The organism is Lysinibacillus sp. EB106-09-02-XG168, from assembly GCF_058791475.1.
Map to the genome: position 1 here is coordinate 1 of NZ_JBYTDN010000002.1, position 115,343 is coordinate 115,343.

Genomic DNA, 115,343 nt, shown 5'->3' on the forward strand with positions numbered 1-115,343 from the left:
AGGTACAATAGCTATTCCAATTATTAGATCCATTTTAATCGTAAGCGTCAAATATTCCCCACCTACTAGTTTAAGTCCCTATTACTATCTTCTTTATTTGTTTGAAACACTCCCCAATACCGATTCAAAAATAAAGAAGAAATTGATAAAGTCTTGCCGCGGCCAACGGATATGCCATCTAGTTGTAGTGTGAGGAAGAAAAGTGAGGTAAACAAAAAATAACTCCAAAATCAACTTTTATCTTATATTTTGGAGTTACTTTACATTTACTTATATACCGAATTGGTACAAATCATATATGTAAATCAAAAGGCTTCCAATCGTAATGTTAGAATCCTTTACTTATAACAAAAGTTGATTGCTTTTTGAAGTCGAGAGATCCCTTCAGTAATATCATTTATATCTACTTTTCCATATGACAGACGAATATAACCATCTTTTGCACCGAAAATACTGCCAGGCATAAAGGCAACTTGTTGTTTTAAACCTTGAATAGTGAGTTGTTTTTCTTGTATAGGTTGTTTTAATTTTCCCCATATGTAAATACCACCTGTCGGCATGGGGAATGAGAGTTCCTCCTGTAGGGAGCATTGTAATGCGTCTACCAATACATTTCTTTTTTGTAATAACTTAGATCGCAGCTGTTGTAAATGTGTTTCAAATGGAACTGTTTCAAAAAATTGTTGCATAATCCATTGAGGAAAGATACTTAAGCCTAATTCCATTTGGTGCCTTGCATCTGATAATCGTTCAATAACGGACTGAGGAGCAACGAGCCAGCCGATTCGCAATCCTGGTGCTATCAGTTTTGACAGAGAATGAACATAAATGACTGTTCCGTTTGTATCGATTGATTTTAAAGTTGAACATGTTTGTTCTTTATTTTCTAATGTTAATAAACTAGAAGGGTCATCTTCGACAATCGGGATTCGTAAATCGGCACATAAAGATAGAAGTGTTTCTCTTCTTTTTGGATGAAGGAGTGTCCCTGTTGGATTTTGATAATTGGGATTTAAGAAAATCATTTTAATACGGTGCTTTCGATAAAGTTCATGTACATCATCTGGATGAATGCCATGTTCATCAACAGGTAATGGGAAAATACGAATGCCAGCCGATTGAAAAAGAGGTAAGGAATAACAATGCGACGGACTTTCAAATGCTACTGCATCGCCTGGATTTAATAAACATTGCACAATAAGGTGCAGTGCTTGTTGGGCACCGGAAGTAATCATAATCGATTGTTCGGTTGCATCAATTTGTAAATGCTCCTTCATATACTTAGCTACAATTTTTCGTAAAGGAAGATATCCTTGTGGGTGATCATAGCTTAACGATTGCGTTAGTGGTTGTTGATGTAAAATTGCTTGTAATTGCTGATGCGGAAATAAATCACATCCAAGTTCACCATTTGCAAAATCAATGATATTTTCATTTTGCTGAACTTCCTCACGAATATAGCGAAGGAGTGGTAAGTTAGGTAAAAATGTCCCACCTTCCACAAAACCGCTCCAATTCGGTGCGAATTTTGGCGATACACCCCACATCTGTGTACTGACCCTTGTTCCTTTTCCAGTTGTACTCTCAACAATTCCCATTGCACGTAGTTCATTATAGGCTGTTGTAATTGTACTTCGATTTACTTGAAGTTGTTCTGCTAGCTTGCGTTCTGAAGGGAGAAAACTTCCTGGTGGAAGCTCTCCGTACATAATACGCCTTTCAATATAATCAACAACTTGTAGATAAATCGGAATTTTACTATCTAAATCTAACTTCCATTTCAATTGTAACGTCTCCTTGTTCCTTCATTAATACCATAATACCAAATTGGCTGTGTGAAAAAACAGTGAATTGGCTGGTGTTACAGGGGGCCAATTTCACTATACTAAATGAGTGAAGGAGAGATTTGGATGAAACAAAGGCAAATAGAATGGCTCCTAATGTCAGTTGCTTTAATATGGGGAGCAAACTATTCGATAGGAAAATATGGAGTGGCATATATGTCATCCATTCAATTTAATAGTATGCGATTTTTAATTGCATCACCAATTTTGCTACTTATTACCTTTATTATGGAACGTTCATTACGTATAGGGAGGAAAGACTGGTTGAGACTTTTGGTAGTTGGTATTGTTGGGACAACATTATATCAAACGCTATTTATGCTTTCAGTCAAATATACTTCTGCGACGAACGCTTCATTACTAATTGCGATGTCACCAATCTTTACAGGGATTTTAGCTGTATTGCATAAACAAGAACGTTTTTCTCTGAAAATACAAATTGGATCTATGCTTTCTTTTGGAGGAGCAGCACTTGTACTATTAACTGGGCATACGAACCAATCTGCATATGAATATGCATGGTTTGGAAATATAATTGGATTGGTTGCGTCAATCGCATGGGGCTGGTATCCAATCCTTGCTCAGCCGCTAATTACGAAATATTCTGCGATGCGAGTAACCGCTTGGTCAACGTTATTAGGAATTGTCCCGATTGTTTTATACTGCTTAATAAATGTAGACTACTTAACATTGCCGTCTGATATGCTAAGTTGGGGATCGTTAGGATATTCTATTGTATTTGCAACGATTTTTGGACTAGCAATGTGGTATGTTGGAATTAGTAAAATTGGTTCAACAAAAGTAATGGTTTATATGTATCTTGTTCCATTATTTGCGGTTATATTTGCAGCTGTAACGATAGGTGAACAGGTGAATATCATGCAATTGTTTGGTGGACTTGTTATTTTCGCTGGGTTATATGTTGTGAAAAAAGGAGCAGTGATAAACCCAGCCCTCAATTTAAAAAAAGATAAGTTAGTATGAAAAATGACCTCGTCCTAAGAGTGGTCATTTTTGTTTACAAAAAAGTTTGCTTGCTTCATGGCTCGCGTTTGAAAAGGTGTCTAACTCAAATTCTTCTTTACAATAGCCGCTAGCTCATCAATTGATTTACGTAAATTTGTTGCCCCTTGTGCAAGATATACTTTTTCAATTACGATTTCTGATATCATGCCTCCACATATAGTATGTAAGGAGATTACCTAATTGGTTATTTACAAATTATAGGTGGGGAATATTTGACTCTTACTTTTAATTCCCCCGTCTATATCTTTATTTATCTATGTACTTTTACTTAGTACTACATACGTTTTCACAAGGTTTAATGTTACATGCTTGTTCAAGATTCTGCACCGTTAGTTCAATAGAGAAAAAAAGAACTTCTTATGCAACACCTTGTTTAACTCTTGCACTCCGTTAGCTTTATAAGATGTTATCATTTTCTATGTAATACAAATTGTGATTTACTGTATTTAAAGTTGTTTTTTTTGTAAAAAGGAATTAAATGTTCTTCACAAAACAAGCTAATAACATCAATATGAGATAGTTCGTCTAACAATTTTGATACAAGATTCTTTCCAATGCCTGACTTTTGATATGCTTGATGTATAACAACGTCTTCTATATAAGCCCTAAAATTTCCGTCCGTTATAGCCCTTGCAAACCCAATAAGATTACCCTCTTTCCATACACCAATTGAAATTTCCCTTTTTAACATTTCTTTAATATCTTGTTCTTTTCTTTCCTCCCACCAACCTGCATCTTTATAAAGTTTCATAAGTTCGATTGCTTTAATTGGTTTTTCATTAAATTTAAAATATTCAAGTTCCAAGTCGTTATCCCCGATTCGTTTTTATTTTAATTTTATATAAATAGTACAGGGTTGTCTTCTTAAACTAACCTGCACAGTATGAGTTTCTTTCCCCCATGCTTTCCTCCTCTCTAAATGGCTGAATCAATGATTTAACTCATTGAGCTATTTTTAAAATATCATTTATTTAAATTTGAAAAGTGACAGCGTTTAGGGCATTTATAGTCCAAAAATCGAGTAGTAGGGAGTGATTAACTCCCGTCCTCTCACACCACCGTACGTACGGATCCGTATACGGCGGTTCCATGAAGTATGACGGACAGCGATTTTGTATCTCCCTGTCCGTTTTGCTTTTCTGTCTCTCCTTGCCACTTGTATTCTCAGCCCTCTTAGTGTCTCCTATGGGATTCACCATTTCTTCCACTAAGTAAGTCCTTCTTTGGGTTGTCTGCTTCATCGAACAAGTGAAATTCGAGTTTATTCCACACTCCTTCATGGTTCGGTCCTTCCCCTTCATTCTAGATGTGAATGGTACTATGACCTCTGCTGACTTCTGATGGTTCAGCTACCTATCGCTAAGTAGGTTACAAAGTGTACTTTGCGGTTCCATCAGACCTCCCCGGGTCAGCGTATGCACTTTCACACCATCTATCCGCCTCATTTACTCGATATGACCTTCGACAGAAAGGACTTTGTGTTGTTATGCACACTCATCCAATCATACCTAGCCTTCTATGAGATTCGTGTTCCTCGGACTGGTGTTTTGCCTCCAGCTTCCTTCAGATTCCGCGTCGCCACGGACACCCTTGCTCTTGGCTAACCTCTACTTCTGTCTTCGGGGTTCGGGACTTGCACCCTATAGTTCATACACATGCCGGGCGCACATAAAAAAACGCAACACTTATATGTGCTGCGTTTCATCATTAAACGATAGTTCATTTTTTATAGAAAACATTGATATATCCTTGGAAAAGCTATGTAATTTATATTAGAAATGGTATAATAAAAGAGTAACAAAATAGAGGTTTCATGGGCGGTTAGCATACATTTCTTCACCTATTATCTTCAGTTTTTAAAGGGGAAGGAGATGCTGCTAATGACAGTTTTTGAAGGATTATCATTAATGATCAGTTTCGCTGGACTGATTGTTTCGATTATCGTCTTGTCATATACTTTTTCACAAAAAAAGTAAACCGCCCCTGCCTCCAAGCATTCGGGTCAGTTTACTTTCACTGAGTGCTAATCGCCTTTGAAGCGATTTGTTTTGTTACTGACCGAGTAGTGTTCCAGCACTATTCGGTCTTTTTAATCTGTTCCTTATCTGATTAAATTATAACATATTGACATTAAAATTCAAGATGTTTGAACTGTTCTAAGAGCAGTTATGAATCTATGTAATCTCTTTGCAGCACCCCAATAAAAGGTATTCTGTCTTCAGGAATAACGTCCTTGATATCCAAGAAACAAGTACTCCATTTGCTCTTTATAACAAATCACTAACAAAGTTGATTAATAAAAAATCTAATCTCCTTTTCCTTTAAAAATGCGCTGAGTTGCTATATGTGCCCCCTGATCGTAGATACTGTTAAAAAAGTGATTATAAAAGTTATTGATAAAATTTTTGTCCTGGTCCATAATCCATAGTCTCAAGCATTTCTTTTACCTCCATTCATGTGATGTACTTGCCCTACGTGGTCTTCGAGCGTGGCTAGGTAATCGGTACCCTGCCGGATTTGCTGACGAACCACTTAGCCGATAAACCCACACCTGAAAAAATTGCACTCCATACGACCGTGCTTGTGGAAACAGGCAAGGCACTGGCTGTACCCATCGCCCAGTTTTCAGCGGAGATCCTACGCACACAGGGCCTATCGTTCCCTGATTCGCCGATGAACTGGGTATGCGACTCGAGCTATCAGTCGGCCTACGTACATTCCCTCTGGTCCACAATGACGACCCACTTGAATGCTTTGCAGGCGACCTCAGCGCTTTTTCCGCTGCTTATGATATTGCTATGGTCGGCTGGCCTGACGTTAGCGGACAAATCTTCGTGGAAGAAGCCGCTCCGTTATTAGCATTGCCAGGACTCGCCTGAACCGATTGGGCACAAGGTCGGATTTTCGGCAACGGTGTTCCTGGCGGACCGGTGGTGATCCGCATAAACGCCCAGAGAAGTATTGTCATTGCTGACACAGTAGTGCAGGATCGACTGCGTCCTTTTATTGGCACAGGCGTCGTTCTGTATGGAAAACGCACGATGGCAAGTGATGACACCTTATCACTTCATGACATCAATTCAGAGCTCCAGTTTCTAACTTGACTTACTATAGAAACCACTTTTGACTAAATTAGACGACGATTATAAACATCGGAAATCCTCGCCAGCATCGCTAAATCAATCCCGCCGCCAACTACTATATAATCTTTGTCGGGTGACCAAAATTCATTACTAATATCTCCATTAGAGAATAATTTAAACTTCATTTACTTTTGTTTTATTTTTTAATTTTGCTTCACAACCAACACAAACATCACATCATAATCAACAATATTCGCTTTTGATTCTTCAAAAATGTCCCCACATATTGAACATGTAATATCTTCTCGGTCTAATTCATCGTAATTCGTGTCATCCTTTATAATTCGATATAAAGGTTCAAGTAAATCCAATAAGCGACGCTTCTTCCACAATCGCGCCCTTTAATTGAATAACTAAGATCTAACCTCACTCATAATATCACTTACTTCTTCTTCAACTAACGCACCTCTTCGTTTAAGTACATTTAATTACATACTTATAAAACTACTTTAATTTTTAGTGCTGTTTGTATCCTTTAAGAACCTCACTGTTAGTATTTCTCGATCTTTATTTTAATTTTTATTTTTTCTTCGTTAGTTGTTACTGTTTCTGTTTCAGAAACATTCTTAATAGAATCTTCAACTATTTGTTGAATCAACGTATCATCAATTTTTGCATCCTTAGGGAAACCTACTGATACTGTTAATTCATCAGTACCACCATCTAACATTATTGCTAGTGAATCACTTTCAAGTTCCGTTTGTTCTGTAATACATACTATTATTTTATTTTTTAATTCAGATAATAACCCGTTTTTCTGAGAAACTACTACTTCCTGCTCGCTTTCTAATACCTTGGATGTATTACATCCAACTAATAAGATTGAACAAAATACAATTCCTGAAATTATAGCCTTTTTCATCATTTATAAATTCCCCTTTCAAAAAATTGCACATTACACAACAGTTTAATATTGGTCTGTTGTTGCTCCTAATGTAGCACCGCGAATCATAGATTCGTCACTAAACTTTTTTAAATCACTTGGTTTTCCTGTAACTATCACACCAATAATTTTTAGGTTTTGAGGTTCTAGTTTTATTTCGCCCTGATTAGTTATGTTAGTAATAATTCGCTCTGCATCTTCTTGATAATCACCACCATCTTCCTTTACCTTCTCTAAGATTGATATAAAGTTAGAGGCAGAATAGGTTTTTGCAATCCGGTTATATGAAAAGCCATATGCTTGAAAACCATGGATAGTAGCGTCTCGGAAATTCTCATCTTTGTTAAAATTATTATCATTTTCTATTTGATCTTTACTAAACGTATCTACCCAATACCATGCTAAATGTTCTTTAAATACCTCATTTACTTCCTCAATGGAGTATCCATCATCAAACGAAAAAGCCATTTCTACAACTGTGTTATCATCAATCACATTAAGTAACTTTCTATCATCAAATATTTGCTTATAGTTTACTTGTGGATGAAAAAATTCAACGACTCTTTCTCCTTCATAATACATAGGAATTCGCTCATCATCTGAGTAGCCTAAACCAGAAGGACCATTATTTGAAATAAGTCGAGACGAACCGAAAATAGTAAAAACTTTTTCCTGTTCCCCCCATGGAATTGGTACTCCTCCAACGATTTTTACTAACTTCTTTTTTGCTGTTGCAGAAGTTAGAGAATAATTAAATACGCCACCTCGCTCTTCGATGTTGGCACCCATAACTCCGTTCCAAGCCGAATCTAAGTCGGTCTCCTTTTCCATTTTTATTTTCATTACTGTATCGCCAATAAAATATAGTCCAAATAATACTATGACACTAATAACTAATGAAATGAGCACCATTTTTATTATTGAACGTTTCTTTGCTTTTTTTACTAAATCCTCAAATTCAAAATCTTTAGGAAAAAACTCATTTTCCTTGTTCATTTTCATACCTCCTATATTGTTCTATAAATTCTTTTCTTGCCCTATGGAGCACAGTCTTAATAGATCCTTCTTTCATGCTGTATAGTTCTGCTATCTCTTTTATTTTTAGTCCTGTACTATATTTTAGAAGAAGCAACTGCCTGTATTTTGGTTTTAATTTCGCTAAGATTTCATGTATATCTCTTTCGAGTTCACTTTGCATGAGGACTTTTTCAGGTGTTTCTTCCTCAAATATTTCCTGTACATTGAATTTCAATAATATATCTCTTTGTCTAGATTTCTTACGGGACAAATCATAATATTGATTTACCGCTACTCTAAATAGCCAACTTTGGATATTATCAATCTGGACTGAGTCTATGTATTGTAAAAACTTATACGCAGTATCTTGGATAGTATCTTCCGCATCCTCCTTTGAAGCACCCATTTTTATTAGGTAAGAGTAAACAAATTTTAGTATCTCATTTAATTTTTTCCCCATCATGGAATCATTCATTTCAAACCTCCCACCTTTAAAACGTTTCAATACTAAAAAGGTTAACAAAAAATTACAAGTTTAGGTCGCTTATCCTCTTTAACGTATATTTCTTTAGTTGAGAAATAAAAAAAGAACTTGGCAAGAAAGTTGCTCTTCTCGCCAAATTCATTAGAGAATAGATTGATTACATTTAATCAATCTACAATAGCCAATGTATATTTATGGTTAGTTTCATCTTTTTTACCCTAGATTTTTGTGATAGGGTTCACTCCAATCGATTCTAAACTCCCTTTATATGAATTACCAATATATCTTGAACTCTTCCTCCACAATCTGGCCCTATTACTGAAAAAGGCACAATTCCAATTCAAGAATTGCGCCCTTTTCTTGAATAATTACAATAACTTTGTACACAATCTTTTCACATTACGTATGGTGACCTAAGAATGCAGCTATTCTACTTTGTGGATAATAGGTTCGCTGGCCCTCCCTTATAAAAAAATCTTTTTATGACTGATTTAACACTTACCTTTATGTAAGTACCTGTAATAAAAGTGCGTACTTACATATTTTTAGCTTGGACTTTACAATAAAAATGAAATCAGCTTAAGGAGGAAAAAACATTGAAAACTCTTGTTATCATAACACACCCAAGCTTAGAAACATCTGTTGTTAATAAGCGATGGGTAGAAGAATTAAAAAAATATCCAGAAAAATATACTGTGCATGAATTGTATAAGGTATATCCGGATGAGAACATAAATGTGGAAAAAGAACAAAAATTGATTGAAACTCACGGGAACCTTGTTTTCCAATTCCCTGTATATTGGTTCAACTGTCCTCCTCTCTTAAAAAAGTGGATGGATGATGTTTTCCTTTATGGATGGGCTTATGGTTCAAAAGGAGATAAATTAAAGAATCGTAAAATTGCTTTAGGGGTATCTGCCGGGATCAAAAATGTGGATTATAGTGAAGCTGGAAGATACCATTATACAGTTGAACAAGTGTTACGTCCGTTTGAGACGACAGCCATCTATTGTGAAGCAGATTATCGTTCGTTCTTTGCGTTTTATGGAGCAGAATTTGAGCCATCTGTAAGCGAAATAGAAAAAAGCACTCAAGATTATTTAAATTTCATTGAAAATATGTAATGGGTAACTTTTATAAAAGTTAAAATAAGAAGTACCTCCTAAACAAGAAGGTACTTCCTTTTTACACTATGCCTATTTTGTTACATTCTAGAGCTTAAAAACTATTTTTCTCTCCCCAATCGCACATCATATCTAACAATGGAATAAGTGAACAACCACGTTCAGATAATGAATATTCGACTTTTGGAGGTATTTGGGGAAATTCTTTGCGTATAATAAGACCATCTTCCTCAAGTTCTTTTAACATAACACTTAATGTTTTAAAGGGAATAGTCTCAATACATCTCTTCAGCTCATTGAACCTCATAACCTTATTTTCAGACAACCAATACAAAATAATCATTTTATACTTACCACCTATTAAGGATAACGTATATCCAAAACCAGTGTTTTTTAGTTCTACGCCAGTCGGAACACAGGTTTCTCTCACAATCCTACTCTCCTTTTAATAAGAATATCCTATCAATATGAATACTTTATAGTAATTTACTATGCAATCTTATCACAAGAATATAAGGTAAGATCACTATAAAATTTTGTTATATCTTTAATTCGAATAAAAATTTTAACAAAACACCCCTGTTAAAAAACTTAGTCTTTATTCAACAATCTGGCCCGATTGTTGAACACCAAGTTAAACAACACACTCTTCAACTAAAATGCACCATTAGTTGAACAAGAAAAAGATGGGATCGCTGTGGAATCCCATCTTGAAGTAAAGCACCTTTAAGGTCAGGCAGCTTTTTTAAATTCTATTGCCCTCGATAATTAATTATAGGGTACAGTTTAAAAATTAAGTTCGGCTTTTTTAAACATTGAACTATTAAACATATCTACATAATTTAAAGTGATATTATTAATCTCGTTCTTCAAGCCAATTATAAAACTGGGGTGCTTTTCTATTCTCTTCAACAAATAGTATATTTATTTGAGCCAGCATATTCTTTAAATTAGTAATAAGAAAATCAGCCCTGGATGCAGAGACTTCTTCGGATTCTATTTCTTGTTCAATTTCCTTGGCCGATGTTAATAAGCTCAATCCTTTATCCCGTTTCTCGGTATCATTCATACCTATTATTTTAAATGTATCTTCCATAATCGCATTAAGGTACTTGTGAATTTCATTCAGTTGATTTGCACTCGCTGCACTAATCACCTCGCCCTTAGACCAATAGATTTCAAAGTGAGTAATACTACGTCCACTCTTAATTTCTTTATAATCGACTTCTAATTCCGTATAGTTATTGATTTCATTAATAGCCACATCTAATACTCTTTTTTTGAATAGACCCGTATTTTTTACATATGACTTATTTTCCTCAACACTAAATAGGTTTAATAGTTCTTCTCGTTTCAAGCATTTGGTCCAATAACCGTAATGTGCTTTTAAATACTCATAGAGTTTCCAAGAGTAGCTACTTTTAAATTTTGCGGTAATTTTCAGATCCAATAATACATACTTTTCTTTCAATTCAATAATGTGAGGGATCATATACTGTGACCATTCAAAATTGAACAACCCAGATTTATATGTAATTCGAACAAAAACATTCCAATAATCAAATTCGTCATTTGTTAGATCTTCAGTAGCAGCGATTTTTAAATCTATTAGTTTTTTTGCATCTTCAGAAGCTGATTTTGATGGGTACTTTGATATATCGAAATATTTTTCGAACTCGTGTTTATGGAAAGACGTATTTGTTTTCTTTTGTGATGAATAGATAGCAAAAGAAAGTAACTGCATTTGTTGAAGGGTTAATCCGTTATTCAATTTGGACATGGATAACTCATTGCTTTTAGCAATAGAATTTTCGTTAGAAACAATATTTGACTTTGGATTTTTTCTCAAGTAATCACCTCATGTTCTATTGAAACAAATTATACCTTTATATTGTAACGTATATCAACCCTTGTAACAATAAAGTCATTCTTTTGTTGAAATCAGTTGTTTTTTATCTAAGAGTGTAGAATAACATTAAAATTTATAACCTAAACACAAAAAAAAGAATAAATAACCATATTGTAACGAAGTGAATCACGTGTTTCAATTGAAGGGTACTTTTTGTTTCGATAGGGTATAATTTGTTTCAACAAGAGGGTACTTTTTGTTTCAATAGGGTATAATTTGTTTCAATAGGAGGGTATTTTTTGTTTCAATAAGAGGATACAATTTGTTTCAACAGGAGGGTACTTTTTGTTTCAATAAAAAGATACAATTTGTTTCAATAGGGTATTTTTTGTTTCAATAAGAGGGTATAATTTGTTTCAATAGGGTATTTTTTGTTTTAATCTAGGGGTATATTTTGTTTTTATAGAAGGTATTTATTGTTTTGATAAAAGGTATAATTTGTTTCAATAGCGGGTACTTTTTGTTTCAATTAAAGCGTCTCAACCCATGATATATATAGCTTTCTATTAAAGACAATATAATTAATATCTTTAATTTAATTAATCTATTAAAATAATATAATTAATATCTTTTAATAATTTCATATTGAAGTATAGTTAATGAATTAATTTTATTCCTTGTAAAGTATACACATTATTACTGTAAAATATACATCATCAGTAGAAGGTATGTTACTTTGCATACAACAGATAAGAAATTTTACGATTTACCTTATATATTAGATTTATTATATATTCCTTCCTTCAAAAAAAGAGAAGGAAGGAAGAAAGAAATGTTACACCTGCATTTACAGCCAAACATACATGATATAGTTTTAATCCACTCTTATTTTTGATTTTTCCATGCCCTGTACCATTAGGAATTTCTAAGTTCATCAATACCGATTACTATTTGCCCTAAATTACTTAATGTTCGTTTAACAGTTTCATATAAAAGTTTGAATAAAAAAATATTTATAATCAATCTTTTTCAAACGTGCAGTAAAAAAATACAACCACTCCTTAGGGAATGGTTGCATTTTTTTATTGTTGCACTTGCTTTTCAAAGTTTTCAATACCATGTGCTTTTTTTACTGCAGTTGAAGCTCCATATAACCAATAAGTACCTACAGCGGAAGTAATACCTGTTGGTGTATAACCTAGACTAGAATAAGTCGGTAGCTTTAAGTCGTCGATACTTCCCTCAACTCCAATATAATCTACTTGTTGAGGGTACATATCCGCGAATGCATTCAACCATTCGTTATTAAAAAATAAGTTTTTAACATCTGTACTATATGTACCGTTTTTATTAGCGTTCCATTGAGTTTCACCCATCTGAGTTCGAATTAAAGGTAAAGCATTGAATGTATATACACCACTAATTGTTGCTTTACGAATTGGACCACCATAAGTCATTGATGTATCAATCGCTGTTCTTGCAGCACGATTATCGAGATATGTTTTCGCAGATAACCATCCACCTAGAGAATGTCCAGTTAGGTACCATTTATAATTTTGATATTTTGGGAATTTAGTATAGATATAATTTAAATATAAATGAGCTTGGATAAGTTGACCTGGTTTATCATTTTCTAAAATGTTTTTTGCAGTCCAATAATCCTCACTTGTTTGCGAACCCGCAAATGCAATAAATAACTTCTGACTTCCTTCAGCTACAACGGCCATTGCCTTAAAACCAGTATTATCTAATCTACTTTTAGGACTTTTCATTGGGTGATTATATTCAGCTTGTACGTCAATAGCATCGATTACCTGAAATTTATTAGCACCATGTACAACATTGATATTATGTTGAATTTGCTGATCTGTAAGATCACCAACATCATATACTTGTGCAGAAAGATCATAGTACAATCTGTTATAGTTGTCAGCATATCCTGCTTCCGCCTTACTATTAACTGCTAAACTAGCACCTAAAATACATGCAGAAAGTGCAAGTACAGAGCCAAATCGTCTTAATTTTTTCATAAAATTCCTCCATAATGTTATTTATAGAAACAATAGAAATAAAAATATTAAACTATTGTATCTTTATACTATTATAGTATAAAAAATACTAAATGGAGTTATCAAACCTCTATGCGTAAGTTACGAAGAAAGCGAAAGAATTTCGCCATCTACTTTGAAATGTAGTTAAGCGACTACGTTCGCTTGATACTCAATGAAACTACATGACATAAGGCAAAATAGAAAACCCTTGATATACAAGGATTTTGATTGTGAAATAAAACATATAATTTCTGAAAAATAAATCATCAAACCTCCCCTCTTATCCTGGATTATTCATCAACAAAAAAAATCCCACGGAAGTGTGACTTGTCGGGTTTTCCATATGGGATGATTAACGCTATGGAAAACGATAATCATGAGTAAATACAAAATACTTACTGGGCAAAAGATATTGCTCAATTACTTGATATTTCAACGTCCTACCTTAGAAGAAGGTCAATTGATTAAGAAAATGCAACGAACTTGCTGAAGCATTTAATAGAGGTGTCTTTACAACTGACTTTTTAGCCAATTATCACGACTGACTTTTACATAATTATTATTAAAATAACGGCGCGTGAAACGACTTGAGCCGGACTATTTGTTTTTAATTAGATCGTAATTCTAAATCCTTCTGGATGATGGCTTTTGATTATACATTCCCTTACTAATTAAGTTGACATAGCAACTGAAAGAGGTAGTGGTGACAAAGAATAAACCCTTGTCATCACTGCCTTATTTGAGATCACTAATTGCGACCTCGGTCTGGTCTAATTATGAAAATAAGACGAAGATAGCCTAATGGTAATTATTTACATTACATAACTTATAATAGTGTGTAATCGCCAAGTAGAAATGAACACTTTCTTACCAAACATGCTGAATAAGACTGAACACTATTTTTTCAGTAAAGTGTTCAAAGTTATCTGACGGTTATATATGGTTTATAAAAAAGAAAAAAGGAAGTGACTTTTATGAGGCAATATGAAGGGCAAGTTCCGCCTCTTCCTTATGGACCTTATACCTGTAAGCAGGGTTATGTCTGGAGGGAAGCAGTTTCTGGTGACTTTGTATGCGTAATTCCACAAGATCGCCAGGAGGCTGCTAATGAAAATGCACTGGCTTCGATTCGTCGGGAACCTGGAGGAGGAGTCTACGGGCCAGATACATGTAAGCAAGGCTTCGTTTGGCGCGAGACGCGACCTTCAGATCATGTCTGTGTCCCACCTAATCGTCGTGATCAAGCCAGAGTCGACAATAGTTTAGCAGCTTTCAGAATGGAGTATCCGCCAGCTGCCCCTAGCAATGGTATAACAGCCTGGGACGAATTGATTGGGACACCTGCGTCTTTTGAACGGAGAATTCTTGTCTCCGGGACTTTCACTCCTAATAAGGAAGTGGCATTCTATCTGTACGGTGACAGATACGGGTGGTCAAACAGTTTGTACCTCATCCGAAAGATAACAGCTGATGCCTATGGAAAGGTGCCTCCGATAATCGCCACGTCCCATTGTAGTTTTTATCAAAGTCCAACTCAAATGCCTGTTATTGTTGTTGATGAAGGAACTGGTATCGTGAGTAATGCAGGCATGGTTGCCAATCATCTTTGTATTTATAATTAAAAATTGATTGAGTAGATTTCTCGTGTAAAAAAGGCTCTAAAGTGGCCTAGCGAAGAAATTTATCATCCAATAAGAAAAATGTTGAAAAATTAAGCCAACAATTAGAGGAAAATAAGAAAAGTTTTTGGCAGAAGTTATTCTCAAAATAAATCTTATTTATACATTTCTATACACTATTGGTTGACAAAAAAAGACACCTTTTTAGGTGTCTTTTTTATGATAATGAATGCTCAAAATCAATATTTATTTAAACAATTTTGCATCTGCCCAGTTGGCATGATCATTGTCAATATTATCATTAGCGTTAAACGAAACTAACTCAAGTGTATTTTTCCCTGTAATATTTACTTCCACATGTTCAGCTGGTTCATGAGATTTTTTAACCGGACTTATATATAAAATTTTACCATCAGCGATTATCACAAAATTCACAGAACCATGACCTGACGCTACTTGATCATCTATTCCAACATCTACTGTAAATTTAGTATACTGTCCGTTCAAATTATACTTAATTGAACTATTTGAATGCGAGCCAATCCCTTTATCATATTTCACACCATTAATAGATAACTGTGTTTTATAAAACGATAGGTCCTTATTATAAGAAGAATTATTAGGTGTCATTTGCTCTATATCTCCTATAACTGAAGTAGGAGTTAACTCATCACTTAAATACACAGATACGGGTGCAGCTAAAGTAGTTGTATTTCCACTTACAAAAACTGTACAAACAGAAATGATTAAAACCAGAGCTAAACTTAATACATTAAATCGAAAACCTTTTGGATTAATAACTTGCTTTGCGTTCATATCATATCCCCTTTCGATTTTGAAATACATATCATATCTTCACATAATTAACCAAAATGTTCAAGTATTTTTTATTTTTGTAAATATAGTATAAAAATGGAATCTAAACGTATTACTGATGAAGATGAATCTAGACCTCATACCCACTACGGCACCATTTTGCAGCGACATTTGGCCCTCATGTTGGGCATCTGTAATTGTTTATGCAGGATTTTATACATCGTTGAGTTGACAGCATTTTTCAGCTGTTTTATTGGCTGCAGCCTGTATAAAATCTTGCATATTAAAAAAGCACGTCTGCTTGCCCTCCTGTGGTTAGTGACCTACTTATCCTTAAAAATATTTATTTTTTTGTATCAGCCAATTGCTATTGGGGTGTACTGTCCCACAAACAGTACTTGCCAAGCCAAAAAAACAAGAGCAAGTACTCGCTACTCTTGTTTTTTGAATAACTATTTAAATACAGGATAAGCAGTTGTGACGAGTTCTACAACTAGAATAAAACTTTATCGGAAAGAAGAATTAGGTGAAACCGTGCAAGCCAAAAAATTTGGAAAGAAAGGTACAATTGTTGGTATAATATACTGGATTCTCTTTTTCACCTAAACTAGTTTATCTTTTTCGGATTGTCCTCGAATTTTTTGAAATGGCTGGTCATAGCCAAGTGCTTCAATTTCCCCGATAATAAATAGATTTTCAGCAGGTTGCTGTTGAACGAGAGCTATGCAAATCTTATGATCATCGACTGTTAATAATCGAATCATGGTATCACTCCTAACGTACATCAGCAGAATAATAACATACTAAAAGATATCACTTTTAAGAAAGAGTACTATTTAAAGATAATGTCTGATGTAGATGCCAGTGCATTCATAAATGCTTTTTTGTAGCCATATGAATAATGACAAATAGAGCCATTTTTCATTGTAATTTTTCGATAGGTTGAGTCAATCTTATGAATATGCTGCAAATTAACAATATACCCGCGATGACAGCGGAAAAAGCGATTATCTAATTGCTGTTCAATATCTGTTAAATTGCTAAAAAATTCATAGACACCACTTTTCTCCTTCAGCTCAATTTTATGTGCAATTGGTGATGTGGAGAAGCAATAAATATCATCAAATGGGATGAATTTAATATGTTCCCCTATTTTCACTTGAAAAGTCCTTTCAATTTGTTGGGTATGTCTATTTTGATGTTTTTGATAAGCAACGTGCAAGGTGTCGATTAAATTTTCAGCTAAATCTGGTTCGTTTTTAACAATAAAGTCCAGTGCAGCTACTTTGTACGTAAAGGTTAGCCTTAACTTTTCCGGATATGTGGTAATAAAAACAATCGTTGCAAAAAAATCTTTACTGCGTATAGTATTTGCCAGTTCTAAGCCATTTATCTCATGTCGAAGCTCAATATCCAATAAATAACAATCGGCTCGATGTTCCTGTATATATGTAAGTACCTCAGATGGATTAGAGGCGATCAATGCAATCTCAACATCCTCATATTGAAATAAAGAAGAATGAACAATAGTCGATTGCAAAAATTTCCGTTGTTGTGCATCATCCTCACAAATAACAATTTTCATAGTAGACACCCCTTAGAAAATTTGTAACTCCTGAATAAAGCGTTGTTTTTCAATACGCGTGTTTAATGTAACATTAGGATAGGTCTGTAAAATTCCCTTCACATTGGCTAAACCAATCCCTCGGTCTTCTCCTTTAGAAGAGGATTGATAATCAAAGATAGTTGAAATATTGAAGGTTGCATCCTGTAATGGATTGTCGATAACGATAACAATATGGTCATTTGAGGAGAGAATAGCAATATGTACAACTGAATCGGCTTTCGCAACACTCGCCTCAAGAGCATTATCAATCAAAATACCTAGCACCCTCGTTAAATCAATAAGACTCATATTAACAGAGGATATCGTATGTGGAATTTCAATCGTGACCCTCTGCTGTAAACGATTCGCTAGTAACAGCTTAGAGGATAATAAGCCTTTTAGCTCGACGATTTGCAAATTTTCCAATGTACCAATCATTTTACTTTGGAATAAGGTCTGTTGCTCCACCTGCATAATATGCGAATAAAAATATTGCTTTAATCCCTGTACATCCTCTTCTTCTATATAGTTTTGCAACGACATTAAAATATTTATATAATCATGGCGGAACTTTTGCATATCTGTATTCGCTTGCTCCAATACCTGCATATATTCAAAAAATTGCTGCTGTGTCACTTCCTTTTGCCGAATCGTTTGCATTTTGTTGAGATTTGAAACAAGTAAGCTAACAGTAAACACTATCAATAACATATAACTGCCTCTGAAACAATTAGCTTAATACCATATTCAATTTTTAGCTTCTCAGTTTGTGTATGAGATTCAAGTGTAAATAAATTAAATAGTTGATCCTCTATGTATTTCATAAACGCCCACCTTTCTTTCCTATTCTACACAAATTATACAATAATGGAATTTATTTTCCTGAAATATTGATTTTTTTTCCTATTTGTCATTATAATAGTGTGAGTTAGCGTTTAGGACATTTAGATTACTTTGTAAGAAAAAACACTCTTTACAACATATTTCTCGTGTATTCTTTTTACGTAATATGATGCAATTAGCAACATATTTCTAAAAGAAACGCGAAGGGAAAGATGTAAAATGAAAAAATTATTATTAGGCTGTGTAGTAGCATCCTCTTTGGCTATTCCCAATTTAGCTTTTGCTGCTAATTCAAATGAAAGTATTGAAACGAGTACAGACAATGAAGCGACTATTCCTGCATACATGGCTCCAGGGACAGTAATTAAATTTAATGAACAGGAAGAATCTGTTATTCTGAGAGAAGGAGAAGGAAATAAAAAAACAAGTTTAACGCAACAATATAGACTTCAAGCAGACGAAACAGATTTGCCAGTTATAAAACCAGGTATGACAGTGGTCTATGATGCTTTAGGTGCACCAATAGTAGTTGTTCCAGAAACTAGTGAATCTATTAATGTTGAAATGAAAGAAATTAATCCGCAACAAGGAATACAACCTTTAGCCGTAAAAACAGAAACGGGTGAGGTTTCTTGGTTTGATATTTGGGCAGAAAGTGGGACAGCATCTGGTTCAAAAGCGAATGATGGTGCGGCTCATAAAACTATAGCTATGAAGACATATGTTAATGTAAAAAGTAACAAAAATTCAAAAAAGACAACAGTTTTAATTTTAGATAGAGGACCGTATGCAAAGGGAAGAATTTTAGATATGTCTAAACAATCATTTAGTAAGCTACATACTACAAGTACGGGAGTATTTAACGGTACGATTAGTTGGGATAGTAAATAATTCCTTCTCATTTTATTTGATATGGAAAGTCAGTTTACACAATCTTTTTTGGCGTAAACTGACTTTTTCAGTGATTCTGATTGAAATTAGCTCTTCTTAATTAGGGAAATAGGCTGTATAAATTTAAGAAATAACTCAGTTTCTTATCAAAATAATATGTAGTATTTTGATGGTTATTGGTATGTGGTAATGCAATTTCTAAAAAAACTTCGCAAAGGATGAAGTGCATAATGTATAGATATGTTTGTAAATACAGGAAAAAAGCAATGGGTACTTCTGTTATCATTTTTTTATCGTTAGTATTAGTTTTGTTTGGATGTCAAAAGAAAGAAGATACCAGCCAACCTGTTAGTGATCCACCTGTTAGTGAACCGCATATTGATGATAATGAAGAACTCATTGTTTCTGTATTTGATAAGGAAGGCAAAAGTAGTGTAGTGGAGATAAATGCTGAAAAAAATGTAGAAAACGAATTAGTTAATAATGAAGAGGTTTGGTTACATGCATCACTTTCAGACAATAAACAATATCTTGCCTATACAAGTGCAAAAGGTGAAGGACCTTGGGAGATTTATTTATTAGACAGAAACGATAAAAAAACTTATCAAGTTACAAATGATACTTTAGGACAACTTATTCCTAGATTTGGTGATAACAACACCATCTACAGTGAAATACTAGGGGCAACATTCCCTGTATCCAAGATTTCGAAAATAGATGTGAAAAAAAAGAATTCTATTGTATTTGATACAAAACAACCTGACCGTGCTGTAGAAATGTATGATACTTCTAAAGACAAAATTATTGGTGCATTTGTCTCTGAGGAAGAGAATACAGCAAGAAGGAAGGCTGCAAATGATGCTGGTGTACCTTTAGGGCAAATTGTCTATTCAATATATGAAATGAATTTAGATGGCTCTGACATGAATTTGGTAACGAATATAAAAGCCGTCAATATTGATTCGATGGCATTTGGACCTAATGGGAATACTGTAATTCTTGGAGGGGCAAATATAAATAAAGATGAAGGAAGCGGCATTTATCAGTTATCTCTTACAGACAAAAAATTAACTACTATATTAACAGATCAAATGATTAATAAAAGTAAGGATCCCCTATTATCAGAGATTGGTCAAAGAAGGCTAGCGGTATTGTCAAAAAATGAGCGATTTATTTATTTTTCGGGTATACCTAAAAATGCAGCAGATGTTAGTTTTGACGGTATAATTTCTAAAATACAGTGTATATATAAGTATGACTTGGATAATAAAGAAATAACGAAAGTATATGAGTATAAAAAACCAGCTTTTATTACGGATATGACGGTTACATATTAAAGTATGCAGTTGTTCAGTCAAAATAAAATCCATGCTTTTGATAAATAAAAGCTACTAGATGCATTATAGATGCATGGACATACCTCGGTTAAAACAATAGCGTTGAGAGTAGGAAATTGCTTGTCTAACCATGAGATAAAGAAAAACACCTTTCATTGAATAACGGGTATTGAAACCTGAAAAAATCAATGAGAAGGTGTTTTTCTTTGGGAGCTTGTCCCCTAAGAATTTTGAAGAAAGCGAAAGAAGAAGCTATACAGAAGTTTTGCACTACATTGAAATATAGTTGAATTATTACACTTTGACTACGTTTGGTGCTTAGGTGAGCCTTCAACTGGTGCTTGTTTCGAACACCTTACTTCTCTTCTGGACTTTATAGTAACTAGATCCTTTTTTCTAATTTTTGTTTTCAATTCTTCGCTAATGTATCCACCGCTCACGTGTCATCGCGAGTGTATAATGCCAATTTTAATACAATAAAAAAGCCCTACCATTTTGGTAGAGCAAGAGTACTTAATTTACTTTAGAAATACTAAAGATAACTCCTTGAGTTTGGTCATATTTTAAGTTATATCTAATTGTGTTGATTTCTACTTCAGTTTCATTTTTATCGTATTTAAAGTCTTTATCAAAAAACCTTAATTCTTTTAATACGTCACCTATTTCAATATTACTTAATTCGGTATTCGTCATACCAATTAATAATGCTAAGCTAGTTGTTATATCGATACCTTCTCCTTGTCCAATCATAATTAATTCATGGATTCGGTCATTTTCATCTAAATTTTCAATTAGTGTAATATCTTTATCTATCTTAAAAGTTTGTACATTACCATCTTTTGTGATCGATGTAATCTCATTTGACGCATTTAACTCTTTCTTCGCGATATTAAAGGCTGAAACAAGTTCACTATGGTCATTAAATAAAGGTAATTTTACAGTAGTACTAATTATAATAGGTAGTACAAAATATACCAATGCCACAATAGAAATGGTGATTCTTTTCTTTTTTGAATACCTTCCTTGTCTCCATAGTAAAATCAAACCTAAAGGAGGAAAGATTATTAACAAAATCCACATAAACCAAGTTGTCTCAAAATACCTTGTTTTTTTAACTAAATTAGCTTGCATTTTTGTTTACCCCTTTAAATAAGTCCTTTATATTAATATTGAAAATAAAATCAAGTTCCTTTGGTTTTAGCAGATTAGTCAGTGTCTGTATTGTTGTTTTGTTATATGGAGTTTCGTTTTCTTCTACGATAAGGTGCTCAAAAAGTGAGTTTTTCCCTATATCTTCTTTATCGATACCGAGCATCTTTTGTATTAGCTCCTCATCCTGTATGAATTCGATTCTAGTAGTATATTGTGATTTTATTGATGGATCAGTAATAATATTGTTTAACAATTTATAGTGGGCTTTAGCCATTATGTAATCTTTCTTGTCAAACGAGATGTCAGCTTCTTTTTGTAGTTCTTTGACAGTGTCATTATATAAAGTTGATACTGTCGTAGATGTATTTTCTTTTTTTAACTCGTTTAATATCGAAATAACTTCATCATAGTTCTTATTCTCTTTAGCGTCTGTTGCTTTAGAAAGATTGTTTTGGAACTCTTCTTCTTTAACGATCTTTTCGAAAAAACTCTTTGCTTTTTCCTTTATTTGAGAATTAGCGCGGGTATAGTCTTCAAAAATGTAAGTTAAATTATTTTTAGCATCGTTATATTCTTTGGCTGCAAATTCTAATTCAGCTTTCTTAAATAAGGATTCCAATGATTTATTAACAAGATCATTTGCCTTATTAATATTTCTGTTTAAAGGATATATTTTCTCAGCTTCAGCTAATGCCTCTTCATATTTTCCATTGGTAAAGTATGCGTTTGCTGATGTGAAATGTTTATCTGCTTGTACTTGATTTTCATCAATTACTGGCTTAGGTTTTGGTGTAGGTGAGCTATTTCCACCCGATGATCCACCACTAGAACTGCCTCCATTATGAAAATGATACTCTCCGTATTCTAATCCCCATTTTTCACAGTTTGTTCTACATGTATGTCCTCCGTTAGAATCCGTTCTTCCTGGATGAGCATTTGCAAAACTAGGTAGTAATAAAATGCTACAAAATCCAGTCAATAAAACTATCCTTTTTTTCATATTTCTCTCTCCTTGTAAATTACATATTCCTATTACTTATAGCACAGAGAGTTTGTCAAATGCTACCGTTTTTTGTATTTACATGGAATTATCTTTAAATTATTATAAAAATAATAGTTAATTTGTTTCGAAAGTGAGGGAAATAGTATGGGATTACGTTTTCGTAAAAGTTTAAAGATAGCACCTGGAGTAAGACTTAATGTTGGAAGTAAGAGTACAAGTATAAGTATTGGTGGAAAAGGTCTACGTTATAATGTTAACAGCAGAGGCAGATCTACAACAACTGTGGGTATACCAGGGACTGGTTTATCATATACATCCTCAAAAAACTATAAAACAAAAGCTTATCAAACTAGAAATAGTCTACAATCACAACAAAGAGCTATTAAACAAGCGCAAGAAAGAGAACAGGCTCAATATGAAGTAGCTGTATTTGAAAATCAATGTGAGTTAGTAAAATCTATTCATAAAGAATGTGACGATTATGTAGATTGGCATAGTATTTTAAATAGTCAACCACCTTATCAATTAGGCGGTATTGGGCGACGTGAATTAGAAGCAAAAAAGAAATATGAAAATCATAAACTAAAATTCACTGATTGGTTATTTAAAAGAGAAGAAAAAGTTTATAATCAATTAGCTAAAGAGATTGAGGCAGCTAAAGAAGAGGATCGAAAAGAATACGCTGAATGGGAAAATACAGTTTCAATTTCAGAAGAAGTACTCAATGGTAATATCGACACTTATCTTAGTGTAATTGAAGAAATGAATCCATTGGAAGATTTAAGTGAATTCGGAAGTGGGTTTGAATTTTCAACTAATGACCCTTCCTATATAGAGGTTGAATTTGATGCTCATTTTAAAAATGTCATTCCAACTGAAGAAAAACGACTAACTCAAACAGGTAAATTATCCTCAAAACAGATGACTAAAACACGATATTTTGATTTACAACAAGATTATGTTTGTAGCTGTACAATACGGATTGCTAGAGATTTATTTGCACTTTTACCATTAAAGACTGTTATTATTCATGCCTATGAAGAAAAGTTGAACACTGCTACAGGATATAATGAACGTGTACTAATATTGTCTGTTAAAATTGAACGTGACATTTTAAACTCTTTAGATTTAAATAATATAGATTGTTCCGATTCAATGGCGAATTTCTACCACAACATGCAATTTAAGAAAATTAAAGGTTTTGAATCAGTTAATAAATGTAGCTTTTGAATAACGAATAATTAAAAATTACCCTTCGAAATTAATTTAACAGCAAATTAAAACGCCATTTTGACCATTTATTTCAAAATAGAGCTTCTTTTAAAATAGGGTACGGTGTTTTATCTAAAAGTTTCTTTTTTAGGAGTCTTATATGGATTAGGCATCCAGTCCATCATTCGTAAGAAACGTTGCTTCTTTAAGGGTGCTCAATCGAGAACGTTCGATAATATCGTCAATTGCCAATTTCAGCAGCGTCAAATCAACGAAGTACTCGTTACAGATGTCATTTATTTAACAACGAAAAATAGTTTTACAGGCTGTCGAAGAATATATTTATTTTTACAACTATAAACGGTTTCTCAAAAACGACTCAGCCATCTAGCACCGAGTGAATATCGACAACAGATGGCTGCATAGTCTTTTTAGGTGCAGGGGTAAGAACATTGCGCTCTATCTTTAGTTGAACTTCAACTTAAATTTGTTTTTTCACCAATTGCATAGGGACATGTTCCTTACAATAAGCAAACTTAATGCCATTTGTACTCAATAAAAGTTCCTCGTTTTGTGTTAATTGCTTTTGGCATTTAACGCAGGTTCTGCCACTGGAAGGCATTACACTATGGATACTAGGATCAAAATTTTCAATTATAGGATTTTCAGTTAAAAACGATTGATCTGATACCTCAATCCCGGGGTTCCTAGCCCAATCTCTATATGGAGCTAAATCCTTCCACCCCATCTTGAACTTATCACATGCATCTCTAAATGCTTCAGATTCAGCAGTCATTAGAGCATTTTTAATGGAAGTAGGATCCACTTTTGTAAGTTTAGCTATCCCTAATCCTTGCCTGATAGCATCTACAAGTGTTATTTCTCCCTTCACTATTACAAAATACTTGTCAAAGTCTAATATTGGATCCCCAATAATTCTCCAATGCCATTGTGATTCAGCTACATCCTCTAAACGTGACATATATACTTGAACGGGAATATGCCCTCTTTTACCATCGCTACTTATTTTAACAGTACCAGGTGGAAAGGGCTTCCGTAGTTCTTCTACAATTTCACTATATGTTTTCATAACCTTACCCCCTCCTTTTTATAGTCATCAAAAAACTTTTTAATTCATTTTCAGATATGGGAAAAGTACGTAAGATAATATCTCTAGCCCATATCGAATTTAAATGCGGTATTTTTTTTAGTAATGCTTGATAACTTGCTCGTTTGAGGATTGAGACGATTTGATTTGGACTCTTAGAGGGATCGCAATCACAAATTAAATTCACATAACACTCCCCCATTTCCAAAGATTTTATTTCTAAAAATCCTTTCTCCTGAGTATTCAATAATGCTGATTTTACTAATTCAGCTGATTCTTTATCGTTAAAGACTGTTCGTTTGTAACGGGTTACAAATACCATGTAATAAGTCAATTTTATTGGTTCAATTATTCTTTCCATAAACCCATTGTAGCAGATAATATACTTTACTGCTGCAATGTAATATAAAAAAACAAAGTCATTTCCATGATTTTGGAAACGACCTTGTCGACTCATGTTGTAAGTATTTTGATAATACTTGGCCCCACTTTCATTAAACACCATAGGAAGGGAACCCCTAAAAAAATTCCATATCCAATACGTTTTCTCCCAGGAATACGGGTTGCGTGATGTAAAACGACTACCCCTATAATAAACACAGCAACTAATAGAGGTTGCGTCACTCGGACAATTCCCTCATATAGTTTAGCACCTGCAACCTCAAGTGTAGGCACAAATAACATTAGTCCCAATTCTGTATCTGGCTCAGCTGGTTGACTGAAAACATAATATAGTAATAGCACTGGGCCATGTATAACACCTAACAATCCAATTGGCATTAGCACGGTTAATACGTATGCTAGTCTTTTCTTATGCGGATTTTTAAATGCATAAATAAACATAAAAATTCCAAAAAGAAAACCCACCCCACATACGAAAACAAATACTAATTGAATATAGTAGACTGCAATCAACATTGGTTCAGTTGCATCAATACGATCTAACATATTTCACCTACTTATCTTCAATCATTTCGATAATATCCCAAACAGATGAGGAAACAAACGGTAAGTCTATTTCTTCTTTCTCTTGATCATTTGAGTGAGAATGTTCTTGCTCGATTTTCTTAATAATCATATTTATTCGTATAGGTTTTTCCAGATCTTTATAATAAATATCTAGTACTACTCTTAGAGCTTTTGATTCCAGGACCCAAAAACTCCGAACTACATTAACCTTATCTAACTGTCCATTTCTTGAAATCCTGTTCATTGCATCATCAATTTTATTAATACGTTCTTCTAATAGAAAGCTAGAAAAGTCAGCATCTATTTGTTCAGGAATTATAGTCGATAGAAATAAATCTGTATTTCCAGTATTAGCAGTATAGAAGAATGTATTAATAACTGTTTCTAATTTACTGTCGTCAAAAGCAAATCCAGAATTCTCTACTTCCCCTACACCATCTAAAGATTTAGACTTAGTTTTAAAATTAGCAGCAAAAGAGTCCAACTCTTTCCAAACATTTTCATTACCTATTTCTCCTTTTGTTATATTCGGAGAAAAGTAGGCTTTGTATAAACAAAAACCTAATAACAAAATAGTTAAAACCGCTACAACTTTAAACCACGTCTTTTTTATAATTTTATCTTTTATAGCTAACCATAAAGCATCTCTTATTTCTCGCATACTATGCACCTTCTATTTTAATGGCGGAGTTGGGATTACTGTCATTGGATTAACTGGATTTGTGGCTTGTCGAACAAAGACAGGGTCATGTACCTCGAAATGTAAATGAGGCCCCGTCGAATACCCGGTGTTGCCCATTATAGCTATTTTTTGGCCCTTTTTAACGGTTTGCCCTTTTTTAACACTATATGTGTCTAAATGCGCATATAAAGTTTCAAATTGTTTTCCTTTAATATTATGTTTAACCCTTACTATATTTCCATAAGTACTTAATGGTCCAACGTATGAAACAACTCCATCAGCGACAGTTACAACTGGTACGTTTGTCCTTCCAGCTGAACCAATATCTACACCGTAATGGAATTCCCCACCACGACCACCATAAGGGGATCTAATTGGTCCTGTTGTAGGGTAAGTTATATCTCCAGCCGCTACAGTAATTGGTGAGGAAGCGGCACCCGACTCAAATTGTTTACCATTGATCCAAACTTCTTTAGCATATTTTTGGGCACCGGCACCTTGCCATGCTACATTACCCCCATTATATTTTGCTAAAGCGTTTTTGATAGACGTTTCATTCCCTTTTTGATAACCAATGTTTTTTAAATAACAAGCAGCTGCAAATGCTGCATCTGTCATATCCCAAGGACTAGCAACTCCATCGCCATTCCCATCCATACCACGTCCACCATATTTTTTAATATTTGCAGGAACAGTAATCCATTTAAGATCTCCAGAAATATGACCTGAACTAGTCATAGGGAAGTCTCTAGCAGCATTCCAACCAACCCAAGTAGCCGGCATAAATTGGAAATGCCCAACTGCCCCAACTAACTCTCCTTTTGAGTTCATAGAACCTTTTGTCGGATCAGTAGCAATTGGGTTACTACTAAAGCTAGTTTCTTGGCCGTGAACGGCGGCTAAAATATACCAGTCGATGCCACAATGATCAGCTGCAGCCTTATATATCGAATCAAAATCAGTTGGGAACCAACCACCGCTGACTGCACTATAGTCGCCTAAGGCTCCACCCAATACGAACTCACCTATACATGGATCAATTGATTTGTTTTTAAAGTAACATTTTTTTAGACCTTCATAATCAATATCTGGTTTAGGGAATCGAGGATCGATTTCCTGCCCTAAGTCAATGGAATATTCGAGGTCTTGTACTTGAACTAATTTTGTTTGTGAACCTTCTTTACCTGTTGATACTAAAATTCTTACTAATTCTTCAGGTAGAAGCTCTACAACTGGTGGGGTACCGTCATCGATAATATATAGATTAGATTCAGTTGTTGTGTGAGTTACGCAATCTCCATCTGAAGAAGAACTTTCTACAACATCTTTTACTATCTTGTAAGGTATTTTTACTTTCAAGTAACCTAATTGAACTTCATCTATAATTTCATGAGATACTTTTTCTCTTGTTGTAGTTGGTCCAGAAGACGTAGTTTCTGTATTTCCCTCTTCATCCGTAGTCGTACATATCGTAGTTGTCGTAATTTCTATATATTCTTCATCAACTGGGGATGTTCCAGGAACAAATATAGGTTTAAAATTCGGTGACTCTTCAAAGTAATAAGCCATCTCTTTTTCTATAATTTCCATATACTTGCCCAAAAGCTTATCATCATCGGTATAATCACTATACTCATCATGCCATGCTTTGTAGTTTTTATTTTGGATATTTCTAAAATAATGATGGATAGTAGGTACTGCTATACTTTGCTTTAATAGGTCACCGACTTGATACAACCAAGATTCTGATACGGCAGGGTAAGGTGGTGGCTGACTCTCTCTTAACCTATCTCTTATTTCAGCTGGTCCTGCTTCTAACTTTAATTCAAAAACTTCCTTGATTGCATTATCAAATACAACTTCTACTTCATTCCTAGTTGATGCTTCTTGGAAAAGGTCAAAACTTACTACACTATCTAAAACTAATAGTAATAGAATTATTAAAACTACTACTACTAGAACATAAGGACCAAGCACCCCCAAAAGCCATTTAATACAACTTCCTATAACTTTTGAAAGAATAGATTTTAGAATCTTTGCGAACTTCCCAAGTTTTTTGGCGTTTCTATAAAGACTCCTACCCTTTTTCCCAGCCTTTAAGGTGTTATCTATAGCACCTTTTCCAATATCAGTACTTTTATTATTATTATCAGAATTACTCACTTTGCCTCACCACCCGTTTCATTTGCCTTATTATTAGGAGTAAACGGAGAATCATTTTCTAAAGGATGGATTGGTGATGGCAATTGACCTACATTACAATGCTGTTCAGGTTGCCAATGGCTAGTATTAAATCCATTATCTACGAAGGAGTTTCCGCTGCTATCAGCTAACATTGCATCACTTACTTGTGTGTACAATTGATTATTTGGTAAGAAGCCATCTGCAGCAATTCTATCTGCTCCATCCGTTGGTGAAAAATCAATTGTTCGCATCATACCATCTTTTAATCTAGTATCCGCTTCACCAATTGGAGAGATTAGCTTCATGCTACCGTTATCATCTAAATAGAAGCCGCTGCCTTCGTTAGTCTGTTGAAATTGGATTTTTGCTTCAGGATATTTCGCAGAAATATCACTTAGGGTAACAGAACCTAAGCCTCCTAATTCAGTAGAATTTAACACCCTGTCTGTACTAACACCACTTAATTTATATCCTATTTTTCTACCAATCTGACCTTGTCCAAACATTGTCCCTACGGATTCCCCCATTGAACCAAAATATTGGCGCTTGTCAGATATGTTGTTTAAACTAAGAGACTTATCATTTACCTTGCCTCTTGTATCCATTATTCCTTTAACACCAGCCGCAATGTTTCGAGGAGCTTGAAGTGTACTGCCCATCATCTTTGAGCCCACCGAGGCGCCTAAAGCAGCTCCGCCTCCACCAATAACCATGCCGGCTGTTCCTCCTAAAACTGCACCTGAAAATTGCGCACCTGCTTTAAATTTGTTCCAACTACCAGAGTTAGTTCCTTCTGCAAGTGCTGAAATAGCGGTTTTCCCTCCGAGATCTTTAGGGTTTTTAGTTTTCCCTTTAAACATTTGTTTAGCTCTTATTAATCGAGCAGCGGAATTCACCATGTTTTGAGAACCGCGTACAGTAATGGATGCTGTGGACATACCCATAATGCTTAATAACATTGAACTCATTGGTAAAAACAAGAACAGTAAAATGATTTTAAAGAAGACCCCTGCTGAACCTGTATTTACAAACATTATTACCACAGCAAAATAAATTGAATGTACACTTTGCATGAATATGGCACCGATAAAGTCAATTAACCACATTCTAAAATACTTTCGAGTTCTCTCATATAATAAGCCGATTATTGCTAATCCACCGGCCATTAAAAGGACAGTAATAACAAATAATCTAAACATATACACAAGGTTTAAAAACAAAAGCATAACCCATTCCGCAAACATAACAATAATGTCTGTGAATTCAAATTCATCCTGAGAAGCAACGATACTTAGACTACCTAATTTCATCCCCTGGCTCTCCAGAAGATCTGAGACAGAAGTAACAATGGCGTTATTCATCATAAAGATGTAATCTACGCCCATCCAATAACACACAAGCATTACTGCTGTAACAAAATACATAAAGATTTCTTCACCTATATTAAATCTCTGAGCAAATGTATGGGAGTACATCATTTTTAATCCACTAATTAATATAGAAAGACAAAAAAGTAATACAGATACACCTGTCACTATGTTAAAGATAGGATCAATTGCATTTTCCTTGATTGAAGTAGGAAACAATCCATATGATAATTCAGGTGATTCCTCTTCACTTTCAAACCAAATACAATAAGGATTACCAAAAACTAATTGTTTAAGAGTGTTTATGCCAATTGCATTGAATGCTAATTCAACTATATCTAGGCCATACTCTTCAACTAACGTTGCCCGCTCATCTCGAAAATCGTCCACTTTATCCTTTGTTTCTTTATCTTTTAATGCACTTTCACAAGCTTTCTTTGGTTCCTTTTCATCCGAATCGGAATTTGCATAAGTTATTGAAACATTAAGGAATAAAGAAGGGACCAAAATGAGAAAGACAAGTAGCAATCGCACACAAGTTTTCACATGATGTCCCTCCTTAACTAGACGATTTTCTTAACTCGTTCAGTACGAGATTGTTTTTGTGCTTTTTCTTTCCAAACACCTGATATTTTGCTCATACCATTATGAACTTTATCAGCTGCTCTATCAGAAGTTGTACGAGTATCTGCACCTGAAACATTATGGTAAACATACGCGTCAGGATTGACTTTTTTAGCATTGAAACCTGCATCTTGATGGCGAATAGCTTTTGAAGATGCAACTTGTTCAACTGTTTTTGGATTCATTGCCAAATTTGATTCTCCTGTATTAACAATGTAAGCCTCTGATTTTCTCATTACAGATGGAGTGGAACCTTGTAATCCAACAGTCTCCATTTTTTGTTTACCCGATCCACTACCCTGAACAGATTGAGGTGGTAAAGTATTAAGAGCTTCACTACCTGATATTCCAGAAGATGTTTGTGTATCATTTGACATTGAATTACCTGAAATAACACTTGTACTCATTGGTGACTGAGATATACCACTAGCTGTTGCAATACTTTCCATACCAGATGCATTTGTCATACTTAGTGTTTCCCCACCTGAATGGCTAACTGATGGTTGATTTATAGAAATGGAGTCATTTCCTAATGCGCCATTAGAAGCAACTGCCTCTGTTGAAATTGAACTATTCATCGGTGTACCTAATGGAGTTGCAATATGGCCACCTTTCATAGCATCTTCGAATGAAGGAACAGAAGAAGTCGAAGAACCGGATGTAGCATAAGAGGAAGCAGAAGAGTCTATCATACCTGAGACAGTTGCCTCTGATAATTGTGATATCGCCTTATATGTTCCATTCGATTGATATTCATAATTTAATGCTGGATCTGCTAATTTATAATCCATAACACGAGCTTGACCAGCTTTTAAAGATGAATCAGCGGCTCCTGTAAGACCAACCTGTCTCCAACCCTCACTTGTACTTACATAGAAGGCACTACCTTGATTAGTTTGCATCCACTTCATATCAGCATTGGGGTATTTTTGCGATAATGCACTAAACGTCATAGGTTGTAAGTTCCCAGCGGAATCTCTCATATTAAATGAAGCGGACATTTCTGAAGCTAGACGTTGGCGCGACACGCCACTCAATGCAAAACCTGCACTCCGTCCTAAAGCAGCTCCTCTCTGCCCAGCAAGCATTACCCCTAAAGATTCACCGAAATTCCCCATAGTTTGACGACGTGCATTTAAGGTATCAAAGCTTGCATTTCTACTCATCAAAGCTTTAAATCCTGTGCCATTTTCATTGCTAAACTTTCTAGCCTGTGTAAAATTAGAGTGAAGATTACTAATACCAACACTCATATTTCGACCTGCTTGAACAAGGCCACCTCCAACAAGGCCACCAACTTTAGCACCCATAACGGCTCCCTTTGGCCCCGCAACTATACCGGCACCTCCTCCAACAATTGCACCGAGCTTAGTACTTGTTTTCTTTGCCATATTAAACAATGAAGAGTTCGCTCCAGATGCACTAGATGATATTGAAGTACTAGCACTATCATTAGCAATGCTAGAAGCTAAATTTGTAAGTGAATCGCCAGTTGAGCTATTAGATGAACTATTGTTAAATGCCCCACCATTACTTGATACGGAACCCCCATACATAATGCTTTTAGCTTGTGAAGCTAGCGTCATTGTCGATGTAATGCCGCCGAGTCCAATCATTGTTAATGAAGAGCCAAGCTTAGATGAGCTATCACCAATATTTAGCCATTTTGATATCATTCCCGATACCGGAATAAACATAATCATTAAACCTATTTTGAAAAATACACTAGCACCTAACGAGGTAAACATGATCATTGCATAGAAGACAATTGCATGTATCGACTGCAAGAATACATTTCCTATTAATTCTCGGAACCAGTTTCCAAAGAATGCCCTTGTTTTAGCGAACATTAAGCTATAAATCGCTATAAACCCCATAACAAGTAATAGTAAAATGACCACCTTACGAGCTAAGTACACCACATTTAAAATTCCTGCTAGGACCCATTCTCCAAGAGCTACGATTAAGAATGATCCCATTAATCCAGGGATGAAATCACTTATCGAACTCATTACTGAAAAATTATCTAGATTATCTGTATTAGCTTTAACTAGTTCCTGAATATCCAATACCACTGCAGCATTTAATTGGAATAGCCAATTGGTCCAATCATTGTAGAAAAATGATAAGAATAATGCGACGAGCCACATTTTGACGTCATTCCAAAACTCATCCATAGCTTGTCCCCGTACACTATTACCCATTGTCTTTAATCCTGTGAGTAACATTGCTAGGGTTAAAACTAAAAAAAATACAGATTCAAATAACTTTAATAAAGGCTCAATAATTTTTTGGCGTTCATCATCCGTAAATATACCATCCGCGGACATCTTTACATCTTCCTTACCAGCCCAAATACAGTATGGATTCCCAAAAACCAAAGTGGACATACCATTAATTGGTCCTACATGGAAAAAGTTTTGAACTTGGCTTGTTAAAAACTTTTCAGCCATATTGGCATCATCTTCTTTATAGTCATCTATTGCTTTATCCACATCTTCGGAGATCAAAGGTTTTCCGCAAGAAAACAGAGCAGTATCTTTTTCTTTCGAATCTGTATTGGCATATGCAGTAACCGGACTTAGCAGTAATGACATGATTAAAAGTAAAAGAAGCAATTGTGCTTTTTTCATTTAACCACCTCTTACTAAGGAATCCACAGATATGTTTTGGTTTGTATTGATGTATTTCCACTCACTTGGGGTAGGCGTACTCATAAAGGAAACAATTTCCTTACCCGCTTTTAAAATGACTTCACCAGTATCTGCGGTTCGAATCATACGACCAACTTCCTCCGAGAAGCGGAATGTTCTTAAAATAGGCTCAACATCTTGATCAGGCTGTTTCATGAATGCGCACGAATGAAGCTGTGCTACAACGTCTTGTGCTTCTTTTGTTCTGTCGAACATTTCATATCGTTGTGATACTAGAGTTAAAGAAACATTCCATTTACGACCACGTGCAGAAAGAGTTTTAAAGAACTTAATCATAGATGGGTATTCTAACATCATCCAAGCCTCATCTTGAATAACACGCTTCTTCGGTTTAGGATCGTTTACAATAAATCGATTCCAAATCCAAGTCATCAATACGTGTTGCGCTAATGGTCGTTCAATACCAGATTTACTTAGATTAGAAATGTTGAAGTTTACAATTTGTGCTTTGTCTAGCATTTCTTCTGGTAATATCTCGCCACTCTTATCATAGATTTGTGTTTGACAATCAAACATTCCATAAGCGCGGCCCTTTACAAATAATGCAATTACACTCTCTAATTCTTTCAGGCCTTTTTCGCCCTCTTTAATTAATTTCTTTACTTCTCGGTCCACGTCTGAAATTTGTGGCATTCGCTTATATTTCTTGATATATTCAACTTTGCCATCATCTTGAACACTATCGATATATTCGTAAAGTGATTCTGGGTCGTCTGTAATCTTACATTCATCGCGATAAAGTCTTAATAAAATACGGTCTAACGCATTTAATTCGTAAGGAGTTAAATGTGGTCTATCGTGTGATGCAGACTCTTTCATAACTTTAAAGAATTCAATTACTTCTTTTACCTTTTCATTAACATTCACACGTTCAATCACATATTCATCAGCTTGATAACGATTGACAATCTCTTTTTCTACATAAATATCAAGTGGATTAATCTTACTACCGATTTCAACGGAATCACTCCGAAGATCGATTACGATCCCACCAAGTGCATATGTTAAACCTACATATTCAGGTTCGACATCCATAATAACTACTTTCTCAATACCGTCCATAAAGCCACGGCCTATTAATTGTTTAACGAATACCCCTTTACCAGCACCAGATTCTCCAAATATACCTAGGTTATAGTTCGTGAGCTTTTTATCAAAGTTATTAAAATAAATGTACTCACGTTTATAAACTCCTATCGGAATACCCCCATCATGGTTCAGTTTTGATGACATATGAGGGAAAATTGCTGTTAAAGAATTTCGGTCAAGGTTACGGTAGGATTTTTTTAAATAATTTGACCCTAAAGGTAAGGTCGATAACCAACTTTCTCTCTGACGGTCAAATGAATTAACTAGCTCAATTGATTCCGCTGCGAGACTACGCTCAATTGCTACAGACTTATCATTTAGTTCCGCCAAACTATCAGCGTATACAGTAGCTGAAATACTTACATAAAATAAACCGTTGGAATTGTTACGGATTTCATCACGTAACGCTTTTGCATCCCAATAATTTTGGCGGACTGCTTCAATTTTGTTCATGTCATTTTGTTTTTCAGCTGAGTACATTACTGCTTCGTATTCATCAGCCTTGTCTTTTAACTTACGCACAGCATCAGTACGGTCATATGGTTCAATATGAACCGAAACGTCCATATCGTCTCCGGTAAATAATCCTTCTAACCAATTTATCCGAACATTTGATGGATAACCACTTGGCTTTACATAAAACGATCTACCAAACTTCTTTATACCTAAAGCAGTTTGTTGTTCAAAATAATCAGCGTGAAATTTAATACCTTCGTTTGAAATGTTATCAACGAGAGAAGGTTCTACAACGTTTTGCTCACCGGTCACTACTTTGGGAGGTTCCGTCTTTTTAAACTCACGCTTATTGGTATCTGCTTTGTCTTTTCTTTTAGTTAGCTTCCCCAACAAGATCTAACGCCTCCTCTACATTATTAACAAAGTTTTCAAAGTCAGGAATTGTTGAAAAGTCCATAGTTACAAAATCACTTAATTTCTCTTTCTCCTGAACATCTTCAATCGGGTGTAATACGATGCGGTCGCGATTTAAAGCACGTTTTAATACTTCTGCTGCTTCAACTGAATTAAGAACAGTCGCATCTACTTTAGCTCGTCGTAATGCACGTCTTACTATTTCAGCACGTAAGCCAATGTTATCAATGATATTCTTTTCTCTTTGCGCTTTGTTTAATTTTGCTAATTTCGAAGGCTCATAAATGTATTTCACAATGTAATAAATACGAAGTGTAATGCGAAAGTTCTTTTCAGTTACAGTCTGAATATGATCTAAAACATCACGGTTGTAGTTTGCAGCATGATCATTTACACGACGTAAATTTTCTTCAAATCTTAATCTATCCTTTGAAAAATCTTGTCGTACCGCTTGAGCTTGCAACTGCACAGGGAAATTTATTACGTTAAAGAGTTGTTGGTAGCCTTCTAAAATCGCAATACGCTCTCTGTCTTGAAGCAAATGGAAGTTTACAAAATCTGAACTTAATACAACCTCATGTTCATTTCGTTCACGCTCTATTACACAATGCTCAATTTTTTTAAGTTCCATTAGATCAAGAATTGATTCATATTCTCTGTCTTCTTTCGTTGCTTTAACCGTTTTGTCATCAGTTTTAGAAGCATTAGAACTTGCTCCATAATCACCATTTTTTTGTTCCTCAAGGTACTGTTTCCTTTTCCAACCAAATATAGGTTCATTACGATCCATTCTTTTCTTCGCAATTATTAGGACTATAAAAACAATAACGAGTACTACTATGCAAGAAAATACAAGTAAATCTAATATATCCAAACGGGTCACATCCTAATTTGTATATGTCTTTTGTGATCGCCAAAATTTATAACGACGTACAACAAATTCAGACAGATAACAATCATATTTCTCTAAATTAATAAAAGCTAAGGAAACTGTAATTCCGTTCAATGATAAAACAACGAATACCTTCCAAATGAATTCGAACCATCCACTTATGAAAGGCCAATTAAAAAGAACCAACTGCAATATTGTAATTACAGCAACTGGACCAACAATCAGTAATTGTCGAATTGAAAAATAAGCTAGTACAGTTTTTGTCTCCTGTGTTAAATCAATAGGAATTTTAATCATTTATTTACTCCTTTTAAAAATGAGTGACACAAAATGTCACTCATTAAAATGAAACGATTAATCGGTAATTACTTGGAAAATAAATTCGAAAGTACATCTGATAACATGAATGCACTGAAGAACAATGCAGCCCCTGCTATACATGAGAACAATGCAGTCCACCATTTACCAATGTTTCGCGGAGAAATGGAACCAAAAATAATGACTACAGCGATAATTAAAACCGCTAAAGTGAAACAAAGTCCTCCAATACCTCCTACTAATGAAATAATATCCTGAAGTATGGTTGTAAGTTCAGTATTACCTTTAGTATAATACCCGGAAGAATTTGAATCTGCAGGAGTATTAGCTTTTGCTAGTAAATTTACAGAATATAAATTTGATAAAAGGTTCATTTAGGTATTCACCTCCTTTTTAAAACGAAAAAAAGAAGTACCGTGAAAGTAAGGAGTTAGAAAACCTATTATGGTTTTCTAACTCCTTTAAACTTTCACGGTACTTCCGTGTCAATCTCTCGTCTTATAAATTTAATTAGATTATCACAAATTTATACTTAAAAGTCAATCTTTTCATTCGTATTCTGGAATCATTTCACCATTTCTAAAAGGCTTTTCAGCGATGAATTCCATCTTGAATTCTTCCTGCCAAAGATCATTCTCCATCTTGCTGAATTTAAAAGCAAAACGTAAGTGACCGTGCTCCATGTATGGTGAATAAAATATAGCAGTTGATAATAAGTAGGTAAAACGACGGTATATCTGTTTTGGTACTAAAAACTCATTTTCTGTTTGCAGTTTAAAATCGTCATCCATCTCATCAAAATTAACTTTCATGGAATCGAAATTAAATTTTTGATATAGTAGCTTAGATACATTGCCTTTTCTAATAAAAACGTCAATAAAGCCCTCTTCTTGAGAACAAATAGCATCCATTATATCTGTGCTCTTTAACATGGCATTTTTTAGTTGTTCAGCTATTTTATCATTTGATGTTGGTAATAGTGTTTTCTCCATTTTCCTGCCTCCGCGTAACAAAATACTTTTTAGAATTTAAAAATTGTCAAAAGGAGTGATCTCCCGTTAGATCTCCTTTGTTAAGATAGGTATCACAAACGATTCTAAAGACCCGCACACTTTGAAATTAAATGTCTAAACATCGTATAATATTGTAAACTTTTGATATCAGTTGTTATATTAAATTTATAAATTAATCCTTTTTTTTAAAAATTTAACAACTATTAATTATATATTATCAAAAATAGTACGACAATAGACACTGTTTAACAATAAGTACAATTTACTATGTAACGTTAAAATTTTATCATAAAATACCAATTCTGGTGAGGATATCCCCCCTTCCTTAAATGATTCAAACTTTAAGTTTATTTGTTTGAATCATTTAAGGAAGGGGTGTGGAACCACACTCCTTCATGTATATTTATGCTATTCTGCTTATAACAGACGATTTAATCCCATACCCAAGCTCCACAGTTTCAGCATCGTCTGGGTGAATCACACTAAATTCTTCATTTGATGATAGAATCCCTTTAAAAAGTATATAATCATCTCCTTCAGAGATATTTGATCTTGATGTAGAGATAAACTACTGATAGTTCATTTCCCTTTAATTCTGTTAAGAGATTTGTAATTTAATCCGCAGTTTTTACCTAGATGTCTTCTTCACAAGTTTAGCTTTCACTTCATTATTAATTTGGAAATCATTACAACATTCTGTATAATCATTCACTTCGAGATTTATTGCATTATAAATTTGCATTACATTATTTATAACTTCATCTGTAATCTCAGAATGTGTAAATGCTCCTAATTCCTCATTAGTTACAATTTCTTCATAATTTATCAAGTCATCTCCAAGTAGTACATCGGACACTTCAATATTATTATTATTTGTATCTATATAACTAATATTTTCATAACTTGATGTCTCATCAATCGACTGAATAGTTTTACTAGGGTTTTCTACATTAGTTGCTGCTAGGAAAGCCCACTTTGATTCTTTTCTTTGCAAATAGCTTTCACTTAATGCACTTAATGCACCTATTACTACCATTAATAAAAAAGTCCCTAAGATTGAGTATATTTCTAACATTGAATGTTAGCCTCCTGAAAATGGGTAAAAGAGCCCCTAAAAATTTCAAAAATAAGACTTGTTCTTCGACAGACCTTCTTTCTTCCGCTATATACTACAATATTTAAATTTAGACTTTGTAACCTTTAAGAACAGTCCTCATTGGCGCTTAAACGTTGTTATTTCGACGTTTTACTTACACAAAAATGTCTCGCCCGAAAATTTCTATTCCTTCTAAAATTTTAATTATCTACAAGTACGAAAAAAAGCACTCTTGATAAATGAACAGACCTATCCTATATGGATAAGTTTGAACACTTCAAGAGTGCTTTAAATTGCTATTCACCGTTTGGTTATAGCTTTTAATCGTTCTAAATTAGATAAGTCCATTATAACTACTTATTTTTGAAATTTCAAGTTATATAATATATATATGTAACTTTATTCACACGTTTTTAACAAAAACTGTATTATATTCCTGTGTTTATACATTATTTTTTTAATAAAACTCTCAATTTGAAACGTAAATTACACATTAGAAAAACATCGCTCCATTTTAAAAGTTCAGGCGATTGTTATTTTGGAACATCTTCCCACAAGTGATAAGTTCCTTTCACTTGTGCATAAAGCGCTTTAACAAAGGATTGTATTAGAAGGAACCATATGTTGCGCTGTCCTCTATTTTCAAATAACTTCTCCCAAAACTGTATTTTTTGCAATGTATAGAGTTTTGACGACTAAAAATATCCTTCTTATTTAGATGATAGGTTGTGAAGGTTTGGCCAACTTTTGCTTTTTTATGTACAAAAGTACAAGGATTTACACGTTTAGCTCTTTCGTAAGTTCCACATTCTTGTTGTTTAGCGGGATTTCCAAAAACACAATAGCCAAAAGCTGTTACATCTTTCCGAGAAGCCCCACTTCAAGTAAGGCTCTTAAGAGCTACTAAGTGGAGGGTAGTTCACAATATACCTGAAATAACTTTTTATGTTAAAATAAATTATTACTTTATTTTTACAATTAACACCCTAACCAAACGGTGAAGGGACAATTTCTTAAAGGCATTCCTATGTGAATGAAGCTACTATGCTTATTTCACTATGGAGTGCTTTTTTAGATTACCTAAAATATCCCAAGTGAAAGAATTATGTTAAGACCAATTCGTTTGATTTTAGTGATATTTCCTGTATGTTTAGTTGTCGATTACTTTAACGGCACCTATTTGGTTAGAAGGATACACTCAATTTGTTAAGGGGTGGGAATTTTGTTACCAGAATTATTACTTTGTAAAGTTTTTTCACTAAATCTAAAAATTACAAGTATGACATTATGGAAGACATGCGTATTAATCAATACCTATCCAAAAGTTAAAGGTACTTTAACACACCTTTTGTCTCCCCTATTATGAAGTTCTACTTAAAATATCCTCCTAAATCAATTCGACCAGCTTAAAGTACAATCCTATAAGATTGAATCTTAAACTAAAAGAAAATGTTTGCTTGCGCAAGTTACATAGAGAAATGACTTTCCAGATCGGGAGGTAGGTATTACTTTTGTAAGAGCCTATTATTTAGATGGAACGTAGACATCGCTATGAATTAACCATTTAATATCTTACAAATTCCAGATAAATCTCTTAAATGAAATAAAATATTTCTCCTTTCTCTTACCTAAGTAAGTATATAGCGGAATATGAATCGTATTACGAAAAGCCATCAAAGGAAATGAGTGCTCAATTATCTACTAGAAATAGTAACGTAGTAACATTTTCGAAAATAAAATTAAAGGGGCTAAGATTATGAAACAAAGACAAACATAATTCTTAGCATGATCAGTTTGATTAGAAACTGCAAAAGAGTTTTGTAGATTATTTAGCACTGGACAATGCAGTGATTGACCTGTTCTTTGGAATGGTAAACATTATGAATGAAAGCATGTAGTAGTTTGGTTGATTTATAAAGGAGAGTAATCTTAATGAAAACAAATACTTTTTCAAACAATGATAAAGAAATACAAAAATATATAAGCTTAATAAATAATTGTAAAATGATCGAGCCTATAGCCAAAGAAATTTTAAGCAAAAACCCTGTTGCATGGGCTAACATTATGATTAATGCATTTGATGTTACCGTTAAGAGTAATGCTATTTCAATTGACTCTTTCGCAACGTATATTGCAAATTGCACATTTCTAGAATTTCTCGAAATATTAGAAAAAAACGGAATTATCTTGACTGAAAATGCAGGAATGCTGTTATTTTTAGGCACTGGAGATATAGAAGAAATTCTTTTAAATTCACTTTTTACTTATAAAATTTGATATGTATGTGGGTAAGTATAATTAGAATAAAGTAATATATTTGTAAATGTTCAGTCTAGGTAAGAAAATTAAAGAGAATGTATGATTTTAGATTTTGAGTCAATGATACAGTTGAAACCCTTGTATAGTCGTTTTGACAAAAAGATATTATTATCGAATGCAATATGGATAGTTATTGCCTTGTCTGAAACAAAACAGGACGGAAAAAATTTGTATCAGGCGATCTTATACGAAAAAATTGGATTCACTATTAAAAATTCAATATAAATGTTCTCTTGTTTAGAAGAACGCTTTTCCTTTATTGGACTAGCGTTCTTTTTTTGTGTGATTTTCATTTTTTTAAATGAAATAATAATTAATTGTAAATAATGATAATAAATTATTTATGTTGGTTTTCAAATTCTTATTTGAATAGCAAAACATAATTATTAATAGATTATATTAAATAGAAAAAATCAAACATTCAATCATCGAAAACAAATACAGCAAATTGTTCCCCTTTCCATTAATTAAACTGAAAACATAATAGTAAATAATCAATATATATATTTATAGGGGATAACTTTATCTCTACTAACCCTTCAGCCACCTACATTTATAACACTCCATGAAATCATTGAAATATATTATTCTATGTAATCAACAACCTATAAAAATGTCATTCACTATTTCAACAGTCTAGTTTTAATCTATCAACAACCTTATTTCTTTCATCTACAAAATCCACAGTTCTGAAATCGATTGATAAATGCAGGTTGATGGGAATATAATACATATTCAAACAGCATAAAAAAACGAGTTCTCTTAAATGTTCAGAGTAACTCGTTTTTTTCAATGCCAAATAGCCTTTTTCGCTTCTTATTTTGAAAAAGGCTACTATGTAAATAATGGAGGAATTTCTGTATTATTTCGTTGATATGCAAACCGGATCATAGTTCGTGCATTTTCATCGGTATTAATAAATGAATTGAAGAATCCTTTCAGGCGCACTCTAAATAATCCAGGGAGATTTCCAGCTTTAGTGTGTTCGATAGCATAAATAGTTTTTGGTAATACATCCACTAATAGATTTTTTGTAATGTGTAATGCCATGTCTTTTGCCACAACGTTAGGTAGCTTATGTAAATGCACCAATACGTCAGACTTAAAGATATTAATGCAGTTCGTTAGTTCGCTGTTTTTATATGGGATAGTGCTATTTTTAAAGTGTTTCCGAATCTCTTTCTTAGCAATAGCAGTAATTGCTTCTTCGATCGGATTTACCTCTCGTTCATTAAATGCATCAGTATTAAATCGTAACTCTACTACTGAATTTCCGAATGTATCTCGTTGATCAAAATTGACCTCGTTGATTAAACCGTTGCCATCATTAAGCAGTCGCTTCAGCCAATCTTTCCCGCTCCGTAAACTCTTCTTCATTTTTAATAATAAAGGTTGGATTTTACGTTTGATTATAGATTGGGATTTATTAGAATAATCGCGATATAATGCATTAACGATGTCTAATAATCCAACCATACCTGAAACATCTCTTGCTTTAATGAATGCATTTAAGTAACCATTTTCAAAAATATAATTTGGAATACGGAAGTAGTTTAAATCAGCTGATTTCCGTGGGTCATCTTTAATGGCAAAACGTAAAACTAATGGCAATTGGATATAGTGTTTCTGGTTATTAAAGACTCTTTGTACAAAACCAAGTTCTTCTAGTCTCAAGAGGCCCTTATTAATAGAACTGTATGGGAGGTCGTATTTGTTAGTTAAGTGTTTAAGAACAAAATCATCCTCACGTATTAATCCCTCTTCATCACAATTGCTGCGAAGGAGCAAATATGTGACAAGGGATGCAGCTGTTAAGCTAGTAGAATATTCTCGAAAATGTAATTTCAAAAACTCTAATTCTGCTTGATAAAAAGTAATCCCATCTAATTTACGTACCTTAGCCATATATTTACTCCTCCTTTCTATGTAAAACTCGTTGAAATTTTTCGTAAGAATTGTTATTATGTAATTAACTAAACAAGGCTGTTTTTTGGCAATATTAAAGTAGCCCTTTTCAAAATAATTTTTTTGAAAAAGGTTTTGTTTTGTTTTTTGTTTTATCTTTTGTTTTTCTTTGTTTTTTGCCTTGCTTTGTTTTTGTTTTGTAAATTTTTTTAGACCTAACTCGTAAAAACTGTGACCAGCAGCTTTTACACTATGTCAATCGAATCGACCAAAATTCGAATGACGACTTCTAAAGTATCCGCTTTTCAGACGACCAAATCTGTGAAGCGGTTTTTTCTTTCTTTTCTTTTTTCAGTAGTATCTTCATTTAGTAGCTCTAGAGTGTTCAACAAGAGCAAACTCTCCACGTTCAAACGCATCGATTGCATATTCAATCAATGCAATTCCTACACTTTGATCCGTTTCAAGTTCATGTTTTAAACGAAACGCCTCTATTTTTTTACTCATATCATCTTCAAAACGAACCAACATAGCTCTTTTCTTTCGTGCAGGTGTAGCTGTACGAGTATAAGTTACCATCCTAATCCCTCCTTCAGAAAAATGTGTTACACTTTCAAAATTAACATACTACAAAAGAGATTACAATAAACTCATTGATATATTTGAGAATAATTGATATTATTCTTCATAGAAGTCTTAAAAAGACAAAATTAAAGACGCCTCAAAAAATCCGATTTTTTGAAGTGATCATATATTCATTTTTATAAATATAAAATTCTTTTATTTGTGAAAACTGTTCCCGCAGTTGTTCACGCCTTTCTATCGAATTTCCTGATTCGCTAGACAAACCAAAAGCACTCCGTTTTACTTTTTTTATAAGTAAAGCGGTTTTTTTGTTTTTCTATTCCTTATACAGGGAGCTTAGAGAATAAAAAAGAGCATACGAAACTAGTCGTATGCTCGGTGCTTCCATAACATAGTACAAAACGGGAATATTTAAGATGTTTTCAGTTGCAATTATCTTAAACTTCCGGGAATATGTCAAGAGCACGCAGTTCGACAAAGTTTCAATTTAGCTAGTTCCCACTAGCTATAAGGATGTTTTACTTAAGAAGATTGTTTCTTCTGGTTTATCTATCTTCTTATATAACTAAAGCAAATCTAATAAGAATAGTACATACTTATGATACGGTTCACCTTAATGTTGTTAGTTTCCATTTTCTATATTTTTCCTTACCATCGATTCTTCGCTATTTTCACCAAGACAACGTATAATAAGAGAAGCAGAAGAAGAATTCATTTTTCCTCTAGTTAAAAAAAGAGGTGCAATTACTTGAAACAATTTGAAACAGCATTACCTGAGCAGTATGAAACATTAAAAAAACAGGCCAATTATACGTCTAGCTGGAGAGAGCGTTTAGACGCAGTCGAAAAGTTATCGGCTTATCAACATGACAAAATCATAGATTTATTAAAAAATCGTATGCAGCATGATACTGTCAACAAGGTGCAATTAGCAGCCTATGAAGCACTTGCGGCGCTTGGCGAGGACGTAGAGAAACCATCACCTGCACGTTTTGATATTATCAAAGGAACAGATAAAATTTTCCTGCGTGTTAAAAAGAGCTTGCCGAAGGACCATACAGTGGCAGACTTTGCGGATAAACTAAAACGTATGCGTTTAGATGTCTTTGATGCGTATGAAGGCGACAAAGGTGTACAATTTATGAACTGGTTAGAGGAACGTTGGGCAAAACTGTAATCAGTAGTTTTGAGATTTATGAAGGAAAGTCATTCTCTCTGCTTGTGGAGGGAATGGCTTTTTCTTATCTTAAGCTGCGGTTCATCGAAACTAATATTAAGTTGTACTACTTCTTTTCTTTGATCATCTATCTCTATTGTTTAATGATAAAACAAACACCTTCTTCAACTAACCTGCGCAGTTAGTACAATAAGAAAAACATACTAAGATTAGTAGTGCAGACCAAGGCATTGGTTCGTACTACTATTTTTTTATATAGTAGAGGTGAAGAATAGGTCGGGCAGCTCTTTGGATCTTGAATCCGTAAAAAAAACTGACCTACTTCACAACCTTATTTGAATCAGGTTTAAGTATGTTGGATCCTTTGAGATCGTGTATAAGAAATGGGAATCAATAAGGCTAATGTGAAGACTTCAAAACACATAGGGAGGGAGAACATGAAACATGTCATCGCCTTTGATATTAGTATGGGAAAGAGTTATATGGTTGTCTATAACGCGCTGAAAAAATGTCAGTTGGAAAAGGAAATTGCGCACAATCGTCCGGGATTTATGGACCTTAAAAAGTTAATTGATGACTTAATTGAAGGATATGATGAGCAACCTCATATCGTATTTGAATCTACAGGAGTCTATTCAAGAACACTGGAACGTTTCATGCAAGAGAACAACTATAGTTATTGCCTATTAAATCCCTTGGAAGCAAAACTCCAATGTGATTCCTTACGGATTCACAAAACGGACCGAAGTAATGCACATCGATTGGCACTCACACACTTTACGCACGAAAGACGGATTGAAACAGATTCCAATGATGTTTACCGTCAGTTAAAACGATTATCGAGACACTACAGCGAATTGGATGATGAATTGAGCGTCACCCGCAGTCGATTGCATAAGGTCGTCCAGGAAACATTTCCTGAACTCGAGAATATCTTCACGACCAAGTCTGAACTGTTCCTAAACGTAGTACAATTATACCCTCATCCAGATCTAGTCTTGAATCATTCAAAAACAATCATTAAAAATCGAATACTCGCAAACACAAATAAACGAATGGCAGTAAACAAAGCAGAGGAAAAAGCTGTTGAATTAATAGAGGCCGCAAAGCAATCTTACCCCGCCGCGTCTTCAACAGATGTGGTTTGTGATCAAGTTCGTGTATATGCTAAACGGTTTCAAGAGCTTCTCCTTCAGAAAGAACAATGTATCAGTAAAATGGAGTCGATAGCCGAAAGGCTTGAAGAGTATAGCATAATACGTAGTATTCCGGCTATTGGAGCTAACTCAGCTGTCAGAATCATAGCAGAAATTGGGAACATTCAGAGGTTTGACAACAACAGACAGTTGAATGCCTATACAGGTATTGATATTAGGCGGTATCAATCCGGGAAGTTTATAGCTAAAGACAAGATTAATAAACGCGGCAATAAACACCTACGTAAAATAATGTATCTAACCGTTCAGAACATGATTAGACAGCGACGATTTGGTGGAAATCACATCGTTGAGTACTACGATAAATTAAAAACGCAACCCTATAACAAATGTCATAAGGTTGCCTCCGTCGCATGTGTAAACAAGTTATTGAAAACGATCTTCTTTCTTGTCACACATAATCAAAACTACGACTACAGGTTGGCTCCCTAGTACAGTCGTAGCATCAGTTTAACATACTAAAGCCTTATGAAAAATCGAAAAATCACTAGGCTTATTCAGCATGGCCCAATTTATCAAAATAATATCAGAGAGTTAAGAAAGTTATTATAGATACTTGACTAATCGTAAGAAAGAGCTGCATATGCAACTCAATGATCTTCAAGTAAACCCCATTAGTTTAAGAAGTTCTAAAGTAAAAAGGGAACAATTTCATTCCCTTTCACTTTAATTTATGCTTTCAGCTATTGTCATAAAGCTTTTAGTATTTTAAGACAAACACCATTAACAGATTATTACCATGATTGTTTATGGGGAAATGATAAGTGTTCAGTAAGCCCCTTCGTAAAGAGAATGCGTAAATACAAACAAAACCAGCAAAACACCTTTTCGGTGTCGTACTGGTTTTGTTGAAGTACATCTTAAATTGTAGTTAGTTCAACGTGATTGCAAATTCCGAGTTCGGCGCGCCAGCAAATACAACCGTTCCGTTCATCGGCAGTTGTACTTTGTTATTGCCGCTTACAACGGTAAAATTGATACCTACTCCATTCTCATCATACACCGCGAACGAACTCTTCGATGGCAACGCCACGGTCATCGTTTTCCCTGCTGCCGCTTGCGGAATCGTAAACCATTTCGCATGCCCATTTGCTTGCAGCGTAACTTTGGATGATTGGCTTACATCCAGCGGTTTTACGTTGGTTTCACTTACGTATAAAAATCCGGACATCTCCATATATTCATTACCGCCTTTTGTATAGAAACGAGATTCCGTCGTATCACGGCCTGCCATCCCAGGGATCTGGAGCTGATGTGCAGCCGTGTTTGGGCCGGTAATTTTTCTGCCGTTCCAATAGCCCTCTAGACCATCATGACGATTAATTTGTGTTGTAAGCAACAGTGGTACGAGATATTGAGCAGAACTATATTTCTCGTTTACGAGATAGAACTTGACCCCCTCCCGCTTTGCCCATGCGGCAGTGGTTTCCTTCGACAGCACATTGTCTTCAAGTTTCTCGGCTACATATTGAGTCATCGCTATTTGCCCTAAACCTGGCACCGATGGATATGTACTCTCCTTCAAATAAGTTCGTCCATTCTTCTCAGTGACGAAATTGATGGTACCATTCTCATTATTAAAGCTTCCATTCGCAGTATATACATATTTTTCTTTTGGATTATATGGGCTCTGGTAGATTAGTTCTCCATTCTTCGTAATTTCTATTTTGAAATAACCTAAACTATTTCCGTAAAAACCCGCTTTCTTCACTACGTCTTGAGGCATTTTGGCTTTGACCGGCTTGCCAAAGGATTTGTTCGGCTTGATATCCTTAATTGTGCCCTTCTCTTTAAGCGCAGTGAGCAGTAATTCAGTCGCCATCAGTTGATTTACAGAACTCCCGCCGCCGGATGACAACACAGCCACTGCCATCTTCTGTTCAGGAAGTACGACCAGTGAAGCATGTTGTAAAAACGTGTCTCCGCCCTTAACCAAGCCCTTTATTCCATATTCACTGAATGGATATAGTTTCACACTATCCCAGCCAAGACCATAGTTGAGATTGTTAGCTTCATCCCCCGGCCACATTCCTTTTTTATATTCCTCTTGCTCCATCGCTTTGACTGCCTTATCAGAGAGGATCCCTTTTTCCTGTCCCATAAATAATTGTGAGAATCGCACCATATCTTCTGCTGTGGAAGAGATCCCTCCCGCCCCGATAACATTCACCGATTCAGTGGGAAGCTGCCCTTGGTACATTGGAAAATAAAGTCCAGCCCGCTTATCATCTTCCAATTTGTCCTGCGGCGTTTTCGTATGATTTAGCTTTAAGGGTTCTGTAAACTGTTTATGTAGAAATTCGGTAAAGCTCAGACCGCTGACTCTTTCCACCAAAATCTCAGCCAGCGTAAAGCCGTCGTTGCAGTATACCGAGAACGCGCCAGGATCCGCCTTCAAGTGCTGGTTGGACAATCGCTGCAACAAGTTATCATGGGCATAGGTATCATTATCTTTAAATAAAAATGCATTCCTATACGCAGTACCTTGCAAGCCGGAGGAGTGGTTCAACAGCATACGCGGCGTAATGCTTTTGTAACGCTCGTCTTTCATTTTGAAATCAGGAACATAGTGGACAACAGGAGCATCCAAATCAACTTTTCCTTCGTCGACCAATTTCATCACAGCCGCCGTTGCATACATTTTACTGACTGAACCAATCCCGTATAGGGTATCTTTGGTCAGCGGCTGTTTCCCTTTCATATCGTTCTTACCTGCCTGACCCGACAAAATAATTTGGCCATTGTCAATTAGCGCATACTGCACGCTATTCGTCTCATACGACTTCGTGAGTAGCGCAGCCTTCTCTGCCGCAATCTTCTTCAGTTCCTGGCTAGCTACTTCTTGGCTAGCTACAACCGTAGTCTGACTGCTAGAAAACGCCATCGCCCCTGTTGGTAAGCTCATCGTTAACGCTAATGTAGCGGCTAACACCCCAGATAGTTTATTTTTCATAAAAGAATTGCCTCCTTAGATAAGTGATTGATTTCATTGCTGTTATTTCGAACAAAGGTATCTCCTTGTTGTCTTTATTTAACAGATGGTAAAAATTTATAGAAGCTGCCTTCCATAAGATATTTATCAAGTAATTTCTCAAAATTGCTTACAAGAGATTCAATTTTTTCATTTCTAATACAACCAAACTAATGCGGTAATCATTGTAAGACAAGAATTTGCGCAATCCTTTCCCATAGGATTCCATTTACTAGTTCATTCATTTTTTTCTCCTCCAAATTGTTTATTTACCCTTAATACGATTACGTTCGTCTAATCGTTCACTCACGAAAAAATAAATAAAAAAAATCTCAGGAATTTGATCCTGAGACCTTTCTTTTAAATATTTTTCTTGCAAAAATAAGATAGATAATAAGATACGCTGGAAATTGAATAAGGCCTAAAAAGCCCCATAGCCAAGCATTGTGTCCCCTCTTCCGTGCATCCCAAAACATCCATGAGCTCTGACAAATCAGAATGAATGCAATCACGATGCATAACCAAAGCGGTGTGCTACTTAGTTCATTTGAGATCATTCATTACTGACCTTCTTTCTAGTTTTTTTAAGCGCTAAGGGCAATAAGATAATCCCCACAAGCTGAAAATAAAGAAAAAGAATTGGCTGACGATAAACGACAGCAATCCCAACCGAAAGCACAAATACTGCAACAGAGATAAACGTGAGGAGGTCTTTCCATTGTTTTTTTCGTATTCTTTTTTTCTCTAATTCAACAATCTGTTGAAACCATTGTAAGCTTGGAGTAGATACTGGATTCCATTGATCCAGTTTTTCTAAACCATCTATTAATTGCTTAACCGTTAATTCATTTTCATCATCCAACATAGAATTACTTTTTTTAGAATCATACTCTTTCAAGTTCAGCCAACTCCTTTCGTACACTTTTTAGACCATTTGAAACTCGAGATTTTACTGTTCCTTCTGCAATACCCATCATTTTTCCAATTTCCTTATATGAATATCCGTAATAATGCTTTAACACGATTGGCATACGTATTTCTTCATTAATTTGAGCAAGTACATCAAGTACATCATTCCATTCTTTGTTCATAATGGCTGCATTCCATTTCATTTTTCGGAGCGCTTGTTCCTGCTCTAGCCAGTTTTTCTCCCGCTTCTTTCTGCGCTGTTGATCGATAAAAAGGTTCGTTGCGATTGTGATGAGCCATGATGAAAACTTGGATTCACCATTATACAGTTGGATTTTTTCAATACACTTCATCATCGTCTCTTGTGTTAAATCTTCTGCGATTTGTGGATGAAGAGTAACTTTCATTAAATACTTTACGAGGAACGAATAATTCTGTTGTAGCAGTTTCGAAAGAGCCAATGTATCTCCTTTTTTCGCTTTTCGAATTAAATCCTTTTCATCCATGAGATCTACTCCATACAATAATGATTTATATGTAATACGATTTACTGGGAAAAATCGTTCATTTTCAAAATAAAGAATCACAACAAAAATCCATCTATTAGTATTTATTAAGTAGTTTACTTAAAAGTTATATATTTGACCAAAAACCAAAGTATTGTTCTCATTCAACGAGTTCAGAATACTTGTTTCATTATTATAGTATTATCAAACTATTATGTTTTGTTTAAGTATGTCTTCTTTAACTAACTGGCCCGTTTGTGGAATAAGAAAAAATCCTGTTTTGATACAGGATTTTTAATCAAACTTTATTAAAATAATCAATGTTTATTTTAATTTATCGAACTTTGTTTTAAATGATCAATCTTTTTTATAAAACTACATATAGGATAGACTTTTTTCAAAGTGTCTATCTTATAGGGTACAGTTTAGTATTTTAATTACCCTATATTCATGCAATAAACCATTGGGTGTAGCACTTTAGAATCCTTAGTTAGACTTCAACAACTATGTTTAATAAGGAATTCTTAAAATGCCATTTATTTTTGGTTTTATAAATCATGCACCGAATCAAGTGTTATAGCTCTCCAACGTTTTGTTCTTAAATTAAATTCGATTGGTAATTTGCAATTTTGGGTAAATGTGACGCATTTCCTATCTCCAAAGAGGTAGGATGTAGCGCCTGCCCATTTCGGGTGCGATAGGTAAGTATTTGAAATTATCTCCAACTTTTCCCCCGCCCAACACGGTACGTGCGACTTTCACCGCATACCGCGTGCCATCAACGCTAATAAGCTAATCGTTACCCTCACGATTTTCTGATTTCCAGAAATAATTTTAGAAGTTTATTTTCTGATTTCCAGCTTTTTCTCGAAAACTGTTCAATTTATCTAGTTGTTCTTTATTCAAGTTCAATATTTTGATATATTCCAAAGTCTTGCGCTCTATGGTGGTGTGAATTACATGAACTTCCTCTAACACTAGAGCGAGGTTGTTATATCCATCATCTTTTGACAAATACCATGGAATGATATGGTGGCAATGCATATCCCAGGGCATCATTTCTTTTCCTGTGACTGCACATAGTCCTTTTTGACCGACATATTTAGAAATTCTGTTGTCATTAAGCTCAACAGTTCCTCTTTGTTCGTGTCTTATCGGATTTTCCCTCAACCATCTCAGTAAACTTTCTGGTATTTGTGTCTGCCTTTGATGAATAAGCTTTCTACCTTCTAATGTGTATTGATTAATCTTAGCCATCTTACTTTGAGCATTTTTAGTTTGTACGAGTGCTACAGGTAAGATAACTAAACCATGTATAAAACGTATTTGTTTTGACTTTAGATAAGGTTTATATGATTTATCCACACTCTTTTGATTGACATTTCCGTATCGAGAGTATCCAGCATCTTTGTTCCGATTATATAGGGTTCTGTGTATCCCTATTCCCAACTTATTAAAGCTATCATTTACATGAGTAGCAATACGATAATAGTTATGAATTCCTATTATCTTGCTGTTGTATTTACGAATCTCGTGTTGAGTATAAATACTATTGGGAAGTTTACTAATCTTAACTATCTGCCTTTTTAAGTCATTTTTAATTCGTATTAATGACTTCTCTGATACGTGTGAATAACAAACCCATTTATTTGCTTTCTTTGCAAGTTTTAGAGAGAAACCAAGAAATTCAGTGGCCTCTTTCTTTAGGTTTGTTATTTTGGACTTTTCTTCTGATATTGGTAGGTGCAATCTTTCCATTAGCCATTGTTTTGCTGCATGGTAGATTTTTTCTGCACTTTCCTTATTGCGACAGAAGATTTTAAAGTCGTCGGTATATCTTACCAAGTACATCTCCTTAAGATTTGTTGATTTCCTTAGCTTTTCGGTGTGGTGCGACATATTTTCTGTGCCATTGTACATGTATCTATGTCCAATTTCCGCACAATGTCTTGTCGCCCACTGGTTAGCTATCCACCAATCAAATTCATTTAAATTGATGTTGGCTAGTAAAGGGCTAAGAATTCCACCTTGAGGAGTACCTTTGGTTGGTTGAACGACTTTTCCGTTTGTCAAAACAATGGGAGCTTTAAGCATCTTTCGGAGAATAACTAATAATTGCTTATCTCTTATGCCTAATGTCCACAACTGTCTCATCAATTTCGTGTGGTTTACTTCATCAAAGAAACCTTTTATATCAATGTCTACAACCCATGATAAGTGAGCCCGGTTCATTCTCATAGCTACATCTGCTATTGCGTGCTCTGTTGACCTTTGTGGTCTGAAACCATAGCTATGTTTGTAGAATTTCGCTTCACATATCGGTTCAAGAATTTGAAGGATACATTGTTGAGCAATTCTATCCAAAATTGACGGAATACCTAGCGGGCGTTTTTCACCATTTGCTTTTGGTATCTCTACCCGTCTAACTTTTCTAGGATTGTAATGATTGAACCTTTTTTGAACAATTTCGATAAATTTTTCGATTCCAAGCTGTTCTAAATCTTCGATGGTTTGCCCATCAATACCCTTAGGGACACTACCTTTATTGCGTTTAATGTTTCTGTACGCCATAAGAATATTGTCCCTTGAGGTAATTATTTTCATTAAACTTCTGAAATTATTACCTTCTTGACTCTGTTTGTATAGGTCAACTTGAATATCCTCCATACCGTAGTATTCAGAGTGTCTAAGTCTCGCTACTTTCAGAGTGTTCTTTATCGTCATGGTCTATCACGCACCTTTCACTGGCTCGTGACCTTTTAAGTCTTACGAGAATCCATGTTACTTGTGAGGTGATTAGTTTTATTAGTGTTGACTAGTGGCTGTTCCTCCAGTTTCATTACAAAACCTTCTTAGGTCGCGCCACCGCTCTCACTGTGATTAGAAACTCTTAGCTTAAATGTTATGCACATTAAGTTTACCGAGTCTTGACATTATCATTGATTGTGTAATCTCCAATGTTCACAGCTTTCCTCGTTCCAACAAATCTATCAATGTCTCGGGTTAGATGCCTCACTTTGTCCCGCCATCTTCTTAACTGCCTGTAACAGTTACCGGATTTTCTTAACGACCATCTTTACTCATCCGTGAGATGGAGCAGTATTAACTGCGCCCTACTGTTAGTTAGGGTGCTTTGTTTCGAGACTTACATTCGTGGGTTCGTCAGTGTCTACACACATTCTCACCATACCGAGTTTTTTACGACTCCCGACTTATCAGATACAGCCAGTACCTCTACTAGACCTTTCGTTCTTACCTTTCCTGTGTTACGCAGGAACCTTCAAAGACGGTATCTTTTCAGCCGACTTCAACGAGCTTCATACCACTTCAGCTTACACAAGCGTTAGTCGCATGTCGTAGTATTAGAGAGAGCGTTTCAAGGCGTTACCCTATCATTCCACTCTTCGATTTGTTAGTTCTCCAAAGTATTTAAGGACTTCTTATAAATTAAGAAGTTCTCGGACTTTGTGCACTATCTTTTCAATAGTGAACGAGTCGCACGGTCATCAAGGCCTTTACCATCATTTAAATTCCAAGTCCATATCACGCTCTCTACTCCTAGTTTAGCGACTTCAATCGCAAAACGATTGACAATATCCATTAGTGTCGCCTGCTTCTTTACACTTTCTTCTAAATCATTTTTGCGTTGTAATGTGTCCATATCGAACGCAATTATTAGCTTTTCTATGTTCCATTTTTGAATAAGCTTTAAAAGTTGAGAAAAATTACCTACTCCTGGTAACCCAGCTGCTAATACATTAAACGTTTTTGCACTTATTTTCGCTTTGTGCTCACCTTCTAATACTAACAAAGTTCTTGTTGATATTACATTTGCGACATTAACACCTGTTTCCCATGTTTTCAAATAATCTGGTGGAACCTCAATTGTGATAGGTGCACCACTAGATACCCCATTACGTCGTGCTTTTGTAATAGTTTTTTCAATTCCAATGTTATGAGTTGAAGAAAACCACACATATTTAGGATCTCCACTATCTTTACGTACACGTAGTCGTATTATAAATCCATCCTCATTAAACACAGGTATAAAATATCCTTTTGACGCACTTAAAACATAGAACCAATGGCCATCATGTTCCTTTCCATTAGCATCTACAAATACTCCTGCTTCTCCTAATACTTTAGGAAATTTAGAATCAAAATAATCAGGTTGGAAAACTTGTGATAAACCAGGAATACGTTCAAATTGATAGTTAAACGAATATAATCTTGTGTAAATGTTGATCCATTCTTCCAAAGTAGGCACGGAACGAAACATATGAAGATTTATTTCTTCGACTGAATAACGACGGTTTTCCATTAATTCCTCTACATGATCTTGTCTAAGTGGACACATAGCTAGAAACGCACGATAAAAGGCATCAACTATTTGAGCAGTTTGTGGTTCAAGTTCCTTAGAAATAACCTTTACTGTAGGTTTGTAAGTGTTGTTTCCAGGTTTCATAATTATTCCACGATCATCTTTCACTTCAATGTCCATAAGTTGTGCTACGCCTAATACTGATTCTTTGAATTTTCCCTCCCTTTGTCCAAATTGGTACCATGAAAAGAGAGAAATTGAGTTATTACCTCTTACTTCAGCACAATGAAAACAGTTAAAAATGTTTTTATTAATCTCAATGCAACAAGTATCAAATTTAGACTCGTGATGGGCAGGATTGGGGCAAGGAATGAACAATTGTTTTCCAACCTGTTTTGTTGGAAGACCTAACGCATGCACTAGATCTATAAGTGACACTGCTTTTACTCTATTAATACTTTCTTGACTGATCTTTGCCATATTTAACAGCTCCTAAAAAAGTTTTAACTCCTAGACGAAAACAAAAAACGCCCATTAAGAAACGAAGGCACGACAAAAAAGTCGTAATCGTCACTCAAATAAGCGTTTTAAATAAATATGCTCTTCCATGTGGATTGAGCGTAAAAGATTCGAGAAAAGTAATACTTTAAGTATAAAGAACCATTTATATTTTGTCATTATAAATATGTCAGAGTTATTGATATATATAGGATTTAATTAGAGAATGCAGAAATCCTGTAGCTTTGTAATAAAGTTTGATAAAAAATATCCCACAAACAAGCTTTTTCTATAAATAAAAAGATTTCCTTTTGAAAAAAATTATCAAAATGGTGTCTTATATTGTAATACTAAGATTTATTTTTATAAAAAAGATTGATTATTTTCTTCCTATGTTGTTCAACAATAGCGCCCTTTAATTGAATAACTAAAATCTGATTTCAATCATAATATCACTTTATTCTTATTAAACTAACGCACTCCGTTAGTTCAACAAGAAGTTCCTTTTAAACTCCAGTTTATAGCTTTTTTAACTAATTCGTTAACAAAAAATTCTTTACCTTCTTGATACTTATGAATATCATTTGGAAACTGTTTAGCTAATTTTATTTTTAAATTCCCGTAACTTCTTGCGTCCTCTGGGTTATTAATTAAGTATTCCTTGAAATATAAATGTATCCTAATATTTTCAATTCCCTCTTGATAGACATGTACGTGGTGGGTTCTTCTTTCCTTACCCTTTGGAAAATACCTTCTACCTGATATGCCATTTTCACCTCTAGGGTCATACCCTATTGAAGCCATTTTTTCGTTATATAAATCAACTTTCTCAATATCATTTACAATAACCAAGATGTCTACAATCGGTTTAGCAAAACCAATGGTCGGTATAGATGTACTCCCTATATGATGAATTCCAAGCAATTCATCTTTAAAAGTATCTTTAAGTATAATTTCTTCTTTATAAAATTGTTTTACCCAATCCTCTGTCCAAGGAAGTATTTCAGTTTTTCTCATCGGCAGCCCTCATAAAACTTAAAATTTGATTTTATTTTGGTGATTCCTTCTTTCACTAAACTGCATCGTTAGCCATCCATGAAATGTAAAAATCAGCACTTCACCACAGAAAATGAAAGATGATTAAGTTCTTTCATGGGAGTTTTATAACATATTGTTGAGCTGACACAAACCGTGAATCGAAAAGTTATTTATCAGAAAAACAGGGTTAGAAATCCATTATTTATAATTAGTAAGCCAGTCAATTAATTGTTCAAAGTTACTTGAGAACATTACGTTGCCTTTAGTATTAGACTTTTCAAGATGAATTAGAATATCCCCTTCTTCTAATAAAAAAGCGACTGCAATAGAGTTCTCTAATATATTATTAGAGTATAATTTATCTTTCCACAATTTTTGTACAGAATAATGCTCTGGAGTATAACCTTTACGATTAACTAACAACTTAAACTTTTTGTCTTGTTTAATAAATGAATAGCACGTTTTTTCAAATGAATTAAACCATGTGTTTACATCAGCAAGAGTTATGTAACCTGTCAAATTAGTAATAATAATATCTTCAGAAATGGATGTACTTACATTTTTAACATTCAATAAAAAAACAACCCCTTTCCGTCATTATAAACCAAATAATGTAAGTTTGGTATGTATTTTAATATTGCATAGTTCGAAGACATTACGCTTGTTAAATTAACCTGCTTCGTTAGCTTAAGTACATTGTTTCACAAACTCACATCAAGATTAACATAAAATCTTATTTTTAATTTAGAAGTGTTATTCAATTAAATGGCCCGATTGTTGAACACAAGGTTAAACATCATTGTTGAACTAACCTGCCCCGTTAGCTCAATAAGAAAAAAGATGCTACCTCAGCAACATCTTGTTTAAATCTTGCACCCCGTTAGCCATCCATGTAGCGCAAAATCGGCGCTACACCACAGAGAATGAAAATGTGAAAATCGGGTATAGGATACTACGGCTGGGAGAGGAAGGTCGATGAACTATGGTGCCATAGAGCCCATCCGTTAGTCTGACTCCAACGACCACGGTGCATCACAGAATGTCGCTCCCTTACGGGAAGCACTCATGGGAGATTAATCCTACTCTGGTTGTTGCACCAGCCTCCAACACTATTTGCCGTAGAAAGGATGATTACAATGGAAGTAATCATTGAACGCGCATGTGGGATGGACGTTCACAAGGATTCCATTACTGCATGTGTTATGACTCCAAAAGGAAAGGAGATTCAAACGTTTTCCACTAAAACTGTATTTCTATTACAGTTAATCGACTGGATCAAGGAGCATGGTTGTACCCACGTAGCAATGGAGAGTACAGGTGTATTTTGGAAGCCAATCGTTAAGTTACTTGAAGCTGAGAATGTTGAATTTTTAGTAGTGAATGCTCAACATATGAAAGCAGTACCAGGTCGCAAGACCGATGTGAAAGACGCAGAATGGATCGCCAAACTATTTCGACACGGACTGCTCAAAGCAAGTTTTATTCCGGACCGAAATCAACGAGAACTACGAGAGTTAGTTCGATACCGTCGTAGTATTATTGAAGAGCGTGCTAGACAACATAATCGGATTCAAAAGGTACTAGAAGGAGCAAATATCAAACTTGGCTCCGTTGTCTCCGACATTATGGGTGTCTCATCTCGTGACATGCTTCATGCCATCGCAGATGGAGAGGATAATCCTGAAAAACTAGCGAGCTTTGCTCGAAGAACAATGAAGAAGAAAAAGGACGAGCTTGAACTCGCTCTTCGCGGGTATATCAATCCACATCAGCGGCTAATGTTAAAAACCATTCTAACCCATATTGATTTTCTGAGTGAACAGATTGAACTGTTAAATCTGGAGGTAGCTACTAGACTTTCTTCTCACCAAGAAGATATAGAACGGTTGGATTCCATTCCTGGCATCGCTACTCGAATGGCTGAGCAAATCTTAGCAGAAGTCGGAACCGACGTGGAGAAGCAATTCCCCAGTGCGGCTCACTTATGTTCCTGGGCAGGGCTAGTACCTGGACACAACGAGAGTGCTGGTAAAAGGAAATCAACTAATATGAAAAAAGGAAACAAATACTTGAAATCAGCTTTAATAGAAGCCGCTCATTCTGTGAGAGGATCCAAAACCTACCTGGGTGCAATGTATAGACGAACTGCTTCGCGAAAAGGTAAAAAGCGAGCAGGAATATCCGTTGCCCATGCAATTTTAAGAATCGCCTACTATCTCTTAACACGCAAAGAAATGTACGTAGACTTAGGTGAAGATTACTTTGACAAGCAAAAAGAACAATCTATTGTACGATATTCAGTTCGAAGACTTGAAAACTTAGGGTATAACGTCACAATCGTTGAACCGGATGCCTCCTAATCCAACAAATAATTCTTCCTAATTTTGACGCTGCAAATTTTAAAAAACAAATGGGCTGCGTCTGCTTTCGTGTTGTCTTTATTCCGAAATTGAAGAGTTTTATTTTCATGGGAGTTTAATTAGAAGCTGATAAAAGGACCTAAAAAGGAAAAGTACGTTGCTAGATAAGCCGCTAGACCGTAGAAGAGCCCCATGATTACAATGCCAATACCAAACATCGCATCGCTTTTAATTTTGAACAGCAAATACTCCAAGTGCAACCAAGCAAATACTTATAAAACAGCTTGTAAGCACATTCATACTAAAACTGCCAAACACTGCAAGAAGGACTGAAATCACATAGAACATAAAAAATAAGAAGTTCCCCATATATAAACCTCTTTCTTAATTCAATGTGTTAAGAAATGAGTTGCTAACTAATGTTAATACTTGCTCTTGTTGTAATCTTTGGTTAAGTAAATATTCTTTTAAAAAATCCTTATCTAGTAATGCTAAAATTTGTAGGATTTCATCTTCGGCAATTGCACTAAACATATTTGCAAGTTCTTCCTGTTTGCAAACTTCTAAAGTGTCTAAGCGATTTATAATGTCAGAATTAACATTGGTAGATAACAAATATTGCCTTACTTGCGAGTATGAGTTTCTTTCCCCCATGCTTTCCTCCTCTCTAAATGGCTGAATCAATATTTAACTCATTGAGCTATTTTTAAAATATCATTTATTTAAATTTGAAAAGTGACAGCGTTTAGGGCATTTATAGTCCAAAAATAAAAAACGCAACACTTATATGTGCTGCGTTTCATCATTAAACGATAGTTCATTTTTTTATAGAAAACATTGATATACCTTTGGAAAAGCTATGTAATTTATATTAGAAATGGTATAATAAAGGAGTAACAAAATAGAGGTTTCATGGGCGGTTAGCATACATTTCTTCACCTATTATCTTCAGTTTTTAAAGGGGAAGGAGATGCTGCTAATGACAGTTTTTGAAGGATTATCATTAATGATCAGTTTCGCTGGACTGATTGTTTCGATTATCGTCTTGTCATATACTTTTTCACAAAAAAAGTAAACCGCCCCTGCCTCCAAGCATTCGGGTCAGTTTACTTTCACTGAGTGCTAATCGCCTTTGAAGCGATTTGTTTTGTTACTGACCGAGTAGTGTTCCAGCACTATTCGGTCTTTTTAATCTGTTCCTTATCTGATTAAATTATAACATATTGACATTAAAATTCAAGATATTTGAACTGTTCTAAGAGCAGTTTTGAATCTATGTAATCTCTTTGTAGCACCCCAATAAAAGGTATTCTGTCTTCAGGAATAACGTCCTTGATATCCAAGAAACAAGTACTCCATTTGCTCTTTATAACAAATCACTAACAAAGTTGATTAATAAAAAATCTAATCTCCTTTTCCTTTAAAAATGCGCTGAGTTGCTATATGTGCCCCCTGATCGTAGATACTGTTAAAAAAGTGATTATAAAAGTTATTGATAAAATCTTTTTGTCCTGGTCCATAGTCCATAGTCTCAAGAATTTCTAAAAACTTTTGAATCTATCAAGCATTTCTTTTACCTCCATTCATGTGATGTACTTGCCCTACGTGGTCTTCGAGCGCGGCCAGGTAATCGATGCCCTGCCGGATTTGCTGACGAACCACTTAGCCGATAAACCCACACCTGAAAAAATTGCACTCCATACGACCGTGCTTGTGGAAACAGGCAAGGCACTGGCTGTACCCATCGCCCAGTTTTCAGCGGAGATCCTACGCACACAGGGCCTATCGTTCCCTGATTCGCCGATGAACTGGGTATACGACTCGAGCTATCAGTCGGCCTACGCACATTCCCTCTGGTCCGCAATGACAACCCACTTGAATGCTTTGCAGGCGACCTCAGCGCTTTTTCCTCTGCTTATGATATTGCCGTGATCGGCTGGCCTGACGTTAGCGGACAAATCTTCGTGGAAGAAGCCGCTCCGTTATTAGCATTGCCAGGACTCGCCTGAACCGATTGGGCACAAGGTCGGATTTTTTCCCCACATATTGAACATGTAATATCTTCTCGGTCTAATTCATCGTAATTCGTGTCATCCTTTATAATTCGATATAAAGGTTCAAGTAAATCCAATAAGCGACGCTTCTTCCACAATTGCGCCCGATTGTTGAAGATCGTTTTTCTTATTGAACTAACGCATTTGTTCGTTAAGTGTAACTCTTCACAATTACTTGATATAATATAGGTGAATAGAAAGATAAATTAAAATTTAGTTTAGTAGTTGTAAAAGTAGGTTATTTATATTATTCTCTTATAATTTTTCGAAAAGGAGAGTTTATGAAAAAGATTATTGTTTTTGTATTAACGATATTTATTTTATTCTCAGGATTTGCAACACAAAGTTATGCGTTGTCAGATTCGAAATCTGCGGCAATACAAGCGTTGCTAGATGATGCCTCTCGTATTTCAGGTGTGCCGGGAATGTCAATCTCAATACTTGCTGATGATGAAGTGTTCTACTTTTCTTCAGGGTATGCAGACCGTGAAAAGGGGGTGTCTGCAAGTGAAAATACACTCTATGAGTTAGCCTCGGTCAGTAAAGCTTTTACCGGTATGGGTATTATGCTGTTGGAAGAACAAGGGCTGCTCTCAATGACTGACCCTGTCCAAAAATATTTACCTTGGTTTACGTTAAAGTATCAAGGGAAACCTGTTGATATGCAAAGCCTTACACTAAATAACTTTCTTCACCATACCAGTGGTCTAACAAATATTAGGCATACTCAAAATATTCCACAAGGCAATACACCGGATATGTTGCAAAAGACTGTGGAAATGCTCGTAGATGCTGAATTGGCGTTCCCTCCCGGTGAACAGTATAACTATGGAACCGTTAATTATGACGTATTGGGTTTGGTTATTGAGATTGTGTCGCGACAAAGCTATGAAGACTTTATGAGGGAACAGGTATTTCAGCCGTTAGGTCTTCACCAGACGTATGCTTATAAAGAAGATGCTCAAGCCACTGGACAGTTGGCACAGGGCTACCGTACTTCCTTTTTTATGACAACTCCATTTAAAGCTCCGGATTATGCGGGGAATAAACCCGCAGGCTACATCATTTCTAATACAAAAGATATGGCGCGTTGGATGGGTATACAGATGGGTATTGTGCAGGACATACCCGAAATATTTCACACGGTTATCGAAAAATCACATAGGGGTGATATGTCTGTTTCGGCTGTCAACGATATGCATTATGCGGCAGGCTGGTCGGTAAACGCCGACCAAACGATTATAGAACACACTGGGGGCAATCCAAATTTCAGAACCGAAGTAGCCATACTGCTAAATGAACGAACAGCCGTCTGCTTGCTGAGCAACGGTGCAAATACCAATATAAACCTGGTACTAAAAGTTAAAGATATATTAGACGGCAATCTAACTCAGTCATATGAAATAAGCGGCACACAGCTTTTGGATATCACTTTGTCGTCTATCACAATTATTCTTTGCCTATTGGCCGTTTTGTTATTTCTCTTAGGATTACGCAGAAGGAAAACGAATGAGCGGCAGCCAATGACAAAAAAGAGAATAATCGTAACAATTATTTTCCTGATCGCTACGATTGCCCTGGGTATACTGTGCTGTGCTTTAGATTGGTCAACGATACTTATTTGGCGAACATATAGTGTTCTTACAGCTTTGATTTCGTCAGCATTATTAACAGCAAGCATTACATGGTTTGTATACACTCACCGATAAAATACCTTGCTCCCAAGATAAGCAAAATGTTAAGTAATTAAATTTCAATTTATCGGTATGCTTAATTTGAAAAACATAAGACACTTCGGTGTCTTTTTTAATATCATCGACAATTTTCCCAGCCAAACCTAATTACTATTACTTCCACTAACTTGTTCGTTCGGAATAAGGATTTTTAAACAACTATATTATTTTTTAAATGACTTTATTGTAAATTAAACAACAATATTATTTTTGCACAAGCGTCGTTAGGTAACATTTCTTAAAAAGACTGTTATTCAACAATCTGGCCCGATTGCGGATTAAGAAAAAAAACTATATATCAACACAGGATTTTTAATCAAACTTTTTTATAAAACTACAAATCCATTGATTTAATATTTTTAAACCTTTATAATTTTTGTATATTTGCAATAGCGATAAGAATTCTTCTTTTGTTTTCATATGGTGGTTCTTCTCACTTTTGTGATTGTCCTAAAATGCTCACTCGTTGGCTTCGAGTGAGCATTTTTATTTGTGCGCCCGGCATGCATATGAACTATAGGGTGTAAGTCCCGAACCCCGAAGACAGAAGTAGAGGTTAGCCAAGAGCAAGGGTGTCCGTGGCGACGCGGAATCTGAAGGAAGCTGGAGGCAAAACACCGGTCCGAGGAACACGAACCTCATAGAAGGCTAGGTATGATTGGATGAGTTTGCAAATCAAAACAAAGTCCTTTCTGTCGAAGGTCATATCGAGTAAATGAGGCGGATAGATGGTGTGAAAGTGCACGTGCTTACCCGGGGAGGTCTGATGGAAACGTGAAGTACCCTTCATAAATTACTTGGTGACAAGTAGCTGAACCATCAGAAGTCAGCAGAGGTCATAGTACGATTGGGTCTAGAACTAATCGGAAGGACCGAACAACTAAGAGAGAATAGCCCTTGGCATTCCATCTTGAATGAATAAACACAGAAAACAGAGAAACCTCACGCTTAGAAAGTAATGGTGAAGTCCATGAGGGTATTTGCGGAGGGTGTAGTTCAGGTGGGCATAAGAAGACAAGCTATTCACGGAAAGGAACGAAATGGTGATGTTGAATCAAATTCTAGCACGTCCGAATATGATACAAGCATTAAAGCGAGTGGAAGCGAATAAAGGAAGCCAGGGAGTAGACATGATGCCCGTACAAACTTTACGTCAGCACATCCTCGAAAACTGGGAATCCATTAAAGCGCAAATTCTAATGGGAACTTATGAACCGCAACCAGTACTTCGTGTCGAAATCCCGAAACCAGACGGCGGTGTGCGTCTATTAGGAATCCCAACCGTGACAGACCGTTTGATTCAACAAGCCATATCGCAGATATTATCAAAAGAATATGACCAAACTTTCTCGGACAACAGTCATGGGTTCCGACCAAAACGGAGTGCTCATGACGCAGTCCGAAAGGCGAAGGGTTATATGAAGGAAGGATATCGTTGGGTTGTGGATATGGATTTAGAGAAATTCTTTGATAAGGTCAACCACGACCGATTAATGGTAACATTAGCGAAAAGAATTCATGATAAATCATTATTAAAACTTATCCGTAAATATCTCCAAGCAGGTGTCATGATAAATGGAGTTGTTTCAAGTACAGAGGAAGGAACACCGCAAGGTGGACCATTAAGTCCACTTCTTTCTAATATCGTGTTAGATGAGTTGGATAAAGAATTAGAGAAACGTGGTCATAAATTCGTTCGCTACGCAGATGACTGCAATATCTATGTGAAGAGTAAACGTGCGGGAGAGCGTACAATAGCAAGTGTACAGCGATTCGTCGAAGGTACATTACGCTTGAAAGTGAATGAGTCCAAATCAGCGGTAGACCGACCGTGGAATCGAAAATTCTTGGGTTTTAGTTTTTCACACCATAAAGAACCAAAAGTTCGGGTGGCGAAAACAAGCCTTCAACGAATGAAGAAGAAAATACGAGAAATTACCTCTAGAAAGATGCCATTTCCAATGGAATATCGTATCGAGAAATTAAACCAATATCTAATTGGATGGTGTGGATATTTTGCGCTCGCAGATACACCTTCAGTATTCAGTAAATTAGACAGTTGGATTAAGAGAAGGTTGCGAATGTGTCTTTGGAAGAATTGGAAGAAACCCCGAACCAGAGTCAGAAATCTCATTCGTTTAAAAGTTCCGTACGGAAAAGCATACGAATGGGGAAATACCCGAAAAGGGTACTGGCGCATTTCAAAAAGCCCCATATTGCACAGAACCCTCGGCAATTCCTATTGGGAAAGCCAAGGGCTGAAAAGTCTGCAAGTTCGTTACGAAACTTTGCGTTATTCATCTTAATTGAACCGCCGTATACGGATCCGTACGTACGGTGGTGTGAGAGGTCGGGAGTTAATCACTCCCTCCTACTCGATTTGTAGGAATGTTGTTATATCTTAATAATTCCGGCATCAATTCCGTCTTCTCTAAGAAAACCGAATAGTTCACTAAAATCTTCATGAAGTTTGATATTTCTCCACTTATCATTGTTATCACTGTAACTATACTCAATCTCGAAGTATATAATTGCATGATTAAAATTTACAACTGCTATTCGCTCGTTATTGATACGTAGAATTAACACGAATAAATCTCCTTGTTTTTATATTCAGTCCTTTCATAAACCATGATTCAAGTTACAATGACGAGACTATTAATAGAGGGTTTACCATCTATTGAAAATGGCTAAATTCTTTAGGGAGTTGATTAATATATTTTCACCAATCCTTTCTACTAAATAAAAAATTTCATCTGGACATTTCCAATGGGCTTCATAGTTTTCTAACAAATTAATCCGAATAAAGTTGTCATTTAAAGGTACAGAGGTACTTAAAACTTCAACTCTACTGAATAAGCTGTTAATTATACTAACTGCCTCTAGTTCATTTAGTCGATGATTACTGCAGACATGAGATTCCGAAGTGTATTGGACAAATGCGAGTAGGTGCTTAAATTTGTCTGGCTTAATATCTGTTTGAACATATACAAAATAATCTGGATCAAAGTTCTTCTCATCTTTTATTAAATAATCATATTTTTGACTCCATCCATTCTGTGTGGCCAGTTTGTGTAAGTATAAAATTAAAGTGCTTTCTTCAACTGAATTTATTAAATCAGTGAGTTTATCCACTTTTCGGTAATTTTCTTTATAGTTCTCTAATAAATTGATTTCTGTAAAATACTCATTGAGAGGTGCTGTTGTTTTCATGATAATTGCTCTTTTGAACAAATCGTTAATTACTTTTGCTAATTCTAATTCGCTTAGCGTGTGTTTATCACAAACATTTGTTATTGATACAAATTGAATGAAAGCCAATAGTTGTTTGAAAATAGCTGGCTCTAAGGCGGTTCTAACATATATAAAATAATCCGGATCAACGTTATCTTCATTTTTAATCAAAAAATCGAAAATCATTTTTTACTCCTCTATGAATTTTACATTTTTTTAATTTAATACTTTTATACGCACTATCTTAACTCCCCAATTAATTGCTTGGGTTTCGGATGGTACAAATATATCTATCTTATTACCTTTAATTGCACCACCAGTATCCTCAGCAACAGCTATTCCATAGCCTTCAACCCAAACTTTTGAGCCTAGCTTAATAACAGATGGATCCACCGCGATTACTTTCAGCTCAGGGTTTGAGCGTAAATCAATACCAGTGGCAGATGTACCCGAACAACCCTTGCAATAAGCAGTATAGGCAGTTGCAGTTACATAAAATTCACTCCTATTAGGTGGCTCTGTTGAACCACGTGATACAGTCGATGCACTAGCTATACTAGGCAAACTAGCCATACTAGGAACATTAGCTACATTATTAACTACAGTTTTAGTACCTACTGCAACCACTTGCTTCTGCGGTTCTTTTACAACTTTTTCAGATTGTAGATTTTTAGCTACAAATTGGCCGTTCTCTTTTACGATTTCATACGTTTTAGCCATTAAACCTTTTTGGCCTGCTGATACAACTATTTGTTTTCCCTCTTGCAATGAAGCATCCTGCTTCTCTTCAATTGTGAAATCTAAAGGCTCTTCCACTATATCGATAACCTTTTCTACACGGACTACCGTGATTTTACTCTGTGGAGTGATTGCGTCCGCCAGGTTATTTTCGACACGATCGAATTCATTTAGCTGAATTCCTTGATGTTTTAAAAAGTTAGCGACCGTAGTCGAAGTGGACCATACTTGTCTTTTATTTACACCATCGATAAGCGATACTTGAAACGCTCTTTGAATATCGATTATGTTATCTGCCCCTATTTCTGTATCTAGCCCCTGTATTAAAGAGTCACGCTCTGATACTTCGATATTTGCTTCTTTCAAAATGTTTTTCACGTTTGTTTCAGTTGTCCAAACTTTTGAATGATTTCCGTCAACTAAAATAGTTACTTCTTTTGCCTGTTCCCATGTAATTGCTAATCCATTAACAATTGTGGTATTCAGAGCGGGTGATATGTTGTCATGCTCTGCTACGTCTATATTCTGCTCATGTAATAATTGTTCTACAGTTTTGGCATGTGTTACTACTTCGATAGTCTCTCCGTTCGTATCAAGCGTAACGGTTTTTTTTGTATCTTGATAAAGTACGAATGAAATTACAGATACAAACAGGGTAAGTGGAATTATTCCTATCACTATTTGCTTAATATTCAATGATCGTAAGAACAAGTTTTTCATAGGCTTATTAAAGCTGGCTTTTCAGGTTAAGTTTTAAATTTGAATAGTAGGATATACCGTTTCTAGGTACACCTTCAATTAATAGGCTGTTTTTAAATAGTTCATTTAGTAAGCCCCCACGAAGTTCGTGAGGTTTTCCGACACCTAAAATATGCCCCACTCTTTTTCTCCATTTGCCATGTATATTTTGATATTCAGAGTAATTCATAATAATTCTCCTTTAATTTTGTATTTTTTCCGAGATTGACCAAAAACTCTATATTAGCTGTTAAAGAAGTTCTTGAATTGCGTTCCCGTATTTCGCCACAGCTTCTAAAAACTTATCCATACCCTTTTCAGTGTCAATTTTCTTACCAGTTGTAACTTTTTCTTTTACATCTTCCAAGCTAACCACTACTTGTTCAATAGCTTCACCATAGATGGTATATTTTGAGTCAGGTTTTCCTTGTGACAATATCTCATATGAGTAGTTTTTAATGCCCTTAAGCATTTCTATACGACGGTTTAATAGTTCAGCTACATAATCCTTCTCTACTTTCCCATCATTGTAATCACGGATAATATGAACGATTTCACCAGTATTATTTGCAAAATTCAATTGATCGGATACAAGGATAGTCTTTTGTAAAGCCCAACCAAAGTAAAGACCTGTGAGGTAAACCCCTAATATCGCTCCTGTTGCAAATAAAAGTATTAGTTTAAAATGCTTTTTCTTCATAACGCCCCTCCCAACAAACCGCTTCGAATCCAGCAATTAATCATTATTAAATTGATATTCAATAGCTCCATCGTGCACTGTATATTTAGCCCCTTGCTCTTCTAAAACTTGTAGTAATCCTTCCTTTACTGACTCATGGCCTTCCACGAATTCAGCTGATAATTCTCTTAGTCTTTTTCGTTGTTCAGATGATATATTTTCTTGGGATAGGACTAAAAACTCCTCTAATGTGCTTATTTGAAGAGTTATGGGTGTCTTTAAAGATTCATATACTACCTCCTGATTGGATAGCTGAGCTTTCCATTCTAGAATGTTATTTTGTATTTCTTGTACATTAATAGGATTACCATTTACCAAGTCATTCCATGTAAGCACTATTTCATCTAAGTAAGTTGTGTAGACGTTTTTTATGTAAGTTTCTGCAGTGTTTTCTTTAATGATGTCATCTGTTTGGTCTTGGGTATCAGGTTGACTATTTTGATTAGCAAGATACACCCCACCACCCGCTGAGCTCATTAGCAATACTATAAGACTGCTTCTCGCTATTAACTTTTTGTACTTTCTTTTCATGTAATTCACTCCTAAATCTTTTTTGGAACATGAAAAACCACATACGTACCCTAAGTACGCATGTGGTTCTTCCAACATAGCTGATGAAGTTTTATGTGATTAATAGTATGATACTATAAAATCACTTTTATGTCATTAAAAAGTAAAATTATAATTTTTTAGACCTATCACTTTGGCTATTTGTCCTTAAATTTAATAAAATATGAATGTGGTAAGCCTTTCTTTGGTAAATGATAAAACACGATTTTGAAGTCATTCTTTGATAATGCCCCATTGATATTCTTGTGAACAAAGAAAAAACCACATACGTACCCCTAGGTATGCATGTGGTTCTTCCAACATTTAGATTTTTTATGAAATTTGTTACTTTAATTCTACTATAGAAGGTACCAGATGTCATTACTTCTCATGAGCTAACTAATTTGGATTGTCTCTCTGTAATTTCATTTAACTCTCCTGCAGACTTACCTGCAACATGCTGCACATAGTAAATAATTACTATTCAGCCCTTCTCGTTTTACTTCGTTCCCTGCTTCAAAGATACAAAGTAGTAATTCAGATGGATTGAACTTTCCCAATCGAGTCCTTTTTTAATTTTTTTAATAATGGACTGAATATTGGTATTATTTATTCTCACTTAGCTAGTCTAGTATTATATAAATAATATTAGGTTTTGTCTGAAATAAACAAAAATGTTATAATTAAGTATACAAAATAAAGGTTTCAAGGGTGGTCGGCATATCTTCTTACTTTGCTTTTGCAAAGAGAAAGGAGGTGTTGTCGATGACGGTATACGAATCATTAACACTGATGATTAGTTTTTCTTCATTGGTTGTGTTAGTAATTTCGCTGTCATTTACTTTTACGAAAAAAAAGTAAATCACCCCTTTAATACCTTGGCCGGTTAGGGAATGATTTACTCTCTCAGTGCCAATCGCCTTTGAAGCGATTTATTTTGTTCTCGGACTGTACAAGCGTTGCGAGCGCTGTACGGTCCTTTTAATTATCTGTTTTATTAAGTAAAGTATACCATATTATTTACAATTTTCAAACGATGTGTATTATAAAGTGATATGCTTATCGCTAAATTTTAATACCAATAACTTATTCGTAAAGATCGCATAAGTACCTTAGCCATTTGAGCACGTGTAAGGTTATTATACGGGGTGAAATATTTATTAAAATTAAGTTCATAAGCGATTTTATTATAATATTCAGGATTGTTACTTTGTATTGCTGCCACAAGTGTCAAAGCCAGGAATAATCATATCAAAGTTTAAAATACTTGAGATTAATGCTCTCAATTCATCAATTATAAGGAGTTTATCCGTATATTGTCCGTATAATATACTTCTTTCTTTTTTATTTTTAAAGCCGCCGCTTCAACAATACTTATTATCGAGCAATGCATTTGAAATTGATTGTCTATGCATTATATCTGCTCCTAGATATGTACAAAGGGTATGTAAATCTTTCTTTACATACCCTTTGGGTGAAATAATATTTTCAAGGTTTATGGAAAACGAGTCATCGGTAACTTGGCCATAAACTGCTTTTTGATTTGTGAACAGGAATCGTCTGATAAAGAGGCTCCGATATTTAAACGAATTTGTTCATCCGCTTCACTTGAAGGTAGCCGATTATCATTTCTGTAATAAGCAAGTAACTTCTCAAAGAGATATTCATCTTCAATGACGCGCAGCTCTACCCCATTATTATTTTTTTGTTCTACTAATAAGAAGTGAATATTCCCGTTTATATCATGTCCTACAACATATAAGTCCCCGTCATAGGGTTTTGGGTATCGAAAGGCCTCATCGGAAAGAACATGTGTTAAATCACGGTGTTCATTCAACTCCTCTAGAAGAATAATTACCCATTTGTCTTGTGCTAGTGTCAAAATTCTACCTCCTAGTAGTCATAGTCCGCATCATCCATTAACATTTCATCATTATAAAAAGACTTGTGATATTCCGAAGCAGACATACCCTCCCATTCAGGAGTTAAAAACTTGATATTCAATGGAGTTACACCTGATGTTTCAAAATATGTGTAAAAGATAGCGGAATCGTTTTTCTGAATTAATCTTTCATCTGTTGTGAAGCGGATCTTGCTATCTGGCATATAATGCTCAGCAAGTTCAGCTATATCGGGAATCCGTGAAACATCGTCAACTAACAATATTACAAGCTCTGGCCGGACATCATCTGATAATGAAGTAAAAGCCAATTGAATTTGTTGAAATCTCTCGATGCAATCAGAGTACCAATTTTTCACTGGTCGAATAATTTCTAACCAGAAAAACTTAAAATCTTGGGCATCTTTAATGGTTTTAATAGAATAGTGTGGCTTAAAATCACGACCATTAGGTAAAGAAAATCTTTCTTGAGACGACCACTCAATCACACGGTCTAATTCACGTAATTTACAATAAAACTCATTAGCGATAATCGTAGTAAAATAATCAGTCATTTTAGGAGCATTACCTGGAACATATTGAATCGGTAAAAACTGAAAAGATCGAGGAATAAAAGTTCTAGGTAATAAAAGATTTGCTGCTTTTGCTCCTATTGGTGATAGACCATATAAATGTGGTAATCTTTTTTCACTTTCACATGGAGATAACCATTTGAAAGCTACTATAATGCCATGACGAAGGCATTTTCTCAAAAATTCTTTGATTTTAGTATCTGAATCTTTAGGTGTGAACACAGTTCTTTGTATTTGTGAACGTGTCGCAACACGGTGTTTGGCTAGAAATGTTAATAAAGCAATCTCATGGGCTGTAAAATTATTGTCTTCCTCCTTCCCACGTAGCCAATACTGGCTATTACGGATGACATTGTATTCTACAGGTAAATAATAAAGCTGGGCATATGGGTCACCAAACAAGCTAAAAGGATTGCCGTTAGGTGGTAGGTACTGTAATATATCGCGGGGTAGCGATGGCGATTTATAAGGAACTGTTGTAGCGTGTGTAGGAGATAATTTGTTACGGGTAACAGCTATAGATTTAGCTTGTTCCTCAACATCACCGTTTACAAAACTCTCAATACTTAAATTTTGTGTAGTCATTTTAAGAACGATGTGCCTTCCCTACTTGTTGTACCCTTGGAATAACTACATGCCCATAAATATGCCCAGTTTGCAGATCAACACGACTTACTTTAAATTGAACTTTTTGACCTTCTTTAATATGCTGACCAACTCGCATTGAAGGGAATTGAGCTAAAGCCGAAATACCACGTGGTTTTAGAGTAACAAAGACGCCTCCAACTTCAGTATTAACGTTATTAACTTCAGCTGCATAAATTCCGCCAGCTTTGTACTCAGATAGAAACATTTTCGGATCCGCTTCTAAAACACGGCGACTAACTTTTAATTTTTTATCTTCTACATTTAGTGTAGCGATTTGCACATCAATATGCTCACCCCTAGTGATGACTTCGCGTAAATCACGGTGGTAAGTATACGAATATTCCTCTTTGGACATACGAATTCGTACACCACTGATAATTAGATATACGTTTGCTTTATCTACCCCTGAAACAAATGCATCATGAACTTGCCCTACTTTTGCAGTATCCCAAAACATTTCAGCTTGTTTTTCTAAAGCTGCTTTTCGGTTTCCAATAAAGAATGAACTGTTATCATCTGAAATGACTTCTTCCACATTTACTTGGAATTCTCCGTCTACAAATGAGAATAAGGAGCGGAACTCGTAATCATCCATTTTGTCTTTTGGAATATAGCCATAAATCCCATCAAAATATACCTTTAAACATTCGATCTTAGTTCCACCTAACTCTAGTTCTTCAACACCTACACTCGTTACAGTGATAAAACGTTTGAAGCGTCGAGCATCCCTTAAATTTGCCTCGGCGTACATGCGTTTTTCCCGTAATTGTTCTTCTAATATTGTCATATCTTTTCCTCCTCAATATTACTATCAGAAAAACGCAAAAAAGCACCAAATCCACGTCTAAAAAGACGAAAGATTCGGTGCTTCCGAACATTCTTCTGAAAAGTTTATTAACTTAATTACACATACTATACCTTTTCTTGTTTTTTTTTGCAATACTTCGTCATGATATTTCCTTCTGCTATAGGTCTAATATAATCATTGTTAAATATCTTCCTCTATAACGTTGTTTGAAACTTTATGATTACCTGGTATAACAACTTTTCTTGTCGTACTCTCTTTTTGTTTCGTTTCAATAGAGCTATCTTTTCCCGCTGAAGTAGCACTTACAGTAGCTTTTTGTTTATTTTCTTGTTTTTTTCTGTCCTTTATCTTAAGTTCGTCTGTAAACAAGCTCATTTGATCATTAAAATCCTTGGATTTTTGAGGTTGTTTATTTTCTGTCTTATCTTGTTTCTCTATATTGAGAGTAGTATTTTCATTTGGCTGATTAATTTCTAACAAGGGTGGTACGAACATTGGTGGTTCGAAATTAGGTTGAGTCTCTACTTCGATGACACTTAATGCAATGTCTTCATTGTTTGGATTATCTGACTCACCATAGACGACAGGCACTATCTCATCTTCAGGAGGAAATCCCACCGAGTTTTTTAAATCTTCTAATGTCTCCCCTGAAGCTACTTCGCTATGATCTACGCCCATTTGTTTTAACCAAATAGCCTCATCATTTATATCAACTTCTATTAACGGCACTTGTTCAGAAGCGGGTTCATTATTTATAAAATCAGTTGATAGTTTAGTTGGTTCCTCCTTAACTTCAAAAACGAAAGGTAATGCTTCATTCTCCGATGTAGGTGTATCTCCGTATATAGAGATATCAACATTCTCATTTTCTTGACATACCATAGATTCTTCTGCAATCGGGAATGGACTCACATTGGTGTTGTTCTTTTCGCTTTTCTGAACGGGTATTGCTTGAGATTGTATAGGTGGAGACATAAATCCATCATCATTTTTTATAGCTTGCTGCTTAACTTCTTTTTGAACTGACTTTCCTAATGCAGATACATTGTCTATAAAAGTGTCCGGAATAACACTATGGAAATCTGTTAAATTTAGAATATCATCTGATGATAAATTATCCATTGATTCATAGCCGACTTTCACATTACCTACAAGCGTATCAATTTTATCTTGTGAAACATGATCAGTAATATTAAATTCTTTTTCTTCTGTTGATTTTATTTCACTTTTAGCTAAGTCCATAAATCGATTGATAAATGCGGATTCATGTACAAACTGACCCATAGCGTGTTTAGGGATACCAATACTATTTCGCTCATTTACCACTTGAACAATCATTTCTTTGAATGGTAGTTCTCGAATATCTGTAGGTGAGAAGCGAGCTTGTAATTCTTTTTGCGTATTTAAGCGATAACCCCAAGTCTGTTTTTCACTTGTCATTGGTGAACCTGATTCATTCATCGATTCAACCACATTAATCTGTTCCCCAAATTCTTTAGAGAAGTACTCATTATCCTCAACAGGACCACGACCAAATACTGTTTTATGAGATGCATTACCCATAACCGATTTACGGTAAGACTGACCTACAGCATCTAATTGAGCAATAGATTGCATTGCAATAACTGCACCAACTTTATAAGAACGCCCTAATGTTAAGAATCGCTCAAATGCTTCGTTAGCATATAATGGGAATTCATCGACATAGAACATTATTGGTATACGTTCTATACCTGTTTCTTTACATTCTTTAGCACGGCGGAAAACAGCGCTTTGGAATTGACGAATAAAGAACTGACCAAATAAAAGCGATAGTTCGTCTAGATCCCCAAGTGCGGTATTTACTAAAACGACACCACCTTCTCTAAGGAATTTGTCTGCATCGAATGCCTCTTCGCCATCATTACAAACAAAGAGACTCTTAAGCATTGAGTTTAAGGCAATTTCATTTAGATATTTTTTAGCACCAGTTACAAACTTGTCTTTCTTATTTTCAACCAATGGACGTCCAGCATTTTTATGGTCTGGTGGATAAAGTATCTGCTTAATTTCATCTTTGTCACGGAAGGTTTTATAATCGAGTACTTCGTTTTCAAAATACGCCACGATTTGTTCAAAAGAGTTTAATTCTGCGCGCATACCACTTGTTAGAGAAGGATCTTCTCGTCTTGAATCAATAGTCTTTCGGACAAATTCTACAATATCAGCTAGATAACGAGGATCTGTAAACATTTGCTGAATATGAAGAATATTTGTTGCGGGACCAAATCGTATTTTAGCTAATAATGTATAGGTACTTGCTGCTTCGTTTTGTTGACCTTTAAAGAACTCGTCTTGATCACCAGTTAATGCATTTAAAGTACCCTGGAAACCTGAAGCGGCAGACTCACGTGTACCTCCAAATGGATTGTATTTTATAGACCATGATTTCGTAGGATCTATCACCTTTATTTTCTCATCAGGCACACCAAGTTTCTTACATATTGTTAAGACATCATCTACACCATCACCTTTGGGCTCTAAGAAAATTAATCCCATATCACGCTGACCAGTAGCAATTTTTAATATATCTTGTGCGATGCGCAATAGTAATGTAGTTGATGTTTTACCAGACCCTGTGGCTCCAATAATTGCTTCATGTAAGAATCGTTCATTTTCTTTAATGATTATTGGCTTCTTCGAATCAAGCTCAAAACCTACAATTACATCACATGTCTCTAGTTTATATTCATGAGCATATTTTCGAATATAAGGCGCTTCCCAAGTCTTAAAGTGTATTTTAAGAAGATCTTTGTTAATCATGTAATCTCGTGCTTGTAAAAAGAGTGTAAGTGCACTGAATATAACTGGTATCACAAATAGGACTAGTATCAAGGAGTTTAAATTATCCGTCAAGATTATGTTCTTGTATGGTTCAAAGATACGAACGCTTGTTAAATAGTCTAAGAAGTAATCACATGTATATTTTGCGAAAGCACACCAGCTGAGTACATGTAAAGGAACTAAATTAAAAATCGCTGCTTTCCATCGTCCCTTTTTTGTTTTGGACCAATCTTTAAGTATTATTGGTCCCTTCTTTCGAGGAATTGCAATTGTACTATAGTGCCATATGAAATATGGTGAAATCCAGAGTGGTATAAATAGCCACCATGATAGGTGATTTAATAAAGCAAGCTCAAACAGACCAAATATATTCATTAACCACGTGAATAAGGCTATAGGCAGTAAAACTGCAATATTAAACCAGGATAATATAGAGACAATTTGAAAGTTCAAGGTCATTCGAACAAATTCTTCTCGCTTCGTTTTCTTAATTGCTTTTTCGAAGCGGTATTTTAAGGAACCTTCACGTTCAATTGCATATTCAGCATCAGTTTGTAATGCCACCTGTTGTTTTTCTTTTTTTTGCATGTAGCCCATCTTATCCCCCCCTTCTATGTTTTGAAAAACAAAAAAGCACCGAACCCTAACACCTTAAATTAACTTTAAGGCGTAGGTTCGGTGCTTCCGAACGTACGAATATTTGTTTTTCTTACTTTCAATTATATGGTTCTCTTTTGTAAAGTCAAGGTAATTCAAATCACTTAACAATAAATACGGATTCCTTAAAATCTATGGGTTCCAGGTCTTTATAAAGGACTGGTCTGCCTATTCGCAAGTCCATCATAAATAAACGTTCATAGAAAAGAACTTCTTCTCTTATCTTTAAGGAAGGGTCAATTAATCCAGAGGGATAAGGGATTAATTTGCGGAAAACAACAATTGGAACTACTATATACGTTTCATTCTTATCTAAAGCAACCTTATGAAGATTATTAAATATCTCTATGCACCTTTTCCATTTAAGAGTATTTAAACCTTCTATATTAAAAAATACACAGTAATATTTCCTGTCGTTAGTAAATCGGCCAAGAACATCACCCTTTGATTTAAAGTAATCAAACAATAGTCCATCATTATGAGGGTCTGAGTAATGGAAGGTATTATGGAGCTCCTTAAAGTTAAATGAATCAATCAATGGATACTTCAAATCCTTGTTATATTCTGACCTCAAAGAAAGTATAGTATCCTCTAAATTACTTACTGTTGTAGCAATTATATTAAATTCATTTGTAAATTCACCACACATCGCTTTGAAAGCCTTTAAGAAATTTAGATAACGCAAATTAACCTGTAAATCATTAGTCTTTTGATTGTTATCATAACGAGGATCTTCTAATACAACAATCATTCCTTTATAGTATCGAAGTTCATCGTTGTCTCGTAGCTCTTTTAGTCGAATATTCAATCGTTTGAATTTGGCAAGAAGCCTTTCACCATATTCCGTCTTTCTGTCATATTCCATGAAATAATATGCTAATTCACCTTGAGTATCTATAAGCTCGCCTTGGTCATCATAACGTGAAAGATTTAAACAAATTTCGCCATCAGGCTTATATTGCATAATATCATTAATTTTTGAGTTACGAGGAGAAGCATGTAAGTTATCTCTAAGGGAGCATACATTCGTTAACTTAACTCCTCCAAACGACCATTGTTCATTTTCAATATCTTTCGCATCTTCTTCAATCTTACGATTTAGAGATAGAATTTTACATTGTATTTCAGTTTGGAAACAGAAATGTGCGTTCTCTAATGGAGGAACTCTCCAAGGGAAAAATCCCAAGTCAAAATCAAACCCAGAACGCTTATTCTTATCCAATTCAGTGATCCCCATGAATGAATAAATCTCGTTTTGTCCATCTTGCGTTAAGTAGTAATAGACCTCAGTTGAATCTGAAACTCTATGTTGCTTTATGTAGCCTGTATCTTGTAATAGCTTTAGCGTTTTGCTTAAAACTTTACGACCACTTTCGAAGTCTTTATCTTGTCTAGATTTCCCCCTGAGTTCAGGTCTTAAATAGCCGAGTATTTGATGTATCTTAGCCATTCGCACCTTCAATACAAACCTTAAAATTTCCAATTGTTTCTTGCTTAATTTCTTGTATGTTGGGGGTGCCATTCCTTAAACTCTCCCTTCTTCTTCGTAATCCGATTTTAGGTGAATGAAGTTCGGAGATCAAGTGACTAGATAAAAAGACTTGACAAACAGCTATATTCTCCATTTTTATAGGGCGCTGATATAAGGTGCTTATAAACAGTGCTGCCAGCGCTATATTAAAGCACCCCTTGTCAGGAACAATTTTGACCACAGTTTCAGAGACAGAATCGATTAAAAATCATCTTTGAAATTTCCAGACTCTCATCCTTAAAATCGAGTATTTTTTAAAATGATTGTGAATCTTAGGATTAACAAATATAAATACTGATTAAAATATTAAACTTACTATTTAATGGATGGCAAGACCTTTTGAAAAATATACATATAAAATGTGTATAAAATATATATAATATATATAATATAATTATATTGTGTGTATTTTGTGTGTATAAAATGTATGTATAATATCTTGACGAATGGCAAGTTAACCCTGTATAATAAATGCAGAAACAAGTGTTTCAATAGGACAATTAATAGGAGTGAAATTTAAATGACAAGAAAGAAGTCAACCAAAAATGTCGTAAGAAGAGCCGGAGTAGATGGAGGCAATGGTGAAACTAAGATGTATTTTGAGGGAGTTGAAGAAGGACTAGCCATCCCAACAGCTGAACTCATCGTTATAAATGCAAATAGTAAAAGTAAAGGCAATTTTTTAGCTACTGAAGTAATAACGCCAAAAAATATTCATGAACATTTAGATATTACCTTCTTATCTTCTAAAGCTTTATCAAAAACAAATGAACGTTACCTTATTGGGAAACGAACACTAAAAGCTATGGGAGCTAAACCAAAAGAGACACCAAAACATGCTCAAAAACATACCTCTGAAATTGTAGCAAGAACTGTTCTTGCAGGTTTATTAGTAGATGCTGTAATAAATAATCCTGAAAGTAAGACAATTACTGCACATTATGATTTGAATTTAGCTTTACCTTTAAATCAAATTGATGAAGAGGCTTTCCAAAAACACGCAGAAAGATTTATTGGAACGCACGAAATGAAATTCCATTGTCCGAATGGAGAAGAAATCTTAGTAACAATTATAATTGAATTTGCGATGACATTACCTGAAGGTGCAATTGGTAGTTATGCAGTTGTTTATAATATTGATGGTAGTTTGAAAAAATATGAGATTGTTGAAGAAAATCCAGATGATGAATCAGAACCAATCAAATCGGTAGTTACATTTGAAGATAGAGAGTTATTGATGGGCGATATTGGAGCAGGTTCATTAGATTGTGCTGTAATGTTTGGTGTTGATTTTGATTATGAAAACTCAGAGGGATTTGAATTAGGTACAAAAGAGTCAGTAAATAAGATTCGTACAGAATGGAATAAACTACAAAAACAAGATCAAATTCACTCTTTAACACAATTCACAGAAATCTATAGCAACACTGAAATTTTCAACTCTGCAAAATTACAGAACTTCTCCACTATGTATCTGAATGATGATGCAATTGTTATAGCAGACAGTCTAAAGAGTATTTATGAAAAAATGCCATCGAGAGCACGAATTATTTTATATGGTGGTGGAGCCCTCCTTTATAAAAATGCTTTAATGCCATTATTAGAGGAATACAGTGACAAGATAATCTTTGCTCCTGATCCTAAATTTACAACTGCTAAAGGATTATTAATTTTTGCCCTTACCCCTGCATTTGAAGAAATTAAAAACATTTACCTAGAGGCTTTAAGTGTCTAAGCGTAGAACTACTAAATACAAACATGGGGATCGTTATCAGGTTTATATAAATAGAACGGTTGATGATGAACTACTATCATTTATAAACAAGCAATCTGATATATCTGGTGCCAGCATGCTAGGACTTATCTTGCTGTATCAATTGTATGGAAATACTGATATTGATGATATGCTGCCAAGAAATTATAGGGTAAATGCAAACATACCTAATTTTAATAATAATGTACCTATCTCCTTACCTACAAAAGAAGTTATTTTTCAAGATACAAGCGTTGTAGCTCCTGATAAGGAAAGTGATAGTATTGAAATTACTGGACGAGAAGAAGCAATTGTTGCTGAGTCTCGTCCAGTAATAAAAAAAGAAGTAGATTCATCTATAGCTGAAGATAAGGAAATAATAGAATCTGAAAAGCTAGATAATAAAAATAAGTTAGTCTCCCCTGTTCAGAATGAAGTTTCAAAAGAGAATAACGAAACAACACCTAGTAGTAAGGGCAATGGTTTGAATTCAATAAAGACTGGTTCTATGATGGCTTTTGGTAAAATGAGCACTCAGAAAAAAGATAAATAAAAAACACCGTACATTTGAGTGTACGGTGTTTTTTATTTAATAATTAATGAATCAATAAAATGTTGGTTTGAAATTAAGTTTGATTTTTACTTTTGTAGATTGGTAATAGGTTAAATTAATGGATAGTTAATCAACTTCTAAAACGAATGCATAGAAAGCGTCGCCATGAGATAAATTTGTCTCCTTCTCATCCATATCCGACCAAAGAATAATAATAAACTCCACGTTGTGTAGGTGCGATAAAACGCTTATCTTTAACCATAACTTCAGTTTCTTTTCCCTTGTCATTACTCATTTGTACAAGATGAAGTTCATTTGGTTATGGTTCGTAATCCATCACAAAAGTAATATTCTCACCTGATTTAACTTTTATGGGCTTTTTGCATTCTAATAGTTCAACAGGTCCAGCGGTATCAACACATTTACTTTCACCAGGTCCTTGCCAACAATAAGTACCGAGTGTAGTTTCGAATCTTTTATTATCAATCTCTATAAAGGTTTTAGGAGGCTTCCCCTTCCTCCTGATATTTCATTAGTATTTGAATATCCCATTATGGTAGGTCCAAATAGAGCCGTTAAATATAAGAAAATTTCTTCATGCATATTCCCCCCTTACTTAATATTGGACAGGCACAATTATAAGTACAAAACATTTTTCATATTTAACTGAAACCCTTCTTAATAATTCGAGTAAACTTAAAGGTTCTATTTATTTCCTGCCCCACAATCTGATTGGATTACAGAACGAGAAGTATTATGTATTTAATATTTCATAATAACTCTCTTAGTGTCTGTTACTATTTGATAATGTATTAGTTCATTGCAAATTTGTTATGACACCTGTCCCCCGCCTCTTCCTTTTCAACAGATTTATCCCATACCCAGTAAGCGGATTAATAAAATTAAGTCTTGCCCTGTAACCCAGTGGGTAAGATTTATTCTTTGAATTTTTCGAATCTGATAGAGAGTAAATGGAGGTCTAATTATTTAATACTTATTTGGATTAAGCTATGTACAAACAGCAAAATGAATTATATTATGCTGCTTAAAAAGGACCCTGAAGAACTTTAATTATTGTGTACCTATTTTCGCTCTTTTCCGCCCTTTTTTGTTTCTTCTTTCTTTTTTACTGGAAAGCCATACTTTGTTGTATGCGCACGTACTCCTTCAATTAACTTCTTTTTCTTTTGTTCCATGACTTATCGCTCCCTTGCAGATTTTTAAAATACCAGATCTTTCGTAAATATCCCATACCCTCTTGACCAGTGGGCAAGAGATATAGTCCAGTTTTCGTTACTAAATTTAATGGGGAATAGTGGTTTGATTCTTACTTTTGCTATTAAGTTCCCCTTCTTCGACAAATGAAAGTAACACATTCATCCCCTGCTTCATTTGTGTATTCCCCTTTACAAGCATAATGCCCACAAAAATCTTCGTTTATACTCATACAGTTAGAGAATTTTACATACTATGGAATTATCTCTTGCCCACTGGGCACAATGAAGACTTATAGAAATGGGATGATATTATTATGCAGATCACTAAGCAACGTAAAGTTAGAAGCGATAAGAAGGAAAATATAAAACCTACAATTCTTTTAGACGTTAAAACAGCAATAACTCGGCTTGCTTACATAACTGACACGCCAGTTAAAGATATTGGCGAGTACTTATGTAAAGAGGCCCTGAAAAGTAACGAGATTATAGGTACGATTTCTAAGCATTTTAAACGAGATATAGTCATCGATAATACTCTTTATAGAGGCGTTTGTAAGAATACTTCCATTATCCGTCGAACAGAAGTTGGGGAATGTGAGAGAATAACAATTCGGGTTACATCCGATGTAAATGATTTAATTGAGGATTTAGCATATTCACTCGGCTGCTTTAAGGCTCGAGCTTGTGCTGTTCTCATTGAACATGCAATTAATGATTATGATATTGTAGATGATTTTGTTAGAGGATTTTTGGAAGAAGGTTTGGATAAACTCAAAATGCGAGAGCTCAAAAAGCTTATGAAATTTGTTAATGATAATGATTCCAACTCTGAATTTACTTGGGCATCACTGTTATCGGTTATTGTAGATGAAGTAAATGCCCCTTTAGACGATCCTGAGAAAGTAGTAGAAGAATATTTAATAAATAACTGGAGAAATAACTAATTCCTCCCCCGCATCCTATACCACTTCTTAGTGGTTTTTTTATTTTGCCCCCCTACTTCAGATTTATACTTATATCGTGTGTGTGATATAAGTATATTTTGTATGTATAAAATACATATAAAATATATGTAAATTGTGAGTGTTTTGTCCGTATAAAATCTAAAAAAGACAATTTTGATGATAATGTGTGTATAAAATATACATACATTATAAGTATATTTTGTTGATCAATAATCAAACGGAGTGTATTCATTGGTTATTGTTAGATTATTCTAATGGTTTAACGATAGCTAAATGTTGTAGTATTCAACACAATTAACTTAACCTCCGGCTATTCGGTTCGGCTATTGATGGTTAAAGGATACATTAATTAATGAAGTTAAATTAACCTTGTTATAACTTCGTTAATTAACTGATAGCATTGGATAATTGATAGTTAATATAATATTAATAGATAAGATATTATCTTATTAACGGTTAATGATAGAATGGTTAATAAGATAAAGATTGGTTTATATTAACTTCGTGCGTTAATTATTTAAGGGGTAATGATAAAGTATCGTGATAAAAATGAGATAAAGCTTAGATAGATTAATGTCGTAATTTGCTTTAACGATAGATTAATTGGTTGGTATCGAATGCTTTATCGGATGTGTTAATGTTAATCAATTAGAGATAGAGATGCTTCGGATAATGTTAACGTTGTAGGTTATCAAAGAATACGACTATTTGTGAGTGAGAAACCTTTAAAATCAAGCGTTTGTTGATTAACGATAGCTAAATGTGATAATCTTATTCTATGTAAGAGTTACAGAAAGGAGGGGTATAAGTGACAAATGAAATAGCAGAAATTACAATTCGTGGTGAAAATGAAAAAACAAATGAATCAGAAGTAGAATATCTGCAGATGTGGAAAATCACTGAATTTACAGAAGTTATGAATGAAACATTTAAACAAAAATATGATGAGGAGTTAAATATAACTGTAAATACAATTAATAATTATTTCAGAGATCTAGAATCGGCTGAAATCCATTACTTAAACAGGTTGAGTGGAACGAAAATTTATGATCCGATGGATTTAGATATTGCTGTGTTTATTGCATATAAGCGTTCTAAAAAACAACAAAAGGGAATCACTTGGCAATTACCCCAAATTTTCGAGGCAATACATAGAGATTTGCCATGTCGTCCGAAACCAGATGAGGCTGATACAAATTCAAAAAAGGACAACCTTGACATTACAAAACAATTAGAAGAATTTAAACATACAGTAATGCATGAGATTGGTTTGAAATTTGATATCCAGCAACAACTGATTGAAATGAAACAAGACAATGAAAAACAAGTAAATCGCTCAATGCTCGAAATTATGCAAAAACAAAATGAATTCAAGTCACTTGCACGAGTTGAATGGGATAAAAAATCGTCTTCTGAAAAGTATGAGGGTTTTATTTTTAAAAGAGAAAAGATAAAAGAGCGCGAGCAATTTATTGATGATTTTGTAGATAAGAAATTGATGGAATGGATTCTCGAACAAACCAAAGGTTGAATTCGGAATTCATTTCCAATAGACTAATAGTATTACTAGCGAAGCACGCAGTAAATCCCAGTAGGGGATTGCTGCGTGCTTTTTGTGTGAAAGGGGATTATATATGGAAAATTCTAATGAAGAATTAGAGACAGAAGAAATTCCAAGTGAAAATCTGCAAGATCAGGATGCGGCGATTAATGATCATTTTTATTTAGCTTATAAACCTTATGATTTTTCAATAACTTGGGATTGGAGACATTCAATATTTGCTAGGGTAGGGTTTATGCATGATGATATGTATCATCCATTTATTAAACACATTAAATCAACTGCAAGGAAACACAAGATGCGAATATTGCATTTAAGTACAGAGATGATTCAGGATGACTATCAGGACAAAGATGTTATTAACCTATATGACTTCGAATTATTACCAACTGAAGAAGGTTTAAATGAACTTGAGGATACAAGATTGAAATGGGTTCAGTTATATCTAAAGATGATATGTTATATAAACGGCAAGGATCGTTCTAATTTCATACCACAGATGAAGTATTATAGAAATGAAGAAGGCCCGTTAGCTGGATATTTAAGAGCAATAGATGAAATGTCGACATCTTCAGATAAATCTATTTTGCTGAGGCATCTGGAGAAGCTTCAGGAAATTAAATGGGGAGTAAAGTATAATGATAATAACGGTATAACTGATTTTTTGTATCATATTAAGGGTTCAACATTTAATGAAAAATTAGAATCATTCTTTTTAGGTGCGTGGACTATAATGAACGTCCACTATGCAAGGGACTTTAATGACGAAAATATGGATAGCTTACTTACTCTTATCCAGTTAAGTAAGAACTTTATATATCCATCTTTAGATGAAACAGCACGTTCAATTATAGAGGAAATTGTAATGTTACTAGCTGATTTAACAATGATTACGCTTGATGAGGTTCTTATTCAACCAGAGCACGCATTGTTCATACAGTCACCTCAACTGTTTCCGAATCATTATCCGCAAGTTAGTCATATGTTCTATGGTATTGAATATTCACCAGACTTTAATTTGCGTTCGATGATACCAGATCTAAAACCTTTAATACCTAATGAGGCTGTTTTTAGAAGTAAGGTCATCCTAAATGATGGTAAAGAATTTGTAAGAAAAGTATTTCTGGCTATTGAAACCTAAAAAAGGATATGCTAAGATAATTTTCATAAAGTAACCAAATTAAATATCAAACAATTTACAATGCGAAGCACGCATTATCCTTTATAGGGGGTAATGCGTGCTTTTTTTGTTTTTTTGCAAAGGGAGGGATTAAATGAATCTTATAATCGCCACTTCAAGTACTAAATTCGCAAAGGAATTAAAGGAGAAATTGCAGGAAGCGAACTGCAATGTCTTAGATATAGTGTCATGCGTTGAAGACTTAATCACTTGTGTAAGCGAAAAGCCAGATAGTATTGATGGAATTTTACTTAAAACTGACTTAGCGAAGAAGAATAATGATTATCGTCTTGAAGTATTAAGTGACGTAGTATTAAGTATTCGAAAAACACCCCAGTTCGAAAAAGTGATTTTCACAGTTTTATCAGACTATCCTGAAGGACATCCGTTATTAGCTGAATTTTTTGATATGGGTATTTACAATTTCTTCACGCGAAATGGTATTGAATTTACGGTAAATAACTTAATTGAATCATTTAAAAATCCAATGTCATTTTCAATGGCCATGAAGTACAGAACTGTAAACAAGGAAATTCCTTGGCGTAGAGATTTATCTAAACCTCATTCCCTTGAAGTTAAGTTTACTAGTAGTAGTCCTGAAGTCGAGTCAGAAGATCCAGCAAAGGCTAATGCTGACTTAAATGCTGATTTGGAACCCCAAAAAACACCAATGGACTTTCTGGCTAAAACAAAAATACCTAAACCTTCGATATCGTTACCTAAGTTCCCAGTTGGGGAGAAGGGTTTTGGGAAAGAGCCAATAGGTGATGATTGGATGTTCGAGAAGAGTGGAATCTTAACAACATCCAATATACCAGTAGTAGGAACAGTGGTAATCGGAGTTGCATCAGTAGAAAAACATCTAGGAGCCACTAACACAGCTATCAGTATTGCTAAATTCATAAGTAGGGCTGGAAATAACGTTGCTCTTGTTGAAGCAAATAAAAATATGGATTTTGACCGTATCCATTCGCTTATTGAAGGAGAGACCATAACGTTAAGTGAAAGTGAATTTAACTTTAATGGTATCACACATATCAAATATAGAGATGACATGGATTTAGGTATTGTCTACACGAAATATCAATTCGTAGTGATGGATATAGGAGACATCCGTAATTCGCCATTTAAAGCAGAATTCAACCGTTCACACATTAAATGTGTAGTTGCATCGGCAGATGAATGGAAATTCCATTGGATTGAGGAATTTTTATTAAATGTTGAAAGAGCAGAGGATCTTATTCTGTTGGTACCAAGCAGTGATTTTAAGACAACAAATGATCTTGAATCAAGATTGAAAAAGCATGTTGTTTATCCTCTTGAAAAGCATTCGAATCCTTATGAGGTACCGGCTGAGTCCGGGGAAATCTACCAGCAAATTTTAAGAGTATATCTTAAAAATCACGGATTAAAAATCAAGGAGAAACATTTACTGTTAACGGCAATAATAGGAGCATGTGTTACAGCATTAGGTTTTATATTCTTCAATTAATAAAAAAGGTGGTGAATCCTGTTCGTTGAACGAATAGGGGGAAATTTGGGTATTCGATTAAAGACCAAAAAATTAATTTACTCAGGTGTTGCAGGGTTTACATTAGCAGCGGGGGTTGGTAGTGGAGTTTTCTATTATTGGCACACTAAAGAACAAGAACGAGAACTTGAATTAATCAACAAATATGAAAAGGAGCTAGATGTTTTAGAAAATACAGCTGCACAAAATTTTACTGCTTACGCTTTAAAGAACGATGTAGCAAAAGGGGATATGATTACGCCTGAAATGCTAACATCTGCTTCTGTTGCAAGGGCAGCAGCTTCAGCAGACATTATTAGACCTCAAGATTTAAAACGAGACGACAAGTTTGTTCTTTTCGCAAAGACTGATATGAAAGCAAACACTGTTCTAGTGCATTCAATGCTATATGACACAGTTAATGTAACTAATGATATTCGTGAAGCAGAGTACAGTTTTATCGAATTACCATCTAACATATCTACTGATAGTTACGTAGACATTCGTATTCAATTCCCAACTGGTGACGATTACGTAGTGCTTACAAAGAAACATCTAAAAAAGCTATCTGGTGTAACGGTTTGGTTTAACATTGGTGAGTCTGAATTACTTACAATTAGCTCTGCTATTGTAGATGCTTACCTTAACGGAGCAAAAATTTATGCTATTCCATATGTTGATGAACACATGCAAGAGAAGTCAACAATGACTTATCCAATTAAACCAAATGTACAAGAGTTAATTAAAGAATCTCCTAATATTGTCAATAAGTATGAAATGGAACTGGAAAGACTAAATCGTGGCCGCTTAGAAAATAATCTACGTGTCATGAGTGAAGAACAAAAATCAAAGATCCAAGATGGAGATCAACAAGTTAAATCAAAAGCAACTCAAGAAAATGCAAAAATAGCTGAAGAAGAAAGACTAAATGCAATGAACAATCAAGCTGAACACCAACAAGCTTTGATTGGAGGCGAGAAAGAAAAATGAAATTAATTCAATTACTAGGTTCAAGAAATAAGTCAGATTTCGCGATTTATTTAGGTCACACAATTGCATCAATGGGAAACCGGGTACTTATTGTAGATGCAACAAATAATAGCGTGTACTTATATTCTTTTATTCGAATTGAAGAGAAGGAAGTCCTATATGAATTCCAAGATATAGAAATTCTTGTTAGTACAAAATCATGGAAAGAATTAGCTGGAAAGCTTGAAAAAGCTAATGAAAAAATTGAGGACTTTGATTGCATTATTGTAGATACAAATGACAGTAGCCCAATCTATAATGATTGGCCAAAATTTCACCATGTCTTATATGTAAGTGACAATACTCGTTTTACTATATCTCAGGACGTTGAAATCCTTAACGATTATGTTGATGCAACTGGTATCACAACACTTCAACGTGTTCACTTTGAATCAGCACATAAAATCCCTAATGACTATTTAAATCTATTAATAAACAATCGACTTGATTTTAATTTAGTATATGAACCTTTGGAATATGATGATCAAGAACATAAATTGCTTAATTACATGCAGCACGAAAATACTATTCCATATAACAAATTGCAGAAGGATTATAAGAAACTATTAAAGTCAATTGTTACTGAGATCTATGACATGGGCTATAAAGATTTCGAAGCTTCTTCAAAACGAAGTCCATTTGGTATGTTTTTTGGTCGGTTCAAATCCAGAGGAACAAGTGGAAAAGTAAAGAATCACGACTCTGAAATTAATGAAGAGAAAGAAGAGCAATCTCAGCAAAGATTGGTTCTAAACAATGTTTCCAAACAAGAAAATGTTAGTACAAATGGTGAGGTAAATAAAAAAACAAAAGAAGTAGTAGGAGGGTGATCGAATGGGAAAGACGATAGTTAGTTGGTCACCAGTACATGGACAAGCTGCAACAACATCAAATGTTGTTGCATTGGCAGCTCACTTTGCACTAACTTACACTCATCAATCATTGATTACACATACACAATTAACTTATTCAACCCTAGAGTCACTTTTCGGAAAGGAAATGACAACTTCGAGGGGATTTGATAGTGGGATAGAAGCATTAGAACGGCTAGCCAAAAGTAATTATTTAAAGGCAGACGCTGTAAGAGACTACACTGAAACAGTTTATAAAGGAAGGTTAGATTTACTTGGTGGAACACAAAATCAGTCATTGGAAACACCTCAACTACTAGAAGTCTTATTAAAGGTCACAGAAGATGCTTATGATTTAGTATGGGTTGATGCTCACTCCGGAACAAGGAGTAATACTTCAAAGAGACTACTAAAGAAAGCTGATTTAGTCATTGTCAACCTGCCACAAAATAGGTATGTCATTGAGCAGTTTTTCTCTGGCGAAGGATTCCCACCAGAGTTACGAGAAAAGGAAATCATTATTTTAATTAGCCAATATGATAAAAATGTTAAACCAGGAATTTCAAAGATCAAAAGTAAATACAGCAAGAAATATCCTGTATTACCAGTAAACTATTCGAGTAAGTTTAAGGATGCTTCGAACACATTTAGTATTACTGAGTTATTTTATCGCGTAGCAAATTCTAATAAAGGTTTGGAAATTCAAGATTTTATTGAATCACTTGCAATAGTGAATAAGCATATCGCAAAAAAACTTAAGTTAGAAGATATAGAGGAGGAAGATGAATGAGTTATTCACTGAATCTTCTAATCATCATAGGTATATTATCTTTGATTCTTTTCCTAATTTTACTGAAACTAGTCCAAGCAAAAAAAGATAGTAATAGTTTGGATGTAAAAAAGGCAGTTAACAAAGAAGAATATTCCGTTGAAGCATTGCAAGATTATATAAGTGAAAAAATGATCTCTAACACTACAGGTAATTTATATGAAGAAGGGTTAACAGAAGAAGCATTTAACCGTAAAAAGAGACGGAGAAATGAGTTAAGGGATGCCCTTAAAAACTGTAATACTGGGAATCTTTCTGCAAAAATACTAGTTCGTGAATATATTTATGATTTCTTAAAGAAAGATAAAAAAATTGATGAAACGACTATTAACTTTGCAATTCCATTTAATGTTCCGTCAAAAATGACACCTCGTGAAAAATTTGATACTGCTTTATACGTTGCATATCAAACTGAAGAATACAACGCATTAGGTTGGATAATTGAAACATTTAAATTAAATGATCCTAAAGAGGATGGGGGATATCGAGTTTTAGCCGATGAGGTAGATAATATTTATGAACAAGTTGTCTTTAATTATCCATTGAGATTAGAGGATAAGTTACGAATTCTAACTCAGAGAATTTATAGCCATTATAAAGGCTTTGGAATTATTGATGAAATACGAGACATGAATATTGATGGAACTTCCGGCGGCGTTTCGGGTTTACCTGAAAGGTTAACTAACCTTATGAATAATGTTGATCCGTATTATCTGGATGAAGAGAATGATCCTAAAATAGATGGAGCTTTTGCGGACCACGTTTCAGAACAAGGCTTTACGGCTTTAAATAGTGCATGGGTAATGTACCGAGGAAAGAGTATACATTTTTCATTTTTATCTTTCGAAGCTGAGGCTGAATTAAGACGTGTAACAAACAATGTCTATAAGTATGGTTATCCAGGTCAACTCTCGGAAACAAAGCCGGCGATTATTAATGAGATGGCAGATGGCTCTCGTGTAACAGTAATGCGACCAAAATTAACAGAGTCGTGGGCTTACTTTATTAGGAAAAAGTACAACTCTCGTAAGGTATCTGTAGAAGAACTGTTTCAACAAGAAAATAGTAATGTACTTTTAATATTGCTTATGTTTCTGGTAAAAGGTAATCGAACACTTGCTTTAACTGGTCAACAAGGTAGTGGTAAAACAACACTTTTGATGGCTTTGGTTGAATACATAAATTCTGCGCTGAATTTACGTGTGCACGAGACTAAATTTGAGTTAAATCTTAGAAATCAGTATCCAAGCCGTAATATCTTATCTTTCCAAGAAACTGAAACTTACAGTGGACAAGATGGCCTAGATTTAGGGAAGAAGACAGATGGGGATGTAACTATCTTAGGTGAGGTTGCAACGGACCCAGTTGCTGCATGGATGATTCAATCAGCTCAAGTTGCTTCATTGTTCACTTGGTTTACACATCACGCAAAAACGTTTCCAGATTTAGTTTTCGCTCTTCGAAATTCATTGTTAAAAACTAATATGTTCAATGATGAAAAAATTGCAGAACAGCAGGTAGTAAGTGTTTTAGAGTTTGACATTCATATGAGACAGGACAAATCAACTGGTGAGCGCTATGTTGAGAGAATTACTGAATGTGTAGCAATTACTTATCAAGATGAAAAGTCATCTTTCGAAGCTTTAAAAAATTCAACAGACCACGAATCTAAAATGGACTTACTTATTAACTTGGCTTCTAACTATTTCCATCAGAAGACTCAGACTCAACAATTTGTTGAAAATACAATCTTAGAGTTTAAAGATGGCAAATATATAGCAGTAAACCGAATGTCTGATAAGAAGATGGAAGAAATTAAGCTTGAGTTAGCAAAGGAAGATCGAGAACAGTTTGATCAATTTATTAATCAATATTGGGGGGCGTAAAAGATGAATATGCTTGTCCAATCTATCGTTGTGGTTGCCCTAATCATCACAATTCTGTATGTAGTCAACCAATACTATAAATATTTGCGGGCTAAGCGTAAGAGACAAGAAACGATTGGTGTTAAGAAGGGAATACCCTTCCCTAGGATACTAAATAAATATACTCAAAAAGGATACAACGTTATATTAAGAATTCCGATTTTACGGACAGTTCTTATAAAGATACGTAAAAAATTAGAAACACTATCAGTTTATGATGAATATACACTTCGCAGAGAAGTAATGAAAATTATTTTCTCTATAATCGCTTTATTTAGTATTGGATGTCTTGTTCTTCTCATAATGCGACCTTCATGGTTAATAGTGTTCTGGATTTCCCTAGGGATCTTAATGTTATCTGGAGTATTGATTGACTTCTTCGTATATCGAGTTGAAAACCGTTTACTAGTACAACTTAAAAATTATCTTGTAAGAGTAGTTTTTAATTACCAACAAACGAAAATGGTAGATGAAGCTGTATTTGATTCAATTCAATATGCAGGTCCTGAAATGAAGGTTCATGCGGAGCGTATTAATAAGATTCTAAATGATCTTGATTCAGAAAAAGAACTAGCAGCATATGAAGAAGTTGCACCTTCACGTTATCTACGTGTCTTTGCCGGCCTTGCTGTTTTGGTAAAAGATCGGGGCGACAACATCGACGAAAAAAACGGTAGTTCGTTTGTAAAAGGCTTAACAGCAATTAATAAAGAGCTAAATGATGAAATTCTATATCGATCGAAATTGTCTTATGCACTACGTAGTATAAGCACATTAGCATTGATTCCGATTTTCTTAGCACTACCCACAAAAAATTGGTCAATTTCACATTTTCCAACGACTGAATCTTTTTATAGTTCAAGGATTGGATTCCTATCAGAAATTGCTGTTTATGCGATTAGTGTTGTTTGCTACTTGATTGTTAGGAAAATGAAAGAAATTAATGACAATGCAACAGAGTTTAAACCGACAAGGCTCAAATGGGAAGCATGGCTATTTAAGAAGGTTCCTTTATTAGAGAAGTTATGTGAAGCATTGTCACCTCAAAGGTTTACGAAAAAGTATCATGAGCGTCAACAATTAATTAAAGATGCCAATGAAAATTTAGAAGTAAAAGAATTGGCGTTACAACAAATCCTCTCTTGCTTAGCAGTATTTATTATTTTAGTAACTTCTTTTACTTTTGCTCATTACAGAGAAACCAACAGTGTGCTAAATCAAGTTGCATCACAATCACTGTTTACATCTCAGCTAACTGAAAAAGAATTGATGGCTGAAATAGATAAAAATGAGTTTGACAAAAGTGTTATTCAAGATTTAGAGAATATGACCATTCTACCTTCTGAAGAAAAACTTCGTGAAATGATTGCTGATCAATTAAATCTTGAAGTAAATGATATAGAAGTAACGAATACCTACAATCGTATTACTGGTAAGTGGGAAATTGTATCGAATTCGTTTCTTCAATGGTGGGAAGTTTTAATTGCAATAGTAATAGCATTTGTTAGCTACTTCATCCCAGTCCAAATTTTAATTTTCAAACGTAAAGCACGTTTGAAATTAATGGAGAGGGAAGTATATCAACTACTTGTTTTGATTTCAATCCTAAGAGATTTCGAAGGTATGAGCGTATCGATTATGCTGAATTGGTTACAACGATTCTCTATTGCATTTGAAAAATCTATCACAATAGCAATTGAAGAGTTCGATAGTGGGCCAGAAATGGCACTTGTAAAACTTTCTGAAAACAACACATTCGAGCCTTTCCAACAAATTGTTGAGCGCTTAAAGCTGACACTTGTACGGTTATCTATTAAAGAAGCTTTCAATGATATTGAAATGGAACGTGAATTTTACTTAGAACAACGTCGAGAAGAACAAAGACGTTCTCTCGAAAAGAAAAGTCAAATAGGGGAGTTCTTAGGATTAGGTCCTCTAGTATGTCTAACCGTCATTTATTTGGTATTCCCAGTTATTTATATTGCTGTTAAGGAGTCCGAAAATATGATTAATTTGTACAATTAGCTACTCTTGGCAATTTGCCAATAGCATAAATTAAAAAATATAAGAAAAGAGGTTTTTATTTCATGTCAGAGACAACAGCAACCGCACTCAAATTCGCCGCAGGAATTATACTAGCACTCGTTTTAATTGGTATTGCCATTATGGTATTTACACCTGCTGCAGATTCAGCAAAGTCAGTAACAAAAGATTTCGCAGCCAGCACAACAGAATTGCAAGACCAAAAATACTTAGTATATGACAATACAGTAGTAAGTGGATCACAAGTGTTAACAGCTTTACGCCGCTTCGAAGCACAAGCTAAAGATGAACAAATCGCTCTTAATGTTCAAACTGGTAAAAATCAAACTGGTCAATGGTATCATGCAAAATTTGATGGTGACAAAGTAAGTAAAACTGGAGCCTCAGACATTTCTACAACAACTAATGTTACACATAATGAGTATATAAACCCAGCTGGTATGTTTGCTGCTTCGGTACACCGTGATTCAAATGGTGTTATTCGAGCAATTAAATTCGTGCAAGAAAAACAATAATCCATTTTAGATGGAAAGGAGGAAGGGGGCTTATCTACTTCATACGGATTAGCCCCTACCTTATTTATGAATAGTTCTGTATATTCAGCGATAAATATCGCTTTATCAGCTTTACTATTTGCAATAGCTTTGGCTTATGCATTGAGTCCTATAACTAACATTCAAAAAGAGTTTGAAATCTCTCCTGGAACAGTAGATACCGTATATTCTGTGCAGACAAAGATACCTGAAGAAATCTTGTTCAGTGGCGCAGAAGTTATAAGTTCAATATATAAGCTAAATCTTGATGGGATTACTGTAAAAGTGAACGGAACTACGTTTAGTACTCCAAAGGATGTAAAGGACAAGCTCTCTTATATTTCAAAGTATGCTAACTACTCTCAATCCATTACATACGATACTAAGGGGAAAGTTGCTTATATATCTTATGTTACAAAATAATGGAGAAAGGTGATTTAAATGCCAAATGCGATTGTGAAGATATTTGCCGTTATTCTCATGACTGTCTTGTTCTTTTATGCCACATATCAAAACTATAAGAAACAGGAAGATCTAGCGTATATAAATACATATAATTCTGTTACAGAATTTGTCGATAACGTTAGATTAAAAGGGTTCATAACTCCTTCTATGTATGAGGATTTTGTTAACTCTTTACACACCGGCAATGAAGTTTTATTTGATATTGAAATTGAACATCAGAAAAAGCAATATACCCCTGTCTATAAAGATCCGGCAAATCCTAACACCTTTACTGGAGAGTATGAGGTTCAATATACAGGTATATATTGGGAGCAAATCAAAAAGACATTATTTGAATCAAGTGTCCCGTATGATAAGCGCATTTATAAGTTAGAAAACGGAGATTTCTTCTCTGTTAATGTAGAAAACAAGACTAAGTTTAAGTCGACTATGCTTTTTGATTTCTTATCGGGTGGTGCAGGTAGTGATGGCCCTGAAATTGCTTTCCCATATGGAGGCATGGTACAAAACCAAGATTGGATTGATAAAAAATGAAATTACCTCATTACATAATTTTGTTCATTATCATCTATTCTGTGCCCTTACTATTTACAGAATATCGTTATCAATATGCGAAAGAAACTATGCAACTAAATCATAAACATGAAGTTGGCATGACAGCAGCAGTACATGATGCGGTAAACATTTTGAGAACAAATGTTAAGACGGAATTAGAAAACGGATATGACTCTTATAAAATCAATCCAGTAAATCCTCAACCAGCATTTGAAACATTTATGAAATCCTTGTCATTGCAGTACGGAGTTGAAATGGATTATTCGATGGATCGTTTGGGCCGCTATGTACCCGTTTTTGCTGTTGTTGACTATGATGGTTTGTTACTTAATGTTTATAAAGAGTACAAGGACGAACGGGGAGACAGAGTATTAAATCGTGTATGGCTACCCAAAATACCATTCGCTTATACGGATAAGGAAGGAAATATCATTAACTTCACGATCGATGAAGAGGTGGAGGTGTATGATGTAGATTTAGGTGAATGGTTTGAAGGTACACGACAAGAACTTGTTGATGATCCAGGTGTAACGGTTTCGTTTTTAGAAGATAAAGAGAATTTTCATAATGTGAGACGAACGACGATTGTAAATACCTTACAAGAACAACTAGCTTACTATATTAATGAGCATAACGTATATACGAAGCATTTAGATGTCACCTATAAGTTTATGTTTCCTTATATACCAAAAGAAGATTGGTATAACACTGTTGATGATGTTTCAATTCTAGCATTTTTCCAGGGGTATCCTTCTAAACTAGGGAATGTATTTTATCAACAATATGCTTTTGTAGGTACAAGACTTCAATTTAATGACCGTATCCTTGCAGGTACAGTTGATGGCTATAAAAAGTTTTGGTACGAATCATGTGGTTTTCCTTATAAAGTACAAGAAATATATTCTTCTAAAAAGGATGCAGCTGCTAAAGGTTATAGTGAATTATCTTGTCTTAACAAATAAAGGAGGGGTTAATTAATGGGGATATTACAACAGAAGCACCTATATACAAGAGTTCCGATAGGGAGAATAACATTTCACTTCCAGACATCTCTATACCGGAGAAGAAATGATATTTATGAGAAGGTAAAAGAGTACCTGAAAATTGGGGAAACAAAGGACATTATCGAAGTTAAAGATGATTATATAGAAATTCAAGATGGTTATTTCATTAAGAGTATCGAGGAACCCCAGTATACAATGACATTTGGTGAAATAGTAGTGAAAGGTTCTAATGTTAAAACTTGTTCTAAGAATGGGGTAATATTCAGAAGTTTAAAGCCTGGTCTCAAGGTAAAAGTTTCTTCCATAGTGTTTGTTTCTCGTGATGTTACTGTCTATGGAATTAATGATAAAGAATTCATTAGTAGTGATGAGAACATTCAATATGTAATGGGTGTTTTTGAATTCAATTCAGATACCCATATACAAATCAACGGACAATCAATCAAATGCAAAAAAGGCGATATTCTGCAATACCAAACGATTGAAGGTAATTGTATATTGCTATTGGATGGTAACTGGTTGGATATATCTGTTTATAGTGGTACACTACATGGGTGTTAAAGAAATATGATTACGAATACGTTAAAACCTGCTATTCCATTATCATTATGGATAGCAGGTTTTTAATTTATTACAGAAACATAGTAATCTTTCTCAATTTGAAAAGATTGAAATCCGAAATGATCAGCTGCGAGTGGTATTAATTCTTCGAATGCTGTTTTATCTTCGTGTAACTACATTATATAGCCCCGTTTCCATTTTTCTTACCAAAGTTTCTTTTGAAAACTCCTTAATATATTCTTTAAACTCATTTGAAGGTATCTTTACATCATTTAAGTACTCTTTAATTACATAACTAGCACTATCTAATGAAGTTTCACTTATGCGATTATAGTCCTCTAATAAATCTAATACCTGAAGAATCTTATAGTTTTTTTGTGTTACCTGTACTTTTGAACATTTTAATATAACATGTTTTTTTCCTATTTCTTGACGTTTTGTCCTCGTCACCTTATTGGAAACAATCGTATTTACACTTGCGGTTTGTGACGTTAAACCAAGCTGATTTGCAAAGTTAATACCAGATGTGAAACCTATTACTTCATTGTCATTAGGTTTGATATATTTTCTTACTACAACTTTTTCAAGATTTACGTATGGAGTTCCTAAAATGCTATTCTTTTTTGGTACATAATAAACTCCATTTTCTACTCTTAGTAACTTGCCCTTTGCCGTTAATCGTCTCAAATTTTGGCGAATTGCTGAATCCGTCATATCTAATAACTGTTCTCTAAGTTCATTTAAAAATACTGGTTCGTCATATCCATATTCATTAATAATGTATTCATATACCTTATTCACATATAACATCCCTAATTATAATTATAACACTTCATATTCTCTGAAGTAACGATTATGCACTGGAGATGTTAAAGTGACAGTATTAGGATAACTGAAGACTGCTCTCCCTTCTCATTTTGGCCATATGCCGATTTTAACTCTCCTTTTTAAAGAATCACTTTTATACCATCCTTCTTTATGCTTGAGAACAACAAAAAACACTTTCTCAAAAAAGTTCAAACGAGTCCCTGTTAAGTGAATTCGTTTGAACACTTTAAGAAAGTGTTTAGTAATTGCTCTACCGTGTGGCGGAACATAAAAGTCATTTAATCAAACATGGACTCAATATATCATTTGGTACAATTTGGTCAATTTAGTTCAAGTTTTTGAGATCGTGACGACTAGGAATTTCCGACCGCATGAGCTAGACATAACTAGGCATGGAAAGTAGGATAAAATTTATAGCAGAATTATAAAAAGGAATGTTCATTCAAAAAGAAAAGAAACCTTTTAATTAACCTCTTGTTAAAATGGTTCTTTTTACTTAATAACCAGATTTACACATTCGGAATTCATTTTAGGAAGTTATATACCAACTTAAGATGTAAGTATTTACTCCTCAAATTAATGTACCAGAGACTTATCTGCTAATTATCGTGTAAGGTTTAAATGTCCTATCCCTTTAATCGTAAATAATCCCTTTGTCACCGAATATAACAGAGTTTTTTACACCGTTAGACCTCATGTTTATTTCTAACACTGTATCTAAAGGACTTCTACTTGTCATATAATTACATATTTTCACAATAGTTTCTATATTCCTATTTCTTAATATTTGAGTTTAAAAGAGAATAAATTTGCTTAATATACAGAAATATACACACGGAAATAAATTGCTAATCCAACTTTGGTAACATATACTAAATTCTTGTAAAAAAATTCAAAAATAAATTATAGGTGGTTTTGTATATGGTTCGAAGTATTCCCGGTCCTAGTAAAAAAATTAGTACATATCAAATTGACACAAAAAAAGTCACAAAAGTTATGAGGGACATCGCCTTAGAAAAAAACTCAAACACTAGTATTTCGTCTAAAGGTAGTAAACAAATTCCTAAAGAAAATATCACTAAATTAAAATCTAAAGTAGAAAATGCTGTAGGGTCACAAGTTACTAACAGAGAATTTAATTCAAGTTCTAACAATTCAACTAATAGTATATCAGATACTGGTTATCATATTATTTATGGTGTTGATTCTTCTCGTATTGGCGGTACAACGCTTACATTTAACAATCTCGATAGCATGAACGATGTAAGAATAGCATCGTTAGATACCGTTGAAATTTCAGGAGAATCAAGAGAATTATTTGCGGCTAAATCTTCAAAAAATAAATATTGGGATATTGCAGAAACTGTTTTTGATATTGTGACTGATTTTATCCCTGGAGTGGGAACTGCAAAGGACATTTATAATCTTTATCAAACAATAGTAGACCCTAAATCAAAGGTTAAAGATATTGCAATGGCTTTAGTTGACTTTGTTCCTGGACCAAGTTTTAAAAAGCTGAGCAAATTTGCTAATGTAATTATAGACAAATTTGGTATAAATGAAAAAACTTCAAAAAAATTAAAAGAAGCTTTAGTGAAAACATCAGCTGAAAAAATCAAAAAAATGAGTGTTGATGATACGAAAAAGCTTATTAACTCATCTGAAGGTATAGATCGTGGACACACACTAAAATATCATATGAATGTTACTGATGAAGCATTACAAGCCCAATCTAAAACCAAATCCAGAACGGGGGCTAGTAAATTTTCAAATCATAAAGTCATGCAAGAATTTGTTAATAATGTTCTAGTTGACGAAGCTGATAAGATTGCTACTTGGTTAAAATCAGACAAAACAGAGGATTTTGCTTCTAGAAAACACAAATCTAAAACCCCTTTAGGATATGGATACAAATATAATAAACAAAAAAATCAATATAAAAAATCTGACAAACTTGATACAGGTGTAGTAGTACTAATGAAAGATAATAGTAATGAATATGGCTTTATTGTAAAAACAGCATATCCATATGTTAAATAATTAAAAACTTGAATTTTTGTTTATTATTTATTAACTTAGTTTTTATACGTTTTAAAGGAGTTGAAAGAATGATGTCAAACAGAGAAATAATGTTTTTTGATTTATCAAAAGAGGAAATTGAAAGAAAAACAAGAAGTTCATTTAATGATATTACTTGCTTTTATAACAGAGATATGGCGATTGAAATTGTCAATGAAATAATGAATATGCATAGTGAAGAGATTGCTCAATGGTTATGGGAAGACTCCGATGATTCACGTAGACGCATTAGATTAGAAACTAGCCATCAATATCCTATTGGCTATGGGATTTCACAACGCACAAAACAAGAGTATACAGATCTAACAAAAAGTTATATTATTTTGGAGAAATCAGGATTTTCTGAAGAAGGATTTTACATAATCTTCACGGCGCCATTAATAGAATACAATGAATAAGGGAGTGATCTGAATGGAAAACTTTGATGAAACTAAGTATTTTTTACAAGCTCATTTTTACCCAATGATTGAGTGGGAACAACTAGAAGATGCAGTTATCGATTATAGGAAAGTATCTAGAAAAGACCGGTTCAAATTCAAAGAAGAAATTCTATATTTTAAACAACTGTTAGCTCAAAAACAATATGATAAAATACAAGATATTATTAATGTCTATGACTTAGAAAATACTCAAGTATGTGATGTTGATGAAATACAAAGACTAGTGAATGAAATTTTACCTATTATCGAGAAATATGAATATAAAGAAGACATTTCTTATGTTCCTATGAAAGCTCTAAATTATACGCTTGACACAATTATAATTCCAACGCACACATTTTTATCTTTTGATTTTATTGCAATCGATATTCAAAGAGAAGGAGATACATTTATTCAACATTTCAAGCAGGATTTGCAATATGTAGAAAAAACATTTAGCGAGAATGATGAAACTAAAAAGAAAGAATTACTGAAAATAGCCAATGACAAAGGAGTCTATATTTTAGAATCTGAATACAGAGATTCCTTTATTCAAGAAATGTTTAAAAAATTATCTTAATAATTATTAATTCAACCAATTAAAAACTGAGAAGGTTTTTAAATCGTGTAACAAGGAGTTAACGTAACATGGAAACATTAACTATAAATGAAAGAACTTATAAAATTAAGTTTATCCCATTTGAAGACAGATGTGGGCTGAATGAAGATGGAACATATGACATGGTCTACATTGGTCACTATATTGAAATTCAGTTTAATGATGAAAAATTTGAAGGAAAAATATATGAAAGATCAAAAAATGAAATCTCTTTTTTTTCTAGTCCTTACCCTTTTTTTGGAGAAGATATAGAAATGATAAAGAAATATTTTCAGGAAGAACATGGGATTCAGGAATTTTATTTTCTTGACATAGACAGCGATGAGGGTTATATAAAATTTTAATCATGGATTAAACAATGACCAAGACGGCAATTTAAGCTATCTTGGTCTTAATATCATATAGCTACAACATAAACAACTCTATATCTACGGTATTTTCAGCAGCTGTCTTGTAGCATAGTACCGGGTAAGACACGATTGTCGATAATATGTTTTTGTTGCTGTGCATTACCACTCGCATTTTTAACTATAGTTATAAATTGCGACCAACTTACCTTTCCATACGCATATTTCTAGGGCAATTTTTACCGCTAAAGTGGTTGTGCTGAGCAACATTTTGAATAGCAATGTTTTCTATCTTTCATGATTTCAGCAACTAGCTCTGCAGCGTTCTGAATTTCCTTTTGATAGTTACCATCACTATTGACGCAAACCTCTTTTTGAATCCCCTCATTATTACCTGTGTTACTTCCTGCGGCCCAACATCTCCAAGCATGTTCAAACGATAGCACTGCCTCTTTATCATCAACTGTGTAATGCCAGGAAGCCGAACGACTATTACCGTGTATTGTAATCGAGCATGTGCGTCTGCATCGGCTCCTGTTCGCGTATTATTTGTTTTATGAACAACGATAAATTTTTTAACGTTCCCTTTACCATAGGAAAACTTGTTTGTACCTCTGGAACAAGCTTTTTACGAGTTACAAACATTACTGTTCACCGTCCTTTGGCTAGTCATAATTAATTGTTTGTAGGCTATCTGAAACACCTTGTGTTTCGAGCGATAACAATACCGAGCAAGCCTAAAATGCTTAAAATCGTTTCTGCAATGGCTGTAACTTGGTCGTTGTAAATCATAATATCGACATTGGAAATGCCCGCTATTTGATTAGCGAGCACGATAAGTAATGCTATTAATGACACCCAAAATTGTTTATGTTGAATACGTACTTTCAGTTAATTTCCATGGGTAATTCCCTCCACTTTATCCATTCTTTTATGTACCTGTATAGTTGATTCCTCCACACGAATAACAAGCTCTGACAAGTCTGTTACACTCATTTCCTGCGCCTTTATATCAATCCTGATAGATTCTACACCAGAATTAATATTGTCCAATTTTGTACGTAGTACATCTGAATCAGAGGCATCGCTTTTTACATCCTTATCACAATTACAGTTGTAAGATAATACGTCAACTCTAGACACTTGAAATACTCCAGTCACCGACTTTATAAAAAGAAACAAAAAACCGACCAATAAAACAGACAGCTCAGTAACCTGAGTTATCATCTGTTTTTGGTCGAAATCGATAATCTCAATCTAGCTATTCGCAGGTGCAAAGTCATCATAAACCTTTGTATATGTGAATGCTGAATGAAATAATGAAATTGCTCAGAATATGGTATACAAATTGTAAAAATATCTCATGTAGGGGAGAGGAATTATGAAATTGAACGCTAATGTTGTTGAATTGCGCAGATTAGTAAACGCATAACTCCTTATAGTGTTTTGGAGCGGGTTCTTTATTTAAAGAGGTTAGAAGATAGGAGTAGCGATAAAAAGGTGTGATTTCATAGTCTAATAACTTGAACTGAATTGACAATAATTGCGATAAATGGTATATTAAATATATATTTGATTAAACGACTTTTCTGTTCCGCCACACGGTAGAGCAATTACTAAACACTTTCTTAAAGTGTTCTAACGAATTCACTTAACGGGATTCGTCTGAACTTTTTTGAGAAAGTGTTTTTTGTCGTTCTCAAATATAAAGAAGGAGGGATTGATTAAAGAGATTCTTTAAAATGAGATTAAAAATTAAATCGGTACATAAGCCGAAATGAGAAGGGAGAGTGGTCTTCATAGCAATTATTGATGCTTTAATATCCTTTAAACCTGCGATGTTTGCTCTGGGAATTGTAGTTATTATAGGAGCATTAGAAGGAATTTTAGAGGAATACTTAAAATTTGTGGATAAGAAAATATTGGAGGAAGCGGTTTCTAAAGATGAACAGTCAGATCCTCTTCAACCATCAACCTTTTGGTCAAAACATCTGATAGTAAGATTTATTTTTAAATTGTCACGTATGTTGATGATTATAATAATTCTTTCCATTGCCTGTGTTTCTTCATTGAAGGTTATATTGGCTATTATGGAAGATGGGTTTTGTAGTATTAATTGGAATTACGTTGTATTAATGCCTTTATTTAAGATTTACAAAGCATTCACAAAAGTGATGGGTGATGTGGTAAATGATACTGATGAAGCTGCAAATGATGTATCTAAGGTGTATTCTGGCTATAATACAGTATTTGGGTTGTATGAAAGCTTAAAATCATTCCAGTCATCAAATACAGAAAAAGAAACAAAAAAAATCGACCAATAAAACAGACAGATCAGTAATCTGAGTCATCATCCGTTTTAAGGTCGAACCACTAATTTCATTTTAGCTATTCACAGGTGCAAAGTCAATCATAAACCTTTGTGTCTGTGAATGCTGAATGAAATAATAAAAACAATTGATCGGAATATGGTATACTAATTGTAAATATATTCTATGTAGGAGAGGGAAATTATGAAATTGAACGCTAATGTTGATGAATTGCGCAGATTAGTAAATAACACACGAGATAGAAATATTTTTATTCGTTTTATAGTCTTTTGTACAGTCACAAAGGCTCTTGCACCAGGTTTTTTAAGATATCCTAAAGATACATTGAAACTGTATTTAAAACACCTTGCTTCCAATGAAAATGGCAAATTTTCGGCTTAAAATATTCCCGCTTCAGAAACATCACTATTTGGCATAACTCTTTTGTTATGGCTTATGTATGGTGCTTTGGAGCGGGTTCTTTAATTTAAAGAACCTTTTCATCTAACGGTTTTATCCAAAAAGGCTTAGAAAAGATAGAAACAGCTGGAGAGTATCCAATTGGAAGATATGAAAATTTTTATGCAACACTTACTTTAGATGACGGTTTCGAGAAAGAGCAAGAATTAGTAAGCCTTTAGTTGTCCAATCTATTTATGAACTTAAAGTAGATTGGGGGAAGGATGGTCACTTTAGGGCGATTTATTTTCCTTATAATTTAGAAGGAACACATCATTATTGTTTTACATACGCGTTTATTAAAACACGAAAACCACCTTTTGATAAAACCGACGAATACAGAGATAAAACCAAAAAAAATTATGAACGCATAAGGAAAAATCCTGATGAAATTCGAACACTGTAAGAATAAAAAAGGGAAAGGATGAACTTTAATGAAGAATTTTGGAGCCTTAAAAGCAAGAGCAAGAAAAAATGCGGTTGCAGCTGAGTATTTGGATGGTCTTACAGGTATTATTTCTAATCAAATTTTTAAAGAGCGGCTTCAACAAAAGTTAACTCAAAAACAATTAGGTGAACTAGCGGGAGTTACTCAAAAAACAATTTCACGTATCGAAGCTGGTGATCAAGGAGTAAAAATTGGTACCTATGAAAAGGTATTAAGTGCATTAAGAGTTTCTGCTTCTGCTACTTTTTATTTTGAAGAAGAAACAGAAGAAGCGGAAGAAGAAGAAACAGAAGAAAAATTATTTGCTACGATATATTGAAAAGAAGCTATTTTTATAGCTTCTTTTTAATTATTACTCCAATATTGTATAGCGAACTAGATCTATTGTTGCGTTAAACGAGCGTGTCCTTATGGATTTTATTAAATTAATATTGTATAATGTAAGAATACTACTGATTAATGTCTAGCCTCAACCAAACGGTATAGAGGATTATAAAGCACTTCATTTAATGAATGTTCATTCTTATCTAATTAAGGGATAAGTGTGTTCATTTACTAATTGAGGTGCTTTTTTGCGTTATCATTAGTAAATAAATTTAAGGGGGCAATACATATGACAAAAAATCTAATCTAACGTTTGAATAAACGTATCGCAACATTTATAAGAATACTTAAGTAGAGTTAAATATTCTTAAAAAGCCATAAAAATAGTTTTCTATCTAATACGTGTAATTGTTTTTTCTGGAGTCTATTGTATAAACTAAGAGAATTTGTTAAGATAAATCTATTGAAATTAATAAGATCGGGAAGAACCCGCTTCAAGAATGACCGTTTTGTCATGACATTTTGTCATGCCTAATCCGTGTCTTTGAAGTGGGTTTTTTTCATTTTATTGAAATTTATCTTGGAAATTGAGAGGTGCCTTATTAGAAAAATAGACTTACGCCGAAAGTCCTTCATGAATTTGATAGAAACTCTATTAATGGTAAAATTAGAGTGTATAAATAATTTATTCATTCGGAGGGAATATTATGAAACGTGGAACTTATAGAAAAAAATCAAACAAACTAATGATGGCTACTTTAGCTTTAGCTATTGCTACGCCTGTAATTGCTATACCTGGCAACAATTCTAGTGCGGAAGCGGCTACATACAAAAATCCATTTAAGGACATTATTAGCGCACATCCATACTATGACATTCTACATGAAATGCGTGACAAAGGTATTATTACTGGTTATGGAGATGGAACTTTTAGACCTTATGACAAAATCAGTAGACAACATGCTGCGGTATTAATCCAGAGAGTTAAAAAATTAAATCCTAAAGTTGGATTAAAAGCCTATAGTGATATACCGAAAACACATCCGTACTATGAGGCAATCATGCAGTTACAGCAAACAGGTTTGATTAAAGCCGATGCAAAAGGAAACTTCCAACCTAGCAAAGATTTAACACGTGGGGAAATGGCTTTAATTCTTGCTAATGCCTTCGAATTAAAGGCTACAGCAAAACATCCATTCAAGGATGTATCTCAAACAACGGAGGAAGGTAAAGTCATCGCTGCACTTTATGAAGCAGAAGTTACAACTGGTTATGATGAAACTACCTTCAAGCCAAATGAACCTCTTTCAAGAGCGCACTATGCAGTATTTTTATATCGTGCATTAAACTACGAGAAAAAAGCTGAAAAGCCTGTGGAGGAAAAGCCTACTCAAACAGATATTCCTAAAATGAGTATGGATATGAGTTTTGAGGACTTTAAGAAGATAGTAGCTAACGATAAGACTTTATATGATATTGATCCAAATCGTAATACGTTTAACCCTACTGAGTTTGCCTTTAATAATCCAAGATATAAAAAGCTTATAATTGAAGGTCAAGAATATGTGAAGCAAACAAACTTTAAGTACAAAGCAGCAGGGGTGTATATAAACTTGGAGGAACCAAACTGGGTAAATACCCTACCACCAGGATATATGCCAACTCAGTTAAGTATGTCATATAGCAGTAAATCTGGAGAAATTGGATTTAATATAGATTTCACTAGTGAAAACGCTGTTAATTTATCACGTCAGTTATTTAAACTTGCTTATCCAGAATTAGCTTCTTTAGATGGTAAGATTGCAGAACTTGCAACAGAAGCGCGATTAGCATATGCGAAAGAGAAAGATGTTCCTGTTGGTCAACGTGAATTCAGAGGCAATGTAACTGTAGAAGAAATAGGAGAATTTAAAGTACAGTTTGGAACAGATCAAAGAATGGAATTCTTTTGGATTGACGTGAAAAAGAAATAGGAGTGATTGAATGCTCATAAAATCGCAAAAGAAGGTATGGCTTACCTTTCTAGCCATACTCATCTTCTTTTCCGCAGTGACCCAATATGCATTCGCTGCTATAAGTGTCCCGCCAAACTCTACTGATAGTTCAACGCCATTAACAGTAACACCTACTTTAGGAGGTAGTTCAAATTGGTATTTTGATGGGTACACAGAGGTTGTAAACAGTAATACAAATTCCACAATTGGTAATACGTATCGTTATAAGAGTTCAAGTGGTGCAACTGTAACAATGATTAATCCTGGTAGTATTGGCGATTGGGTGGATGCCTTTGGTGGAGAAAGTCATCAAGTAATTGCAGAGTATTCTTCTGGAAAGATTCCTACTTACCATATGGCACCACCATCACCAAAGACAGCATATGATCGCTTAAAAATTGATGATATTATCTCCGCTTCAGCTGTAACGTCAGAATATAAGAACGGGAAAATCTATGTTAAAGCACCTGGAGATGCACCTAAAATTACCAAATTTGCAGTCAAAGAAAAACCTGTAGATGGAAAAGGGTGCTACCCCTTAAAAAAAGCAATTAATATTGAAATTGAAGTAGAACAAAGCGACGAAAAGGCTCCTCTAAAATATGTTGAAGTGTATGTAAAAGATAAGAATTCAGCTTCAATATTAAAAAAGTGGGATAATGTCCAAACTTCAAATGGAAAGGCAACACTTACCGTTCCATATGAAGTTACTATGAAAGAAGAAGTTTCTTTCTATGTTCGTGCATATGATTCCCGTAATAGATTCGACAAGGATACTCAGGGATTAAATCTAACTGTTGGTTCAATCAAGCCAGTTGGTTTAAATTTCAAAATATGTGGGGTCGTAACTTCTGAAGTAAACCCAGATGGTACATTGCCATACTTTAACAATAAAGTATTATTAGATGAACAGTATTTAGCAGGGGGTGCGTTATTAAAACGTGTAGATGATACAGTTGGAGAACACGTCTTAGGAAGATATCGTTATCCAACATTGTATGATGGAAGGTATGGAGATACTCTCTTAGATAAATCTACTATGAGCAACCTAAATACCTCATTTACCGTAGAAGTACCATTTAAAAATACGGGAGCCGACCGTTCAAAAATACCTTTTGCTTACCAAGGGCAAGCATTCTATCATTTAGTTACTGAAAAAGTTACCACTGCTCGAAATGTTATCGATGTTGACAGAGTAACTATTGATGATTTTAAAAAAGTGTATAATGGGAATCCTGAGCATATGAAAACGGAAGTTAAGGTACGTTCAATTTTAAATGCTGTGACAGGTGATGAATATGGTAAGTATTATTACATTCGAGACTTAGCATATGAAGCTGGTGGTTTAGCGGATAACGTAACTGGTAGTGACGAGTTTAACGCTATCAACCCAACATGGCTCCGTGTATTAAGGACTGACTGGCCAGACATCGTAACGTTTAAACTTAATCAACCAAAAGTTAAGATAGGTGATACTGTTTCCTTTAGTATGGATGGTTATGAGTATGTGTCTGAAAAACGAAATAAAGCTGATACCACTATAACTATAACTAAGGCAGATGGTAGTCAAGTTGGTTCTCCTATAAAGACGAATTTAAAATCGGATAAAGCTAAAAAGAATAAAAGCAAACCAAATCAGGCAGAAGCAGGATACTGGGGAAGTGAAAAAGTACAGGGTCCTCAAATCACTGAAAAGGGACTTTATACAGCAGAGCTCTACATGGAAGATGAAGTAAAGCGTTTTGCAAGTAAAAAAATCACTTTTTCTGTGGGATGTGAAGACGGCGATACTTCAGAGGAATGTAATGAAAATCCACCTGGAGAGTACGGTTCTTGTAGTTTTGAATACACAGTAGAAGAAGCGGAGAAAATTGAAAGTACACCTGAGCATATAAAGGCAAATCCAGTTGGAAAAATTACAGAAGATAAGAATGTACCAACTAGTGCTGTATTTGATGTTTTAAAGTATGGTATCGCAACGGATGAATATCTAAAGGTTTGGGGTAAATCCAACCGCTTCCTTTCGGATTATAAATTCCAGCAATATAAAGGGAAAATTAAGTATAAAATTAAGGTAGATAAAACATACAACCGATCATGGACAAAGTATGTCTCTAGAACTTGTCATGATGAAGATGGTCCTTATGATTGCTCATACGAGGTACCTCAAAGTGATTCGGTTCACAAAGAAATGTCATTTGATGATGTTTATGATTACTCTTATTGGCAAATTGGACATTTAATTATTTATAAATTAAATGATTTAACATTTGAGAATTATGCTTTACCAAGCGGAAAAGTGATTGTCATGAATGACCGGCATGAAACAGTAGCGGATGCAATACATTCAGATATTTGGGAGAGTCATGTATTCCCTAAACTCTGTAATAATGTAACATTGCCGTCTTCTAGCTTACAAGGTGGTTATAGTCCGCCACCAGTTCCGGATGAAACCGATTTGTTTAAATCGGCTGCTAAATTAGGATCGCGTATTCCGGACGTAAAAAATGACTCGGTGAAAATTAAAATATCGTCTAAAGATGTACAAAAAAATCCTGTCTCAGAAAAAGAAACGGTACACATGGATGATAAGAAAACACCATCTCATGGGCCTACGCCTAAAGAGATCACTGTTTCGGATATTGTGGATTTAGAGATGTCTAAACAATATATCGATAAAGAAAAAGTCAATAAATATCAGACTACCAGCAGTATCACTGCTAAGTATTCACCAATCATAGAAGTTAATAAGGCAGCGGAACCGTCTGTGTCCTTCACAAATACTTCGAATGATACTGTTGATGGCGAAAAAGCTATTAATCCAGTAACGGTGCATACACCAGTTGTTATGTATGCAAAAGCGTCTGATGATAAAGAGCATGATCAAAGAATAAAACCGCCTACTCGCTCAACACCTGCAAATCCCGATACTGATCGGCATGCATTTGTGTTAGATAGACCTTTTACAGTAAGTCTACCAACTGTCGGTCAACATCTAAACGAGCCGGGGTATGGGAATCGTGATTTTGCAAAATATTACAAAGATAAACAAATCAAATTCCCTTTTGACGTGTATACCGAAACAAAGCAAGGGTTCTATCCAAAAAATACATGGATATCAGTACCTATTGAAATGGAGACTGTAACCTTCTTTTTACCGGTATGGGTTCCAGAGGGAGAATACACTCTTGAATATCGAGCAATTGCGATAAACGCACCTGACAGACACGTTAGTAGCAATAGTCCTACGGAACCGGAAGCTAACTTGAATTTAAATTTCCGTACTCCTGATGCAATGATGGACAACCATATTGCTACAGACAAAATTAATGTGGACGTAATCGGACGTTTATATGACCTTCATATAACAGACATAACTGACTACAACTGGAAGTCTGCATTCCGACAAAGTGATGGTGTCACACCTAATAATAATTCTTATTGGGTGGGGTTAAATGGTATCGATGGAGATAAACGAGGCAACAATAATCCATTTGTTTTGCCGGTACGTCATGGTAGTCATCCAGATGGATACCAAAATGTAGCGGTTAAAACGGGTTATAAATTCCGCTTCGACATAAAGACAAAAGGGGATATGGAGAGTATCAAAGATGCAATCCGTATTACACCGAGATTTTATCATGTGTCGAAAGACGGTAGAAATCGACAACCAGTAGACTTGTATTATCACGATGATAACAACTACTTTGTTAAAATAGGCTCGGATAAAGATAAGACTTATCGTACAGTGTCATTAAATGAAACTTTACGAAATGTACCAAAAAATGAATTAGCAAATAACGCAAGCCATTATTATAATTTTGCTGATCGTTTCAATTTAGAAGAAACGAAAAACGAATTTTATGAAACGGCATTTGCACGTAATTACATCAAGCATATGTCAAAAGAGCCTATTCAAACAGGCCCTTATGGATGGCAAATTCTAAACTGGAAACTTCGTACTTATATGGGGCCATTGGAAAATCAGGTTCCTCAAAATACGATGATTCCTCCAAAAGAAATCGTTTCTAAAGAACAAACATGGTATAGCGAGTATAGCTTGCCAGCAAAACTATATGTTGTGCCACAGAACTCTTCTGTTCAGGAAGCGGGACGTGTAGGGATGCTGAATGAAAATCATCCGTTGTTCTTAAATAAAGGATTCATCATTGTTAATTTCGACATTGAAACGATTAACGAGGGAGATCTTAATAATCCGTACCTATCCTACTACAAAGCTCACTATATGAGTCAGTGGACGGATATGGAAGGATTCACATCAAACTTTGTCGATAGTTATGGTAATAACTTTAACCTTATGGAAGGCGACATGATCTTTTATCATGCTGATCAATCATCTTTAGACGATTTCAAATCAAGTGTTACTCACTAAAAGATGAAAGAGGCTGGGACAAAAGGATTTTAGCCAATGAAAAACCCGAACTATATCACGAAACGCTCATTCTGTGTTTCGTTATAGTTCGGGTTTTCTATTTATATTCTTTGTTAATATCAAAATTATCCATCTTTCAAAATGGACAAATTCCTCTTTTTCTTACTAAACGAAGTTTAATAGAAATAAAGAAAAGGGGGAGTTTAATAGTGACTAAGTGCGACGATATAGAAACATTAGAGGATTTTGTTAAGTGTCTATTTCTTTAAAAGGAACATACGTTCTGTTGTGGTGAAAAATAGTTACAATTCTAGTAAATTACACTTGTAAATAGAAAACTAGACGTCGACTCGCTGGCGCATATGGAGGCTTACGACTCTCCGTAAGCACAGTACGAAAGTTGGTAGACTTATTTTGCTGTCACAATTTATATATGTACATGTGCAGTGAGAGCAAGGGGCAACAAACTTTTTTAAAACGTGCCAAGTCACAACTTACTTGTGCATTTCCATGTAAAAAAACTAGACGTAAAGAATCTAAAAACTGGTTTCACGTCAATGTTGCGTTGACAATAAAATGGTACTCGTTTTTTCTTTTGAAAGCTTTGCTCGAACATATTTTTTTGTTCTTCCCACTTCTCATTCACCATTAACTTACGTTTATTTCCTTCTTTTGCTTTTGTACATAATGAACGGAGGGTACATCCGGAACAGTCTTCAATCAGATAGGCAAGGCAGAAAACGTACTTGTAAAAACTGACTGATTATCTCGCTGCCAATAATATAGAACAAATGGTTCTCATCAGTCAGAACAGTTAAGGGCTACGTAACTTTTTTTGATTAAACGACTAGTAGGAATTTGATTTCAAAGGGGATCGTTTAATCAATATTGATGATATTGAACCAGTAGAAAACACTACTGACAAACGCATTGGAGTAATGAAATTGTAGGCTTTCTAGACTGGCCAGTCCCAATCGTCATATATTATCCCGTATCATTGCATGAATAAATCCCTTCATCGACTCCATACTACAAAAGAAATATTAAATAATAAGGAGTTTTGAAATGATAACAAATCAACCACTTAATCATTGTGTACAAATGAATTTGCCTGATGACCAAGTGATTGAAGCAGCTCGTCTAGCAATTCAAGAAAATCCAGATAATGCACCTAATACCGATGAGGTGTCAGCAGACAGTATTGACAGCTTTGAAATGGCTCTAATAATCGGAAAGAAATGGGGGAATGGTCGAACTCTCCGTGTACGTTTTCTGGACGGCGAACCTGCTGTCCATGAAAAAGTAAAAAGATATGCTAATGAATGGAGCCGCTATGCAAATCTCAAATTTGCATTCGGCAATGATCCTGGTGCTGAAATTCGAATTTCATTCCAACATCCTCAAGGTGGATACTGGTCTTATGTAGGAACGGATAATTTGTCTATCCCTATAGAAGAGGCAACCATGAATTTCCAAGGATTTAATACAGATACTCTTGAAACGGAACTTTCCCGAGTCGTGTTACATGAATTCGGCCATTGTATCGGTGTTTCACACGAACAATCCAATCCAGCTGCAATTATTCCCTGGGATCGACCAGCTGTATATCGATACTATCAGGAGAAACTTGGTTGGTCTCGAGAAAAGGTTGATCAAAATGTATTAGCCAAACTTGATCCACGAGGGACTGTATTTACTCCACACGACCCTAAATCGATTATGCAATATCCTGTTGATAATGAATTAACTATCGGTGATTATGAAATTGGTTGGAATACTACTTTATCGGAAATTGACAAGAGTTTTATTGGTCAAATGTATCCTTTTTAAGATGTATTTTATTCATTCAAAATGTTAATTTTAAACGGATAAAGGAACAGCTTTTTGGAACATAATTAGATTTCTTTTTACTGTAATTATTTACTGAAACCTAACCTTCTTTTGAAGGTTAGGTTTAATTACATTTAAAAATCAGGTTTATTAATCAAATTTAATATAACTATTTAAAAATGAAAGGGAATTTTAATATGGAAACATACGGAACTGGCTATATTCCTAGCCCCATCGATAAACGTGATTTGATAATGGAGGGCTTCTTACCGCTTGTCCTCCTATCACCTGATATTGATTATTCGAATGTTGAGGTACAAGTTCGATCTCAAGGAAAAAAACAAACTTGTGTCGGCTTTGCTTGTGCTGCAATGAAAGAATATCAGGAATTTAAAGAGCGTAAAAGGTATACTCAGTTATCACCGTTGTACCTCTATAAAAAGTGCAAAGAGATTGACAATATTTCAGATGAAGGGACGCATCCGCGTATTGCGTTTCGTATTCTTCAGAAACAGGGGATTTGTGAGGAACACTACTATCCGTATAACACAGAGGAAGGTGCTCCACCTAAAATAGGTGCAGATGAAAATGCTCTCCAATACATTATTCAAGCATATGCTCAATTGACTAACGTTCCTGCTATGAAGAGAAGTCTTGCTGTAAATGGTCCTTTTGTCGCGGGATTGCCTATTGCGATAACCGATTGGCTTGTACTCGCTTCACAACAAAATGGTGTAATCCCTATGCCAAAAGACAAAAATAGTCTAAAGTTTGGGCATGCTGTTTGCATTGTGGGTTATGACGATGAAAAACAAGTTTTTAAATTCCAAAATTCTTGGGGACCAAAGTGGGGAGACAAAGGATTTGGTTACCTTCCTTATAACTATATGGAAACATACGGGAAAGAAGCCTATGGAGCTACAGATTTCATCACTGATCCGGGAGCACTTGTTAAACAAAAAGAGAATATTCTTCTCCAACGTGGAGAGGAGTTTGTCGTCAGCCGTGATGAAGCTGATCGTTATGGAATTCAATGAAATGAGGAAGGTATGATGCAACCAGTTGGTTTGGAGTCAAACGGACAGACGCTTACATTACAGGTACAGAAACAACTCGAAATTCTACTCCCCTCCAATCCAACCACAGGATACATGTGGGTAGAGATCCAAAGGGGAGATATGAAAATTTTTCGTTTGGATAGTTCGGACATAATAACAGAGGGGGCTATTGAGCAGTATGGTAAAGGAGGTCACCAACGGTGGTTAATTACCTCCATAAGTCCTGGTCAAAGTGAAATTTTATTTCGTTATCAACAACCTTGGGATGACACAACTATTGACCAAACATTTCGATTAACAGTTGTTGTTAGTGCACGATAGTAAGTAATAAGCAAAAAAATCTTTCCTGTGCTTTCCAGAGGCTATACCAAAATATCACTTTTGAGATAGCCTCTTTCTTTTGCGAAAAATAACAATTATTTAAAAATTAAGCGATTTGAGTTTAATCAAGAGTATAGCCGTTTAACAAGAAAAAATTCTGCCTATCAACTTACAAATATTATGATTTTATTTCAAATCTACACATGCTGTTCAATCATCTTTAGACCGCACTAATAGAAGAATCACTACAATTCATATTGTAGTGATTTTTTTGTGCGCCGTTTATATTGAACCGTTCATTCATTGTAACAATGCTGAAGACCTAGGAATTTCTGTTATGAATATAGCGTTGATTTTTATGTTTACTATTGGATCATAGAGTTCTTCTAATGCTAATTGAACAGAAGTATCTGCATGCCATGGCTTTTTTGCAGAGTGGGGAGAAATCTTTAGTTGTGAATTGGATAAATTATGAGCAGGCGCCAACTGAAAAATCAGTGTCCATGGAACAAGCTTTCAGTGAATTTTTTGATGTTGATTTAATGAATTATAGCAATGCAATTTAATTGTTTGAGCATGTGTAGTGCTTATGTAAATGAGGTAGCCATCCCAAGGTTATATAGCGAATCTAAATAATATAACATTTTTCGAGTGCTTTTTAACTATTTTGTCGGTTATAATGAGAAAACACGAAATATGATTTTAATTTCATGACTAATGATTCTTGAATTAGTCGTGAGATTTATGCACTATTCAGGGGGAACTAAGAATGTTTTTAAAAAAAGAACAGAACATATCAATTGGCAATCTGATTAGATTGAGTGAGGCTCAATTGCAATTGGCTAAACAGGGCCAATTTGATTATGAGTATACATTAACCTCAACAAATGAGGAATTACAACAGTTAGTACATAATTTAAATCAAGTAAATATGCTTCGTCAAAAATCTGAAATTCAATTGCAGAAAAAATTGGATAATGTATTGAAAAGTAATGAAATTGGACTTTGGGAATTACAAGTATTTAACGGACGCTTGGATGATCCAAACAATGTTTTTACAGTTTCGACAGAATTAAAAGAGCTCTTAGGATTCGACAGTTATGCTTTTAAAGACAGTTTTCAAGATTTTGTGAAGTTAATTGCAGTGGCGTATCGTTCTGATTTTAAAGAGATGCTAGAGGAGAGTTTAGCGACACAAACTCCATTTAATATGGAGCATTTGTTATGCTTTCGCGATGGTCGAGAGCGCTGGATATTGACTACAGGAACAGCTACTCTTCTTAAAAATGATCAGTACCAAATAATAGGAACGATTAAGAATATACATGATAAAAAAATAAACGTGGAAAAATTACAGGAATATGTAACACGTTATGATTTAATCAATAAAGCTCTAGTAGAAGCGCCCTGGGATATGATTGTAGATCAAGGTGATCCATTAAATCCACAGAATTCCTTTTGGTGGAGTGAACAATTTCGAAGAACATTAGGCTTCAAGGATGAACACGATTTTCCGAATATTATGAGCTCGTGGAGTGATCGCTTGCATCCAGAGGACAAGCAGATTGCATTAGATGCGTTTAGTGCACATTTATTAGACTTTTCTGGGTGTACGCCATTTAAAGTAGATTATCGCCTTCAGCTAAAATCAGGTGAATATCGCTGGTTTCATGCAAGCGGTACAACACTTCGTGATAGTGTGGGAGCTCCTTTGCGAGTGGCAGGAACGATTCGAGATATTACACATGAAAAAATGAAAGAGCAAAATGTGCAAGAAACGATGATACGTATGGAGGAGTTATCAGCTTCTATTAATGAAATGGTTGTAGGCATTAATTCTATTACAATGCAGGCACAGGAACTGGCGAACACACAGAAAAAAACAACAGGGGCTGCCAATGAAGCGAAAGGGTTAGCAGATGAAACGCAGCTTATATCAAATTTTATTCGAGAGATAGCGGATCAGACAAATTTATTAGGGTTAAATGCTGCAATAGAAGCAGCACGTGCAGGAGAACAAGGAAA

102 protein-coding genes and 1 pseudogene (1 of these 103 running past the window's edge) are annotated in these 115,343 nt (G+C 34.6%); 47 read left to right on the top strand and 56 right to left on the bottom strand.

Annotated features, from left to right (window positions below):
- Positions 1-338: 338 nt before the first annotated feature.
- The gene (gene pdxR, locus AC3WSO_RS00075) at positions 339-1,784 is read right to left on the bottom strand and encodes a MocR-like pyridoxine biosynthesis transcription factor PdxR (protein WP_492527679.1); all 1,446 of its coding nucleotides are present in this window, start codon (positions 1,782-1,784) and stop codon (positions 339-341) included.
- A 126-nt stretch (positions 1,785-1,910) separates the two neighbouring features.
- On the opposite strand from pdxR, the gene AC3WSO_RS00080 reads away from it, so the two are divergent.
- Positions 1,911-2,828, top strand: a complete 918-nt coding sequence (locus AC3WSO_RS00080; protein WP_492527681.1) for a DMT family transporter — start codon at positions 1,911-1,913, stop codon at positions 2,826-2,828.
- A gap of 451 nt (positions 2,829-3,279) precedes the next feature.
- Here AC3WSO_RS00080 and AC3WSO_RS00085 read toward each other — a convergent pair whose 3' ends face one another.
- Positions 3,280-3,621 (bottom strand): GNAT family N-acetyltransferase, encoded by a 342-nt coding sequence (locus tag AC3WSO_RS00085; RefSeq protein WP_492528044.1) that lies wholly within the window; start codon positions 3,619-3,621, stop codon positions 3,280-3,282.
- A 1,129-nt stretch (positions 3,622-4,750) separates the two neighbouring features.
- Here AC3WSO_RS00085 and AC3WSO_RS00090 point away from each other — a divergent pair.
- Entirely contained in the window at positions 4,751-4,846 is a 96-nt protein-coding gene (locus tag AC3WSO_RS00090; protein WP_492527683.1) for a putative holin-like toxin, read from the top strand.
- Positions 4,847-6,156: 1,310 nt separating this feature from the next.
- On the opposite strand, the gene AC3WSO_RS00095 is transcribed toward AC3WSO_RS00090, so the two are convergent.
- From AC3WSO_RS00095 to AC3WSO_RS00110, 4 genes are all read right to left on the bottom strand, one after another.
- A complete protein-coding gene (locus AC3WSO_RS00095; protein ID WP_492527685.1) occupies positions 6,157-6,324 on the bottom strand; it encodes a hypothetical protein in 168 nt (55 codons plus the stop codon).
- A gap of 179 nt (positions 6,325-6,503) precedes the next feature.
- Positions 6,504-6,878 carry a topoisomerase gene (locus AC3WSO_RS00100; RefSeq protein ID WP_492527687.1) on the bottom strand — a complete coding sequence of 125 codons (375 nt, stop codon included), beginning with the start codon at positions 6,876-6,878 and terminating at the stop codon, positions 6,504-6,506.
- A gap of 42 nt (positions 6,879-6,920) precedes the next feature.
- Positions 6,921-7,892: an anti sigma factor C-terminal domain-containing protein gene (locus AC3WSO_RS00105; RefSeq protein ID WP_492527689.1), complete on the bottom strand. Its 972-nt coding sequence runs from the start codon at positions 7,890-7,892 to the stop codon at positions 6,921-6,923.
- On the bottom strand, positions 7,876-8,388 hold the full coding sequence (locus AC3WSO_RS00110; protein ID WP_492527691.1) for an RNA polymerase sigma factor: 513 nt from the start codon (positions 8,386-8,388) through the stop codon (positions 7,876-7,878). The genes AC3WSO_RS00105 and AC3WSO_RS00110 overlap by 17 nt, the downstream gene beginning before the upstream one ends.
- A 605-nt stretch (positions 8,389-8,993) precedes the next feature.
- On the opposite strand from AC3WSO_RS00110, the gene AC3WSO_RS00115 reads away from it, so the two are divergent.
- Complete coding sequence (locus tag AC3WSO_RS00115; protein ID WP_492527693.1) at positions 8,994-9,521, top strand: NAD(P)H-dependent oxidoreductase; 528 nt, start codon at positions 8,994-8,996, stop codon at positions 9,519-9,521.
- A 94-nt stretch (positions 9,522-9,615) separates the two neighbouring features.
- Here AC3WSO_RS00115 and AC3WSO_RS00120 read toward each other — a convergent pair whose 3' ends face one another.
- From AC3WSO_RS00120 to AC3WSO_RS00130, 3 genes are all read right to left on the bottom strand, one after another.
- Positions 9,616-9,951 carry a winged helix-turn-helix transcriptional regulator gene (locus AC3WSO_RS00120; protein ID WP_492527695.1) on the bottom strand — a complete coding sequence of 112 codons (336 nt, stop codon included), beginning with the start codon at positions 9,949-9,951 and terminating at the stop codon, positions 9,616-9,618.
- A gap of 426 nt (positions 9,952-10,377) precedes the next feature.
- Complete coding sequence (locus AC3WSO_RS00125) at positions 10,378-11,370, bottom strand: replication initiation protein (protein ID WP_492527697.1); 993 nt, start codon at positions 11,368-11,370, stop codon at positions 10,378-10,380.
- Between the two features lie 1,082 nt (positions 11,371-12,452).
- Positions 12,453-13,400, bottom strand: coding sequence for an alpha/beta hydrolase family protein (locus AC3WSO_RS00130; protein ID WP_492527699.1), 948 nt, complete (start codon positions 13,398-13,400; stop codon positions 12,453-12,455).
- Between the two features lie 995 nt (positions 13,401-14,395).
- Between AC3WSO_RS00130 and AC3WSO_RS00135 the strand changes: the two genes are divergently transcribed.
- Complete coding sequence (locus AC3WSO_RS00135; RefSeq protein WP_492527701.1) at positions 14,396-15,043, top strand: hypothetical protein; 648 nt, start codon at positions 14,396-14,398, stop codon at positions 15,041-15,043.
- Positions 15,044-15,286: 243 nt separating this feature from the next.
- Here the strand turns inward: AC3WSO_RS00135 and AC3WSO_RS00140 are convergent, their stop codons facing one another.
- The 5 genes from AC3WSO_RS00140 to AC3WSO_RS00160 all read right to left on the bottom strand — a co-directional run bounded on the left by AC3WSO_RS00140 (position 15,287) and on the right by AC3WSO_RS00160 (position 18,286).
- Positions 15,287-15,856 (bottom strand): NPCBM/NEW2 domain-containing protein, encoded by a 570-nt coding sequence (locus AC3WSO_RS00140; RefSeq protein ID WP_492527703.1) that lies wholly within the window; start codon positions 15,854-15,856, stop codon positions 15,287-15,289.
- 602 nt (positions 15,857-16,458) lie between these two features.
- Positions 16,459-16,620, bottom strand: coding sequence for a hypothetical protein (locus AC3WSO_RS00145; protein ID WP_492527705.1), 162 nt, complete (start codon positions 16,618-16,620; stop codon positions 16,459-16,461).
- Positions 16,621-16,688: 68 nt separating this feature from the next.
- Entirely contained in the window at positions 16,689-17,441 is a 753-nt protein-coding gene (locus tag AC3WSO_RS00150; protein ID WP_492527707.1) for a LytR/AlgR family response regulator transcription factor, read from the bottom strand.
- 12 nt (positions 17,442-17,453) lie between these two features.
- A complete protein-coding gene (locus tag AC3WSO_RS00155; RefSeq protein ID WP_492527709.1) occupies positions 17,454-18,173 on the bottom strand; it encodes a GHKL domain-containing protein in 720 nt (239 codons plus the stop codon).
- Positions 18,164-18,286: a hypothetical protein gene (locus AC3WSO_RS00160; RefSeq protein WP_492527711.1), complete on the bottom strand. Its 123-nt coding sequence runs from the start codon at positions 18,284-18,286 to the stop codon at positions 18,164-18,166. Before AC3WSO_RS00160 ends, AC3WSO_RS00155 begins: the two co-directional genes overlap by 10 nt.
- A 238-nt stretch (positions 18,287-18,524) precedes the next feature.
- Between AC3WSO_RS00160 and AC3WSO_RS00165 the strand changes: the two genes are divergently transcribed.
- Together AC3WSO_RS00165 and AC3WSO_RS00170 are read left to right on the top strand one after the other, a co-directional pair.
- Positions 18,525-19,196: a septal ring lytic transglycosylase RlpA family protein gene (locus AC3WSO_RS00165; RefSeq protein ID WP_492527713.1), complete on the top strand. Its 672-nt coding sequence runs from the start codon at positions 18,525-18,527 to the stop codon at positions 19,194-19,196.
- Between the two features lie 230 nt (positions 19,197-19,426).
- Positions 19,427-20,533 carry a TolB-like translocation protein gene (locus AC3WSO_RS00170; RefSeq protein WP_492527715.1) on the top strand — a complete coding sequence of 369 codons (1,107 nt, stop codon included), beginning with the start codon at positions 19,427-19,429 and terminating at the stop codon, positions 20,531-20,533.
- A gap of 513 nt (positions 20,534-21,046) precedes the next feature.
- Here AC3WSO_RS00170 and AC3WSO_RS00175 read toward each other — a convergent pair.
- Positions 21,047-21,664, bottom strand: coding sequence for a hypothetical protein (locus AC3WSO_RS00175; protein ID WP_492527717.1), 618 nt, complete (start codon positions 21,662-21,664; stop codon positions 21,047-21,049).
- Positions 21,654-22,685 carry a YHYH domain-containing protein gene (locus AC3WSO_RS00180; RefSeq protein ID WP_492527719.1) on the bottom strand — a complete coding sequence of 344 codons (1,032 nt, stop codon included), beginning with the start codon at positions 22,683-22,685 and terminating at the stop codon, positions 21,654-21,656. The genes AC3WSO_RS00175 and AC3WSO_RS00180 overlap by 11 nt, the downstream gene beginning before the upstream one ends.
- Positions 22,686-22,832: 147 nt before the next feature.
- Here AC3WSO_RS00180 and AC3WSO_RS00185 point away from each other — a divergent pair, with 147 nt between their 5' ends.
- The 3 genes from AC3WSO_RS00185 (at position 22,833) to AC3WSO_RS00195 (ending at position 24,291) form a co-directional block, all read left to right on the top strand.
- Positions 22,833-23,918 carry a DUF4236 domain-containing protein gene (locus tag AC3WSO_RS00185; protein WP_492527721.1) on the top strand — a complete coding sequence of 362 codons (1,086 nt, stop codon included), beginning with the start codon at positions 22,833-22,835 and terminating at the stop codon, positions 23,916-23,918.
- A gap of 105 nt (positions 23,919-24,023) precedes the next feature.
- Positions 24,024-24,260, top strand: coding sequence for a hypothetical protein (locus AC3WSO_RS00190; protein ID WP_492527723.1), 237 nt, complete (start codon positions 24,024-24,026; stop codon positions 24,258-24,260).
- Positions 24,241-24,291 (top strand): hypothetical protein, encoded by a 51-nt coding sequence (locus tag AC3WSO_RS00195; RefSeq protein WP_492528046.1) that lies wholly within the window; start codon positions 24,241-24,243, stop codon positions 24,289-24,291. The genes AC3WSO_RS00190 and AC3WSO_RS00195 overlap by 20 nt, the downstream gene beginning before the upstream one ends.
- A gap of 90 nt (positions 24,292-24,381) precedes the next feature.
- Here the strand turns inward: AC3WSO_RS00195 and AC3WSO_RS00200 are convergent, their stop codons facing one another.
- The 13 genes from AC3WSO_RS00200 to AC3WSO_RS00260 form a co-directional block, all read right to left on the bottom strand.
- Positions 24,382-24,990 carry a hypothetical protein gene (locus tag AC3WSO_RS00200; protein WP_492527725.1) on the bottom strand — a complete coding sequence of 203 codons (609 nt, stop codon included), beginning with the start codon at positions 24,988-24,990 and terminating at the stop codon, positions 24,382-24,384.
- A gap of 4 nt (positions 24,991-24,994) precedes the next feature.
- Entirely contained in the window at positions 24,995-25,513 is a 519-nt protein-coding gene (locus AC3WSO_RS00205) for a transposase (protein WP_492527727.1), read from the bottom strand.
- Entirely contained in the window at positions 25,462-25,956 is a 495-nt protein-coding gene (locus tag AC3WSO_RS00210; RefSeq protein ID WP_492527729.1) for a hypothetical protein, read from the bottom strand. Before AC3WSO_RS00210 ends, AC3WSO_RS00205 begins: the two co-directional genes overlap by 52 nt.
- A 7-nt stretch (positions 25,957-25,963) precedes the next feature.
- Positions 25,964-26,638 carry a hypothetical protein gene (locus tag AC3WSO_RS00215; RefSeq protein WP_492527731.1) on the bottom strand — a complete coding sequence of 225 codons (675 nt, stop codon included), beginning with the start codon at positions 26,636-26,638 and terminating at the stop codon, positions 25,964-25,966.
- A 12-nt stretch (positions 26,639-26,650) separates the two neighbouring features.
- Positions 26,651-28,822, bottom strand: a complete 2,172-nt coding sequence (locus tag AC3WSO_RS00220; RefSeq protein ID WP_492527733.1) for a peptidoglycan DD-metalloendopeptidase family protein — start codon at positions 28,820-28,822, stop codon at positions 26,651-26,653.
- The gene (locus tag AC3WSO_RS00225; protein WP_492527735.1) at positions 28,819-30,756 is read right to left on the bottom strand and encodes a hypothetical protein; all 1,938 of its coding nucleotides are present in this window, start codon (positions 30,754-30,756) and stop codon (positions 28,819-28,821) included. The genes AC3WSO_RS00220 and AC3WSO_RS00225 overlap by 4 nt, the downstream gene beginning before the upstream one ends.
- Before the next feature lie 17 nt (positions 30,757-30,773).
- A complete protein-coding gene (locus tag AC3WSO_RS00230; protein ID WP_492527737.1) occupies positions 30,774-33,467 on the bottom strand; it encodes a hypothetical protein in 2,694 nt (897 codons plus the stop codon).
- Positions 33,468-35,486 (bottom strand): VirB4 family type IV secretion system protein, encoded by a 2,019-nt coding sequence (locus AC3WSO_RS00235; RefSeq protein ID WP_492527739.1) that lies wholly within the window; start codon positions 35,484-35,486, stop codon positions 33,468-33,470.
- Complete coding sequence (locus AC3WSO_RS00240; RefSeq protein ID WP_492527741.1) at positions 35,467-36,381, bottom strand: hypothetical protein; 915 nt, start codon at positions 36,379-36,381, stop codon at positions 35,467-35,469. Before AC3WSO_RS00240 ends, AC3WSO_RS00235 begins: the two co-directional genes overlap by 20 nt.
- A gap of 12 nt (positions 36,382-36,393) precedes the next feature.
- On the bottom strand, positions 36,394-36,696 hold the full coding sequence (locus tag AC3WSO_RS00245) for a hypothetical protein (RefSeq protein WP_492527743.1): 303 nt from the start codon (positions 36,694-36,696) through the stop codon (positions 36,394-36,396).
- Positions 36,697-36,764: 68 nt separating this feature from the next.
- A complete protein-coding gene (locus tag AC3WSO_RS00250) occupies positions 36,765-37,091 on the bottom strand; it encodes a TrbC/VirB2 family protein (protein ID WP_492527745.1) in 327 nt (108 codons plus the stop codon).
- 174 nt (positions 37,092-37,265) lie between these two features.
- Positions 37,266-37,709: a hypothetical protein gene (locus AC3WSO_RS00255; RefSeq protein ID WP_492527747.1), complete on the bottom strand. Its 444-nt coding sequence runs from the start codon at positions 37,707-37,709 to the stop codon at positions 37,266-37,268.
- A 649-nt stretch (positions 37,710-38,358) separates the two neighbouring features.
- Positions 38,359-38,805, bottom strand: a complete 447-nt coding sequence (locus AC3WSO_RS00260) for a hypothetical protein (RefSeq protein WP_492527749.1) — start codon at positions 38,803-38,805, stop codon at positions 38,359-38,361.
- Positions 38,806-40,758: 1,953 nt separating this feature from the next.
- Between AC3WSO_RS00260 and AC3WSO_RS00265 the strand changes: the two genes are divergently transcribed.
- Positions 40,759-41,103 carry a hypothetical protein gene (locus AC3WSO_RS00265; RefSeq protein ID WP_492527751.1) on the top strand — a complete coding sequence of 115 codons (345 nt, stop codon included), beginning with the start codon at positions 40,759-40,761 and terminating at the stop codon, positions 41,101-41,103.
- Between the two features lie 876 nt (positions 41,104-41,979).
- Here the strand turns inward: AC3WSO_RS00265 and AC3WSO_RS00270 are convergent.
- Positions 41,980-43,050 carry a hypothetical protein gene (locus tag AC3WSO_RS00270; RefSeq protein ID WP_492527753.1) on the bottom strand — a complete coding sequence of 357 codons (1,071 nt, stop codon included), beginning with the start codon at positions 43,048-43,050 and terminating at the stop codon, positions 41,980-41,982.
- A 363-nt stretch (positions 43,051-43,413) separates the two neighbouring features.
- Positions 43,414-43,629, bottom strand: a complete 216-nt coding sequence (locus AC3WSO_RS00275; RefSeq protein WP_323654415.1) for a hypothetical protein — start codon at positions 43,627-43,629, stop codon at positions 43,414-43,416.
- A gap of 754 nt (positions 43,630-44,383) precedes the next feature.
- On the opposite strand from AC3WSO_RS00275, the gene AC3WSO_RS00280 reads away from it, so the two are divergent.
- Both AC3WSO_RS00280 and AC3WSO_RS00285 read left to right on the top strand, forming a co-directional pair.
- Positions 44,384-44,812 carry a HEAT repeat domain-containing protein gene (locus tag AC3WSO_RS00280; RefSeq protein ID WP_492527755.1) on the top strand — a complete coding sequence of 143 codons (429 nt, stop codon included), beginning with the start codon at positions 44,384-44,386 and terminating at the stop codon, positions 44,810-44,812.
- Positions 44,813-45,249: 437 nt separating this feature from the next.
- Positions 45,250-46,461 carry an IS110 family RNA-guided transposase gene (locus AC3WSO_RS00285; RefSeq protein WP_492527757.1) on the top strand — a complete coding sequence of 404 codons (1,212 nt, stop codon included), beginning with the start codon at positions 45,250-45,252 and terminating at the stop codon, positions 46,459-46,461.
- Positions 46,462-46,900: 439 nt separating this feature from the next.
- Here the strand turns inward: AC3WSO_RS00285 and AC3WSO_RS00290 are convergent, their stop codons facing one another.
- From AC3WSO_RS00290 to AC3WSO_RS00320, 7 genes are all read right to left on the bottom strand, one after another.
- Positions 46,901-48,982, bottom strand: coding sequence for a serine hydrolase domain-containing protein (locus AC3WSO_RS00290; RefSeq protein WP_492527759.1), 2,082 nt, complete (start codon positions 48,980-48,982; stop codon positions 46,901-46,903).
- Between the two features lie 571 nt (positions 48,983-49,553).
- Positions 49,554-49,898 (bottom strand): YxlC family protein, encoded by a 345-nt coding sequence (locus AC3WSO_RS00295; protein ID WP_492527761.1) that lies wholly within the window; start codon positions 49,896-49,898, stop codon positions 49,554-49,556.
- Positions 49,885-50,496, bottom strand: coding sequence for an RNA polymerase sigma factor SigY (sigY, locus tag AC3WSO_RS00300; RefSeq protein WP_492527763.1), 612 nt, complete (start codon positions 50,494-50,496; stop codon positions 49,885-49,887). Before sigY ends, AC3WSO_RS00295 begins: the two co-directional genes overlap by 14 nt.
- A 753-nt stretch (positions 50,497-51,249) precedes the next feature.
- Positions 51,250-53,082, bottom strand: coding sequence for a group II intron reverse transcriptase/maturase (gene ltrA, locus AC3WSO_RS00305; protein WP_492527765.1), 1,833 nt, complete (start codon positions 53,080-53,082; stop codon positions 51,250-51,252).
- Between the two features lie 805 nt (positions 53,083-53,887).
- Positions 53,888-55,216, bottom strand: a complete 1,329-nt coding sequence (locus tag AC3WSO_RS00310; RefSeq protein ID WP_492527767.1) for a CHC2 zinc finger domain-containing protein — start codon at positions 55,214-55,216, stop codon at positions 53,888-53,890.
- Positions 55,217-55,723: 507 nt separating this feature from the next.
- The gene (locus AC3WSO_RS00315; protein ID WP_492527769.1) at positions 55,724-56,251 is read right to left on the bottom strand and encodes a GrpB family protein; all 528 of its coding nucleotides are present in this window, start codon (positions 56,249-56,251) and stop codon (positions 55,724-55,726) included.
- Between the two features lie 219 nt (positions 56,252-56,470).
- Positions 56,471-56,845, bottom strand: a complete 375-nt coding sequence (locus AC3WSO_RS00320) for an STAS/SEC14 domain-containing protein (RefSeq protein WP_354470968.1) — start codon at positions 56,843-56,845, stop codon at positions 56,471-56,473.
- 563 nt (positions 56,846-57,408) lie between these two features.
- Between AC3WSO_RS00320 and AC3WSO_RS00325 the strand changes: the two genes are divergently transcribed.
- Positions 57,409-58,632 (top strand): IS110 family RNA-guided transposase, encoded by a 1,224-nt coding sequence (locus tag AC3WSO_RS00325; RefSeq protein ID WP_492528048.1) that lies wholly within the window; start codon positions 57,409-57,411, stop codon positions 58,630-58,632.
- A gap of 384 nt (positions 58,633-59,016) precedes the next feature.
- On the opposite strand, the gene AC3WSO_RS00330 is transcribed toward AC3WSO_RS00325, so the two are convergent.
- Complete coding sequence (locus AC3WSO_RS00330) at positions 59,017-59,286, bottom strand: hypothetical protein (protein ID WP_492527771.1); 270 nt, start codon at positions 59,284-59,286, stop codon at positions 59,017-59,019.
- Between the two features lie 325 nt (positions 59,287-59,611).
- Between AC3WSO_RS00330 and AC3WSO_RS00335 the strand changes: the two genes are divergently transcribed.
- Entirely contained in the window at positions 59,612-59,707 is a 96-nt protein-coding gene (locus tag AC3WSO_RS00335) for a putative holin-like toxin (RefSeq protein ID WP_492527683.1), read from the top strand.
- An 840-nt stretch (positions 59,708-60,547) separates the two neighbouring features.
- Here AC3WSO_RS00335 and AC3WSO_RS00340 read toward each other — a convergent pair.
- The gene (locus tag AC3WSO_RS00340; RefSeq protein WP_492527773.1) at positions 60,548-60,763 is read right to left on the bottom strand and encodes a hypothetical protein; all 216 of its coding nucleotides are present in this window, start codon (positions 60,761-60,763) and stop codon (positions 60,548-60,550) included.
- A 204-nt stretch (positions 60,764-60,967) separates the two neighbouring features.
- Between AC3WSO_RS00340 and AC3WSO_RS00345 the strand changes: the two genes are divergently transcribed.
- Positions 60,968-62,395, top strand: a complete 1,428-nt coding sequence (locus AC3WSO_RS00345) for a serine hydrolase domain-containing protein (protein ID WP_492527775.1) — start codon at positions 60,968-60,970, stop codon at positions 62,393-62,395.
- 1,067 nt (positions 62,396-63,462) lie between these two features.
- Complete coding sequence (gene ltrA / locus AC3WSO_RS00350; RefSeq protein WP_492527777.1) at positions 63,463-64,725, top strand: group II intron reverse transcriptase/maturase; 1,263 nt, start codon at positions 63,463-63,465, stop codon at positions 64,723-64,725.
- Between the two features lie 364 nt (positions 64,726-65,089).
- On the opposite strand, the gene AC3WSO_RS00355 is transcribed toward ltrA (AC3WSO_RS00350), so the two are convergent.
- The 5 genes from AC3WSO_RS00355 to AC3WSO_RS00375 are packed head-to-tail and all read right to left on the bottom strand — an operon-like array spanning position 65,090 to position 68,399.
- Entirely contained in the window at positions 65,090-65,839 is a 750-nt protein-coding gene (locus AC3WSO_RS00355) for a hypothetical protein (RefSeq protein WP_492527779.1), read from the bottom strand.
- A gap of 30 nt (positions 65,840-65,869) precedes the next feature.
- A complete protein-coding gene (locus AC3WSO_RS00360) occupies positions 65,870-67,111 on the bottom strand; it encodes a resuscitation-promoting factor (protein ID WP_492527780.1) in 1,242 nt (413 codons plus the stop codon).
- Between the two features lie 7 nt (positions 67,112-67,118).
- The gene (locus AC3WSO_RS00365; protein WP_492527782.1) at positions 67,119-67,319 is read right to left on the bottom strand and encodes a hypothetical protein; all 201 of its coding nucleotides are present in this window, start codon (positions 67,317-67,319) and stop codon (positions 67,119-67,121) included.
- 60 nt (positions 67,320-67,379) lie between these two features.
- Positions 67,380-67,829, bottom strand: a complete 450-nt coding sequence (locus AC3WSO_RS00370) for a hypothetical protein (protein WP_492527784.1) — start codon at positions 67,827-67,829, stop codon at positions 67,380-67,382.
- Between the two features lie 36 nt (positions 67,830-67,865).
- On the bottom strand, positions 67,866-68,399 hold the full coding sequence (locus AC3WSO_RS00375; protein ID WP_492527786.1) for a hypothetical protein: 534 nt from the start codon (positions 68,397-68,399) through the stop codon (positions 67,866-67,868).
- A 783-nt stretch (positions 68,400-69,182) separates the two neighbouring features.
- Between AC3WSO_RS00375 and AC3WSO_RS00380 the strand changes: the two genes are divergently transcribed.
- On the top strand, positions 69,183-69,278 hold the full coding sequence (locus tag AC3WSO_RS00380; RefSeq protein ID WP_323654436.1) for a putative holin-like toxin: 96 nt from the start codon (positions 69,183-69,185) through the stop codon (positions 69,276-69,278).
- 634 nt (positions 69,279-69,912) lie between these two features.
- On the opposite strand, the gene AC3WSO_RS00385 is transcribed toward AC3WSO_RS00380, so the two are convergent.
- From AC3WSO_RS00385 to AC3WSO_RS00405, 5 genes are all read right to left on the bottom strand, one after another.
- Positions 69,913-70,299, bottom strand: a complete 387-nt coding sequence (locus tag AC3WSO_RS00385) for a hypothetical protein (protein ID WP_492527788.1) — start codon at positions 70,297-70,299, stop codon at positions 69,913-69,915.
- An 11-nt stretch (positions 70,300-70,310) separates the two neighbouring features.
- Positions 70,311-71,474, bottom strand: a complete 1,164-nt coding sequence (locus AC3WSO_RS00390) for a replication-relaxation family protein (RefSeq protein WP_492527790.1) — start codon at positions 71,472-71,474, stop codon at positions 70,311-70,313.
- Between the two features lies 1 nt (position 71,475).
- Positions 71,476-72,324, bottom strand: coding sequence for a hypothetical protein (locus AC3WSO_RS00395; RefSeq protein ID WP_492527792.1), 849 nt, complete (start codon positions 72,322-72,324; stop codon positions 71,476-71,478).
- Between the two features lie 201 nt (positions 72,325-72,525).
- Positions 72,526-75,765, bottom strand: a complete 3,240-nt coding sequence (locus AC3WSO_RS00400) for a type IV secretory system conjugative DNA transfer family protein (RefSeq protein ID WP_492527794.1) — start codon at positions 75,763-75,765, stop codon at positions 72,526-72,528.
- 160 nt (positions 75,766-75,925) lie between these two features.
- Complete coding sequence (locus tag AC3WSO_RS00405; RefSeq protein ID WP_492527796.1) at positions 75,926-77,347, bottom strand: hypothetical protein; 1,422 nt, start codon at positions 77,345-77,347, stop codon at positions 75,926-75,928.
- Positions 77,348-77,876: 529 nt separating this feature from the next.
- Here AC3WSO_RS00405 and AC3WSO_RS00410 point away from each other — a divergent pair.
- From AC3WSO_RS00410 to AC3WSO_RS00485, 16 genes are all read left to right on the top strand, one after another.
- The gene (locus AC3WSO_RS00410) at positions 77,877-79,091 is read left to right on the top strand and encodes a hypothetical protein (protein WP_492527798.1); all 1,215 of its coding nucleotides are present in this window, start codon (positions 77,877-77,879) and stop codon (positions 79,089-79,091) included.
- Positions 79,084-79,662, top strand: coding sequence for a hypothetical protein (locus AC3WSO_RS00415; protein ID WP_492527800.1), 579 nt, complete (start codon positions 79,084-79,086; stop codon positions 79,660-79,662). Before AC3WSO_RS00410 ends, AC3WSO_RS00415 begins: the two co-directional genes overlap by 8 nt.
- A 1,531-nt stretch (positions 79,663-81,193) precedes the next feature.
- Positions 81,194-81,823, top strand: coding sequence for a hypothetical protein (locus AC3WSO_RS00420; RefSeq protein WP_492527802.1), 630 nt, complete (start codon positions 81,194-81,196; stop codon positions 81,821-81,823).
- An 829-nt stretch (positions 81,824-82,652) separates the two neighbouring features.
- Positions 82,653-83,375: a hypothetical protein gene (locus AC3WSO_RS00425; protein ID WP_492527804.1), complete on the top strand. Its 723-nt coding sequence runs from the start codon at positions 82,653-82,655 to the stop codon at positions 83,373-83,375.
- Positions 83,376-83,478: 103 nt separating this feature from the next.
- Positions 83,479-84,546, top strand: coding sequence for a hypothetical protein (locus tag AC3WSO_RS00430; protein ID WP_492527806.1), 1,068 nt, complete (start codon positions 83,479-83,481; stop codon positions 84,544-84,546).
- A 133-nt stretch (positions 84,547-84,679) separates the two neighbouring features.
- A complete protein-coding gene (locus AC3WSO_RS00435; RefSeq protein ID WP_492527808.1) occupies positions 84,680-86,077 on the top strand; it encodes a hypothetical protein in 1,398 nt (465 codons plus the stop codon).
- Between the two features lie 45 nt (positions 86,078-86,122).
- The gene (locus AC3WSO_RS00440; protein ID WP_492527810.1) at positions 86,123-87,085 is read left to right on the top strand and encodes a hypothetical protein; all 963 of its coding nucleotides are present in this window, start codon (positions 86,123-86,125) and stop codon (positions 87,083-87,085) included.
- Positions 87,082-87,954, top strand: coding sequence for a P-loop NTPase family protein (locus AC3WSO_RS00445; protein ID WP_492527812.1), 873 nt, complete (start codon positions 87,082-87,084; stop codon positions 87,952-87,954). The genes AC3WSO_RS00440 and AC3WSO_RS00445 overlap by 4 nt, the downstream gene beginning before the upstream one ends.
- 4 nt (positions 87,955-87,958) lie before the next feature.
- The gene (locus AC3WSO_RS00450; protein WP_492527814.1) at positions 87,959-88,765 is read left to right on the top strand and encodes a hypothetical protein; all 807 of its coding nucleotides are present in this window, start codon (positions 87,959-87,961) and stop codon (positions 88,763-88,765) included.
- On the top strand, positions 88,762-90,690 hold the full coding sequence (locus AC3WSO_RS00455) for an ATPase, T2SS/T4P/T4SS family (protein ID WP_492527816.1): 1,929 nt from the start codon (positions 88,762-88,764) through the stop codon (positions 90,688-90,690). Before AC3WSO_RS00450 ends, AC3WSO_RS00455 begins: the two co-directional genes overlap by 4 nt.
- A 3-nt stretch (positions 90,691-90,693) precedes the next feature.
- Complete coding sequence (locus AC3WSO_RS00460; protein WP_492527818.1) at positions 90,694-92,754, top strand: hypothetical protein; 2,061 nt, start codon at positions 90,694-90,696, stop codon at positions 92,752-92,754.
- 62 nt (positions 92,755-92,816) lie between these two features.
- Entirely contained in the window at positions 92,817-93,287 is a 471-nt protein-coding gene (locus AC3WSO_RS00465) for an ABC transporter permease (RefSeq protein WP_492527819.1), read from the top strand.
- A gap of 66 nt (positions 93,288-93,353) precedes the next feature.
- Positions 93,354-93,728 carry a hypothetical protein gene (locus AC3WSO_RS00470; RefSeq protein WP_492527821.1) on the top strand — a complete coding sequence of 125 codons (375 nt, stop codon included), beginning with the start codon at positions 93,354-93,356 and terminating at the stop codon, positions 93,726-93,728.
- An 18-nt stretch (positions 93,729-93,746) separates the two neighbouring features.
- Entirely contained in the window at positions 93,747-94,304 is a 558-nt protein-coding gene (locus AC3WSO_RS00475) for a hypothetical protein (RefSeq protein WP_492527823.1), read from the top strand.
- Positions 94,301-95,287: a hypothetical protein gene (locus AC3WSO_RS00480; protein ID WP_492527825.1), complete on the top strand. Its 987-nt coding sequence runs from the start codon at positions 94,301-94,303 to the stop codon at positions 95,285-95,287. Before AC3WSO_RS00475 ends, AC3WSO_RS00480 begins: the two co-directional genes overlap by 4 nt.
- 15 nt (positions 95,288-95,302) lie before the next feature.
- Positions 95,303-95,890: a hypothetical protein gene (locus tag AC3WSO_RS00485; RefSeq protein WP_492527827.1), complete on the top strand. Its 588-nt coding sequence runs from the start codon at positions 95,303-95,305 to the stop codon at positions 95,888-95,890.
- A 159-nt stretch (positions 95,891-96,049) separates the two neighbouring features.
- Here AC3WSO_RS00485 and AC3WSO_RS00490 read toward each other — a convergent pair whose 3' ends face one another.
- Positions 96,050-96,691 (bottom strand): DUF6088 family protein, encoded by a 642-nt coding sequence (locus AC3WSO_RS00490; RefSeq protein WP_492527829.1) that lies wholly within the window; start codon positions 96,689-96,691, stop codon positions 96,050-96,052.
- A gap of 948 nt (positions 96,692-97,639) precedes the next feature.
- Between AC3WSO_RS00490 and AC3WSO_RS00495 the strand changes: the two genes are divergently transcribed.
- The 4 genes from AC3WSO_RS00495 to AC3WSO_RS00510 all read left to right on the top strand — a co-directional run bounded on the left by AC3WSO_RS00495 (position 97,640) and on the right by AC3WSO_RS00510 (position 100,179).
- A complete protein-coding gene (locus AC3WSO_RS00495; RefSeq protein ID WP_492527831.1) occupies positions 97,640-98,758 on the top strand; it encodes an RNase A-like domain-containing protein in 1,119 nt (372 codons plus the stop codon).
- 68 nt (positions 98,759-98,826) lie between these two features.
- Positions 98,827-99,195, top strand: coding sequence for an RNase A-like domain-containing protein (locus AC3WSO_RS00500; protein ID WP_492527833.1), 369 nt, complete (start codon positions 98,827-98,829; stop codon positions 99,193-99,195).
- Positions 99,196-99,208: 13 nt separating this feature from the next.
- A complete protein-coding gene (locus AC3WSO_RS00505; protein WP_492527835.1) occupies positions 99,209-99,796 on the top strand; it encodes a hypothetical protein in 588 nt (195 codons plus the stop codon).
- A 68-nt stretch (positions 99,797-99,864) separates the two neighbouring features.
- Positions 99,865-100,179, top strand: a complete 315-nt coding sequence (locus AC3WSO_RS00510) for a hypothetical protein (protein ID WP_492527837.1) — start codon at positions 99,865-99,867, stop codon at positions 100,177-100,179.
- Between the two features lie 248 nt (positions 100,180-100,427).
- On the opposite strand, the gene AC3WSO_RS00515 is transcribed toward AC3WSO_RS00510, so the two are convergent.
- The 3 genes from AC3WSO_RS00515 to AC3WSO_RS00525 all read right to left on the bottom strand — a co-directional run bounded on the left by AC3WSO_RS00515 (position 100,428) and on the right by AC3WSO_RS00525 (position 101,325).
- Complete coding sequence (locus AC3WSO_RS00515; protein WP_492528050.1) at positions 100,428-100,691, bottom strand: N-acetylmuramoyl-L-alanine amidase; 264 nt, start codon at positions 100,689-100,691, stop codon at positions 100,428-100,430.
- 181 nt (positions 100,692-100,872) lie between these two features.
- Positions 100,873-101,040 carry a phage holin gene (locus AC3WSO_RS00520; RefSeq protein WP_492527839.1) on the bottom strand — a complete coding sequence of 56 codons (168 nt, stop codon included), beginning with the start codon at positions 101,038-101,040 and terminating at the stop codon, positions 100,873-100,875.
- 33 nt (positions 101,041-101,073) lie between these two features.
- The gene (locus AC3WSO_RS00525) at positions 101,074-101,325 is read right to left on the bottom strand and encodes a hypothetical protein (protein ID WP_492527841.1); all 252 of its coding nucleotides are present in this window, start codon (positions 101,323-101,325) and stop codon (positions 101,074-101,076) included.
- Between the two features lie 647 nt (positions 101,326-101,972).
- On the opposite strand from AC3WSO_RS00525, the gene AC3WSO_RS00530 reads away from it, so the two are divergent.
- From AC3WSO_RS00530 to AC3WSO_RS00550, 5 genes are all read left to right on the top strand, one after another.
- Entirely contained in the window at positions 101,973-102,506 is a 534-nt protein-coding gene (locus AC3WSO_RS00530) for a hypothetical protein (RefSeq protein WP_492527843.1), read from the top strand.
- Between the two features lie 189 nt (positions 102,507-102,695).
- Positions 102,696-102,893 carry a hypothetical protein gene (locus AC3WSO_RS00535; RefSeq protein WP_492527844.1) on the top strand — a complete coding sequence of 66 codons (198 nt, stop codon included), beginning with the start codon at positions 102,696-102,698 and terminating at the stop codon, positions 102,891-102,893.
- A gap of 491 nt (positions 102,894-103,384) precedes the next feature.
- Positions 103,385-103,717 (top strand): helix-turn-helix transcriptional regulator, encoded by a 333-nt coding sequence (locus tag AC3WSO_RS00540; protein WP_492527846.1) that lies wholly within the window; start codon positions 103,385-103,387, stop codon positions 103,715-103,717.
- A 712-nt stretch (positions 103,718-104,429) separates the two neighbouring features.
- Positions 104,430-105,695 (top strand): S-layer homology domain-containing protein, encoded by a 1,266-nt coding sequence (locus AC3WSO_RS00545; protein WP_492527848.1) that lies wholly within the window; start codon positions 104,430-104,432, stop codon positions 105,693-105,695.
- 10 nt (positions 105,696-105,705) lie between these two features.
- Positions 105,706-110,109: a DUF5704 domain-containing protein gene (locus AC3WSO_RS00550; RefSeq protein ID WP_492527850.1), complete on the top strand. Its 4,404-nt coding sequence runs from the start codon at positions 105,706-105,708 to the stop codon at positions 110,107-110,109.
- A gap of 487 nt (positions 110,110-110,596) precedes the next feature.
- Here the strand turns inward: AC3WSO_RS00550 and AC3WSO_RS00555 are convergent, their stop codons facing one another.
- On the bottom strand, positions 110,597-110,833 hold the full coding sequence (locus AC3WSO_RS00555; RefSeq protein ID WP_492528052.1) for a transposase: 237 nt from the start codon (positions 110,831-110,833) through the stop codon (positions 110,597-110,599).
- Positions 110,833-110,927 (bottom strand): annotated as a pseudogene (locus AC3WSO_RS00560) (DUF2785 domain-containing protein); the annotation flags it as partial. The pseudogene AC3WSO_RS00560 and the gene AC3WSO_RS00555, both read right to left, overlap by 1 nt.
- Positions 110,928-111,174: 247 nt before the next feature.
- Between AC3WSO_RS00560 and AC3WSO_RS00565 the strand changes: the two are divergent.
- The 5 genes from AC3WSO_RS00565 to AC3WSO_RS00585 form a co-directional block, all read left to right on the top strand.
- Positions 111,175-111,939, top strand: a complete 765-nt coding sequence (locus tag AC3WSO_RS00565; protein WP_492527852.1) for a matrixin family metalloprotease — start codon at positions 111,175-111,177, stop codon at positions 111,937-111,939.
- A 197-nt stretch (positions 111,940-112,136) separates the two neighbouring features.
- Positions 112,137-112,976, top strand: a complete 840-nt coding sequence (locus AC3WSO_RS00570) for a C1 family peptidase (RefSeq protein WP_492527854.1) — start codon at positions 112,137-112,139, stop codon at positions 112,974-112,976.
- A gap of 15 nt (positions 112,977-112,991) precedes the next feature.
- Complete coding sequence (locus AC3WSO_RS00575) at positions 112,992-113,318, top strand: protease inhibitor I42 family protein (protein WP_492528054.1); 327 nt, start codon at positions 112,992-112,994, stop codon at positions 113,316-113,318.
- Between the two features lie 389 nt (positions 113,319-113,707).
- The gene (locus tag AC3WSO_RS00580; protein ID WP_492527856.1) at positions 113,708-113,884 is read left to right on the top strand and encodes a hypothetical protein; all 177 of its coding nucleotides are present in this window, start codon (positions 113,708-113,710) and stop codon (positions 113,882-113,884) included.
- Positions 113,885-114,249: 365 nt separating this feature from the next.
- On the top strand, positions 114,250-115,343 hold the 5' portion of the coding sequence (locus tag AC3WSO_RS00585) for a methyl-accepting chemotaxis protein (protein ID WP_492528056.1). 241 nt of this gene lie beyond the right edge of the window; the window shows 1,094 of its 1,335 coding nt (coding positions 1-1,094); its start codon is at positions 114,250-114,252; its stop codon lies off the right edge, out of view.

Excerpts from the sequence above, each read along its gene's own strand:
- AC3WSO_RS00080 (WP_492527681.1), top strand. The coding sequence starts at position 1,911 with ATGAAACAAAGGCAAATAGAATGGCTCCTAATGTCAGTTGCTTTAATA.
- AC3WSO_RS00085 (WP_492528044.1), bottom strand. The coding sequence starts at position 3,621 with ATGAAACTTTATAAAGATGCAGGTTGGTGGGAGGAAAGAAAAGAACAA.
- AC3WSO_RS00090 (WP_492527683.1), top strand. The coding sequence starts at position 4,751 with ATGACAGTTTTTGAAGGATTATCATTAATGATCAGTTTCGCTGGACTG.
- AC3WSO_RS00100 (WP_492527687.1), bottom strand. The coding sequence starts at position 6,878 with ATGATGAAAAAGGCTATAATTTCAGGAATTGTATTTTGTTCAATCTTA.
- AC3WSO_RS00105 (WP_492527689.1), bottom strand. The coding sequence starts at position 7,892 with ATGAACAAGGAAAATGAGTTTTTTCCTAAAGATTTTGAATTTGAGGAT.
- AC3WSO_RS00110 (WP_492527691.1), bottom strand. The coding sequence starts at position 8,388 with ATGAATGATTCCATGATGGGGAAAAAATTAAATGAGATACTAAAATTT.
- AC3WSO_RS00130 (WP_492527699.1), bottom strand. The coding sequence starts at position 13,400 with ATGAAAAAATTAAGACGATTTGGCTCTGTACTTGCACTTTCTGCATGT.
- AC3WSO_RS00135 (WP_492527701.1), top strand. The coding sequence starts at position 14,396 with ATGAGGCAATATGAAGGGCAAGTTCCGCCTCTTCCTTATGGACCTTAT.
- AC3WSO_RS00140 (WP_492527703.1), bottom strand. The coding sequence starts at position 15,856 with ATGAACGCAAAGCAAGTTATTAATCCAAAAGGTTTTCGATTTAATGTA.
- AC3WSO_RS00145 (WP_492527705.1), bottom strand. The coding sequence starts at position 16,620 with ATGATTCGATTATTAACAGTCGATGATCATAAGATTTGCATAGCTCTC.
- AC3WSO_RS00150 (WP_492527707.1), bottom strand. The coding sequence starts at position 17,441 with ATGAAAATTGTTATTTGTGAGGATGATGCACAACAACGGAAATTTTTG.
- AC3WSO_RS00155 (WP_492527709.1), bottom strand. The coding sequence starts at position 18,173 with ATGTTATTGATAGTGTTTACTGTTAGCTTACTTGTTTCAAATCTCAAC.
- AC3WSO_RS00160 (WP_492527711.1), bottom strand. The coding sequence starts at position 18,286 with ATGAAATACATAGAGGATCAACTATTTAATTTATTTACACTTGAATCT.
- AC3WSO_RS00165 (WP_492527713.1), top strand. The coding sequence starts at position 18,525 with ATGAAAAAATTATTATTAGGCTGTGTAGTAGCATCCTCTTTGGCTATT.
- AC3WSO_RS00170 (WP_492527715.1), top strand. The coding sequence starts at position 19,427 with ATGTATAGATATGTTTGTAAATACAGGAAAAAAGCAATGGGTACTTCT.
- AC3WSO_RS00175 (WP_492527717.1), bottom strand. The coding sequence starts at position 21,664 with ATGCAAGCTAATTTAGTTAAAAAAACAAGGTATTTTGAGACAACTTGG.
- AC3WSO_RS00180 (WP_492527719.1), bottom strand. The coding sequence starts at position 22,685 with ATGAAAAAAAGGATAGTTTTATTGACTGGATTTTGTAGCATTTTATTA.
- AC3WSO_RS00185 (WP_492527721.1), top strand. The coding sequence starts at position 22,833 with ATGGGATTACGTTTTCGTAAAAGTTTAAAGATAGCACCTGGAGTAAGA.
- AC3WSO_RS00200 (WP_492527725.1), bottom strand. The coding sequence starts at position 24,990 with ATGAAAACATATAGTGAAATTGTAGAAGAACTACGGAAGCCCTTTCCA.
- AC3WSO_RS00205 (WP_492527727.1), bottom strand. The coding sequence starts at position 25,513 with ATGGTGTTTAATGAAAGTGGGGCCAAGTATTATCAAAATACTTACAAC.
- AC3WSO_RS00210 (WP_492527729.1), bottom strand. The coding sequence starts at position 25,956 with ATGTTAGATCGTATTGATGCAACTGAACCAATGTTGATTGCAGTCTAC.
- AC3WSO_RS00215 (WP_492527731.1), bottom strand. The coding sequence starts at position 26,638 with ATGCGAGAAATAAGAGATGCTTTATGGTTAGCTATAAAAGATAAAATT.
- AC3WSO_RS00230 (WP_492527737.1), bottom strand. The coding sequence starts at position 33,467 with ATGAAAAAAGCACAATTGCTTCTTTTACTTTTAATCATGTCATTACTG.
- AC3WSO_RS00245 (WP_492527743.1), bottom strand. The coding sequence starts at position 36,696 with ATGATTAAAATTCCTATTGATTTAACACAGGAGACAAAAACTGTACTA.
- AC3WSO_RS00250 (WP_492527745.1), bottom strand. The coding sequence starts at position 37,091 with ATGAACCTTTTATCAAATTTATATTCTGTAAATTTACTAGCAAAAGCT.
- AC3WSO_RS00255 (WP_492527747.1), bottom strand. The coding sequence starts at position 37,709 with ATGGAGAAAACACTATTACCAACATCAAATGATAAAATAGCTGAACAA.
- AC3WSO_RS00260 (WP_492527749.1), bottom strand. The coding sequence starts at position 38,805 with ATGTTAGAAATATACTCAATCTTAGGGACTTTTTTATTAATGGTAGTA.
- AC3WSO_RS00265 (WP_492527751.1), top strand. The coding sequence starts at position 40,759 with ATGAAAACAAATACTTTTTCAAACAATGATAAAGAAATACAAAAATAT.
- AC3WSO_RS00270 (WP_492527753.1), bottom strand. The coding sequence starts at position 43,050 with ATGGCTAAGGTACGTAAATTAGATGGGATTACTTTTTATCAAGCAGAA.
- AC3WSO_RS00275 (WP_323654415.1), bottom strand. The coding sequence starts at position 43,629 with ATGGTAACTTATACTCGTACAGCTACACCTGCACGAAAGAAAAGAGCT.
- AC3WSO_RS00285 (WP_492527757.1), top strand. The coding sequence starts at position 45,250 with ATGAAACATGTCATCGCCTTTGATATTAGTATGGGAAAGAGTTATATG.
- AC3WSO_RS00290 (WP_492527759.1), bottom strand. The coding sequence starts at position 48,982 with ATGAAAAATAAACTATCTGGGGTGTTAGCCGCTACATTAGCGTTAACG.
- ltrA (WP_492527765.1), bottom strand. The coding sequence starts at position 53,082 with ATGGAGGATATTCAAGTTGACCTATACAAACAGAGTCAAGAAGGTAAT.
- AC3WSO_RS00310 (WP_492527767.1), bottom strand. The coding sequence starts at position 55,216 with ATGGCAAAGATCAGTCAAGAAAGTATTAATAGAGTAAAAGCAGTGTCA.
- AC3WSO_RS00315 (WP_492527769.1), bottom strand. The coding sequence starts at position 56,251 with ATGAGAAAAACTGAAATACTTCCTTGGACAGAGGATTGGGTAAAACAA.
- AC3WSO_RS00325 (WP_492528048.1), top strand. The coding sequence starts at position 57,409 with ATGGAAGTAATCATTGAACGCGCATGTGGGATGGACGTTCACAAGGAT.
- AC3WSO_RS00330 (WP_492527771.1), bottom strand. The coding sequence starts at position 59,286 with ATGGGGGAAAGAAACTCATACTCGCAAGTAAGGCAATATTTGTTATCT.
- AC3WSO_RS00335 (WP_492527683.1), top strand. The coding sequence starts at position 59,612 with ATGACAGTTTTTGAAGGATTATCATTAATGATCAGTTTCGCTGGACTG.
- AC3WSO_RS00345 (WP_492527775.1), top strand. The coding sequence starts at position 60,968 with ATGAAAAAGATTATTGTTTTTGTATTAACGATATTTATTTTATTCTCA.
- AC3WSO_RS00355 (WP_492527779.1), bottom strand. The coding sequence starts at position 65,839 with ATGATTTTCGATTTTTTGATTAAAAATGAAGATAACGTTGATCCGGAT.
- AC3WSO_RS00360 (WP_492527780.1), bottom strand. The coding sequence starts at position 67,111 with ATGAAAAACTTGTTCTTACGATCATTGAATATTAAGCAAATAGTGATA.
- AC3WSO_RS00365 (WP_492527782.1), bottom strand. The coding sequence starts at position 67,319 with ATGAATTACTCTGAATATCAAAATATACATGGCAAATGGAGAAAAAGA.
- AC3WSO_RS00370 (WP_492527784.1), bottom strand. The coding sequence starts at position 67,829 with ATGAAGAAAAAGCATTTTAAACTAATACTTTTATTTGCAACAGGAGCG.
- AC3WSO_RS00375 (WP_492527786.1), bottom strand. The coding sequence starts at position 68,399 with ATGAAAAGAAAGTACAAAAAGTTAATAGCGAGAAGCAGTCTTATAGTA.
- AC3WSO_RS00380 (WP_323654436.1), top strand. The coding sequence starts at position 69,183 with ATGACGGTATACGAATCATTAACACTGATGATTAGTTTTTCTTCATTG.
- AC3WSO_RS00390 (WP_492527790.1), bottom strand. The coding sequence starts at position 71,474 with ATGACTACACAAAATTTAAGTATTGAGAGTTTTGTAAACGGTGATGTT.
- AC3WSO_RS00395 (WP_492527792.1), bottom strand. The coding sequence starts at position 72,324 with ATGACAATATTAGAAGAACAATTACGGGAAAAACGCATGTACGCCGAG.
- AC3WSO_RS00400 (WP_492527794.1), bottom strand. The coding sequence starts at position 75,765 with ATGGGCTACATGCAAAAAAAAGAAAAACAACAGGTGGCATTACAAACT.
- AC3WSO_RS00405 (WP_492527796.1), bottom strand. The coding sequence starts at position 77,347 with ATGGCACCCCCAACATACAAGAAATTAAGCAAGAAACAATTGGAAATT.
- AC3WSO_RS00410 (WP_492527798.1), top strand. The coding sequence starts at position 77,877 with ATGACAAGAAAGAAGTCAACCAAAAATGTCGTAAGAAGAGCCGGAGTA.
- AC3WSO_RS00420 (WP_492527802.1), top strand. The coding sequence starts at position 81,194 with ATGCAGATCACTAAGCAACGTAAAGTTAGAAGCGATAAGAAGGAAAAT.
- AC3WSO_RS00430 (WP_492527806.1), top strand. The coding sequence starts at position 83,479 with ATGGAAAATTCTAATGAAGAATTAGAGACAGAAGAAATTCCAAGTGAA.
- AC3WSO_RS00435 (WP_492527808.1), top strand. The coding sequence starts at position 84,680 with ATGAATCTTATAATCGCCACTTCAAGTACTAAATTCGCAAAGGAATTA.
- AC3WSO_RS00445 (WP_492527812.1), top strand. The coding sequence starts at position 87,082 with ATGAAATTAATTCAATTACTAGGTTCAAGAAATAAGTCAGATTTCGCG.
- AC3WSO_RS00450 (WP_492527814.1), top strand. The coding sequence starts at position 87,959 with ATGGGAAAGACGATAGTTAGTTGGTCACCAGTACATGGACAAGCTGCA.
- AC3WSO_RS00455 (WP_492527816.1), top strand. The coding sequence starts at position 88,762 with ATGAGTTATTCACTGAATCTTCTAATCATCATAGGTATATTATCTTTG.
- AC3WSO_RS00460 (WP_492527818.1), top strand. The coding sequence starts at position 90,694 with ATGAATATGCTTGTCCAATCTATCGTTGTGGTTGCCCTAATCATCACA.
- AC3WSO_RS00465 (WP_492527819.1), top strand. The coding sequence starts at position 92,817 with ATGTCAGAGACAACAGCAACCGCACTCAAATTCGCCGCAGGAATTATA.
- AC3WSO_RS00470 (WP_492527821.1), top strand. The coding sequence starts at position 93,354 with ATGAATAGTTCTGTATATTCAGCGATAAATATCGCTTTATCAGCTTTA.
- AC3WSO_RS00475 (WP_492527823.1), top strand. The coding sequence starts at position 93,747 with ATGCCAAATGCGATTGTGAAGATATTTGCCGTTATTCTCATGACTGTC.
- AC3WSO_RS00480 (WP_492527825.1), top strand. The coding sequence starts at position 94,301 with ATGAAATTACCTCATTACATAATTTTGTTCATTATCATCTATTCTGTG.
- AC3WSO_RS00485 (WP_492527827.1), top strand. The coding sequence starts at position 95,303 with ATGGGGATATTACAACAGAAGCACCTATATACAAGAGTTCCGATAGGG.
- AC3WSO_RS00495 (WP_492527831.1), top strand. The coding sequence starts at position 97,640 with ATGGTTCGAAGTATTCCCGGTCCTAGTAAAAAAATTAGTACATATCAA.
- AC3WSO_RS00500 (WP_492527833.1), top strand. The coding sequence starts at position 98,827 with ATGATGTCAAACAGAGAAATAATGTTTTTTGATTTATCAAAAGAGGAA.
- AC3WSO_RS00505 (WP_492527835.1), top strand. The coding sequence starts at position 99,209 with ATGGAAAACTTTGATGAAACTAAGTATTTTTTACAAGCTCATTTTTAC.
- AC3WSO_RS00510 (WP_492527837.1), top strand. The coding sequence starts at position 99,865 with ATGGAAACATTAACTATAAATGAAAGAACTTATAAAATTAAGTTTATC.
- AC3WSO_RS00535 (WP_492527844.1), top strand. The coding sequence starts at position 102,696 with ATGAAATTGAACGCTAATGTTGATGAATTGCGCAGATTAGTAAATAAC.
- AC3WSO_RS00540 (WP_492527846.1), top strand. The coding sequence starts at position 103,385 with ATGAAGAATTTTGGAGCCTTAAAAGCAAGAGCAAGAAAAAATGCGGTT.
- AC3WSO_RS00545 (WP_492527848.1), top strand. The coding sequence starts at position 104,430 with ATGAAACGTGGAACTTATAGAAAAAAATCAAACAAACTAATGATGGCT.
- AC3WSO_RS00550 (WP_492527850.1), top strand. The coding sequence starts at position 105,706 with ATGCTCATAAAATCGCAAAAGAAGGTATGGCTTACCTTTCTAGCCATA.
- AC3WSO_RS00565 (WP_492527852.1), top strand. The coding sequence starts at position 111,175 with ATGATAACAAATCAACCACTTAATCATTGTGTACAAATGAATTTGCCT.
- AC3WSO_RS00570 (WP_492527854.1), top strand. The coding sequence starts at position 112,137 with ATGGAAACATACGGAACTGGCTATATTCCTAGCCCCATCGATAAACGT.
- AC3WSO_RS00575 (WP_492528054.1), top strand. The coding sequence starts at position 112,992 with ATGCAACCAGTTGGTTTGGAGTCAAACGGACAGACGCTTACATTACAG.
- AC3WSO_RS00580 (WP_492527856.1), top strand. The coding sequence starts at position 113,708 with ATGCTAATTGAACAGAAGTATCTGCATGCCATGGCTTTTTTGCAGAGT.